This window comes from Streptomyces sp. NPDC007808 (assembly GCF_042868655.1).
Lineage (GTDB): Bacteria > Actinomycetota > Actinomycetes > Streptomycetales > Streptomycetaceae > Streptomyces.
Map to the genome: position 1 here is coordinate 57,672 of NZ_JBIAEQ010000004.1, position 111,944 is coordinate 169,615.

A 111,944-nucleotide genomic window follows, 5' to 3' on the forward strand; every position below is an offset into this window, starting at 1 on the left:
CTGGGGCGCGTCGCGGCACTCGGACGGGCCGAGTTGACGCTGTTCATGCGCAGCAAGGCCATGATCTTCGCGGCGCTGATCGTGCCGCTGGTGCTGCCGTTCAGCACGCGGACGTTCGTCGAGGACATGGACCTGAAGGGGACCGGGCTCAGCATCGGTCTGGTGCTGCTGCCCGGTGCCATCGGGTTCTCGCTGCTCTTCGCGGTGTACTCGGCGCTCCTCAACGTCCTCGTCGGGCGGCGCGAGGAACTCGTCCTGAAGCGGCTGCGCACCGGAGAGGTGCGGGACGTCGAGATCCTCGCCGGGGCGGCGGCCCCGTCCGTCGCCCTCGGCCTCGTCCAGTCCCTGGTCCTGGCGGTCGGCTGCAGCGTGCTGCTCGACGTCCCGGCCCCGAAGGCGCCCCACCTCGCCGTCGTCGGCCTGCTGCTGGGCCTGGTGGTCTCCGCGGCCCTGGCCGCCGTAACCTCGGCCTTCACCCGGACCGTGGAGAGCGCCCAGGTCACCTCGCTGCCCCTGGTGCTGGTCTCGATGATCTGCTCCGGGATGGCCGTCCCGCTGGAGGTGCTGCCCGACCGGGTGGCCTCGGTCTTCGAGCTGTTCCCGCTGTCGCCGGCGATCACGCTGATACGGGCCGGGTGGACCGGGGACCTCTCCCTGTACGAGGCGGTGGGTCCTGTCATGACCGCGCTGGCCTGGACGGCCCTGGGAGTGTTTGCTGTACGGCGGTGGTTCCGCTGGGAACCCAGGCGCTGACGTAGGGGGGAGCCGGGACATGCGCAAGGCGGGGGGCTGGTGGCGGCGCAAGAGCACGCCGGAGAAGTTCGAGGCGTACATCCGGTGGTCGTTCCACTCCCTCGCCGCCGTCGAGATTCTGCTCGTCGGGCCGTCCGCCTTCGCCGGGGTCGGGCCCGAGTTCGGCGGCTGGGTGTTCCTCATGGTGTGCATCCACTCGGCACTGTGCTGCCTGACCGTCTCGCGAGCGATGACCTGGGTGCGCGGCCGGCGTGAACGGCCCACGGGACTGCTGTGGGCGCTCGGCGCGGCCACCGCGGCGGCCGGCACCGCGGCGCTCGCGGTCGCCCGGTACGGCCCCGACGGCAAGGACGTCGACTCCTCGGCGGGCGGTGTCTTCGGCCTCGTGCTGGTCTACGGGGTGGGCGTCCTCGTGATGGGGATGCGCAGCCGGCGCCGCGTCGTCGCCACTGTCGCGGGCTTCGCGGCGGGAGCGGCGCTGGTGGCGCTCGCCCTCGGCGCGCCCGCCGTCGTCGCCCTGGTCGGTGCGGTGGGGGTGCTCGTCGGTGGCGGGTTCGTCGCCGCCAGCGCGGTGTTCTCGCTCTGGCTGGTGACCGCCGTCTACGAACTCGACGAGGCCCGCGAGACCCGCGCCCGGCTCGCCGTCGCCGAGGAGCGGCTGCGGTTCGGGCGGGATCTGCACGACGTGATGGGGCGGAACCTGGCCGTCATCGCGCTGAAGAGCGAACTGGCCGTGCAGTTGGCGCGGCGGGGACGGCCCGAGGCCGTGGAGCAGATGATCGAGGTGCAGCGGATCGCGCAGGAGTCGCAGCGCGAGGTGCGGGACGTCGTCCGTGGGTACCGGGAGGCCGACCTCGGGGTCGAACTCACCGGTGCGCAGGGCGTGCTGACGGCGGCCGGGATCGAGTGCGAGGTGACCGGGGAGGCGACCGGGCTGCCCGCCGAGGTGCAGTCGGCGCTGGCGTGGGTCGTGCGGGAGGCGACCACCAACGTGCTGCGGCACGGAGATGCCGGGCGGTGCACGGTGGGAGTGCGGGTGACGGAGGGGCACGTGAGGTTGACGGTGGAGAACGACGGCGCTGTCGAGTCCGCCGACGGCGCTGGGGGATCCGGGCTGGCCGGGCTGCGGGAGCGGCTGGCGGCGGTGGACGGGACGCTGGAGGCCGGGCCCGCCGGGGAAGGGGCGTTCCGGCTGGTGGCGCAGGTCCCGTTGGCGGCGGGCGTGCGGGAGGTCGCCGTATGACCGCCCCCGTACGGCTGCTGCTCGCCGACGACGAGCATCTGATCCGGGGCGCGCTCGCCACACTGCTCTCCCTGGAGGACGACCTCGTGATCGTCGCCGAGGCGGCCACCGGACCCGAGGCACTGGCGATGGCGCGGGCGCACGAACCCGACGTGGCCGTCCTGGATCTTCAGATGCCCGGGGCGGACGGTGTGAAGGTCGCCACATCCCTGCGTGCCGGGCTTCCCGGCTGCAAGGTGCTGATAGTGACCAGTCACGGGCGGCCCGGACATCTGAAGCGGGCGCTGGAGGCCGGTGTGAGGGGGTTCGTCCCGAAGACGGTCAGCGCTCAGCGGCTCGCGGAGATCATCCGGACCGTGCATGCCGGAAACCGTTACGTCGACCCCGAGTTGGCGGCCGACGCGATCGCCGCCGGGGACTCGCCGCTGACCGCGCGGGAGGCCGAGGTGCTGGAACTCGCCGCAGACGGGGCGCCCGTCGCGGAGATCGCGGAGCGGGCCGCGCTGTCCCAGGGGACCGTACGGAACTACCTGTCGTCCGCCGTCTCCAAGCTCGGGGCGGAGAACCGTCATGCGGCAGTGCGTCTCGCGCGGGAGCGAGGTTGGGTATAGTTGCTCTCGCGCCACGGCGCAGTGCGGACGTAGCTCAGTTGGTAGAGCGCAACCTTGCCAAGGTTGAGGTCGCGAGTTCGAGCCTCGTCGTCCGCTCGGGAAAAAGACCCCGGTCCTGATGGGCCGGGGTCTTTTCGTGGTCTACGGTCTGTCGGATCAGGTGGGCTGAGAGGAACTGCGCCTCTCAGCCGACATGGTCAGAACGACAGGCCCTACGTCCAGCTCGTGCCGGTCAGGCGCTCGTACGCCTCCACGTACTTCGCGCGGGTCGCGTCCACCACGTCCTGCGGCAGCGGCGGCGGGGGCTGCTCGCTCTTCCTGTCCCAGCCGGACGCCGGCGAGGTCAGCCAGTCACGGACGAACTGCTTGTCGTACGACGGCTGCGCGCGGCCCGGCTGCCACTGGTCGGCCGGCCAGAAGCGGGAGGAGTCCGGGGTGAGGATCTCGTCGGCGATGACCAGCGTCTCCCCGTCGAAGCCGAACTCGAACTTGGTGTCGGCGAGGATGATGCCGCGCTCGCGGGCGATGTCCCGGCCGCGGGAGTAGACGGCGAGGGTGGCCTGCCGGAGCCGGGCGGCGGTGTCGGCGCCGACCTGGCGGGCGACCTCCTCGTAGGAGACGTTCTCGTCGTGCTCGCCGACCGCGGCCTTCGTGGCCGGCGTGAAGATCGGGGCGGGCAGTTCGGAGCCGTCCACGAGTCCCTCGGGAAGGGCGAGGCCGCAGACGGTGCGGGACTCGTCGTACTCGACCAGGCCGGAGCCGGTGAGGTAGCCGCGGGCCACCGCCTCCACCGGGACCATCTGGAGCGACTTGCAGACGAGGGTGCGGCCCGCCCAGTCGGCGGGGGCGCCGGCGGGCAGGTCGGCGCTCAGGACGTGGTTGGGGATCAGGTCGGCGATCTGGTCGAACCACCACAGGGAGAGCTGGGTGAGGACGCGGCCCTTCTCGGGGATCTCGGTCGGCAGCACCCAGTCGTACGCGGAGATGCGGTCGCTGGCGACCATCACGAGGTCGCCCGCCTCGTTCTGGTACAGCTCGCGCACCTTGCCGGTGTGCAGGTGCACCAAGCCGGGAACCTGGGTCGGCTCGGGCTTTTCTACGAATCCGGACACGGTTCCTCCCCGTGGTTCTGTCCAAGTGGCTCGATTCTCCCGTATGCCGGAGATCGACCGCGGACGGGGGGTGCTCCAGCTGGAGTCAGTCACGTTTGCAGATGCGGTCGAGGAGGTTGGCGGTGGCGCGCTGGACACGCGCGTCGACGTGGCCCGGGCGGTCCAGTGCGGGGGACCATGCGAACGTCCCGGACGCGAAGACCAGGGCGCCGGAAGGGGCGCGGTACAGGGACGTCTCCTGGTGGCGGACGACGCCCTCCTTGTCGGTGTACGGGGAGTGGGCGAGCAGGACGCGCTCCTCGTGGTCGGGCAGCGGGGTGCGCGGGAAGTAGCGGTCGGCCTCGCCCGCGACCATGCCGGCGAGTTCGTCGCCCTCGTGTGCGCCGGTCGCCTCCCACAGCCAGTGGTCCGCGTTGCGGACGATCAGCGGGTGCGGCTCGGGGACGTGGCCCGCGTACTGGATGCCGATCACCTCCTGCTCGGGGCGGTCGATCTCGCGCCAGAGCACCGGGCGGCCGGGGCCCTTGCGCTTGCGGCAGGTGAGCAGGCGGTCGGGGACGCCGGAGGGCGAGGGTCCCAACTCGACCTGCCAGTACATGGAGTTGGCCGAGAGGAAGACCAGGGACGTGCCGTTCTCGCGGGCGACCTCCACCGTGCGGCGCATGTGCGTCGACCAGTACTCGTCGTGGCCGGGGAAGACCAGGCCGCGGTACCGGGTGGGGTCGACGTGTCCGGCGTGCAGGTCGCGGGCGTCGGCGTAGGCGAGGTCGTAGCCGTAGCGCTCGGCCCAGCGGATGAAGTCGTAGGCGTGGCCGACGTGCAGGGGCAGGCCCGCGCCCGCGTACGGGCGGTCGAAGGAGACGGTCGTGGCGGCGTCGGCCTCGCCGAGCAGCCGGCCGTCCTCGTCCCAGGCGTGGTAGAGGCTGGCTCCGGTGCGGCCGTCCTCGGGGTAGAGGTTGTAGGCCTGCCAGGTGATGTCGGGCAGGAGCAGGAGCAGGTCCGCGGGGTGCTTGTCCCGCACGGTGAAGGGGATGTGGGAGCGGTAGCCGTCGGCGGTGGTCAGGACGGCCACGTACGCGCCGATGCTCCAGTACGACGGGATCTGCAGGCGCCAGGACAGCCACCAGTGGTGGCAGGACACCGTGCGGTCGGCGGTGAGCGGTGGGGGCTGCACGATGCCGGAGAGACGCGGGCTGGTGGTGATCTTGGCGGCGCCGTCCCCGCCGTAGTGGCCGATGCGGTAGACGTCCACGGCGAATTCCTGGGGCGGGTCGACGGTGATGTGGAAGTCGACGGCCTCGCCGGGGCTGACCGCGCCGGTGGATGTGAAGCCCTTGATCTGGCGGTGGATGTCGTCGGCCGAGCGAGGGCCGGCGCTTCGGGGCGCCGGGACCCTGGGTGTGTTCGCCGTCGGCGGGTGGGCCTGACCGTCCACGTACCAGGGGACGACCTGGCCGGTGTCGTCGAAGTACGTCACGTTGCCGCGCAGCCAGGGGACGGGACCCTGCCCGAAGGGGTCCGTCACGGCGTGCGCGAGTGCTCCCGACTCCCAGCGGCGGATCTGCTCCGACCCCATGGCCACTACCCCTCCCTCGTCCCCCGTGGCGGTGCGTCGAGCGTTGTGTGGTGCCAGTTGCCCGTGTGACTTGCGGTTTCTTCTTCTGGCGCGGGCCGCGGTGACAACTGTCGTCTGTCGTAAGCCCTTGCCATATGCGCTATCGGTCCCAGCACATCACATTGCGCACGCATCCTGTCACTATTCGTTGCGAATTGGCCGAAAGTGGAACCAGGGCCTCCGACCGCGAACGCGTCCGGGCCGCTGCGTTCCGGGTGTTCAGACGAGCCGTACCGGCTTCTCCGGGCGTATCCCGGACTCCAGCAACCAGGCGCGCAGAGGTGCCGGATCGCCCTCCTCGATCAGGCTGAGCACCCTGGGGGTCAGATCGGCGGCCCTCTCGCCGTTGATCAGAAGGGTGGGCCCGTCGAGCCAGTCCAGCCCCGGGGCCGCGCCTGCCGTGTCCATCGCGGCGCAGCACACCATGGCCGTCACGTGGTCGGTCAGCAACTCCCGTGACGTGCGCGGCGGTTGGAGCGGGAAGAGTGGGAGCGCGCCGATGTCCAGGAGGGTGCTGTCGGCGGCCGGGGAGGCCGTCCGGTCCGCTGGTGCCGCGGCCTCCTCACGGGCCAGTTCGGCGGTCAGGCCGGCGGCGAGGGTGGAGCTTCGCTCGGTTTCCTCGACGTCCGAGGGGTGGTCTTCGGCCATGGATGCGTAGGGGGCCTTGGGGGGTGTCGGGGGGCTGGGTGGGCTGGGGGTGATGGGGGTGGCTGGGGCGGCGGGGGCGGTGGGGGCGCCCGAGGCATCTGGGGCTGCCGGGGCGTCCGGGGCCGCCGAGGCGTCCGGGGCACCTGGAGGGTGTGGCAGCTCGGGAGCGTCGGTGGGCGTGGGCTCGGAGGCGGGCCCGGCACCGGGTGCGGCCGTGGGGTCGGAAGCGGTCGCCGGGGAGGGCTCGGTCATGGGCCCGGTCGGCGGACCGGTGGTGGTGGAGGTCGGCGGGGTCGACAGGTGGTCCAGGACGCGGGCCAGGGTCGGGCCGTCCGCCTCGGGCGCGGTGCCACCGGAGGTGGGGCGGACGCCGAGGGTGTCGAGGACGCGGTGGAGGCGGGCCGCGTCGGTACGCCACTTACGGTCGACGACCTCCTCCGGATACGCCTGCCAGTCCACCGGGGACCAGTCCGGGCCGGGCTCGGCGGGACCGCCGTGGAAGAGTCGGGCGGCGAGCAGTGAGGCGGCCTCGTCGATCACGCCGGGCTCTTCGAGCAGGTCACAGGCGGGGCGCTCGCCCAGCCGGGAGGCGAAGCCCTCGGCCAGCCGGTCCCGTCTGGACAGTTCGGTGAGCGCGGCCACGACGCCCGCGTCCAGCCGGGACGGCCAGCGGCCCATCCGCCAGGCCGGCAGCGCGACACGGGTGAGCAGCCGGTCCCAGCCGGCGTACGCCAGCCCGACCTGTTCCTGGGCGACGATCCGCAGCCCGTAATCCACAGCCTGTGCACGCTCGGCGGCAGCGGCGGCCACGCCCCGCTCCATCTCGGCGGCGTGATCCCGGCAGCTGCGCAGCAGCAGGCGCGCGACCCAGCCGAGGGCCGCGCACACCGCCCGCGACCCCGGACAGCGGCCGCTCGTCGAGGCGACGGCCACCGCGGCGTCCAAGCCCCGGACGAAGCGCCGGGCCAGGGCTATGTCGGGGTGGGCGGACGGACCCGTACCGGCGACGACCGGGGCGAGGACCGCGCGCAGTTCGCCCACGCGCATCCACCACAGGAACGGGGAGCCGATGACGAGGACGGGGGCGGCGGGCGTACGGCGCTGGGCGCCACGGGCGCTCGGGCCGCGCAGGCCGCCTGGTTCGTCGCCCTCCTCGGCCGGTGGCGGGCCGTGGGAGGGATGGGTGCGGTCCTCCAGCCAGCTGTCGCAGTCCGGGGTGAGCGCTATCGCGGACGGGGCCGGCACGTCCAGGCGGTCGGCGAGGTCGCGCACCATCCGGTACAGGTCCGGTGCCTGCTCCTCGGCTATCGGGACCGTCGGGCTGACGGCGGGGCGGGCGCGGGCCACGACCAGGGCGACACCGGCGGCGGCGAGCAGAACGAGCACGGCGACGGGGGTCACCACCCAGCGGGCGGCATGCCAGAACGGCCCGACGAGGTGACCGGTGGAGACGCCTGCGAGCAGCACCACGGCGACCGCGGCGGGCAGCAGGGCCACGGCGAGCGCCCGGCTGCGAATGCGCAGCACGGCGAGCGCACGGGCGCGCGCAGCCTGCGCACCCATCTCCACACCCATACCGGTCACGCCGGACCTCACCCCCTCCGCGCTGCCCTGGCTGTCCGAACTGTCCTGGCTTTGCTCACTCCCCCACTGTGGCACCCGCCACTGACATCGCAATGCCGGTGGGCCAAGTGCCGGAATGCTTGCGCCGCACCCTAGTTGGGGCCCCGGCTCACGTCAGCCGGATGGGGCATCGGTCACTCGATGGAATGGCTTTGGGGAAAGGTGAACGACGGACAGCAAGGATCAGGCCCCGAATCCTGAGACGGATTCGGGGCCCGCGGGGTTTACCGGAAGCAGGCGTTTCGGGGGTGCCTATGCGCCCTCCGCCACCTTCGCCGCGATGTCCGTACGGTGCTGGGAGCCGTCGAGCCGGATACGGGCGACGGCCCGGTAGGCGCGCTCGCGGGCCTTGGTGAGGTCCTTGCCGGTCGCCGTGACGGACAGGACGCGGCCGCCGGCACTCACGACCGCGTCGCCGTCGCGCCTGGTGCCCGCGTGCAGGACGTAGGCGTGCGGGGCGTCCTCGGCGGCCACCTCGTCGAGGCCGGTGATCGGGTCGCCGGTGCGCGGGGTTCCCGGGTAGTTGTGCGAGGCGACGACGACGGTGACCGCGGCGTCCTCGCTCCAGCGCAGGGGCTCCAGGTGCGCGAGCTCGCCCTTGGCGGCGGCCAGCAGGACGCCGGCCAGCGGGGTCTTGAGGCGGGCCAGGACGACCTGCGTCTCGGGGTCGCCGAAGCGGGCATTGAACTCGATGACCCGTACGCCGCGGGAGGTGATCGCCAGACCGGCGTAGAGCAGGCCGGAGAACGGGGTGCCGCGTCGGCGCATCTCGTCGACGGTCGGCTGCAGGACCGTCTCCAGGACCTCGCCGACCAGCTTCGGGTCCGCCCACGGCAGCGGGGAGTAGGCGCCCATGCCGCCGGTGTTGGGGCCCTCGTCGCCGTCGAGGGCGCGCTTGAAGTCCTGGGCGGGCTGGAGCGGGACGACCGTCTCGCCGTCGGTGATGGCGAAGAGGGAGACCTCGGGGCCGTCGAGGTACTCCTCGATGACGACGCGTTCGCAGGCGTTGGCGTGTGCCCGGGCCGCTTCCAGGTCGGCGGTCACGACGACGCCCTTGCCGGCGGCGAGACCGTCGTCCTTGACGACGTACGGGGCGCCGAAGGCGTCCAGGGCCTCGTCGACCTCGGCGGGCGTGGTGCAGACGTAGGAACGGGCCGTGGGCACGCCGGCCGCGGCCATCACGTCCTTCGCGAACGCCTTGGAGCCCTCGATCTGCGCGGCCTCGCCGGAGGGGCCGAAGACCGGGATGCCCGCCTCGCGCACGGCGTCGGCGACCCCGGCGACGAGCGGCGCCTCCGGCCCGACTACGACGAGGTCGGCACCGAGCTCCGTGGCCAGCGCGGACACGGCCTTGCCGTCCAGGGCGTCGACCTGGTGCAGCTCGGCGACCTCGGCGATGCCGGCGTTGCCGGGTGCGCAGTGCAGCGCGGTGACGTCGGGATCGAGGGACAGGGAGCGGCACAGGGCGTGTTCGCGGGCGCCGCTACCGATGACGAGGACCTTCACGGGGGTCAGCCTAACGGGGTTCTTGTGCGGGATGCCGAGGGGCCGGGGGTTGGGGACCTGTACGTTCCTCCAAGTCCCCGCGTCTGCTCGTTCAAGTCCGTGCGTCTGCCTGGTCCCTGCGTCTACGAAGTCCGCTCGTCTACGAAGTCCGTGCGTCTACTCGTTCATGATCTCTTCCACCACCGTCGCCCCCAGCTCCCGGACGATCAGGTCGTACCCGGACAGGGCCGACTCGTTGAGGTCGGGGTCGTCGTCCTCGGGGATGTCGTCCTCGATGGAGACGGGGGGCGGCGGCTCGGGTGCGGAGCGCTGCGGCGCCGGGGCGGGGGCCGAGGCCGTCGGGGGCGAGGTCGGGGCTGTGGACTGGGCAGGAGCCGGGCGCTGAGGGGACGGCGCACCGCCGCCGAAGCCGCTGTTGCCGCCACCGCCGTAGCCGCCCGTGCCGCCCCCGGTGTGGCTTCCGGCCCCGCCGCCGCCGAAGCCGGGGGAGCCGCCGGTCGGCGGAGGAGCCGAGCCGCCACCGGACGGGTCGACGATCGCCTCGATCTTCCACTGCACGTTGAACTGCTCGGCCAGCGCCTGCCGCAGAACGTCCTCGCTGCCGCTGCTCGCGAAGTTGTCGCGCGCTCCGGCGTTGACGAAGCCGAGTTGCAGGGTGGTGCCGTCGAAGCCGGTCACCTGGGCGTTCTGGCTGAGCAGGATCCAGGTGAAGCGGCGCCGGTTCTTGACGGCCTCCAGGATGTTGGGCCAGAGCATGCGCGGGTCCAGGCCGCCGCTCGGAGGGGCGTAGGCGGGTGCCGTGCCCGGGGTGGGGGCGGGCGGGGGCGCCGAGGGCTGCGGGGCGGGTGTGGGGGCGCCGCTCGGCGCGGCGGGGGGCTGCTGGGCTCCGCCGCCCGCCGAGGCCGCCGTGGGCCAGCCACCGGGGCGGCGGCCGCCGCCTGCGGACGCGGCGGTGGGCCAGGCGCCGGGGGCTGGGGCAGAGGCGGGTTGCGCGGCGGGAGCGGCGGCCGGGGCGGGCGCGGGCATGGACTCCGCGGCGGCTGGGGCCGGAGCCTGAGGTTGCTGAGGTTGCTGGGGCTGTTGGCCGCTCTGCGGGCCGGCAGCGGGAGCCGACGGGGTGGCCGGAGTGGGCGGGGTGGGTGCCGTGGGAGGCGCACCCGGAGCCCGTACGGCGGCCCGGGCCGCGGCGGGCCCGCCACCCGGCGGAACGGGCGCGGCTGCGGCCGCCCCCGCATGGGCGTCGGGCCCCGGCACGTACCCCATGGCGGGCATGCCGGCACCCGCGGAGAAGTTGCCTCCCCGTTCCAGGCGGTCGAGGCGGGCCATCACGGAGCGCTCGTCCCCGTACGCCGCGGGCAGCAGCACCCTGGCGCAGATCAGTTCGAGCTGGAGCCGCGGGGAGGTGGCCCCCCGCATCTCGGTCAGTCCCTCGTTGACGAGGTCGGCGGCCCGGCTCAGCTCTGCGGCGCCGAAGGTGCCGGCCTGGGCCTGCATGCGCTCCAGGACGTCGGCGGGGGCGTCGAGGAGCCCCTTCTCCACGGCATCCGGCACGGCGGCCAGGATCACCAGGTCCCGCAGCCGCTCCAGCAGGTCGGCGACGAAACGACGGGGGTCGTTGCCCCCCTCGATGACGCGGTCCACGACCTCGAAGGCGGCGGCCCCGTCTCCGGTCGCGAAGGCCTCCACCACGGAGTCGAGCAGCGAGCCGTCGGTGTAGCCGAGCAGCGAGGTGGCCATGGCATACGTCACACCCTCCTCCCTCGCGCCGGCGAGCAGCTGGTCCATGACGGACATCGAGTCACGCACGGACCCCTGACCCGCGCGCACGACGAGCGGCAGCACGCCGTCCTCGACGGGGATCTCCTCCCGGCCGCAGACCTCGGCGAGGTAGTCGCGCAGCGTGCCCGGCGGGACGAGCCGGAAGGGATAGTGGTGGGTCCGCGAGCGGATGGTCCCGATGACCTTCTCGGGCTCGGTGGTGGCGAAGATGAACTTCAGGTGCTCGGGGGGCTCCTCGACGACCTTCAGCAGCGCGTTGAAGCCGGCCGACGTGACCATGTGGGCCTCGTCGATGATGTAGATCTTGTAGCGGCTGGAGGCGGGGCCGAAGAACGCCTTCTCGCGCAGTTCACGGGCGTCGTCCACACCACCGTGCGACGCGGCGTCGATCTCGATGACGTCGATCGAGCCGGGTCCGTTGCGGGCCAGGTCCCGGCAGGACTGGCACTCCCCGCACGGGGTCGGCGTGGGCCCCTGCTCGCAGTTCAGGCACCGCGCGAGGATCCGCGCACTGGTCGTCTTGCCGCAGCCGCGCGGTCCGCTGAACAGGTACGCGTGATTGACCCGGTTGTTCCGCAGCGCCTGCTGCAGCGGGTCGGTGACATGCTCCTGCCCGATGACCTCGGCGAAAGACTCCGGGCGATAGCGGCGGTACAGCGCGAGAGACGACACGCCTACGAGGTTATAGGCGCCCACTGACAACGAGCCCCGCCCGCCGGCCCGGCTCCGGACACGCAAGCGCCCCCCACGCACCCGCCAGAGCCAACCTACCCTTGCTGCCTTCCGGCCCTGGGGGAGTTCAGTCAGATAGCGCCGCGTGAGGGGCTCCACAGAGAGTACCCGATGTCAGCAGCGGGGAACGAGTTCGCGAGCACTCCTCTCGGTCATGTAATGTTTCCGGCGGAGGATTCGCCTAGAGGCCTAGGGCGCACGCTTGGAAAGCGTGTTGGGGGCAACCCCTCACGAGTTCGAATCTCGTATCCTCCGCCAGTGCCTCACCGGGCACGATGTCGAAGGGCCCCACCGTTCGCGGTGGGGCCCTTCGACGTGCGTGGTTGCGGTTCTGGTTGCCGTTCATGTGGCGAGCGTTGCCGGAGGACCCGGCAGACGGTCCGCTAGCGGCCCGGCGCCTGGGCGGCCGGCGTAACTTCGGATGGCCGAGATCCCCCCTAGTAGTGTCAGGACGTGGCCACTCCTCTGTTCCCTGACACCGATCTCCACGGCCTTCCTGCCCTTCCCGCGGAAGCCGTGGAGCACGGCGAGGTCTTCACGCGACGCTGGGTGGTCGACCTGATCCTCGACCTCCTCGGCTACACGGCCGACAAGGATCTCTGCGACGTGAAGCTCGTCGAGCCGGCCTGCGGCTCGGGTGCATTCCTGGTGGCTGTGGCATCGCGAATCAGTGCCTCCTGCCGTGCACACAATCGACCGATCACAGACGCGCTCGCGGCGGTTCGTGCTCTGGACCTGCTGGAGCGCAACGTGAAACAAAGCCGTGCGGTCATCGAGAAGCAGCTGGTGGACGAGGGATGGCAGGCCGAGGAAGCCCAGCGGGTGGCAGCAGCATGGGTCGAAGAAGGCGACTACCTACTGCAGTCCGACGCCGATCACCGTGCCGACTACGTGGTGGGCAACCCTCCGTACATTCGCCTTGAAGACGTCCCCGACCATCGGATGGCCGCCTATCGCACCGCCTGTCCCACGATGGGCGGCCGAGCAGACATTTACGTCGGCTTCTACGAGACCGCGCTGCGAAGCCTCAAGCCCGGAGGCCGGCTGGGCTTCATCTGCGCGGACCGCTGGATGCGGAACCAGTACGGCCGTCGGCTCCGGCAGCTGGTGAGGCGTCGTTTCAGCATGGATCTGGCACTCGTCATGCACGACGTGGACGCGTTCGACGATCAAGTTTCGGCCTATCCGGCGATCACGCTCATCTCGAACCGTTCCCAGGGTGAGGCGGTCGCAGCGGATACCACCCGCGCCTTCGGAAGCACCCAGGCCCACGACTTCGCCGACTGGTACGCGAGGGGCACGTCAGAGTCGATCGCCACCCCGGCCTTCCAGGCCGCGCGTATGCCGCACTGGTTCCCGGACGAGGACTCGTGGCCGGCCGCGTCACCAGCCAGGCTGGCAGTCCTGGAGGAGCTGACCGAACGTTTCCGGCTGTTGGAGGACGACAAGACCGGAACACGCGTCGGCATCGGCATCGCTACCGGCGCCGACAAGGTCTTCCTCACAGACGACGACAGCCTCGTCGAACGTGACCGGCTGTTGCCGATGGCCATGGTCCGTGACACCACCAGCGGCACTCTGAACTGGCACGGCACCTACCTGGTCAACCCGTGGACTGCCGAAGGCGACCTCGTAGACCTCACCGCACACCCCCGGCTCCTCAAGTACTTCGAAGAGCACGGTGCCGCCCTGCGTAAGCGCTACATCGCGGTCAAGCAGCCCCAACGCTGGTACAAGACGATCGACAAGGTCGACCACCGCCTGACCGGGCGTCCCAAGCTGCTGTTTCCGGACATGAAGCTGACGATCCATCCGGTCCTCGACGAAGGCGGCCTGTACCCTCACCACAACCTGTACTTCATCGTCTCGGACGTCTGGGACATGCGCGTACTCGGTGGTCTGCTGCTGTCCAAGGTCGCGGAAGCGTTCGTGGAGGCGTACGCGGTCAAGATGCGAGGGGGGACCCTCCGATTTCAGGCGCAGTACCTCCGCAAGATCCGCGTGCCCGACCCCGCGGCGATCAGCGAGAGCGACCGGGTTGCCCTTGCAGAGGCTTTCGACAAGCGCGACGTGAAGGCCGCCACGGAGGCCGCGCTTCGCGTCTACGGGCTCGCCGAGCTGCCTGACTAGGGAGGCACGGATCTTGACGGTCACCCGCCAAGACTTCGAAGACGCCATTGCGGCCTATTGGGGCGCGAAACAGCTCCAGAACGAGCAGTCCGCGATCAAAGCCGCGGTTGGCGCAGGCACAGCCGGATCGGTACGCGGTGGCAAGCACTTCGATGTGATCGCGACCCTCTTGGCGAAGTTCTTCCTGGACGCCGGCTTCCCGCCCGAGAGCATCCGCGTCAACAAGTCCCAGGGCCTGGAGCTGCCCGGCTACTACCGGCCGCAGAAACAATGGGACCTCGTAGTCGTTCACCAAGGAGTACTCGTCGCGGCTTTCGAGATGAAGGCACTCGGAGGGCCGTCGTACGGCAACAACTACAACAACCGGGTGGAGGAAGCACTCGGCAGCGCGGTGGACCTCCGCCGCGCAGCCCTGGCCGAGCTCTACCCGAAGGAGAAGCCCTGGCTCGGCTACTTCTTCATCATGCAGGACGGCGAAGGCTCCCGGAGGCCGGTCAAGACCGCGAAGGGCGCCCTGCCCTCCGACGAGATCTGGCACGGCACCTCATACCAGGATCGGTTCGGGATCTTCTGCGAGCGCCTCGTGGCCGAACAGCTCTACGACGCCGCGTGCTACGTCACGTCCTCGGCCGAGGACCCCAAGCCCGTCGAACTGGTGGAAAGCCTCGACTGGCGGCACTTCTCAGCGGCGATAAACGCCCGTCTCACCTACCTGAAGGACCTTGGCATTCCTGGCTAGGCCAGCCCCTTCCGCAGCGGCGTCCCGCAGGATGGTATCGGGAGCGATAGTATCTCTGCCGATACTATCGCCGTCGGGAGTCTTGCATGCGTCGTTTCATCGGGCGGGACCACGAGCTGAGCGTGCTCGGCAGCGCCTGGCGGGCGGTTCACGGTGCCGTCGGGTCGGCGAAGCCGGGGCAGTGCATCCTCATGCGGGGGAGGCGGCGGGTCGGCAAGTCCAGTCTCGTCGAGGAGTTCCTACGGCGTACCGAGACGCCGAATCTCTTCTTCACCGCGGCGGGCGGCACGGCGGAGGACGAGCTGTCGGAGCTTCTCGACGCCGTCGCCCGATCCAGTCTGCCGGATCGAGGGCTGTTCTCGGAGGAGACCCCGGGGCAGTGGAATGCGGCGTTCAGGCTGCTCGCGGACATCCTTCCCGACGACAGACCGAGCGTGGTCGTCATCGACGAGGTTCCGTATCTCATGGACCGCATCGACGCCTTCGAGGGCATGCTCCAGCGGGCATGGGACCGGCTGCTGAGCCGCAAGCCGGTGCTTCTCCTCCTGGTCGGGTCCGACCTGTCGATGATGGAGGCGCTGAACAGCTACGACCGTCCCTTTCACCAGCGCGGCCGGGAAATGGTCGTGGGGCCCCTGAACCCGGCGGACATCGGCGAGATGCTCGACCTGTCCCCTGCGGCCGCGTTCGACGCCGCTCTGATCACGGGGGGCCTCCCCCTGATCTGCGCCGAGTGGCGGGCCGGAGCCGATGTGTGGGAGTTCCTCCGCGACTCCCTGGACAATCCGATCTCGGCACTGCTGGTCTCCGCCGAGCGTTCACTGGCCGCGGAGTTTCCCCCGCATGCGATGAGCAGGGAAGTCCTGCGGGCCATCGGATCCGGGGAGCGGACCTTCACCAACATCGCGCGGGCCGCGGGCGGCATCGCCCACACGACGCTCACCCGGGCCACGGATGTCCTGACCGAGAAGCGAGTCGTGGCGGCCGAGCTGCCCCTCTCACTGCGGCCGTCGAAAGAACGCCGCTACCGGATCGCCGACCCCTACCTGCGCTTCTGGCTCGCGTTTCTGGATCCGCACATGGCGGAGATCGAGCGGATGCGGGGGGACCTCACGCTGAGCCGGATCAAGGAGCGGTGGACGAGCTGGCGGGGCCGCGCGATCGAGCCCCTGGTCCGGGAATCCCTCGCCCGCCTCCTGCCGGACGGGCTCCTGCCCGCTGCCCCGGCGATCGGCGCGTACTGGACCCGCAGCAACGACATCGAAGTCGACCTGGTCGGCGCCGACCGGCAACCGGTCGCCAAGCAGTTGCTCTTCCTCGGCTCGGTCAAGTGGCTGGAGAACTCCGCGTTCGACAGCCACGACCTGGCCGCACTGCACAAGCACCGGGCGGCGATCACCGACGAGCCGGTACCGCTCGTCGCGGTCTCCCGCAGCGGGGTCGGTTGTTCCGGCCTCCAGGCGGCGTACGGCCCCGAGGAACTGCTCAGCGCCTGGCGCAGGGCGTGAGCGGGAACTGAGCCCCTCACGGGTTCGAATCTCGTATCCTCCGCTGCCGCCCGAACAGGCGAAACGAAGACCCCGAGTGCCGTTGGCAGCCGGGGTCTTCGGCATGCCTCGCGCATCGCATCGACGCCCTCGAAGGTGCGGGGCTGCCACACCGTGACGCCGACGTGTTCCGTGACCACCGGACGGGGTGGTCTTCCGTCTCTGGAATACCCCCCTGGGTATGACTGTTAGGGTGGGTGTCGGATACCCCCCGGGGTACAGCGTCCGGAAGGAGTCAGAGCCGTGTTCTTCGTCGACACCCTGGAGTTCGAGGGCCTGGGCAACCGCAGCTACCTGGTCGGCGGACCCGGTGCCGCGGTGGTCGTGGACCCGCCGCGGGACATCGACCGGGTCATCGCCGTGGCGGCCCGGCGTGGCGTGCGCATCGCTTTCGTGGCCGAGACCCATGTGCACAACGACTACGTCACCGGTGGCCCGGAGCTGGCGCGCGTCACCGGCGCGCAGTACCTGGTGCCGGCCGGGGCGCGCGTGTCGTTCGCCCGCACCCCGGTCGCCGACGGCGACACCGTGGCGATCGACGAGGGGCTGGCGCTGCGCGCGATCGCTACTCCCGGGCACACCCCGCACCACACCTCCTACGTCCTCACCGAGGGCGGGCGCGCCGTGGCGGCCTTCACCGGCGGGTCCCTGCTCATCGGCACCGTCGGACGCCCTGATCTGGTCGAGCCGCGGCTGACCGAGCGGTTGGCCCGCGCCCAGCACGCCTCCGCCCACCGGCTCGCCGACGAGCTGGACGACGAGGTGCCGGTGCTGCCCACCCACGGGTTCGGAAGCTTCTGTTCCTCCTCCCAGGCCGAGGGGGACGCGACCACGATCGGCAAGGAGCGCGCGACCAACGACGCGCTGACCCTGGGCGTGGACGCCTTCGTCGCCCGGATGCTCTCCGGGCTGGACGACGTGCCCGCCTACTACGCGCACATGGGCCCGGCCAACGCCGCGGGTCCCGCGCCGGTCGACCTCACTCCGCCGAGGCGCGCGGACGCCGAGGAGCTCGCCTCCCGGCTGGCCGCCGGCGAGTGGGTGGTGGACCTGCGCAACCGGGTCGCGTTCGCCCAGGGGCACGTGGCCGGGACCTTCAACTTCGAGGGCGAGGGCAAGCTCGCCACCTACCTGGCCTGGCTGATCCCTTGGGGCAGGCCCGTCACTCTGCTCGCCGAGGATCCGGAGCAGGTCGCCGCCGCCCAGCGGGAGCTGGCGCGGGTGGGCATCGACCGCCCGGCCGCCGCCACCACCGGCGACCCGGCCGACTGGATCCGCGAGGGCGAGCGGCTCGCCTCGTTCCCGCGCGCCCGCTTCGCCGACCTCGCCGAGGTCCGTGAACGCGGCGACGAGGTGGTCGTACTGGACGTGCGCCGGGAGTCGGAGCGGGCGAGCGGCACCATCGACGGCTCCGTCCACATCCCGATCCACGAACTGCACGGCCGCATCGGAGAGGTGCCGGACGGGGTGGTGTGGGTGCACTGCGCCGGCGGGATGCGTGCGGCGATCGCCGCGTCCCTGCTCGACGCCGCAGGCCGCGACGTGGTCGCCGTGGACGACAGTTTCGACGCCGCCACGGAGGCGGGACTGGCCCTCACTCACCCCGAGGGCACCGAGCGCGCCCAGGGCACCGAGGGCCCCGAGGACACCGACTGACACGCCCTCGCGCGCCACCTCCACGAAAGGGATCGAACGATGTTCTCGCTTCTCCGCCGCCGCCCCGGCCGCCTCACTCCCCGACTGGCCCGTCTACAGACCGGTGACGGCACCGCCGTCCTGCTGGACGTACGCGAAACACCGGAGTGGGACGCCGGTCACGCGCCCGGTGCGCTGCACCTGCCCCTTTCCCGACTGATGGCCGGGGCGCCGCTCCCGGCGGCCGCGCGGGGCAGGCCGGTGGTCACGATCTGCCGCTCCGGTCACCGCTCACAGCGGGCCGCGAAGCTGCTGGCCGGGCGCGGTGTCCAGGCCACCGACGTCACCGGCGGCATGACCGCCTGGGCGCGTGCGGGCCTGCCGGTCATCGGTCCGGGCGGCAGCGGCGGTGTCATAGCGTGAGTGCTCTGATCCTGGCCCTGATCGCGGGGGCGGTGGTCGGGCTCGCGCTCGGCGCACTCGGCGGGGGCGGCAGCGTCCTGGCCGTCCCGGCGCTGATCTACCTGCTCGGCTTCACGCCGGCCGCCGCGACCACCGCCAGCCTGATCATCGTCACGGTCACCTCGCTCACCGCCCTGTACGCCCACGCCCGTATCCGCAACGTCCGATGGAGAGCCGGCGCCCTGTTCGCCGCGGCCGGACTCCTGCCCGCGGCCGCGGCAGGAGCCGCGGCCTCCCGCCTGCCGCAGCCGGTACTGACCGCCGCGTTCGCTGTCGTCGCCGCGCTCGCCGCCGTCAAGATGCTGCGCCCCAGCGGCACCACCACCGCCACCGGCCCGGTAGCCGGCGAGGCCCGGCCCGCCAAGGCCGCCGGAACCGGCGCGGGGCTGGGCGCGCTGACCGGTCTGCTCGGCGTCGGCGGAGGTTTCCTGGCCGTCCCGGCCCTGGTCACCGTGCTGGCGTTCGACATGCAGGCCGCCGTCGGCACCAGCCTGCTGGTCATCTCGGCGAACTCGCTGGCTTCCCTGGCCACCCGCGGCGCCACCACCGTCGGCGTCGACTGGACGGTGATCGGACCCTTCACCGCGGCGGCGATCCTGGGCGCCTGGGACGGCAGACGCCTGGCCGCCAAGGTCACCGGCAGCCTGCTGCAGCGCACCTTCGCCGTCGGGCTGCTGGCCGTGGCCGCCGTCATGCTCGTCGACGCCCTCAGCTGAGGTGTCGCACGGCGATCGCGACCGGTGCCGCGGCCACGGCTCAGGCCAGGGACAGGAACAGCTTCTCCAGTCGGGCGCGCATCTGCTCCCGGTCGCCGGAGGAGGCCATGTTCACGTCGGTCAGGCAGTGCTGCAGACCGGTGGCGATGATCGCGAAGCCGGCCTTGTCCAGGGCCCGGGAGGCTGCGGCGAGCTGGGTGACGACGTCCTCGCAGTCCCGCCCCTCCTCGATCATCTTGATCACACCGGCGATCTGGCCCTGCGCCCGGCGCAGCCGGTTGACCACCGCCTTCAATTCCTCGGCCGCCATCGCCAGTTCCACGACCCACGCTCCTGCGAGATACCCCCTTGGGTATCCTACCGAAGGGGTAACCCGAACCGAGCAAAGGAAAATCCCCGTGGCACCCTCCCCCGCCCTGACCGCCGATCAGGCCCATGCCCGCCTGCACGAGCTGACCGTCATCGACGTGCGCACCCCGGGCGAATACGCCTCCGGCCACCTGCCCGGCGCCCACAACATCCCGCTCGACCACCTCGATGTCGCCCTGCCCGCGCTGAAGACGGCCGCAGACCGCGGCGACCTCCTCATCGTGTGCGCCTCCGGCGCCCGCTCCGCCCAGGCCTGCCGACGCCTGGCCGAGCAGGGCATCACCGCAGCCACCCTCGACGGCGGCACCTCCGCCTGGACGCAGTTCGGCCATGACACCCACCGCCCGGCCGGCACCCGCACCCCCTGGGCCATGGACCGCCAAGTCCGTCTCGCCGCCGGATCGCTGGTCCTGACCGGACTGGTCGCCGGACAACGATGGAACGCGGCGCGCTGGCTCTCCGCGGGCGTCGCCGGCGGCCTGGTCTTCTCCGCCCTCACCGACACCTGTGGCATGGCCAAGCTCCTGGCCAAGCTCCCCCACAACCAGCCCAGGGCCACCGATCTGGAGGACACCCTCGCGGCCCTGGCCGGTTGACCTCCCGGCCCGGCCGCCGAAGGCAGGCGGGTGCGTTTCTCCCGCGAGAGGGCGGTGGTGGTCACGTCCCGTGGTCGAGGGCCTGCTCCGTCCAGATCGTCTTGCCCTTCGGGGTCTGGCGCGTGCCCCAGCGCCGGGTGAGCTGGGCCACCAGGAGCAGGCCCCGGCCGCCCTCGTCGTAGGTGCGGGCGCGGCGCAGGTGGGGGGAGGTGCTGTCGCCGTCGGTCACCTCGCAGATGAGCGAGCTGTCGTGGGCGAGGTGGATCAGGCGGAGCTGGATGGAGGGCCGGGCGTGGCGGATGGCGTTGGTGACCAGTTCGCTGACGACCAGTTCCGTGACGAAGGCGGCGTCCTCCAGGTCCCAGGCGTCCAGCTGGGCCAGGGCGTCCTTGCGGGCCTGGGCGACGGCGGACGGGTCGGCCGGGACGTCCCAGGTGGCGACCTGGGAGGCGTCCAGCGCGCGCGTGCGGGCCAGGAGGAGGGCGACGTCGTCGGGCGGGCGGGGCGGCAGGAGGTCGGTGAGGATCCGGTCGCACTGGGCGTCCAGGGTCGGCTCCGAACGCGTGAGAAGGCGGCAGAGGCGAAGGACGCCGTCGTCGTCGCCACGGGCGCGGCGGCCCGGTGTGATGAGGCCGTCGGTGTAGAGGGCGAGCAGGCTGCCCTCGGGCAGTTCGATCTCGGCTGCCTCGAAGGGCAGGCCGCCCAGACCCAGCGGCGGGCCGGCCGGCAGGTCGATCAGCTCGGCGGGGCCGCCGGGGCTCACCACGGCCGGCAGCGGATGTCCGGCGCGGGCCAGGGTGCAGCGCCGTGAGATCGGGTCGTACACCGCGTACAGGCAGGTCGCTCCCACCTCGCCGCCGGTGTCCCGCTCGGTGGACAGGCGGGCGACCAGGTCGTCGAGGTGGGTGAGCAGCTCGTCCGGCGCCAGGTCGATGTCGGCGAGGGTGCGTACGGCCGTGCGCAGGCGGCCCATGGTCGCCGAGGCGTGGATGCCGTGGCCGACGATGTCGCCCACGACGAGCGCCACACGCGCCCCGGACAGCGGGATCACGTCGAACCAGTCGCCGCCCACGCCGGCGTGCGCGTCGGCCGGGAGGTAGCGGGAGGCGACCTCGACCGCGGCCTGCCGCGGCAGCCGCTGCGGCAGCAGGCTGCGCTGCAGCATCACCGCGGTGCCGCGTTCGCGGGTGAAGCGGCGGGCGTTGTCGATGCACACGGCCGCCCTGGCCGCCAGTTCCTCGGCGAGCACCAGGTCGTCCTGCCGGAAGACGTCGGGGTTGCGGTGACGTGTGAAGACGGCGACGCCCAGGGTGGTGCCGCGGGCCGTCAGGGGCACCGCCATCACCGAGTGGACCCCGAACTCACGGACCCGGGAGGCACGGGCCGGGTCGCTCGCGACCAGGGCGGTGATCGCGGGGTTCGTCATCTCGTACAGCTTGGCCCGGCCCGAGCGGAGCGTCTCGGCCGGCGCGGAGCCCGCCGGGTACTCGTCGAGGCTGCCGAGGGCGACGACCGCCTCCGGGACGCCCGGGGTCCCGGACTGGTGGGCGGCCCGGCGCAGCACGACGGGGCCGGTCGTGGCCACGGCGTCCGGTGCCGGTTCCTGGAGGTCGTCGAGGGTGGTCAGCAGGTCGACGGTGACGAAGTCGGCGAAGTCGGGGACCGTCACGTCGGCCAACTCCTGGGCCGTACGCATCGCGTCGAGGGTGCTGCCGATGCGCCGGCCGGCGTCGGCCATCAGCTGGAGCCGCTTGCGGGCCCAGTACTGCTCCGTCATGTCGTGCGAGGTGAGGCACACGCCGCGCAGGGTGCCCGCGCCGTCGCGCAGCGGCGACATCAGGACGGACCAGGCGTGCGTGCGGGACGCGCCGGCGGGGCGCAGGAAGTCCTCGTCGTACTGCGGCTCGCCGGTCCGAAGGACCCGCGCCATGCTCTGCTCCGCCCGCTCGCCGGCCGGGTCGTCCACGATCTCGTTGACGCGCAGGCCGAGCATCTCGGCCTCGGTGAGGGCCACGGCCTTCTCCATGGCCCCGTTGGCCCGCCGCAGGCGGAGCCTGGTGTCGTACAGCGCCAGCGCGCAGCACGGGGACTGGGCGAACGTCCAGGACACGAACGGCTCGTCCAGGGGATGGGGCTGCCGGCCGGTCACCGCGGAGACCACGAGCCATTCGCGTCTGCCGGTGGGCGCCGTCCTGTGGTGCGCGAGGACCTTGATCTCCCGCCGTCCGCCGTCGAGGTGCCGCAGGGAGATCTCGCCGTGCCATCTCGACAGCCGCGCGAAGGGCGGCAGCTCCTGGGCCGGGACCGGGTCGGCCAGCAGGTCGGCCGCCGGTCGTCCGACGATCTGTGCGCCCGAGTACCCGAGGAGCCGCTCGGCGCCCGCGTTCCACCCGGTCACCGTGCCGTGTTCGTCGACGGTGACGCGGGCCGTGAGCTCCTCACCGACCACCTCATCGAGCGGACTGGTCGCCCGGCCGATGGCGGGCTCGTCCATGATCGCTCATCTCGCTCTCGCAGAGATCCGTCAGGTCGGCGATCCGCGGCGCGCGGTCCCGACCCGCGCGTCCGGGGACGTCGTTGCCCGGACTCAGAGCCCCGAACAGGAGTGGAGTCCGATCAGCTCGCGGGGTCCGGGTGCATGCGACCGCAAGGCGCCGGAAGCTCCTCGCAGCGGAGCTACCAGGGGCTTTCGGCAAACGCGGCGAGCGTACGTGCCGGGCGTCGCGATCCGGACTCCACCCTTGTTCGGAGCTCTTCAGCCATTATCGCCGTCCGGTGGGGCTCGGCGCGGCCTGGCAGCTCGGGCACCACACCGTGGTCCGGCCGCCCACGCGGGTCCGGCGCAGGGGGGTGTGGCAGCGGGGGCAGCGAGGGTCGGGGGAGTCCCGGTGGCCGGTCAGCCAGGAGTCGCGGGGCGGGACACAGCCGGCGGTGACCGCGGGGCGCAGGGTGCGGCGCATCTCGGTGTACAGGCGGTGGGCCTCCGGCCCGGTCAGGGCGTTGGCCGGGGTGCCGGGGCGCAGCCTCGCGCGCCAAAGGATCTCGTCCGCCAGGAGGTTGCCGAGGCCGGCCACCACCGACTGGTCGATCAGCACCGCCTTGAGGCGACCGCGGTGCGAGGCGAGCGCGCTCTCGAATGCGGCGCGGTCCACCGACAGGGCGTCGGGGCCCTGACGGCCGAGCAGTCCCACGACGTCGCGGTCGTCCTCGGCCAGCCACAGGCCCTGGAGTTTGCGCTGGTCGCGGTAGCGGAGCTGGCGGTCGCGGGCGAGGGTGAACAGGACCCGGTCGTGCGGCTCGGGCTCGTCGTCGGGGTGGGCGCAGAGCAGCCGGCCGGTCATGCCGAAGTGCAGCAGCAGGGTGGGGCCGCCGGTCCGGGCGAGCAGCCACTTGCCGTGCCGTTCCGTCCCGGTGACGCGCCGCCCCTCCAGGGCTTCCCGCAGCCGCCGCGCGTCGATCCCGTGCAGGACGCCCGCGTCGCGCACGTCGACGCGCCGGACGACTCTGCCCTGGGCGCAGGACCGGAGGACCTCCCGGAACCCCTCGACATCTGGCAGCTCGGGCATGGCGGACGGCTTTCGGCACAGGGACGCGGTGCGCCTGCCCGAGTGCCCCGTCAGCGCCTCCTGAACTCCACCGGACCCGCGTTCATCTCGACGGTGCCGTCCGGACGGAGCCCACCACGGTGTTCCCGCCCCTGCTCAGCTCCGGCATGCCGCCCGGCCCCCCGCCCGTCCCGATGACGTCCCGCCACCCTGTCACTCAGCGGGGCTCGCGCACCACCGCCGTCTCCCCCGCCGGGACGCTGACCGCCCCCGGCGCCGGTTTGCCCGTGAGCAGTTCGGTGGCGTCGGAGGCGACCGCGACATGGGCGGGCCGGTCGGTGTGGTTGATCAGGAAGAGGTAGTCGGCGTGCGGACCGCGTCGCAGCACCGCCTCGACGCCCCGCGGGGTGCTGCGCACGGGCTTGACGCCCGCCTCCCCGCGGATGCGGTCCAGGAGCCCGGTGAGGGTCTCGGGGTCCGGCAGGGTGGCCAGGTACCACGCGACGCCCGCACCGTGGGCGTGCCGGGTCACCGCCGGTACGCCGCTGAGGGGCCCGCCGGTGTACGACGCGACCGTCTCGGCGCCGGCCGGGCGGACCCGCTCCGACCACAGGGTCCCGCGGCCGCCCGAGCTCAGGCCCACCGACTCCCCCGGCAGCAACGGGAACAGCTCGTCCGTCCGTACCCCCAGCACCTCCCGGAACGCGCCCGGGTAACCGCCCAGCCGTACATGGCAGTTCTCGTCGACGGCACCGCTGTGGAAGCCGACGGCCAGCGTGCCGCCACGCTCCACGAAGCCGGTGAGGTTCGCCGCGCCCGTGTCGTCCACGAGGTAGAGGCTCGGGGCGAGGACCAGGCGGTAGGCCGACAGGTCGGCGTCCGGGCGTACGAAGTCCACCGCGACGCCCGCCCGCCACAGCGGCTCGTACCAGGTGCGGACCAGGTCGTGGAAGCGCAGTTCGGCGCTCGGCTGGGAGGGGAGCTCCATCGCCCAGCGGGCGTTCCAGTCCCAGACGATCGCCACCTCGGCGGTGCCGACGCTGCCGCGCACCTCGGCCAGCGCCCGCAGGTCGGCGCCGAGCCGGACGACGTCACGCCAGATCCGGCTGTCCGTGCCCGCGTGCGGAAGCATCGCCGAGTGCCACTGCTCGGCGCCCGCCTTCGCCGCGCGCCACTGGAAGTAGGCGATGCCGTCCGCGCCCCGGGCCACGTGGGCCAGCGCGTTCCGCCGGAGCTCCCCGGGGCGCTTGGCCCGGTTCACCGGCTGCCAGTTGACGGCGCCCGTCGAGTGCTCCATCAGCAGCCAGGGCCCGCCCGCGAGGGAGCGGACCAGGTCGCCGCTGAGCGCGACGTCGATCTCGGACTCGGGGTCGGCGGACTGGAGGTAGTGGTCGTTGGAGACGATGTCCAGCTTCGGGGCCCAGCGCCAGTAGTCGAGGGCGTCGAAGTTGTACATCACCATGAAGTTGGTGGTGGCGGGGATCGAGGGGGCCGCGTCCAGCAGCACCCGGCGCTCCGCCTCGTACAGCGACAGCAGTTCGTCGCTGCAGAAGCGGCGCCAGTCCAGCTGGTGGGTGGGGTTCGGGACGGCGCCGGTGGGGCGGGGCGGGAGGATCTCGTCCCAGTCGTAGTACCACTGGCTCCAGAAGCGGGTGCCCCAGGCGTCGTTGAGGGCGGTGAGGTCGTCCGCGTACCGCTCGCGCAGCCAGCGCCGGAAGGCCGCCGCGCTCTCGTCGCAGTAGCACTCGGCGTTGTGGCAGCCGTACTCGTTGTGGACGTGCCACATCACGAGTGCCGGGTGGTCCGCGTACCGTCCGGCCAGCGCCCGCGCCATCCGCAGCGCGGCCTCGCGGTAGGCGGGGCTGGACGGGCAGAACGTCTGGCGGCTGCCGTACGACAGGGTCCTGCCGTCCTTGTCCACGGGCAGCGCCTCGGGGTGGGCGTGGAAGAACCACGCCGGGGGCGCCGCCGTCGGGGTCGCGAGGTCGGCGGCGATGCCGTGGGTGTGCAGCAGGTCCAGGACGCGGTCGAGGAGGGAGAAGTCGTACGCGCCCTCGCTCGGCTCCAGCAGTGCCCAGGAGAAGATGCCGACGCTGACCATGGTCACCCCGGCCTCGCGCATCAGGCGCATGTCCTCGGCCCAGACCTCCTCGGGCCACTGCTCGGGGTTGTAGTCGCCGCCGTAGGCGATGCCGGGGACGGACAGTTCGCGCTTCACCGGGCGGCTCCCGCGAGGAGACGGCGGGTGGTGGTCACGCCCCACTCGTCGAGCGAGAGCAGACGGTCGCTGGACGCCACGAGGCCGCCGGTCGCCTCGACGTGCGCGGCCCACCGCTCCCGGGTCTCGACCGCGGGGCGGGCCATCAGGCAGTCGGGGTCGTTGATCCAGAGCCGGCCGTGCTGCCACTGGCGGCCGGCGCCGGTGAACTCGGCGGGGTCCTGGCCGGGCTGGCTGTAGTCGTCGGCCTCGGGGCGGCGGTGCGGGGCCGTGTCGGGGCTGACCCGCATCGCGTCGAACAGCCCGATGGACGCGAGCAGGGGCGCCCCGCAGCCCAGCAGGTAGGCATCCGCGCCGATCGCCTCGCGGATCAGGGCGACGCCCGCCCGGTAGGCCGTCAGCGCGTCCACGGCCGGGTCGTGCCGTACGCCCTGAAGCGCGCCCGCGTACAGGAAGTCGACCTTGAAGTAGTCGTAGCCCTCGGCGCGCAGGGTGCGGAAGACCTCCGTCAGGTACGCCGCCGCCTCGGGGTGCGTGGTGTCCAGGACGCGCAGGTCGTGGCCCCAGTTGCGGCCGGCGTGCGTGAAGCCGCCGTCCTCGTCGCGGACCAGCCACTCGGGGTGCTCGGCGGCCAGGTCGCTCGCCGGGTCGACGAGGAAGGGGGCCGTCCAGATGCCGGCGCGGCGGCCCCTGGCCCTGATGGTGTCGGCGATGCCCGCACGGGAGCGGAAGCGGCCGGAGAGGGTGAGCCAGTCACCGAGAGCCCGCTGGTATCCGTCGTCGATCTGGACGACGTCGATGGGCAGGTCGAGGGTGTCCATCGCGCGGAGGTTCTCGTGGATGTCGTCCTCGGTGACCTGGGTGAAGTACTCGTACCAGGAGCACCAGACGGTGGGGGCCGGGCGGGGAGCGGGCAGCCCGAGGCTGTCGGCCCACTCGCCCAGCACCGTCTGGACGGTGGACCCCGTCCACTCCTTCACGGGCCCGTCGGAGCTGACCTCCGCCCGCCCGTCCGTGATGACGAGCCGGACGGACGGGACCTCGCGCGTCGGATCGACGGCCGCCCACAGACGGACCGGGGAGCCGTCGCCCGGGTCGAGCGCCAGCAGGCCCTCGCCCTGGAAGGTGTCCTCGGGGACGGTGACGCCGGGCCGGTAACACACCGTCGCCCAGTTGTCGTTGGTCGGGCGGTACGGCTTGTCGCCGAGGGCGTAGGCGCCGCTGGGGCTCCAGGACTGCCAGCCCTCCTCGTGGACGCGGGCCTTGCCGGGGTCCACGGGCACGGAGGCGACCGGGGTGAAGGGGTTGTGCACGGGGGTCTCTTTCAAGCTGCGGGCCGTCAGCCCTTGTTGGCGCCCAGCGTCAGGCCGCTGACGAACTGGCGCTGGAGCACGAAGTAGACGATCAGCGTGGGGATCGCGGTGAGCAGGGCGCCGGCGGCGACCAGGTTGGGGTCGGTGAAGTAGGCGCCGGTGAGGTTGTTCAGCGCCGAGGTGATCGGCATGTTCTCGCCGGTGGAGATCAGCACGAGGGCCCAGAAGAAGTCGTTGTAGATCCAGATGGACAGCAGTGTCGCCAGGGCGGCCATGGCCGGACGGCACAGCGGCAGGGTGATCTGCCAGTACTGCCGCCAGACCGAGGCGCCGTCCACCAGCGCGGCCTCGGTCAGCTCGTGCGGCAGGGTGCGCATGTAGTTGCTGAGCACGAAGGCGCAGAAGCCGGACTGGAACGCGACGTGGATCAGCACGAGCCCGAGGGCGGAGTCGTAGAGCTTGCCGCTCATCGTGACCCCGGGCAGGTCGATCAGCAGGTACAGCCGGTACAGCGGGGTGATGATGACCTGCTGCGGCAGCAGGTTGCCGGCCGTGAAGACCAGCAGGAGCGCGAGGTTGAGCCGGAAGTCGAAGCGGCTGACGTAGAAGGCCACCATCGACGACAGGAACAGCGTCAGCAGCACCGCCGGCACGGCGATGATCATCGTGTTGACGAAGTAGTGGCTCATGTCCGACTGCGTGAACGCGTTCGTGAAGTTGTCGAAGTTCAGCGTGTCCGGCCAGGACACGTATCCCTTCTCGCTCGTCTCCGAGTACGGCCGCAGCGCCGAGTAGACCGCCCACAGCAGCGGCGCGAGCCAGGCCAGAGCTGCGCCGGCGAGGAAGAGGTGCAGCAGGAGCCGGGCGGGGCGCAGGGGGGTGCGCTTCCTCGGCGTCAGGGTGCCGGTGCTCATGCGCGCCGCTCCTTCCGGAAGGTGGCCACCAGGTAGGGGATGATCACGACGAGGGAGATCAGCAGCAGGACGACCGCGATCGCGGAGCCGTATCCGATGCGGCTGGACTCGCCGATGATGTTGTTGGTGACCAGGATCGAGAGCAGTTCGGTGCCCTCGGCGCCCTTGTTGAAGACGAAGACCAGGTCGAAGCAGCGCAGGGCCTCGATGATGGTGACGACCAGGACGACGGTGTTGGTCGGGCGCAGGGTGGGGAAGACGACGTTCTTGAACGTCTGCCATTCGTTGGCGCCGTCGAGCGCGGAGGCTTCCCGCAGCGCGGGGTCGACGCCCTTCAGGCCGGCCAGGTACAGGATCATCATGTAGCCGGTGTGCCGCCAGGACGCGGCGACGAGGATCGCCCACAGGTTGAGGTCCGGGTCGCCGATCCAGTCAATGTACTTGCCGGGCTCGTTGGCCCCGATGATGCTGTTGATCAGTCCGGTGTCCGGGTTGTAGATCAGCTGCCAGACGAACCCGATCACTGCCATCGACAGCACGACGGGCAGGAAGAACGCGGTCTGGTACACCCGGCTGAACCGGATCCTCTTGTCCAGCTGCACGGCCAGGAACAGCCCCAGCGGCGTCGGGATCACGATCAGCACGACGAACCAGACGACGTTGTGCTCGACGGCCGGCCAGAACTGCGGGTTGTTGGTGAACAGCTCCTTGAAGTTCTCCAGTCCGACCCAGGTGATGGAGTCGAAGCCGATGCCGTCCCAGGTGGTGAAGGCCAGCGCGACGGAGGCGAGGGCCGTCACCCACACGAGGGCGATGTGCAGGATCGTCGGCAGGCCCGCCATCAGGCCCAGGGTGAACCGGTCGCGGCGGGTCAGCAGGCGGCGGTGCCCGTGGGGCACGCGCTCGGTGTGCGCGGCGGGGGCAGCGCCCGGAGGCGGCACGGCGGCCGCCTCCGGGTTCTCCTTGGTGGTGTGCGTGGTCATCTGGATCAGCCCGACGCGAAGATCGTCTTCTTCTGGCGCTCGATCGAGGACAGCAGGGCGTCGACGCCCTTGGGGTCGCGGACGAACTTCTGCAGCGCGGGCTGCATCACCGTGGAGGTGAAGTCCGGACGGCTGTCACGGTCCATGAACTGGGTCAGGGACTTGGCGCCGGAGATCATGTCGTACGCCTTCTTCTGCAGCGGCGTGTACGAGGAGGTGTCGGCGTCGTTGGTGGCGTGGACCACGCTCGGGTCGGACTTGAGGTAGATGTCCTCGGCCTCGGACGTGCCCAGGTACTCCAGGAGCTTGACCGCCTGGGCCTTGTTCTTCGGGCTCTTGCTCATCATGAAGCCGTCGGTGGGCGCCTCGACGGTGTCCTGGCCGTGGGCCGGGTCGATCTCCGGGAAGGCGAAGAAGTCGAGGTCCTCCAGGGCCGCCTTGTCGGTGAACTGCTGGGCCACGAAGGTGCCCAGCAGGTACATGCCGGCCTTCTTCGAGGCGAGCGTCTGGGCCGCGTCCTGCCAGGTGCGGCCGACGGCGCCCTCCTGGTGGTAGGGGAGGATCTCGGACCACAGGTCGAAGACCTTGCGGACCTTGGCGTCGGTCCAGGCGGCCTTTCCGGCCATCAGGTCGACGTGGAAGTCGTAGCCGTTCTGGCGGAAGTTGATCTGGTCGAAGGTGCCGAGCGCGGGCCAGGCGTCCTTGTCGCCGAAGGCGATCGGGACGAGTCCGTCCTTCTTCATCTGCTTGCACAGCGCGACGAAGTCGTCCCACTTCGTCGGGACTTCGTAGCCCTTCTCCTTGAAGACGCTCTTGCGGTAGAAGATCGCCCACGGGTACGAGTACAGCGGCACGAAGTAGTACTTACCGTCCTCACCCTTGCTGAGCTTGTGCATCGCCTCGGGGAAGTTGCCCCCGATGGTCTTCCACACGTCGTCTATCGGGGTGGCCAGGCCCTTGGCCGCGAAGAACTGCATCCGGTAGCCGGCGAACCAGGTGAACACGTCGTCGGGCGTGCCCTGGAGGTAGGAGTTGATCTGCTCCTGGAAGGTGTTGGAGTCCTTCGTGTTCACGTCGACCGTGATGCCGGACTTCTTCGTGTAGGCCGCGTAGATGTCCGCGAACGCCTTCTTCGGCACCGGGTCGGACGCCTTCGAACCGAGGGTGACCGTCTTCGGGTCACTCGCCGTGCCCCCGCCCCCGCAGGCGCTGAGCAGCGGGACGCCCGCGCCGAGCAGCGCGGCGCCACCGAGGCCGCGCAGCAGGGTGCGGCGGCCGGGAGAGGGCAGGGAGAGACCGGAGGGGGAGAAGTCGTGCATCTGCGGCTCCTGAGGGCAGGGTTCGATCACGAGGGTGTGACTGTCGAAGTCCGTCGCAACCGATCAGAAATCAACTTGACCGAACACGATGGCGCAATAACAGCCGTTTGTCAGGTCATGCGTCAAGAGATGCCCATCGACGTTTCGGAAACGTGACCGACATCTCGAACCGGCCCTCGCGGAGGGTCGGCCTGCCCGAAGCGGCAGGCCTCAGCGCACCACCACGGTCCTGGTCTCGCTCACCTGGTCGACCTCGGACGTCCGCACCGTCACCTTCATCTCCCAGGTGCCGGCCAGGGGCAGGTTGAGGAAGCTGTTGCCCCAGTAGCCGCCCTTGTCGGTGACTTCGGCGTCGATGGGGCCGATGTCCTTGGCCGGGAGCGTGAAGGAGATCCGCAGCTCGGGGACGATGGCCACCCCGCCGTCGGGCCCGTAGACGAGGGCCTCGATGGAGTTGTCGCCGACCCGGCCCGGATCGAGGGTGATCTGCACCTTGCCCCGACCGCCGGGGGTGCCGACGTCGAAGGGCACGTCGGTCACGGAGGCGCCGACCACCGCCGGTGTCCCGGCCGCCGCCTCGGCCTCCGCGCGGCCGGGCAGGGTGCTGGTCAGGAGCGTGGTGAGCGCCAGGACCGCGGCGCCCACGGCGACCTCGGCGAGGACGGAACGGCGCAGTTGCCGGCGCTCCGGCTCCACGGCCGACGGCCCGTCCGTCCGCGGCGGCTCCGGCAGCGGCGGCCCCCCGACCGGCTCCGGCACCTTCTCCCGTACGACCGTCTCCGCTCCCGCCTTCGCCAGCAGCGCCGTCCAGCGGCGGGACACGGCCGCGGCGCCGAGGAGCAGCCCGACCGCGACGAGCTTGAGGACCAGGAGCCTGCCGTACGTCGTGCCGCTGAGCGCGTCCCACGAGCCGAGACCGCGCCAGGACTGGTAGACGCCGGTGACGACCAGGACGATCACGCAGGTGAAGGCCAGGCGGGAGAAGCGGGTGACCGCGGCCGGCGTCAGATGCGCGCGGTACAGGGTGACGAGCAGGGCCGTGAGGCCGCCCAGCCACACCGCGGTGGCCAGCAGATGCAGCGCCGAGGACGTCATCGCGGCCGGCACCTGGATGCCTGCGGAGGCGTGCTCCCCGGCGGCCCAGGTCGCGGCGAGGCCCACGGCGAGGGCGGCGCCGGACCAGCCGTAGGGCTTGCGGCGCCCGGACAGCCGTACGAGATAGACCCCGGCCGCCAGCAGCAGGGCCAGCCGGGCCAGCAGGACCAGACCCGGCCGGCCGGTCAGCGTCCGCGCCAGGGCGTCGGGGTCCAGTGCCCCCAGCGGCCCCTGTCCCGTCTCGTACGGGGCGCGCAGTGCCAGCAGGGCGAGCGTGGCGGCGAGCAGCGTCCACCAGCCGGTCCGCAGCAGCCTGGCGAGCACCGGGGCGTCCGGTGGCCGGCAGACCGCCATGAACGTCGCCGTGCCGATCAGCAGGGTGGCGGCGAGGTAGGCCAGATAGCGGGCGATGTTGTAGAGACTCTTGGTCGCCGGGTCCTCGGCGGGGCCGGTGTCCACGGCGGCCGTGGTCAGGGAGCGTTCGCCGACGGAGAAGGTGAACGCCCCGGACACCGGGTGACTGTCGGCCGACACCACCCGCCAGGCCACCGTGTACGTGCCCCGGTCCAGTTTCGCCGGCAGCGACACCCGGGCGGTGTCACCGCCGCCCGGACCGTGCTGCGGCTCGCCCGTGCGCAGGCGGCGGCCGTCCGGATCCAGGACGCGGAAGGAGTCCTCCAGCAGGCCGACGGACTCCGTGAAGGTCAGGGTCAGGTGACGGGGGGCGGACTTGAGGACGCTTCCGTCCCCGGGGTCGGTGCCACGCAGCGCCGCGTGGGCCGACGCGGGGCCGGTACCGCCGAGGAGGAGCAGGACCAGCAGGGTGCCCAGCAGCACCAGCCTCTGCAGTGCCCGCCGCCCTCGCCGTCCGCCGTCACACCTCACGCCGCTTCTCCGTACTTTCCGCCGTCGGTCCGCGCCACCTCGTGGTGACGTACGGAAACGAAGCGTTCCATGCTCATCCGCCCACCTCGAACCAGAGCAGCTTCCCGGCACGACGGTCCCGGCCGCCGTCGCAGAGCGACACACCGCCCCAGCAGTCGGCGTACTCCTGCACCAGCCTGAGCCCACGGCTCCCGTCGGCGTGCGTCGGGACGAGCGGTACGTAGTCGAGGGGCGGTCGGCCGAAGGGTGCGGGAATGCGGGGGTGACTGTCCCAGACGCCGACGCGCAGACGTCCGTCGGCGAGCGCGGTGAGGCGCAGCGAGGCGGGGCCGTTGGTGTGCAGGTAGGTGTTCGTCACCAGCTCGGAGGCCAACAGCTCGACAGAATCCAGGACTTCGGGTCTGCCGTGGCTGGCGAGCACCGACCGTACGGTCATACGTGCGACCCGTGCCGCGCGGGGGTCGTGGGGGAGGCGGAGGGCGTACACCCAGGTGTCCGACGGGGATACGGTGCGCATGGAAACCGCCGTAAATCTCACGGAAGGGGGCGTGGGCTCGCTCAACTGCCGCGCCGGGCGGTGGCAGTGCCTGGGGTGGTGCGCTTCCGGCTTATGGGCGGGGGGAGTTGGGCGGTACGTGGTAACCGTAGGGCAGGTAGTTAGATACATCTAACCGAATTCACTGAAAGCATCCATGCTTCACTCGTGTGAGGGAGCGCAGCGCCGCGTCGCGGCCAGGAAGGAGACGCCGTGCCGCCCACCAACAGCCCCACGCTCCGACAGCGAAGGCTGGGTGCAGAGCTGCGCAAACTCCGTGAGCGGGCGGGGCTGACCGCCACCGGCGCCGCCGAACTCCTTGGCGTCAACCAGGCACGCATCAGCATGATCGAGACCGGCCGTACGCCCATCAGCGCTGACCGGCTCCGCGCCATGGCGAGCGTCTACGACTGCAACGACGACAAGCTCGTCGACGCCCTCGCCGCGATGACGGGCCGACGTACTCGTGGCTGGTGGGAGGAGTACCGCGACCATGTACCGGTCGCCCTGGTCGACTTGGCCGAGTTGGAGCATCATGCCGCTGGGATCCGTGTGGCACTGGTCATCCACATCCCGGCGCTGCTGCAGACCACCGATCACGCCCGAGCCCTCTTCCAGTCGGCGGCTCCACCGATGCGTCAGTACGAGATCGAGCACCGCCTCACGCATCGGATGAAGCGGCAAGGCATCCTGCACCGAGAAGATCCGCCTCCGTATGAGGCGATCATCCACGAAGCAGCCCTTCGCATGGGCTTCGGCGGCCCCGTCGTCACCCGCGGTCAGCTCAAGCACTTGATCGACATGAGCGAACTGCCCCACGTCACCGTCCGAGTGATCCCTTTCGGCGCGGACCGCTTCCCGGCCACCGGCCCGACCTTCGACTACGTCGATGGTCCCGTCCCGCAACTCGACACGGTCCAACTGGACTCGCACCATGGCGCCTGTGAATTCCTCGACGCGGAGGCACAGTTGAACAAGTACCGGGCCGCACTTGACCGCATGGAGTCCTGCGCACTCAGCCCCGCTGAGACCCGGGACTTCATCCACCACCGCATCCAGGACCTGTAAAGGAACCCGCCATGCCCACTCTCCGCTGGCAGAAGTCCAGCTACAGCGCCGAGGGCTCGAACTGCGTCGAGATAGCCACCACCCCCACCACCATCCACATACGCGACTCCAAGAACCCCGCCGGCCCCCACCTCACCGTCCGGCCCACCACCTGGACGGGCTTCCTCGCGCACACGGCGACCGCGAGGCATGGAGGCGGACGCCCTCGAACCCGCAGAATCCCGTGACCTGATCCACCGCATCGCCCAGACCATCTGAGGAACCGTGTCCGATCTCCTTTGGAAGAAGTCCAGTTACAGCCCCGACGGCTCGAACTGCGTCGAGATAGCCACCACCCCCACCACCATCCACATACGCGACTCCAAGAACCCCGCCGGCCCCCACCTCACCGTGCAGCCCACCGCCTGGACGGGCTTCCTCGCGCACACGGCGACCGCGAGGCGTTGACGCGAGCCCGCGTCACCACGCAGGCCGCGCCGACACCCCGCCGTCCACCACCAGGTCGTGCCCGGTGACCCACGAGGCCAGCCGCGACGCCAGGAACACGCACGCGTCCGCCACGTCCTCGGGCCGGCCCAGCCGTGCCAGGGGAGCCGCCGCACGCCATCTCCGCACCCCCTCCGGCCACGCCTCCTCCAGCCCTTCCCGGTCGATCAGGCCGGGCGAGACCGTGTTGACGCGGATGCCGAAGCGGCCGTACTCCAGGGCGGCCGAGCGGGCGTGCATCACGACCGCCGCCTTCGAGGCGCAGTAGTGGGCGTGCAGGGGTGCCGGACGGGACGCCTCGATGGAGGCGATGTGCGTCACCGAGCCGCCCCCGTCCTGCCCTCGCATCACCTCGGCCGCCGCCTGCGTGCACGCGAAGACGCTCGACAGGTTGGTGTCCACGACCGCCCGCCACTGCGCCACCGACATCCCCGCCAGCTCCTGCGTCGGTTGCACCCCCGCGTTGTTCACCAGCGCCGTCAGCCGCCCGCCGCCCCACTCGGCGGCTTCGGCGACCACCCGCCGGCACGCGTCCTCGTCGGTGAGGTCGGCCCGTACCACGAGGGCACGGCCGCCCATCCCCCGGACGCGCAGCGCCAGTTCGTGGGCCGTCTCCGCCCCCGTACGGCAGTGCAGGACGACCGCCGCCCCCTCCTGTGCGAACCGCGCCGCGATCCCGCGCCCGATGCCCCCGCCCGCACCCGTGACCAGGGCGACCTGTCCTTCGAGTAGTCCGCTCATGGGCGGCACAGTGCCGCGATCCGGGCGGCTTCGCCGGGATAGCGCGCCGTCAGTTCCGCCAGGTCGCCGTGCTCGTAGCCCTCGTAGGTGAAGCCCGGCGCCATCGTGCAGCCGAAGAAGCTCCAGGAGCCGCCCGCCGGCACCCGCGCCCCCATCCAGGTTCCGGCGGGGACGGTGAGCTGGACGTGCTGGCCGTGCAGTACGTCGGGGCCGAGCACCGCGGTGCGGGACGTCCCGTCGGGGGCGAGGAGCAGCAGCTCCAAGGGGTCACCCAGGTAGAAGTGCCAGACCTCGTCGGACGGCAGGCGGTGCAGGGCGGAGAAGTCGTCCGCGGTCAGCAGCGCGACTATCGCCGAGCCCTCGGGCCTCCCGTCGCTGCGTTCCGGTCCCACCCAGGTACGCCGGAACAGCCCGCCCTCGCGCGGGATCGGCTCCAGTCGGTAGTGCGCGACGAGGTCTTCCGGGGTCACGCCCCACACGCTACCGCCCGGGTGAGGAACGCGAGTTGAGCCTCCTTCGCCGGGAGGTACACGTCCGGCAGGTCGACCTCGGGCAGCACCACCCGCGGACCGGCCGTGAAGCCCTGCTTCAGGAAGCGGGCGACGGCCTTCTCGTTGCGCACGTCGGGGTCGACCACGACCCGCTGCCGGCCCAGCGTGCCGAAGACGTACCCCGCGACGACGGTCAGCAGCGCCGAGGTCCAGCCGGGCCGCGCGCCCTCGGGGCCGGCGGGCGCGAGCAGCAGGTGGACGCCGATGTCGCCGGGGCGCACGTCATAGCACTCGCCGACCCGGTCGGCCTCCGGCTCGTACGTCTGGAGGAGCCCGACGGGTTCGGCGTCCCGTACGAGGAGGAAGGCGTGGTGGGTGTCGAGGGTGTCCATGTGGGTGTAGATCTCGGCGACCTGATCCGTGGTCAGGCCGGTCATGCCCCAGAAGGAGGCCCGTTCCTCGCTGACCCAGCCGTGCACGACCCCGGCGTCGGACCGCGGGTCGAGCGGCAGGACGCGGACGGTGCCGAAGCCTTCGACGGCCTGCTCGTGGAGGGGTGCACGGACGGCGGCGCGGTGGGCCGCGGGCTGCTCAGACATCGGTTTCCTTGGTGAGCCGGGTGAAATCGGTGACGACCGGGACCAGTTCGCCCCGGGTCCACAGGGGGAGCTGGTCACGGTGATGGGGTGAGCCGGGGATGCCGCAGGCGCCGAGCGGGACCACCCAGCGGCTGGCGTCGCGGTCGCTGAGATCCCAGACGTACCGGGCGGCCGGGCCGCGGGCGCTCAGGTCGGTGAGGCCCGGCACGGCGGAGGTGCACAGCACGCAGTCGTGGTCGCCGGACAGGCCGGGTTCGTCGTACGACGTGTCGGGCAGGGCTCGCCAGGGAGCGAGGCGGTGGGTGTCGCCCCAGGTCCGCCGGGTTCCGGTGGGCTGCCCGGCAGCCGCCTCGGCCACCTCCTCGACCGCCGCGCGTACGGTCTCTGCGCGGTCGATGCCGTACAACTCCTCGGCGCGCAGCAGGTGTTCGAGGGCGAACCCGATGCGCGGGAGCAGGGCCAGCCAGGGGAGGAGGACCTCCGGGTAGGCGGGCGGGGAGGACAGCGCGGCGAAGGCGGGGTGGGCGGCGAGCCGGCGTACGACCGCGCTGCGCAGCGTGGCGTAGAGGGCGGCGGCCTCGCTGTCCGCGTCCATGTGGCGGTCCCAGGCCAGCAGTGTCCGCCGCACGCGGTCGGCCTCGGGGGTGAGGGCGTCGAGGGTGCCCAGGATGTCCAGCAGGGGCTTAGCGGAGGCCAGTCGGGTGTCCATGTGGATCGCCGGCATGTCGGCGGCCGACCAGCGGTCCTTCTCGCCCAGCAGGGCCGTGATGCGGTCGGCGCGGTGGGGCGGGGCGAACTCGATGCCGAGCGGGGCGGCGAGGCCGCGCTGGTTGGCCATGGCGGCGACGCCGTCGGTGAGCCCGCCGCGGGGCGTCTCCTGCCAGCCGTGCCAGTCGTGGCCGGACTCCCAGGCGGGGACCAGCCGGGTGCGGTTGGCCTGCGAGCGCACCGGCACCTTCCCGGCGACCCGGTGCAGCAGGCCGCCCTCGGTGTCGGCGGCCTGGACGACGTTGACGGGTTCGGCCCACAGGTCGACGGCACGGTCGACGTCGGCGACCCGGCGGGCGCGCAGCAGCGGAAGGAGGGCGCCGAAGCCGAGGTCGGCGGTGACGCGGGGTGGGTAGCGCAGGGCCAGGGCGAGGGGCGGGGCGTCGTCGTCCGGGGCGTCGGCGAGGTCCCCGTGGAAACCTTCCTGCACATCGGGGAGCCCTTCCGGCCCTCCGATGATCACCGGCCCACGCTCGGTCTCGATCACCTCGACCTCGACCGGCTCCTCCCCCGCCACCTCCACCACCTCGGTGTGCCGGGCGGCCCGCCGCCACACCCCGTCCGGCCCCAGGGCCTCCACTCCCGCCCCGGTGCGCCGCAGCCGTTCCCGGTACAGGTCCTGGTAGTCGGCCATGGCGTTGGTGATGGCCCAGGCGACCGTGCCCGTGTGGCCGAAGTGGGCGATGCCCGGGATGCCCGGGACGGCGAGGCCGACGACGTCGAACTCCGGGCAGGAGAGGTGGATCTGCTGGTAGACGCCGGGGTCCTCGATGAATCGGTGCGGGTCACCGGCGATGAGCGCGTGCCCGGTGACGGTCCGCTCCCCGCTCACCAGCCAGCCGTTGCTGCCGGAGGTGCCCGGCCCGTCCGTGGCGAACAGGCCGACGGCGTCGGCGCCGAGATGCCGTACGACCTGCTCGCGCCAGAGCTTGGCCGGGAAGCCCGCGAAGAGGATGTGGACGCCGAGCCAGACACCGAGCGGGGTCCAGGGCTCCCAACGCCCCGGGGCGAGCGCGGTCCTCGTGAACTCCGGGGTGCGGCGCGCGCCTTCGGCCAGGCCCTCGTTGACCCCGTCGACGTACGCCCGCACCCAGGCCGCCGTCTCGGGGTCCCGTCCGTCCAGTTCGGCGAAGCAGCGTCTCGCGGTGTCGTCGAGGCGGGCCCGTCTGACGAACCGGTCCCAGGGCAGGGCCCCGGCGCCCAGGAAGGACGCGGACGTACCCTGGGCCCGGTGCCGCTCGACCTCTAGCTGCCAGGCCCGGTCGAGGGCGGTGACGCGGCCCTGCACACGGGCGAGTTCTCTCGCCCCGGCGGCGCGGAGATGCGGAATGCCCCAGGCATCACGGAAGATCTCGCCGGTCACCTGTGCCCCTCCCTTGCTTTAGGTTAGCCTTGCCTAACCGATTGGTGCAGGAATCGTACGCGAAGGGTGAGGACGTCATGGGGCAGGGGCACGGCTGGGAGGGCGCGGTCCTGAAGCTGCTGCGCGCCAAGGACTTCGTCCTCACGGTGACGGGCGCCGAGGACGTCACCGAGCACTACCGCCGCGTGCACCTCACGGACGGCGGCATGCTGGCGGCGACCGGCGTCCATCCCACCATGTGGGTCCGCCTGTGGTTCGACAACGCCGGCAAGCCCCATCAGCGCGCCTACACCCTGGTCGACCCGGACCCGGCGGCCGGCACCTTCAGCCTGGAGTTCGCGCTGCACGAGGGCTGCGCCAGCGACTGGGCGCGCACGGCGAAGCCCGGCGACACGATCGAGGCGACCGTCCACGGCACGGGTTTCTCCGACCCCGACCCGGCGCCCTCGCATGTGTTCGCCATCGCCGACACCGCTTCGCTGCCCGCCCTCAACTCCCTGCTCGCCGCGCTCGACGGGGCTCCCGCGACGGTGTGGTTCGAGGGCGAGCGGGACGGCCTGCCCTTCCGCACCGAGAACTCCCGCCACGAGGTGCTGACCCTGCCGCGCCGCGACGCCGGGGCCCACCTGGTCGCCCAGGTGAAGGAGACCCTGCCCGGCCTGCTGGAGGGCACCGCGGACCCGTACGTCTGGATCGCCTGCGACACGGCGACGACCCGGGCCCTCACCTCGTACGTCCGCAAGGACCTGGGCGTGCCGAAGCAGCGGGTGAACGCGCTCGGGTACTGGCGCCCCTGACACGGCGTCGGGGACGGCACGCCTTTCCCGGGCCGTGTCCGCAGGGCCGTACAACCATTCCCGTGACTCGTGCGTCGAGTGGGACGTCCGTCGCACGAGTCGAGGAGTCCCGTTGCGCAGAGCAGTCACGGCGGCAGCCGTGCTCACCGCGTCCGTCGCCGTCACACTCTCCCCCGTGACAGCGTCCGCCGCCGCCCCCTACAAGGGCGCCAACACCGCCGCCGTCCAGGACGACTTCAACGGTGACGGCTACCGCGACCTGGCCGTCGGGGCGCCGGGCGCCGCCAACGGCACGGTGGAGGAAGCCGGTTCCGTCGTCGTGCTCTACGGCTCGGCGTCCTCGGTGAGCACCACCCGCCGCACGGTCATCACCCAGGCGACCACCGGGATCCCCGGCACGGCCGAGGAGTCCGACCGCTTCGGCAGGACGGTGGCCAGCGCCGACCTGGACCGGGACGGCTACGCCGACCTGCTCGTCGCCGCTCCGGGCGAGGACGTCGGCGACGCCGAGTCACGGGGTTCGGTGACCGTGGTGTGGGGCGGGCCCAACGGGCTGGCGGGCGGCGCCACCATCGCCCCTCCGACCGGCTACGGCGAGGGCAGGACCTACTGCCGCTTCGGCATGTCCATCGCCACCGGCGACATGAACGGTGACGGCGCCCCCGAGGTCGGCATCGGCTCCGGCTGCAGCATCGCCTCCTACAGCGGCCCCTTCACCCGCACCGGCCAGGCCGCCTCCCGCTACCGGGAGTGGCGGGAGAACGCCCGAGGCGTGGTGATGGGCGACGTGAACGGCGACGGCTTGGCTGAGCGCTTCTACCTGGCCGGTCCCACCGACGGCGACATCCGCGGGCCGGTGACCCTCGACAAGGGCGCCCCCCACCCCGAGGACCCCTTCATCAACCAAGGCGTGGAACTGCCGTACGCCGACGGCCACGCCGGTCAGATCGGTGACCTCAACGGCGACGGCTACGGCGACCTCGTCACCGGTGTCGCGGGCGACGACTCCCACTTCAACGCGCCCACCCCGTCCGCCCGTCGCGGCGGCGAGATCCAGGTCCTGTACGGCAGCGCCCAGGGCATCACGCCCGAGCAGAAGCCGAAGGTCTTCCACCAGGACACGGCCGGCGTCCCCGGCAGCGCGGAGTGGGGCGACTGGTTCGGTCAGTCCCTGAGCGTCGGCGACGTCGACGCCGACGGGTACGCCGACGTCCTCGTCGGCTCCCCCGAGGAGGCCATCGGGTCGCGCGCCTCGGCGGGCACCGCCGTCCTGCTGCGCGGCTCCGCCACCGGCCTGACCACCGCCGGGGCGGCCGGTTACACCCAGGACACCGCGGGTGTGCCCGGTTCCGCCGAGACCGGCGACCAGTTCGGCGGGGCCGTCCACCTCGCCGACCTGAACAAGGACGGCAGGGCCGAGACGGTCGTCGGCGCGCCCGGTGAGAACAGCGACGGCTGCGTCTGGGTGGCCCGCGGCTCGGCCTCGGGCCCGGTCACCAGCGGCTCGGCCAACCTGTGCGGCACGAGTTCCGGCATCACGGTCCGGGGCATGGACGCCGGCTTCGGCGGCGCCCTCATCAGCCCTCACGTGGAGAACTGACCCGGGCAGGGGCATGATCGGGGTCATGGACGTCGCCCTTCACCTCGCCCAGGACCCCGAGGCCGACGAGCTCCTCGGCCGCAGCCCCCTCGCCGCGCTGGTCGGCATGCTGCTGGACCAGCAGGTGCCGATGGAGTGGGCGTTCAAGGGGCCCCGTACGATCGCCGACCGGCTCGGCGCGGACGACCTGGACGCGCACGACATCGCCGCGCAGGACCCGGACGCCTTCTCCGCCCTGCTCTCCGAGAAGCCGGCCGTGCACCGCTACCCGGGCTCCATGGCCAAGCGGATCCAGCAGCTGTGCCAGTACCTCGTCGAGCACTACGACGGTGACGCCGAGCTCGTCTGGAGAGGCGTCGACGACGGGCGGGAGCTGCTGCGCCGGCTGCAGGAGCTGCCCGGATTCGGCAAGCAGAAGGCGCAGATCTTCCTCGCGCTGCTGGGCAAGCAGCTGGGCGTGCGGCCGGCGGGCTGGCAGGAGGCCGCCGGCGCCTACGGCGAGCCGAAGTCCTTCCGCTCCGTCGCCGACATCACCGGCCCCGAGTCGCTGGCCAAGGTGCGGGCGCACAAGCAGGAGATGAAGGCGGCGGCCAAGGCCGCGAAGGCGGCCGGCCGGTAGCGTCCGGCCAGTAGCGTCCGGCGTCAGCCGAGTGGCCCGTCCCGGATGGCGGGGCGGGCCGCCTCGTTCAGAGCATGGACCATGACCGAGGCACCGACCGGCTCGCCCGGGGGCCGGGACTACGACGACCGCCGGGTCCACGCGGGCCATCGGCACGGGCCCGGGACCTCCCGTGAGCCGCAAACCGCCCACGAACCCGAGCCGCCCCTCGAAGGCCCCCTGCACGCCCTGTCCCGGGCCGCCTGGCAGGTCCTGCTGCTCACCGGCGCCGCCTCCCTGGTCCTCGGCGTCCTGATCCTGGTCTGGCCGGACGCCTCGCTCTTCCTCACCGGCGTCCTGTTCGGCCTGTATCTCCTGATCAGCGGCGTGTTCCAGCTGATCGCGGCCTTCGGCACCCACCGGACGACCTCACTGCGCGTGCTCGCCTTCATCAGCGGCGCCCTGTCGGTCCTCCTCGGCCTGTTCTGCTTCCGCCGCCCCATGCAGTCGATCCTGTTGCTCGCCCTGTGGATCGGTATCGGCTGGCTCGTCCGCGGCATCACCCAGACCCTGGCCGCCGCCTCCGACCCGGCCATGCCGGCCCGCGGCTGGCAGATCCTTCTCGGCGTCGTCACCTCCGTCGGCGGGGTCGTGCTGATCGTCTCCCCGATCGAGTCGCTCACCGTGCTCACGCTGCTCGGCGGGTGGTGGCTGGTGGGCGTCGGCCTCGTGGAGATCCTCACCGGGACATGGCTGCGGAGCCGGGCCCGCCGGGTCCCGCACGAGCTGTGATACCCGCCACGCGCCCGTACGCCGTGCGGGCGGATCTCCCGTCGCGGGCGATGAACGCCGTACGGCCGCCGGGGAGATGACCCTCCGTGAGCAGCATCGCGCGAAGCCTGCCCCGCGGCCGTGCCTGGCTGCGGGTCCTCGTCCTGCTGCTCGCCCTGCTGGTCCCGGGCGCGCACGCCCGGACGCCCGCCGTGCCGGTCGTGGCCGGGGCCCTCGGCGAGGCCGCCGAGCACGACACCCTGGACACGGCTCTGCGGCCACCGGCCCGCGCGGACCGACGGGGCACCGCGGGCCTGAGCCCCACGCCGGCAGCCCGGCCCCCCTGCGTCCCGGCCCGCCGCACACCCGCCGCGCCACCGGATCCGCCGTACGTCCCGCCCCATCTGCGCACCGTGGTCCTGCGCTGCTGACCGACCTCGCGACCAGGTCAGTCAGTACGACGGAAGGAGCACAGCCATGCCCACGGACCCCTACGCGGTCCTGCGCGCCCTGCTGCGTGCGGAGGCCGCACGCAACACCTCGAAGCCGCAGGTCAAGCAGGACAAGCCGCAGCAGCCCCCGAAGGACCGGCAACGCGGCTGATCACCGGCGCGGCGGAGGCGGTGGCCCTCGTGGGTGCCTGCCGCCTCCGCCGCGCGGTGCCGAGCGGGGGGACACCCGGTCACCACCCTCTTTCGGGCGAACCGGGCGCACGGTCCGTACGTCTGCTCCACGCCCGCCCTGACCCGCCCCCCTGGTCGCCGACGCGCCTTGCGCGCGACCACGCGGCCCTGTCGTCGGCTCGGACGCCACACCCCGCACCACTCGCCTCCGACGTGCGTTCGGTTCGGCCGTGGGACGCCACGCCCGGGTTCCGTTCCGGTCCGTTCCGGGTTCCGACCCGGTCGAGCTTTCCCCGACCGATATCGCTTCGTCCCGTTTCGCCCCGGCTTTTCCGGCGTCGTACTCCGTCGCCATGGCTGCGCCCGGAACGTCTTGACCGGTAGGCTTTCCGTGTGATCTTCAAGCGCATCGGAAACGGCCGGCCGTACCCCGACCACGGCCGGGAAAGCACCCGGCAGTGGGCGGACGTCGCGCCGCGCCCGGTCCGCCTCGATCAGCTCGTGACGACCAAGGGGCAGCTCGATCTGGAAACCCTGCTCGCCGAGGACTCGACGTTCTACGGCGACCTCTTCGCGCACGTCGTGAAGTGGCAGGGCGACCTGTATCTGGAGGACGGCCTCCACCGCGCCGTACGCGCGGCCCTGCAGCAGCGCCAGGTGCTGCACGCGAGAGTCCTCGAACTCGACTGACCGGGGCCCGGACCCCCACCCGTCAGGCTGTTGGCCCTTTCGGGTTGGACTGAGCGGTATCGGATGATCATCTGGTAGGCATCACCGCTCGGGCGCACTACGCTGCGCTCATGAGCATGCTGACTCCCCCGGGCATGGGCGGCCAGTACCGGATCAAGGGGGACAAGTACCCGCGGATGCGCCGTCCACGGCGGCGCGGGAGGCTCGTCGTCCTCGCCGTCGCCTCCACCGCCGCGCTGGGCATGGTCGGCTGGGGCACGTTGCAGCTCATCGACGTCTTCACCGGCGGCAGAAAGGCTTCAGCATCCGGTCCGAAGGCCGACTGCGGGACGACGGCGAACCCCTCGGCCTCCCCGACCGCCCCGCTGCCGAAGCCGGGCGGGATCACCGTCAACGTCTTCAACGCCACCACCCGCAGCGGCCTCGCCAAGCAGACGGCGGACGAGCTGAAGAAGCGCGGCTTCAAGATCGGTGACGTGGGCAACGCCACCAAGGAGTTCGACAAGAAGGTCAAGGGCACCGGGCTGCTGCTCGGCCCCGACTCGGCGCTGAACACCTCGCTGCCCGTGCTCGGCACCCAGCTCGCCTCGGCCGAACGCCGCACCGAGCCCACCCGCAAGGGCGCGGCCGTCGACCTGATCATCGGCGACGACTTCAAGGAACTCACGAAGAAGAAGGACGCCGACAAAGCCCTGACCGCACTGGCCGAGCCGGAGCCGACGTCCACCGCTTCGAAGGGCGCCTGCTGAGCGACGCCCCAGGGGTGCCGGGACCGCATCGCCGGGGACGAGGAGGCGGATCCCGTCCCGTGCCCTACTCGGCCGCCCCGTAGAGGCGGTCGCCCGCGTCACCCAGCCCGGGAACGATGTACCCGTGCTCGTTCAGATGGTCGTCCACCGCGGCCGTGACCACGGTCACCGGCGTCCCCGCCAGTTCCCGCTCCATCAGCTCCACGCCCTCGGGCGCGGCGAGCAGCACCACGGCGGTCACGTCGTCGGCGCCCCGCTTGATCAGCTCCCGGATCGCCGCGACGAGCGTGCCGCCCGTGGCGAGCATCGGGTCCAGGACGTACACCTGACGGCCGGAGAGGTCCTCCGGCATGCGTGTGGCGTACGTGGAGGCCGCCAGCGTCTCCTCGTTGCGGATCATGCCCAGGAAACCGACCTCGGCGGTCGGCAGCAGCCGGACCATGCCGTCCAGCATGCCGAGGCCGGCCCGCAGGATCGGCACCACCAGCGGGCGCGGGTGGGAGAGCTTGACGCCGGTGGTGGCGGTGACCGGGGTCGTAATGTCGACCGCTTCGGTGCGCACGTCCCGCGTGGCCTCGTAGGCGAGCAGGGTGACCAGTTCGTCGGCGAGCCGGCGGAAGGTCGCGGAGTCGGTGCGCCGGTCGCGCAGCGTGGTGAGTTTGTGGGCGACCAAGGGGTGGTCGACGACGTGGAGACGCATGTCCACAACAGTAACCGGGCCGGATCCGCCCGGTGTCCCACGCTGAGCGAGCCCAAGGCCATTGGTCGGTCCTCTCGCTGGCATCAAACCGCCCATCGGGGGGAAAGTGGGAGGGACGTACCCGGGGGTGGTTGCCTATGCCGAAACCTCAGTCCGCGACGGATCCCACGCAGGACTCGCCGGAGCAGTCCGACGCGGCGCGTCGCCGCCGCCGCGCCCAGTTCCTGCGCGACCTCGCCGAGGCCCGCGCCCTGCGGGACCGGGTCCAGCCGCGCCGCGCCAAGGTGGCCCGGCTGCGCCACGCGATGCGCATGCGCACGTTCCGCTGGTAGAGCGAGCCGAAGGGAAAGATCCGCGGCTCACCGTGGCGCTGAACCGGTGGGCGTGCGTGGACACCTGCGAAAGCCGCGTACGATCCGCACGTGGCGGCAACGAGTGCGCTGGTGAGTCCTTCGCGGACCTGCTCGTGGGTCCCCTCGGGCCGACGCGATCAAAACTGCCGGACACAGGGAGCCGAAGACGTCCCCTGAACGTCTTGTTTCTGCCACGATTCCGAGTGGGTGGGGCTCGGACCCCGAGCCTTGCCGCCCGCAACCTCCGCCGGGGGGACCCCCAACCGGCACGCCTATGACCAGTGGGAGAGTCACGGTGTACTTCGCCGCACTGCTCGCGCGCACCGAAGACGGGTGGGAAGCGAGCGACACAGAGCTCGACGATGTGGAGACCCTGTCGGATCTTGCCGACCTGGCCCGTGAAGCCTCCCCCGAAGAGGACACGGTGCTCGTGCTGATCGAGCAGGAGGACGCCTGGTTCGGCGTCGTCCGCGTGGACGGCGAGGACGACCCTCGTATCTACATCTCGGACGCCGCCGCAGCCGCTCGCAGCAGCTACGGCGAGATCCTGCTCACCGACGAACTGCTCGGAAGGGAGCCCGGCGACGACGGCCCCGACCTGGACGCCCTCGACCTCGACGGCACGGAGGAGCCCGACGGCGACTCCGACGACGAGGACGGCGGCGGTGCCGAGGCGGTCCCGCACAGCCCCGTCGGTGACAGCGAGATCCTCGACGACCTCGGCGTCAGCGAGAAGGAGCTGAAGGCCCTGGACGCCGACGACGCGCTCAACGCGATCGCCGAGGCCCTCGGTGCCTCGGAGGTGCTGGAGACCGTCCGCTGACCTCGTTCGACCAGGGGTCGGCGCCCGATCCCGTACGCGACCGCTGGCGGGCAGCGATGCGACTCGCCCTGGATCAGGCCGAACTGGCCGTCCGGGGCGGGGACGTCCCCGTCGGCGCCGTCGTGCTGTCCGCGGACGGTACGACCGTGCTCGGCGTCGGCCACAACGAGCGTGAGGCCACGGGCGATCCGACCGCGCACGCCGAGGTGCTGGCGATCCGGCGTGCCGCCGCGGCCTTGCAGGAGGCGGCGCGGTCCGCGCGGGCATCCGGCGCGGGGCAAGCCTCCGGCGAGGGCGGCGGTGAGCGGCGGGCGGGAGAATGGCGGCTGTCCGGCTGCACACTCGTCGTCACGCTGGAGCCCTGCACGATGTGCGCCGGCGCGCTCGTGCAGTCCCGGGTGGACCGGGTCGTCTACGGCGCCCGGGACGACAAGGCCGGCGCCGCGGGCTCCCTCTGGGACGTCGTACGCGACCGTCGGCTCAACCACCGGCCCGAGGTGATCGAGGGCGTGCTCGCCCAGGAGTGCGCGCGCGTTCTCACGGAGTTCTTCCGGGACCGGTGAGACGGATTCGTCCCGGCGTCGGTCGCGGCGGGCTTCGCGCATATCGATTTCAAAGCATGGCCCGGCGTGCTGTAAGGTCTCCCTCGGTAGCGTGTCCGAGCGGCCGAAGGAGCTCGCCTCGAAAGCGAGTGTGGCGCAAGTCACCGAGGGTTCAAATCCCTCCGCTACCGCTTGAGAAGGGCCCCGCCGACAGGCGGGGCCCTTCGTGCTGTTGATCTACCGAGAGGCGCGAAGGTTACACTCACCGCCGGTAACGCAAGGCCCTTTCGGCTCTTTCGACTCATACGGCGCAGCAGGCACAGGGGAGGCCGCGATGGCGGTGAATTCGAAGAAGATCGCCGTCTATCTGCTCGCGGTCTTCGTGCTCTATGTGATCATCACCGACCCCGCCAAGGCCGCGGACTACGTCCAGGTAGGGTTCGAGGGCATTTCGGACGCCGCCCAGGCCATCGGCGACTTCATGACATGGGTCGCCAACGGCGGCGACAGCTAGGGTCTACGCATGATCCGTCACCTGGTCCTGTTCAAGCTCGACGAAGGCGTCCGACGCGACGACCCGCGGGTGGTGGAAGGCGTCGAGGCCTTCCGGTCGCTCCAGGGGCGGATCCCGCAGATCCGGCACTGGGAGCTCGGCTGGAACATCAGCGACCGGCCCATCGCCTACGACTTCGCCATCAACTCCGCCTTCGACGACGTGGCCGCCCTGCGCGCGTACGTGGAGCACCCCGAGCACCAGGCGGGCGTCGCCCTGTGGCGGGAGTTCGCCACCTGGGTGATCGCCGACTACGAATACTGAGCCCCGCCTCGCCGGGTCGGCCACGATCCCTGGAGCCCTCCGCCGTAACGGCGGGGGGCTTTCGCGTGTCCTGCGCAGCGATCCCTCCCCAACACGGGATTATGCGGTACTTGAACACAATGAACTGTCTTGTGATGCTATGACCGCTTTTGACGGATGAGTTGATGGATCACGAGGTGGAGTTGACCGTGCCGGCCAGTACTGCGCCTCAAGCCCCGAGCCCGGGAGCCCCGAGCGAGGAGGAGACCCCGGCGGCCGCGCCGCCCCGCAGTCGCGGAGCCGACACCCGGGCGCTCACCCAGGTCCTGTTCGGGGAGCTCAAGCAGCTCCAACCGGGCACGCCGGAGCACAACCGCGTACGCGGAGCGCTCATCGAGGCGAACCTCCCGCTCGTGCGCTACGCGGCCGCCCGTTTTCGCTCCCGCAACGAGCCGATGGAGGACGTGATCCAGGTCGGCACCATCGGACTCATCAACGCCATCGACCGCTTCGACCCCGACCGGGGCGTGCAGTTCCCGACGTTCGCCATGCCCACCGTCGTCGGCGAGATCAAGCGCTACTTCCGCGACAACGTCCGCACGGTCCACGTACCGCGCCGGCTGCACGAGCTCTGGGTACAGGTCAACAGCGCGACCGAGGACCTCACCACCGCCTTCGGGCGCACCCCGACGACCGCCGAGATCGCCGAGCGGCTGCGCATCACCGAGGACGAGGTGCTCTCCTGCATCGAGGCCGGGCGGTCGTACCACGCCACCTCACTGGAGGCCGCGCAGGAGGGCGACGGGCTGCCCGGACTGCTCGACCGGCTCGGCTACGAGGACCCCGCCCTGGACGGCGTGGAGCACCGGGACCTCGTCCGGCATCTGCTGGTGCAGCTCCCCGAACGCGAGCAGAGGATCCTTCTGCTGCGCTACTACAGCAACCTCACCCAGTCGCAGATCAGTGCGGAACTCGGGGTTTCCCAGATGCACGTTTCGAGGCTACTCGCGCGTAGCTTCCAACGACTGCGGTCGGCCAATCGGATCGACGCGTAACCGCATACAAGATCGAGAGATAACCGTCACGAGCGAATCGCTCACCAGGGCGGATCCCGACAGTTGTATGCCGAAACACCGTCAGACCCCCTTTATCCAGGGCGGATTCGGGTCTCACATGTCGACATGTCACTACAGCGTGTTGCCGACATGTGACATTCTTCGGGAAGCGCGTTTGCCGCGGCTCCGGCTCCGGTATTCAGGTGAAGGCTGACCTTCCTCGACGGGAGCGTCCGCCGCGACCGTCCCGCGACCCAAAGGGGGTGGCATGTCCGTAGAACAGGGCAGCTCGAAGGTGCTCACGCTCACGAAGAGCGAGTCCGCGCCCGACGCCGCGCTCGACGACGTTACGGCCCTCCAGGCCGTAGAGGCCCCGGCCCTCCCGGCCGCCGACGTCCCGGCCCTGCCGGCTTCGGTGAACATCGACACCCGCACCCTCTCCCGCTCCCTGTTCCTGCGGCTCGCCGCGCTGGACGAGAACAGCCCCGAGCGCGCGTACGTCCGGGACACCCTGATCGAGCTCAACCTCCCGCTGGTGCGCTACGCGGCCGCCCGCTTCCGCTCGCGCAACGAGCCGATGGAGGACATCGTCCAGGTCGGCACCATCGGCCTGATCAAGGCGATCGACCGCTTCGACTGCGAACGGGGCGTGGAGTTCCCGACGTTCGCCATGCCGACGGTCGTCGGCGAGATCAAGCGGTTCTTCCGGGACACGTCCTGGTCGGTGCGCGTGCCGCGCCGCCTCCAGGAGCTGCGCCTGGCCCTCACCAAGGCCAGCGACGAGCTCTCCCAGAAGCTGGACCGCTCGCCGACGGTGACCGAACTCGCCACCGTGCTGGGCGTGTCCGAGGAGGACGTCGTCGACGGCCTCGCGGTCGGCAACGCCTACACCGCCTCCTCACTGGACTCCCCGGCCCCGGAGGACGACGGCGGCGAGGGCTCCCTGGCCGACCGGCTCGGCTACGAGGACACCGCGCTGGAGGGCGTCGAGTACCGCGAGTCCCTCAAGCCGCTGCTGGCCAAGCTCCCGCCCCGGGAGCGGCGGATCATCATGCTGCGCTTCTTCGCCAACATGACCCAGTCGCAGATCGGCGAGGAGGTGGGCATCTCGCAGATGCACGTCTCCCGACTGCTGACCCGGACCCTGGCCCAGCTGCGCGAGGGCCTCATCTCCGACTGAGGCTGCATATTTGACGGGGTGCCAGCCACCATGGCCCGACGCCTCGTGCGACATGGACGACCTCGACACATGGCCGTCGGTGCGCCCTGACCGGTGCGTCGGCGGCCGTCGTCTGCCTGGATGGCGTACTGGCCGGGTGCGGGGACGGCGGGGGCGGGGGCGGGGGCGGGGAGAGGGTGCCTCGCGGCGGAGGCCGCGGGCGGCCCACCGAGGGTGTCCGGTACGGCCGCCCTGCCGACGGGGTGAGGTGACGTGGGTACCGCTCGACGGAGCGGACGGGGGCGGCGAGAGGGGCGGCGGTCCGTGCGGCCGCCCGCACCAGCAGGAGAAACTCGCCGTCGGCGCCCCCGCGCGGGAACCCGCCGACCGGTGCCGGCGCGAGACGGTGACCCTCGCCTTTCACAACTCCGGTGGCACGGCGGTGCGTTCGGGGACCGTCACCTTCGGCACCCGCATCATCGGGGCGGGTGCGCGGAAGGTCAGGACCTGGACGGTGTGCGTCGAGGCGTGGCGTGTGCCGCCGGGCATGCACATCGAGACGCGGGACGTCTCCGTCCGGTGGGAGTGAGGGGCCCGCGGCCTACTTGAGCGCCAGCCAGGCCACCGCCGCCACGACCGCCACCGCGACGATCACGCCGACGATCAGGCCGACGCGCGGGCCGGAGGAGGCCTGCTGTCGTCCGCCCTGCGGAGCCTCGTCGACGAACGCGCGGAACATCTGGGTGCTGCCTGCGGGGTCGTGGTTGCCCTGGGGGCCCTGGGTGTTAGCCATGGCCTGAGACCCTAGCGAATCCGCCCGTTCGGCCCAAGTGGGGGCTCCCGCCCTGCACAGGAGACCACAGGACTCCCTCACCTGCACATTTACGATCGCAATACTTGCCTTTGCCAACTTTTTGTGCCCGACCCCGTCCATTTGTTTGCCTGTAGCAACCAAGCGCTTCTATGGTTGCCCTAAGCAACAAATACGGGAGGTGTGATGGCCGAACAGGCGCAGTACGAGGAGCTGGTCCGCCAGTTCAGCGCCTTCGGCGCCGTGAAGCGGGAGATGGGACGGACACTGCCGTCCGACTGCCCCGCCGGATGCGCCGCCGTACTGACGTTGCTGGCACGCCACGGGGACATGCGCATGAGCAAGCTCGCGGACCTGCTCGCCGTGGACATGTCGGTCACCAGCCGTCATGTCTCCCACGTCGCCGAGCGCGGCTGGATCGAGCGCTCCCCCGACCCCTCGGACAAGCGCAGCCGCATTCTGCGGCTCACCCCTGACGGCGAGGAGCGGGTGCGGGAGATGTCCCGGCGGACCACCCACCTGCTCGCCGAGCGGCTGAGCGACTGGACCGACGACGAGGTCGCCCAGCTGACCCGGCTCATGACCCGGCTGCGGGCGAGTTTCGACGACTGCCGGACCACGGCCGCACCGCCGGCGCCGCCCCACCCCCGAGAGTCCCCCCGTACACCCGCGACCACCCCGTAAGAGAAGGAAGCCCATGGCAACGACCACACCAGCCGGTGTGCGGGCCCACGCCAAGCACTCAGGAGGCCCGTCCGCCCACGACGCTCCGATGTCGCACCGGCAGATCATGGAAGCGCTGACCGGGCTGCTGCTCGGCATGTTCGTGGCGATCCTGTCGTCGACGATCGTCTCCAACGCCCTGCCCGACATCATCAAGGACCTCGGTGGCGGCCAGAGCGCCTACACCTGGGTCGTGACCGCGTCGCTGCTGGCGATGACCGCGTCCACCCCGCTGTGGGGCAAGCTCGCCGACCTGTTCTCCAAGAAGCTGCTCATCCAGCTGGCCCTGGTCGTCTTCGTGGCCGGCTCCGCGCTGGCCGGTCTGTCGCAGAACGCCGGAACGCTCATCGCCTTCCGCGCGGTGCAGGGCATCGGCATGGGCGGTCTGTCCGCGCTGGCCCAGATCATCCTGGCCGCGATGATCTCCCCGCGCGAGCGCGGCCGCTACAACGGCTACCTCGGCGCCACCTTCGCCACCGCGATGGTCGGCGGCCCGCTGATCGGCGGTGTCATCACCGACACCGACTGGCTCGGCTGGCGCTGGTGCTTCTACGTCGGTGTGCCCTTCGCCGTGATCGCGCTGATCGTGCTCCAGCGCACCCTGCACCTCCCGGTCGTCAGGCGGAAGGTCAAGGTCGACTGGGCGGGCGCCTTCCTCATCACCGCCGCGGTGTGCCTGCTGCTGGTCTGGGTGACCTTCGCCGGTGACAAGTACGACTGGCTGTCCTGGCAGACGTACGCGATGACGGGCGGCTCGCTCGCGCTGCTGCTGGTCTTCGTGTTCGCCGAGTCCAGGGCGAGCGAGCCGATCATCCCGCTGCGCCTGTTCCGCAACCGCACCATCACCCTCGCCTCGCTGTCGTCCCTGTTCGTCGGCGTCGCGATGTTCGCGGGCACGATCTTCTTCAGCCAGTACTTCCAGTTGGCCCGCGACAAGTCGCCGACGATGTCCGGCGTCCTCACGATCCCGATGATCCTCGGCCTGTTCGTGTCCTCGACCGTCTCCGGCCAGGTCATCACCCGCACCGGTCGCTGGAAGGCATGGCTGGTCTCCGGCGGTGTGCTGGTGACGGCGGGCCTCGGGCTGCTGGGCACGATCCGCCACGACACCGAGTACTGGCACGTCGCCGTCTACATGGCCCTGCTGGGCCTCGGCGTCGGCATGATGATGCAGAACCTCGTGCTGGCCACCCAGAACCAGGTGGACCCCCGCGACCTGGGCGCCGCCAGCTCGGTGGTGACCTTCTTCCGCTCCCTCGGCGGTGCCATCGGTGTCTCGGCACTGGGCGCGGTCCTCAGCCACCGCATCACCCACTACGCCGAGGAGGGCCTGACCGAACTCGGCGTGCGGGGCTCGTCGGGCCACGGCGAGATCCCCGACCTCGACGCGCTGCCCGCCCCGGTACGCACCGTCATCGAGAGCGCGTACGGCCATGGCGTCGCGGACGTCTTCCTGTACGCCGCACCGATCGCCTTCCTCGCCCTCGTGTTCGCCCTGTTCATCAAGGAGGTCCCGTTGCGGACGAAGGGGGCCCTGGCCCAGGTGGCCGAGTCGCAGCCGCCGACGGCCGCGGCGTCCGCGCCGGTCGCCGCACAGGAACGCGTCCCGAGCCGGGCCGACACCTCCTCGCCGACCGAGGCCGCTTTCGAGGACACCCACAAGCCCGCCGGCGTCCCGGTGCGGGGCTTCGTCCGGGGTGCCGAGAGCGCGCCCGTGGCGCGGGCGGCGGTCACGCTGATCTCCCTCGCCGGGCGGCAGCTCGGCCGGTCGGTGGCGCAGTCCGACGGCGCGTACGCCCTCGACGCGCCCGGCGCGGGCTCGTACGTCCTGATCGCCTCCGCCGACGGCTTCCAGCCCCAGGCCTCCACGATCGTCGTCGACGACGAGCCGGTCGCGTACGACGTCCTGCTCAGCGGCACCAGCGGACTGACCGGTGCGGTCCGGGCCGCGGGGAGCGCGCTGCCGGTCAAGGACGCGATGGTGATCGTCACCGATGTCCGGGGGGACCTGCTGGCCACCGCCGCCACCGGTGAGCAGGGCGAGTTCTCCTTCGCCGAGCTGGTGCCGGGCGCCGTGACCGTCGCGGTGAACGCCGCCGGATACCGGCCGCGCGCCCTGCCCGTCGAGATCGGCGGCACCGGCGTCACCCGCGTCGAGGTCGACCTGGAGGCCGGCGCCCAGGTCCAGGGCGTCGTACGGGCACCGCACGGTCCGCTGGCCGACGCCCGGGTCACGCTGGTCGACGCGGCGGGCAACGTCGTCGGGAGCGCCACCACCGGCGCGGACGGGGCGTACGCCTTCACCGACCTGGACGGCGGCGAGTACACGGTCATCGCGACCGGCTACCCGCCGGTGGCGACGGCGCTCACGGTGACCGGCCGCGGGGTCGACGACCACGACATCGAACTCGCCCACCCCGGCGAGTAGCCAGACCCCGGCCCGTGGCGGGCGGCGCGCCTGAGCGGAGGCGCGCCACCGCCGCGGGCCGGTTCCTTGAGCTCGAAGGAGTGACGTGAGATGGGACTGACCGCGAGGATCCGCACCCGCGACGGATGGGCCGTGTCGCACGCGGTCGTCACGGTGACCGACATGACCGGCGCGCAGGTGCTGCGCGCGGAGGCGGACGCCGAGGGGGCCGTACGGGACCCGCAGCCACTGCGGCCGGGGCCGTACACCGTCATCGTCACCGCCGTCGGCTACGCGCCCGCCGCCGCGAGCGCGATCGTCACGGCGAGCGGCCGGGCCGAGGTCGGCACGGTGACCCTGGCCCGGCAGGGCGGCACGGAACTGCCGCCGCCCGGACCGTGGACCGTCGACCCGGCGCACTCCGGCGTGGCCGCCGTCGCCCGGCACCTGGGGATCTCCAGTGTGCGCGGCCGGTTCACCCGGTTCTCCGGTGCCATCGAGGTCGCTCCGGACGACGTCACCAAATCCCGCGTGCAGGCGGTGATCCGGGCCGACTCGATCGACACGGGCAACGGGATGCGGGACCGGCATCTGAAGTCGCCGGACTTCCTGGACGTGGCGAAGTACCCCGAGATCACCTACCGCTCGACGGGCGTCACGGCCGCGGCCGGCTCCGACCGCTGGACGGTGCACGGCGAGTTGGGCCTGCACGGTGTCGTACGGCCGGTCGATCTGGACCTGGCCTACCTGGGGACGGGGGCCGACCCGTGGGGCGGGACGCGGGCGGCGTTCCGGGCGACGACCGAACTGCACCGGGACGACTTCGCCATGAACTACAACCAGGTCGTCGAGGCGGGCATCGCGGCCATCGGTACGACGCTGAAGGTCGAGCTGGACATCCAGGCCGTGCAGGGCGAGTCGCTGCCGCAAGGGTGAGCACGGCAGGGTCACGCTGATCCGGCCGGCCTCACCCTAGGCTGAGGCCATGGCACCGAACATCGCGACGAACACCCGCGTTTCGCTCGAAGAGCTGCTGGACTTCGTACGGCCCCGGCACCGCGCCCTCCTGCTGACCCGGCGGTCCGACGGCGGCCCGCAGGCGTCGCCGCTCACCTGCGGGGTCGACGACTCGGGGCGGATCGTGATGTCCACGTACCCCGAGCGGGCCAAGACGCGCAACGCCAAGCGGGACCAGCGGGTCAGCGTGGTCGTGCTGAGCGACGACTGGAACGGGCCGTGGGTGCAGATCGACGGTTCCGCCGAGGTGATCGACTCGCCGGAGTCCGTGGAGCCGCTGGTCGAGTACTACCGGAACATCGCCGGGGAGCATCCCGACTGGGACGAGTACCGGGAGGCGATGGTCAAGCAGGGCAAGTCGATCATCCGCGTGACGCCGCAGCAGTGGGGGCCGGTGGCGACCGGCGGGTTCCCCGCGCGGCTCGTTCAGGGCGACTGAGGCGACTGGGGCGGCGAGGCGCTGCGCGCCACCATCGCCTCGATACCGGCCACCAGCAGGTCCAGGGCGAAGTCGAAGTCCCGCTCCCACATCTCCTCGACGGTGTCGCCGCCGCGGGCCTCCATGAGTTCCGCGGCGTCCTGGACGATGTCGGCGGCCTCCGGAGACTGGGTCACCGTGCTCATGGAGTGCTGGAAGTAGTCGTCCGGGGTCATCCCGAACGCCGCGCTGCGGGCGATGAAATGGCCCTCGATGGTGCCGAAGCCGTACACGAACTGGAAGACGGCCGAGATGGCGGCCACCAGGCCGTGCGCGGGCAGACCGGTCCTGCGGATGATGTGCTGCACCAGGCGGGAGAAGGCGAGGCTGTTCGGCCCGATGTTGACGTAGGTGCCGATCAGCGGGGACACCCACGGATGGCGGACCAGCAGCGCCCGGTACCCCCGGGCCAGCGCCCGCAGCTGGTCCCGCCAGTCCTCGTCGGCCTCCGGGTCGGGCAGGGTCAGTTCGCCGAAGGCGGCGTCGAGGGCGAGTTCGAGGAGGTCGTCCTTGGTGTCGACGTACCAGTAGACGGACATCGCGGTCACGTTCAGCTCGGCGGCCAGCCGCCGCATCGAGAACTTGGCCAGCCCCTCGGCGTCCAGCAGCCGGACGGTCGCCGCGACGATCCGGTCCCGGTCGAGCCCGGACGGCTGCCCGCCGCCGCGCCCGCCGCGACGCGCCTTGCCCTCCACCCAGACACTGGTCCGCGCCGTCTGCCCGGTCGCCCTCACCATGGCGCACCTTCCTGGAGATCGTTCACTGCCAGAGATGCTAGGCGGCAGCCGGTCGTGCGGCGCGGGAGCGGTCGACGTGCGGCCGCGCCCTGGGGGCGCGGCCGGCCACGACGCGACCGCGGCCGTAGCTGTGGCCGGGGCCGTAGCTGTGGCCGTAGCTGTGGCCGTGGCTGCCGCACAACGAGCCGGACCGCCTGGTTTCTCAGGCGGATTCTGCCCGCTCGGCCCGTCGCAGCAACGCCGCCGCGATCACACCTCCGGCCAGCACGGCCATCGCCCCGACCAGCTGACTGGTCTCCAGGCCGGAGGCGAAGGCGTCGGTGATCCGCGCCCGCTCCGCGTCCGACCCCGCCTCGGCCAGCGCGCTGGGCAGGGACACCGCGGCCACCGGGATCAGCGCGGCGAAGCGGGAGTTGAGCACGGCCCCGAGCACCGCGACGCCGAGTCCTTGTCCGAACTCCGCCACGGTGCCGTTGACACCGGCGCCGACACCGGCCTTCTCCGGCGGGATGGAGCTCATGATGGCGTGCGCCATCGCCGGGCTGGCGACCGCGGCCCCCGCACCGATGAGCACCAGGCCCAGCAGCGTGCCCGGGTACCCGTGGTCGGTGAGCGTCGCGATCGAGACGAGGCCGGCGGCCATCGCCGTCATGCCGAGCCCGATGGAGACCGGGGTGCCGAGCTTGGCCGACCACTTCGCCGCGAGGCCGGTGAAGTTCAGGGCCACGATCATCAACGCCAGGGGCGCCGTGCGCAGCCCCGCCTCCAGGGGGCCGTATCCGAGGACGAACTGCATGTGCTGGGTGAGCAGGAAGAGCGAACCGCCCATCCCGAAGGTGATCAGCACCGCTCCTGCCACGGCTCCGGTGAACCGCCGGTTCCGGAAGAAGTGCATGTCGAGCATGGGATACGGGATCCGGCTCTCCCAGTACGCGAACGCGCCCAGCACCACGACCGCGACGGCGGCCGTCGCCAGCACCCGGCCGGACGTCCAGCCGTGCTCCGGTCCGGAGATGATCGCGAACACCAGGGAGGCCATGCCGATGGTGGACAGCAGGGCACCGAGCAGGTCGGGCCGGTCGCCCTGCGGGTTCTTGGACTCGGGCACCAGCGCCACCACCGCCACCAGTCCGATCGCGGCGACCGGCAGGTTGATCAGGAAGATCGCGCCCCACCAGAAGTGGTCCAGCATGAAGCCGCCGATGAGCGGACCGGCGGCGAAACCGAGGGAGTTCACGGCCGCCCAGATGCCGATCGCCTTCGGCTGCTCCTCGGGCGTGAAGATCTGCATCGCCACGGCGAGCGTGGTCGTCATCAACAGCGCGCCGCCGATGCCCATGCCGGCCCGCGCCGCGATCAACTGACCGGAACTCTGGGCCAGTCCGGCCACCAGGGAGCCGATGCCGAACAGGACGAGGCCCGTGGCCAGCATCTTCTTGCGGCCGTAGCGGTCCGCGGCGCTGCCGGCGGTCAGCAGCAGACCGGACTGCACCAGCGAGTACGCGTTGATCATCCACTGGATGTCGGAGGTGGCGGCGCCCAGTTCGCTGGTGAGCGAGGGGATCGCCACGTTCAGGATCGTGTTGTCGAGCAGCACGGTGAGCTGGGCCAGACAGATGACACCGAGGATCAGCCAGCGCTGCGGATGGCCTTGGGGTCGGGCTTCGGCCGCTTGGGCCTGCTCCTGGGGGGACGTCGTCATGCTGTACACCGTAGAATGACTCCCATACGCTGTACAACGCGATTTACGCCGTACGGTGAAGGCTGAGGGCTGAAAGCTGAAAGCTGAAGGCTGAGGGCTGAGGGCGGTGGCCCGGAGCCGTTGAGCGCCCCGGGCCAACGCCGTGTCCGACCCTGCGGCCGCGTCAGCCGCTGGTCTTCCGCGTCAGGTCGTAGAAGGTCGCCGACCCCACCATGACCTGCGTGAAGTTGGCCTCCACCCACTCCGTGATCTGCCCGGAGGAGCCGTCGCCCCTGGCGCCCATGCCGCCGCCGGTCCCGGAGGCGATGAAGTAGTGGATCTTCCCGTCGGCCACGTACTGCTGGAACTCGGCCAACGTCGGTGACGGGTCGGAGCCGTTGAAGCCGCCGATCGCCATGACCGGTGCACCGGTGGAGAGTTGGTAGCTCGCGGCGTTCTGGGCGCCGATGGCGGCGGCGACCCAGGTGTGGTCACCCGCGTTCTCCTCCAGCAGCTCCTTGGCCTCGTCGCTGACGCCGGCGCCGTTGAGCAGGCCGCCTATGCCGCCGCCGTCCCCGGTCCGGCCGCCGGCGGGCATGCCGCCGCCGGGGAAGCCGTTGCCGTTCGGCTGCCCTTGGCCTTGCTGTCCTTGGCCCTGCTGTCCTTGGCCTTGCTGGTTCTGGCCCTGCTGTCCTTGGCCTTGCTGGTTCTGGCCTTGCTGGTTCTGGCCCGGCATACCGCCCATGCCGCCGGGGCCTCCGCCCATGCCTCCAGGGCCTCCGCCCATACCCCCGGGACCGCCACCCCGACCGCCCGCGACGGCGGGACCGGCCGTGACGATCGAGCCGGTGTGCCCCTCGTTCACCGTGGTGAGGGTGTAGGCGGTCGGGCCGGCCAGTGCCGCCGTCAGACCCAACCCGACGACAGCCAGGGCGAGTCGGCGCCCCAGCCGGGCCGAGAAGATCAGGCCGAGGGCCGCGAGGAGACCGCCGACCAGCACCAGCCACTTCAGCCAGGGCAGGTAGTCGGAGGAGCGGTTGAGCAGGACGTACCCCCAGGCCGCGGTGGCCGTCATCGCGGCCGCCAGGGTCAGCGACGCCCATGCCCGGTCACGCCTCTCCCGGAGCAGCGCCGCGCCCATGCCGACCAGCGGGGCGATGTAGGGAGCGAGGGCCACGGTGTAGTACTCGTGGAAGATGCCCTGCATGTAGCTGAAGACCAGCATGGTCGTGAGCAGCGCGCCGCCCCAGACCAGGAACGAGGCCCGGGTCACGGACGTACGACGGGCCTTGCGGGTGGCCACCAGGCCCGCGGCCAGCAGGATCAGCGCGGCTGGGATCAGCCAGGAGACCTGGCCGCCGATGCCGGAGCCGAACAGGCGGTCCCAGCCGGTCTCGCCCCAGTTGCCGCCGCCACCACGGCCCCCGCCGCCGACGCTGCCGGTCTCCTCGCCGTTGAGCCGGCCGAGTCCGTTGTAGCCGAAGGTCAGCTCCAGGAAGGAGTTGTTCTGCGAACCGCCGACGTACGGGCGGGAGGAGGCCGGCCACAGCTCGACGATCGCGACCCACCAGCCGCCGGAGACGACGATGGCTGCCAGACCCGCGGCGAGCTGACCGATCCGCTTCTTCACCGGCACCGGCGCGCAGACCGCGTGGACGATGGCCAGCGGCGGCAGGATCAGGAAGGCCTGCAGGGTCTTGGCGAGGAACGCGAAGCCGATCGCGACGCCGGCCCACAGCAGCCACTTCGTACGGCCGTCCTCCAGGCCCCGGATCACGAAGTAGCAGGCCACGGCCATCAGCAGGGCCAGCATCGCGTCCGGGTTGTTGAACCGGAACATCAGCGCCGCGACGGGGGTGAGCGCGAGCACCGCACCCGCGATCAGACCGGCTGCGGGGCTGAACCGGCGGCGTACGGCCGCGTACACCACGGCCACCGTGCCGACGCCCATGAGGACCTCGGGGACCAGGATCGCCCACGAGCTGAGGCCGAAGAGCCGGACCGACAGGGCCATCGGCCACAGCGCGGCCGGGGGCTTGTCGACGGTGATGGCGTTCGCCGCGTCCAGCGAGCCGAAGAAGAACGCCTTCCAGGACTGGCTGCCTGCCTGGACGGCCGCCGAGTAGAAGGAGTTGGCGTAACCGGAGGCGCTCAGGTTGCAGAGGTACAGCAGGAACGTGGCGAGGAGCAGGCCGAGGAAGGCCGGGCGTGCCCAGCGGGGATCCTCGGGGCGACCGCGCCACAGCCGCCGTCCCCAGCTGCCGGGACTCCCGCCTCTGCCGAGGGCCTTGTGGGTCTCGTGGGCCTCGCGGGTCTCGTGGGCCTTTTCGGGCTCTTCTGTCCCGAGAGGGGTCTGCTGGTCGTCGTGGACGGTCATCGGGAGTCCCTCGGGTCGGTGTGGTGCCTGTGCGGGGACGAGCGCCGCTGCAACGGGCCGTAGGGCGAAGCCGGTTGCCCGGCGTAGGTGTGGGGCGCGACCTCCGCCGAAGGGGCCTCGCGATGGTCCGGGAACACCCACGCCCTGAGGAGCAGGAAGCGCAGTACGGTCGCCGCGAGGTTGGCGGTGATCAGGACCGCCAGTTCGGTGGAGTGCGCGGGATCGCTGCCGGCCGCGTCGAGGGCGGCGAGCGAGCCGCTGGTCAGGGCGAGGCCGATGCCGAAGACGACCAGGCCCTGCGCCTGGTGCCGTACGGCCCCGCCATGGCCGCGCACCCCGAAGGTGAGGCGCCGGTTGGCCGTCGTGTTGGCGACCGCGGAGACGAGCAGCGCGAGTGCGTTGGCGACCTGGGAGCCGGTGAAGACCCGGAAGCCGCTGTACAGCAGCAGGTAGAACAGGGTGGACAGGGCGCCGACGACGCAGAACCCGAGGAGCTGGCGGGCCAGGCCGCCGGGCACGTCCTTGATCTCGCGGTCGCGCGGGTCGTCGCCGAAGGGGCGGGTGAGCCGGTCGAGCGGCAGCGAGCCACTGGCCAGGGCCTTGCCGACCCGCCACACGCCCTTGAGGTCGTCGGTCGCCGTCCTCACGATGTGCACGGTCGAATGGGGGTCGTCGACCCAGTCGACCGGGACTTCGTGGATACGGAGTCCGGCCCGCTCGGCGAGCACCAGCAGCTCGGTGTCGAAGAACCATCCGGTGTCCTCGACGAGCGGCAGGAGCGCCTGGGCGACGTCTCGCCGTACGGCCTTGAAACCGCACTGCGCGTCGGAGAAGCGGGCCTGGAGCGAGCCGCGCAGGATGAGGTTGTACGCCCGGCTGATGAACTCCCGCTTCGGTCCGCGCACGACACGCGAGGTGCGGGCCAGCCGGGAGCCGATCGCGAGGTCCGAGTGGCCGGAGATCAGCGGCGCCACCAGCGGCAGCAGGGCGTTGAGGTCGGTGGACAGATCCACGTCCATGTAGGCGAGGACCGGGGCGTCCGAGGCGGCCCAGACGGTCCGCAGCGCCCGGCCGCGGCCCTTCTGCTCCAGCCGGAAGGACGTGACCTCCTCGATCTCCGCCTCCAGCCGTGACGCCACCTGGGGGGTGGTGTCCGTCGACGCGTTGTCCGCGATCGTGATGCGGAACGCGTACGGGAAGGTGCGCTTGAGATGGTCACGCAGTCTCAGCACACACCGCTGGAGGTCCTTCTCCTCGTTGTGGACGGGGATCACTACGTCCAGGACAGGCGTACCGGCGTCTGTGGCCGGGAGGTGCTCCCGCGCCGGCAGGGTGCCGGGAGGTGAGTCGGTTCGCATGGGACCGACTTTCGTCAGGCGCCCTGTTCCGCCCGTGTGGTGACGCTGTGCTGTGCCTGTGAGTGCGGCTGCCGGCTCGGTGCGGGATCCGGTGGCGTGGGCAGGGCAGGCAGGTGCACCGTGAACACGGTGCGTCCGGGCACGCTGTCGACGGTCACGGCACCGCCGTGCGCGGCGGCCACGGCCTGCACGATCGCGAGTCCGAGTCCGGTGGAGCCGGTGGCACGGGTGCGCGCGGAGTCGCCGCGCGCGAACCGTTCGAAGACGTGCGGAAGCAGATCGGACGGGATGCCCTGACCGTCGTCCTCGACGTCGACGCACAGCCACGGGCCGCGCCGGTGAACCCGAGCGGTGACCGTCGTGCCGGGTGGGGTGTGATTGCGGGCGTTGCCGAGGAGATTGACGAGCACCTGGTGCAGCCGTGCCGCGTCCGCCGACACGAGTGCCGGTTCGTCGGGCAGGTCGAGGCGCCAGTTGTGGTCCATGCCGGCCGCGCGGGCGTCGCTGACGGTGTCCACGACGAGCGGGACGAGGTCGGTCTGCTCGAACCGGAGCGGCCGTCCGGCGTCGAGCCGCGCCAGCAGGAGGAGATCCTCGACGAGCAGGGTCATACGCCCGGCCTCGGACTCGATACGCCCGAGGGCGTGTCTGGTGTCGGGCCCGACGTCCTCTCTCCCGCGTCTGGTCAACTCGGCGTACCCGCGGATGGAGGCGAGGGGGGTGCGCAGCTCATGGCTGGCGTCGGCGACGAACTGCCGTACCCGCGTCTCGCTCTGCTGGCGGGAGTGCAGGGCCGCGTGGACGTGGTCCAGCATGCGGTTCAGCGCGGCGCCGACCTGCCCGACCTCGGTGTGCGGGTCGGTCTCGGACTCGGGGACGCGTTCGCTGAGGTTGACCTCGCCGGTGTGGAGGGGGAGTTCGGAGACGCGGGTGGCGGTGGCGGCGACTCGGCGGAGCGGGCGGGTGGCGACACCGACGATGACGGTGCCGGCGATGCCTGCGGCGACGACGGCGGCCGCGGTGACGCACAGCTCCACGAGGACGAGGGTGTTGAGGGTGCTGGTGACCGTCTCGGTCGGGAGGGCCACGTAGTAGTCGACCTCGAAGCCGTGGACGTACGTCACGCGATACTCACCGAGGCCGGGCAGCGTCACGGTGTGGGTGCCGCCGCCCGTGGGCACGTCGGACAGCACGTCCTTGACCGTGTCGCCGAGCTCGGCGGCCCGGCCCTCGAAGCCACCACCGGCCTCGTCGGACTGCCGCTCCGCCATGACGGCCCTGGTCACCTCGCCGTCCGCGCCGACCTCGGCGGCGACGGTCTTCTCCTGCACGGGCCCCTTGGTGACGAAGCCCTCGATACGGTCCTCCGTCGCCCGCGGCTCGTCCCCGCCGCCCGGCTTGAAGGGCGCCGACAGACGCTTGCCGGCGTCCTCGACCTGCCCGTTCAACTGGTCGTTCAGGTGCTGACGCAGGGCGAGTGCGGTCACCGTCCCGATCACCGCGCACACCACGGCGATCAGCACCACGGACGCGACGACGAGCCGCGTCCGCAGGGTGCGCGGCTGACCCGCCCGCCACTGTCGCTGTCGGCTGCGCGGTCGCCGCCGCCCCCTCATGACGCGGCGGGCTTGATCAGATAACCGGCGCCGCGCCGGGTGTGGATCATCGGCTCCCGACCGGCGTCGATCTTCCGGCGCAGGTAGGAGATGTACAGCTCGACGACGTTGGCCTGCCCGCCGAAGTCGTACGACCAGACACGGTCGAGTATCTGGGCCTTGCTCAGCACCCGCCGCGGGTTCCGCATGAGGAACCTCAGCAGCTCGAACTCGGTGGCGGTGAGGTGGATGTTCTCCCCGGCCCGCGCCACCTCGTGGCTGTCCTCGTCGAGAGTCAGATCCCCGACCACCAGCACGGAGTCCGACCGCCGGTCGGCGGCACCGGAGCGCCGGATGAGCCCCCGCAGCCTGGCCACGACCTCCTCCAGGCTGAACGGCTTGGTGACGTAGTCGTCCCCACCCGCCGTGAGCCCGGCGATACGGTCCTCGACGGCGTCCTTGGCGGTGAGGAAGAGGACGGGAACGTCCGGCGCCTCACGGCGCAGCCGCCCCAGGACGGCCAGCCCGTCCATGTCCGGCAGCATCATGTCCAGTACGACGGCGTCGGGCCGGAACTCCCGCGCGGTCCGGACGGCTCCCGTGCCGTCCCCGGCACTCCGTATCTGCCATCCCTCGTAGCGCAGGGCCATGGACAGCAGCTCGGTGATCGACTGCTCGTCGTCCACCACAAGCACCCGGACGGGGCTCCCGTCCGGCCTGAGCAGTTCGGTGCGCCCCTGGGGCGAGGTCGTGGTCATGGTCCCCACGCTGTCGGCGCCCTCTGAGAACACGCTTTCTGCAACCTGTGATTTGCCTGAGAAACGGGTGGGGGTTCGCACGGCACGCTATGCATCGAGGCATCGAGCGCCTCACGCGGCTGAGCCTCACGCAACACAACTCGATCAGACTGATCGACGGGATCCTGAAGGAGATGTGAGCGTGCCTGCATACGAGTTCGTCAGGTCCAGCTACAGCGGCGGCAACGCCGGCCAGGAGTGCGTCGAGGTCGCCCGCAACGTCCCGGACACCGTCGCCGTCCGGGACTCCAAGGACGCGGACGGACCGATACTCCGACTCACGCCGGGAGCCTGGACGGCCTTCCTCCGCGTGGTCTCACCTCACCGCTGAACGCCATCCGGCGAGACCACTTCGCAGGGCCCGGAGGTCGGGGTGCTCCCCCGCTCGAACCCATTGCTGTGCTCGACCTTGGCGATGTGCAGCGAGTAGCACTCGTACCAGTGCGCACGCCCCTGCGCCTTGGCTGCCCGATGCTCCGCATGGTCGCGCCACTGCTCGATCCCGGCGAGGTCCCGGAAGTAGGCGACGGTGATCGAGAGGCCGCCCGGGGAGCGGGCCGAGTCCTCGCCGAGGAACCCCGGGATCTCCTTGACCAGTTCGCCCATGCGCTGGGCGGTCGCGCCGTATCCGTCGTCTCCCTCGGTGCGCAGGGAGGTGAACACGACGGCATAGTAGGGCGGTTCGTGGGCGGGGACAGGGACGACAGGTGACATGCGGTGATCGCTCATGTCACCGAGGATCGGCACCCCCGCCCCATAGCGTCCAGGCTCCTTACCGAAAGGGATCCCGCAGGGATCCAATCCTTTACCGTCACCGCCCCCCTCCTCCTGATGCGCAGCCCTACGGGTCCTGGGCTGCGCACGGCAGGGCTTACCGGAAGGGAATGTTGAGCCAAGGGCTGCCGGGATCGGACATCAGGACCCGGTGGTCGGTGACCATGTCCTCGTACCAGCTGCCGAACTGTTCGTCGTCGAACTGCAGACAGCGGCCGAGGATGAAGCCGACGGAGAATCGAACACGCGGTGCGGCTCTGGCACCGGAAGCATGCCCTCGGTGTAGACCGCCCAGACCCTCCCACCGGCCACCCGCGGGTCGAACTCGAACACGGGACAGATGTCACGGCGCCTGGAATCCACCTTGGCCCGGTCTATCTCGAAGTAGATTCGACTCCGCGCGAGCGTGCGGAAGTAGGACGACCAGTCCTGACGGTTTTGCGTCGAGGAACGCCTGCTCGACGCCCGTCGGTGGCGGCCAGGCGGATGGAATGGGGGGGGACCGAGGGCTCCGGGAGGCGGACCGAAAGACATTTTCACCTATTGATTTTTCACGCTCGGAGACTAGATGACGCCAATCCCCTGACGTAATAGCTCAAATACCCTCAGGGAGTGATGTCTTTCACGGGACAGTCACCGTCGCCTCGATCCGGCTCTGGCTGCGAACGTGAGCCTCTCCCCCCTACTCCAGCATGCGTTCCGCGTCATGCGGAACCCAGGGAAAGGGGACGTCGGGCCACCGTGCGGATGCCCACGCGTCGAGATCGGCGGCGAGCACGGCATCGATGAAGACCTGCGGCGGTTGGTAGCCGTGGACGGTGACGTAATGCGTGATCAGGAACGGAGCGGCATAAGCGATGCCAGGCCCACCCGGGATCCGCACCTCCCCGTTCCCTTCCGGAGCCTCACCCTCAGGACACAGGTCGCACTCGTGCACCCCGAGGCAGACGTTCATCCACTGGACCTCCTGCACAGCTTTCAGCTTCTCCACGAACACGGCGGGGACCGCCCCTGTCGAGTACGGCTTGCCGGCTTCTAGCCACCCGATGTTCAGGCGGGTGTACGCCGGGCGGTACCAGAGCGCGTAGAAGCCCGACTCCCTGTCCGTGAACGCATCCTCGTCCTGGTAGTCGTACTCGCTGAGATCTTCGTAGAACACCCGCACATCATCGCCGCACTACTTCTTGAGCCCACGCGATTCCACGACCCATCGGACACGACCTAGGCCGCGACCAGCAGGGCCCGATCCTTCAGCGGAAGGCTCCACGGCCGGCCCTTGTGGACGGCGTTCGCACCCTGGCGCCGCAGAACCGCTACCAGCTTCCCGAAGGCGCGAGGGCTCAGCCCGGAGAACGGGGCTATCCAGGAAGATTCCCACGCCGTGATCACACCAGCCATGCCAAGATCGTTTCATGGCCTGGCTGGCGGCTCGGCCCACTTCTCAGCTGCGGCTCAGCGGAGATGCCCACGTGGGGTCGTGTCGGGATCTCCTCGTGAGGTGGGCCAGGAGGTGGTCCGCCGCCATGGAGGCAGTGTCTTGCGGCGCGCCGACTGCGGTCAGGGCGGCGATAAGCCTTGCTGGTGCTGTTTCCGGCACGTCCGGGTCGGTGAGGAGGGGAAGCAGCAGCAGGAAGCGGGCGGCCGTGTCCTGGACGCCTTCGTCCGCAAGCGACGTGCTGTCAGCGATCCAGATCAGTTCGTGCCATGTCAGCCCAGTGCCCGAGAAATCCCCGTCCCAGCTGGCGATCTGCTCGGCGTAGCTTCTGCCCGGATGGGTGAGGAAGTAGTCGGTGCCGTAATCGCCATCCAGGTTGCGGTAGATCACCACGGCTCCGGGGCCGTCTCCTGCCGGCATCCTGAACGCTGGCCAGCGCTCAGCATCGAAGAGGACCTCGGACAGGGCATCGACATCGGCGCCGTCCTCGCCGAACCACTCTGGAATCGGGCGCTCGGGACACCCCCCGTCGCTGCACATCGCCAGGAGGTAGTTCGACCAGAAGCCCGGGTGGACCAGCAGTGACTCGCCCGGCACCAACGGGCCGACGTCGTATCCCTTGATCAGCACCCCTCGATCCTGTCACTAACCACTGACACGGTCCGATCCGGTATCGGCAAGGGGACGCCGTCCAGTTACGGGACAGCTCTTAGCCAGTACCTGGCATCGTGGCTGGTACGACGGAAAATTGCAGGTTCCATATGCACCACAGCGCACCGGCCCCGATGGGCCCGGGTGAGTCTGTCAGCGGTCCGTTATCGCCCAAGCACGATGCAGAGCTGACTCCGCGCGAACGGCTCGAAGTTTAGAGGAATCAAGAAATGTCATTGATTCCTGGCAGGACATCCATCTTATTCCCATCCAACTCGCTAATAGTGACACCCTTAGCCAGCATAGAAAGTCCCCGCCCTGAAAACTGGACCCTGGCACTATGCGGAGGATCAACGAAGTCCACCCGCCGTCCATAGCATTCAATCCAGTCAAGCGAGACCTGAACCTCCCCGGCAGGGGATCCAGCGATAGGCTCGGTAACCAAATTCTGGCCTGGATAGATCACGCCACCCAAACACCTGACGATGCAGATTGCGCTCACCGCACCAATCTCCTCCACCGCATAGATCTGCAACTGTCCGACGGTATTCTCACCCATGCACATGCACCTTCCTGCCGAACGGCCTAATCTGCTCTGACGACGGTTTAGAGGCGCACCACGCCCAGGCACCAGTAATTTCACCCTACCTATTGACCCCGCTCCCTGCGTCTCGCAAACAGTGAACCCAGACGCGGTAGGGAGACGCCGAGGCGCGCAGGAACGCCTCGCACGGACTGCCCACAAAGAGGGAGGGCTCAGCCCTCCGCGATCGGAAATTCCTGAAGATGTCGGATGATCAACTCAAGGTCCGCTAGCGCCCTGAGGCAGAATTCCCGATCACGCGTATTGATCGAGTGGACGACATTCGAGAATTCGGGATCTTCAAGCCCGTGAGCTTCACGCAGAATCCGGGATGGCAAAAGAACCCAGTTCCTCCTAGTTCTGTCGAGCGTCCAGTCAACTTGGGTATGCACCTCCTTTACAACCTCTTCCATGAGCGACCCAACATTTTCTTGGGGTGACTCGTAACGCCATCCCAAGCGAGGCACCTGCAGGTATCCGTAACAAGGATTGACCTCCACAGCCAAAGAAAACCATGCCAGCTCTCCAAACCTGCTGAGCGCGCGCTTCGCCTGCACGCTTCGAGTAGACATAGCGACGCTCTTCCACATATCACCAGAGAGGGCCCGCGTACCTTCCGTTGAACAACAAGCTTCTTTCCACCCAAAAATCTTGTCATCCATGCACGTACGCCGATTGCCGACGGGACAGTTCACAGCTCAATGGCCCGATAAGCCAGAGACCTGTCCACCACCTCTTCAGCCGTAAGCTTTGGGGTGTTGTAGTAGATCAGATCCGTAAGGCGTGGGTGCAATAGGCTCAGCTTCAGCTCCTCGACAATACGATCTTCCTCATCCGCGGGGAGATCTGCGTCAATTAGCCGTTGAACCATGTGAATCAACTCTTTGCGTGACCTCTTCTTCAGCATTGACCCTTCTACCAGGACGGGCGATCCACCGGAAACATGAACCTCACAGGTCAACCCCAAATATTTCGATCCTCCAGCGAGAGTTCGACGATCGCCTCATCTTGTACCTGCTCAAGGTCGCGAATATAGGGTACGGCGTTCGGATTACTGGTACAGAAAGTGACACTTGCGGTCATCACGTCGTCGCAGATTCCCCCAGTGGCGAGAGAAACATATGCCCTTACCTCCTGGTCTCCGAAAGCCTTGCTTGCCTCGGAGAGAGCGCCGAAGGAATAAGAAAGACACCTTCTCAGGAGAAGCACCGTTCGTTCCGGCTCAGTCGAGGGCAACTCGTAGTCGATCATCCCTCGGCCATTAATTGACGTTTCTTCCTGCAGGACATCGAAGTAAGAAGAGGCGACTTCCGGGATCAATGCTGTGAGCACACGAGCTCCATTTGGTGTGTACGACCATCCCTGACTCACAACTTCCATGAGCATGGACGGAACGTCGTCATCGCTCAGCCCCCAAGGCGGGAACTCTGTGAGCAGTTCGACCATTCCTCGATTGGCTCTCATTTCACCCTTCACCGATTGCTGAGAGCCCCTTTCTGATCATCCAATTAACCCAGGGGTGTCGCCTACGGCCTTTTCGGCACCGGTATGCGACGAGCCCTCCGGCAACCGAACCTACGACTCTACGGAGCGTGCGAGAGGCCTGCCTGAACCAGAGGCACTCCTGAATCAATGTGAATCTCGGGATCCCGGCTGCCCGGGAGGCGGCATACCAGGGTCCAGCCCCAGCCTATCTTTGACAATCGCCCAGTTGATAGCAACAAGACGATCTCCAATATCCTCACGCTGCGCCACAGCGGCAATTTCATGGAGCCTATTTCGAACAAAGGCAACCTCTGATTCGAAAGGCTCTTCCTGTTCAGAAATCGCCGCCGCCAATGGAATATTGTCCATATAGTAGCGCCAAATTCGCGGGGGCAGCTTAGGATCGCCAAGAGGAGGAGTCAGCAAAACACCCCATTTCCCCCTCTCGCGAACCAAGTGCACTTCACATCCGTCACCGAAATAACGGAGAAGGATATTTTCGAATCCACCTTCCTGCCGGTCTTCTGCAACAGAAAACCCACGCTCCATCAACCACGCACCCAGTTCGCTTACCAGATCCTGCTCGTGCATAAATTCACCTTCCAGGGATCAGGGAATCGCCGGCCGCATTGAATGTATACCCGTTCCTCAACAGATGATTAAGCTCATCATGATAAATAGAATCCACCTTGGATTTTTCTATCGGCGTGGCCAACCGGAAGGTGGCGCCCTCCGCTATTCCCCTGTCCAGGAACTTTACATTCTCGGCCCATTGCTGCTCCGGTGTAAGCGTATTCCAGTAGTCTAGAGGAACCTCGAACCACTGCCCCCCTTCGAGCTCGGCCACTCTCTGATAGTCAGGATGGTTTCCAATGACCCTCAGTCGCGGGTAAGGAGAAAGGCCCAGTGGATCGATCAGGGAGAGCGGGTTATCTACGTATGTAGAGGGATTGGGTGCGGGGATGAGGCCAAGGGGATCGAGAGTGAGATAACGGGCCGTCTGAGGGTCGTAGTGACGGAAGTAGTTGTAGTGAAGGCCCGTTTCAGGGTCGTAGTACTGACCGGGGAAGCGTAGAGGCGTGTAGGCCCTGGCGGCGCGGTTCCAGGCTGTGGTGCCCCAGAGGGTGGTGCGGGTGTGCCAGGCGATGTCGCCGTGTTCGTCGACCAGTTCGGTGGGGGTGCCGATCAGGTCGGTGACGATGGCGTAGAAGCGGGAGTCGATCTCCTCCTGTGAGGCGTCGGAGGCGGGGGGCGGCGTCGTCTTGCGTTCGGTCTGGGTCAGGGGGTGTAGGCCGTTGTGGTTCCAGGTGAGGGTGACGGCCGGACCGTTGGTAGCAGGGGTGTCCGTGGTTTGTTCACACAGGGTCGTGCCGTCCCAGGTGAAGTCGATCTGCTCCAGGAGGGTCTCGCCGTCGGTGGCCAGGCGTTGCTTGGCGATGCGGCGGCCCAGGGGGTCGTACCGGTAGCGCCAGGTCGTGCCGTCGGGAGTGACCACGGACGTGAGGCGGTCTTCGGCGTCCCAGGTGTAGCGCCAGGTGTCCGGCTTGCGGGACAGGCGGGTCTTCCGGCGCAGGATGATGCGGCCGGCCTCGTCGTGTTCGTAGCGGACGTGGCCCGCACGGATGATGCGGGTGCCGGTGTAGGTGCGGTCGCCGGTCGCTTCCTGGCCGGGCATGGAGGTCGGCCAGGTGGCGTGGGTCTGGTTGCCCGCGGTGTCGTAGGCGTAGGACTCGGTCCAGTCGGCGGCGTGGACGGCGGTGACGCGACCGGCGGCGTCCAGGTCGAAACGGCGGCTGCCGTTGAGGTGGTCGTCGATGCCGGTCAGGTTGCCGTCAGCGCGGTAGGTGTAAGCGCGGCGCTGGAGACGTTGGTGAGCCGGTCCGGTGAGTTCCTGCTTCGTCAGGCGCCCCATGGGGTCGAAGGCGTTGGTGAGGGTCAGGGTGTCGTCGATGTGGCGGGTCAGTTCGCGGCCCGCCGCGTCGTGGGTGAAGGTGAGGGTGCGGCCGGCCGTGGTCAGTGCGGTGCGGTTGCCCGCCGCGTCGTGGGTCCATGTGCTGGTCGCGCCGGTCGGCGTGGTGCGGCCGGTACGGCGGCCCAGGGCGTCGTAGGTGTAGGTGAGGGTGCGGCCGTTGACCGTCTCGGAGATCAGGCGGCCTGCCTCGTCCCGCTGCAACGTCAGGACGGCGTCCTGGTTGGTTGCCCGGGCCAGGCCGCCCGTCACGTCGTACGTGTAGGTGGTGACGGCTCCGGCGGCGTCCTTGCGCACCACACGGCCCAGCACGTCCCGCTCGAAGTGGATCGCCTGGCCAAGGGGTGTGGTGGTGGCGGTCAGCTGGCCGGCTGCGTCGTGGTCGTACGTCACCGTGCGGCTGTCGAAGTCCGTCTCCGCGACGAGGCGGCCCGCCGCGTCGTATGCGTAACTCCAGGTCAGGCCCTGGGGGTTCGTGACCTGGGTGAGGCGCAGTTCGGTGTCGTGGTCGAACGTGTAGCGCACACCGTCCGGGCCCGTGCGGGCCGCCAGCAGGTCGAAGTGCGTGTACTCGTAGCGGGAGACCGCGCCCATGGCGTCGGTGTGGCTGGTGCAGTTGCCTTCGCCGTCGTACGTCCAGGACTCCGTGCTGCCGTCCGGGGCGGTGCGGCGGGCCGGCTTGCCCTCGACCGTCCACTCCAGGCGGGTGACCGCGCCGAGCGGATCCGTGATCGTCGTCGGGCGGCCGAATGCGTCGCGTTCGTAGCGGGTCACGGCGCCCAGAGGGTCCGTGATCTCCAGCGGGAGGCCCGCGGGGTTGCAGCGGACCGTCGTGGTCGCGCCCGTCGCGTCCGTGATCGATGCCAGGTGGCCGAGCTCGTCGTACGTGAAGCGCGTCGTGGTTCCGGAGGAGTCGGTCACCGCCGTGCGGTTGCCGAACTCGTCGAACTGCTGGCTGATGTGCGTGCCGTCGGCACCGGATATGGAGGCGGGGAGGCCCTGGTCGTCGTAGCCGATGCTGGTGTAGCGGCCGTCGGGGCGGACGACCATGATCGGGCGGCCCGCCTTGTCGTAGGCGTAGCTCGTGGTGCGGCCGAGCGGGTCGGTGATCGTCAGCGGGCGGTCGTAGCGGTCGTACGTCCTGCGGGTCGTCGCCCCGTCCGGGCCGGTCTCGGCGACCACGTGGAGGTCGCCGTCGACCTGGTAGCGCGTGCTGTGGCCCAGGGAGTTGGTCGCGGTGATGGTCCGGTGGCCGGTGTCGGGATCGATGTCGCCGTAGACGAACGTGTTGCGCAGGTGGCCCGCTTCGCCCGACTGGGAGGTGCAGCGGCCCTGGTCGTCGTAGACGTAGCTGTACGACGAGTTGTTGGTGTCGGTCCACGCGGTGATGAGGCCCAGCTCGTCGTTGGTGAACCGGGTCGGTGTGCCGGAGGAGTTCGTCACCGCCGACAGGTGGCCGTGGTCGTCGTAACCGAAGCGGACCAGTTCCTGGTCGCCGCCGCCCGGGGCGGCGTCGGTCAGGTGCAGGGCGGTGATCCGGTTCCCGGCCGTCTCGATCTTGAGGTGGTAGCCGGCCGAGTGCACGATCGCTGCGGGGGTGCCCTCGTGGTCGTACTGGAAGGTGAGCCACTGCCCCGAGCGGTCGGTGATCTGCTCCAGCAGGGCGATGCCGTCGCCGTCGCCGCCCGGCGCCGCGAAGTACCAGGCGCGGCCGGTTTCGGGGTCGGTGACGGCGTAGTCACCATGGGCGTCGATGGTGAGCGGATGGCGGTCACCGTCCAGGGGCAGCACCGGGGCCCCGGGCGCGGGGTGCGGGTAGGCCAGCAGGGAACCGTCTTCGCGGAGGAAGATCACGCCCTCGGCGTCGATCTCCAGGCGCTGGTCCGCCGTGGACGTCCACTTCGGGCCGAACCAGCGGCCGGCTTCGTACGACGACTCGAACTGCCGCGAGAAGACCAGCGGCAGCTTGGCGGGCAGGGACACGTCGGTCTGCGGCAGCGACATCCGGCCGGTGGCCAGGTCGATCGGGTCGCCGCCGAACAGCCTGCACCACAGCTTGCGGGCGAAGTTCCGCATCCCGCCGTTCACGGCTGTGCGCGCGGCGTTGGTCGCCGCGCCCTTGGCAGCCCCGCGCGCCGCCCCCCGAGCCGCGCCCCCCGCCCCCTTGCCGCCGATCAGATTCGAGGCCAGGTACCCCGCGGCGTCCCCCGGGTCGCTGCTCCAGCCGCTGCCGATGATGGCCTTCGGCAGGCGCTCGGGGTGGGCGGCCGTGCCCACCAGGCCGGCCAGCAGCATGTTGGAGTTCTTCCACCAGTCGCCGGGGTGGGTGATGTTGTACGGATCCATCGGGTTGACGGTGCGGACCAGCTTCACCATGTCCGCGGCGCCCTTGAGGAGCCCGCCCACCACGTGGGCCTGGTTCAGCTGCGCGCCCACGACGGCGTCCACGGCGTCGGCCTTCAACCGGTCGGTGAACTCCGGTTTCGGCGGGGCTTTTTCCAGAGCGGCGGCAACCCTGCGTTGTGCGTCCCGGGCGGCGTCCGTGCGCTGGCGGCGCGCCTCGGCCAGGATTTCCTCGGCCTCCCGTCGGCCGGCCGCCCCCGGGTCGGTGAAGGTGCCCGGTTCGGTCGGTTTGCGGCCCGGGTTCTGCCCCGCGGCCAGGGCCGCGTTGTACTGGTCGGCGGCCTGGTTGTACGCCTTCACCTGCGCGTTGTGCGCGTCCACCGCCTGCCGGGTGATCTGCTGCGCGCTGCGGTGGGCGTCGATCGCCAGCTGCGCCTGTTTCTGCGCCCAGCGCACCGTGTCTGCGTACGCCTCCAGCGCCCCGGCCGCGGCCTCGCATGCGTCGGCGGCCGTCAGCCACTGCTTGGGGTGCATGTCGAACTTCTCGCGGAAGGCGTCCGCGGCCTGGCCCTGCCAGCCCTCGCCGTCCAGCGAGCGCATCCCCTGGCCGACGTTCTCGAAGGCACGGCTGAAGTCGCGCAGATGCCGGGCCCGGGTCTCCAGGGCCTGCGGGCTGCCGTGGACCAGTTCCTTGGGGTCCTCGCTCTCCCCCAGCGCACGCTCGGCGACATCGCCGCCCAGCCGGTTGCTCACCCCCTCCCCGAAGTCCCGCACACCCTCGGCCGCCCGGTCCGCGCCGACCGCCGACAGGCCGTCCGCGGCCTTGTCCGTGCCCCAGTTGACGGCCTCGCCGACGCCCTCCGTCACGCCGTCCACGGCACTGTCCAGGCCGTCACCGACGTCGTTGAACAAGTCCCCCAGGCCCATCAGCGCTCGGCCTCCTCGGACTCCGTGGTCTGCGGTGGGCCGCCCCACTGCCAGTCCGTCCTGGGATCGAAGGGCGCGTCCGGGGTCACCGTCGAGGTCTCCACGTCCTGCGCGGCCTGGTCCCACGCTTCGCGAGCCGCCGCGTCACCCTCCCGGACCGACTCCGCGCTCCAGTCGGGGTTCATGACATGGGAGACGGGGTTGTCCTTCAGCGTGTCCGACCAGGAACGCCCCTCGACCTCCTCCTGGGACAGATAGGGGTTGCCCGCCGCCGCGGTCCACACCGTCTTCAAGGTGTCGGAGACGTACTGCTCCTGGTCGTGGTACAGCCCCGCGGAAAGGTTCAGTCGGCCCGCGAACTCGTTGGCGTCCTGCATCAACGAACGGACCCCCCAGCCCCACCGCTCGCAGAAGTCCGCGAAGACCTGGCGCAGGCTCCCGTCCCCCACCTCCAGGCCGGCCAGCTCCAGTTCGTCGAAGCCCCGCCCCAGGTTCGCCTCGATGTCGAAGCCCAGCTCCTTCAGCTCGTCCATCGCCTGGTTGATGCCCCTGGTGATCCGGGCCAGCGCCTCGGGATCGACCTGGTAGCCACCGCCGCTCACGCGTCCGCCCCCTGTCCGCCCGTGCCCTGCGCGTCTGCGGGCACCGCCACCGCGTCCGGCACGATCCCCGCCGCGGGCGGCAGCACCATCCCCACGGCACTGCCGGCATCGACGGCGATCCCGACCGGCCCGTCCACTCGGGGGATCACGCGGTCCAGCAGCCATGCGCCGTGCACCGGGACACGCTCGTCGATCGGCTCGCCCCGCGCCTCGGCGAAGCGCGACAGCGCCGTGTCGTCCGTGAACGCGAACAGCCAACGGACACCGCCCGACTCGACCGACAGCAGCGAGTCGTCCACTACCGGTACCAGGACCTCGCTGCGTCTGAACTCCCCGACGATCTCGGGCAGACGGCCCTGTCCGGTCGCCGCCAAATCGGTCAGTCGCGTCCGCAGCCGCGAGGCATCGGTGCTCACGTCATCCCCCGTCGCACAGCTCACCGTTGATCGCACAAGCGAACGATGACGTTACTCGGGTGAGTACGAGGGGTGCCAGTTATCGCGTTTCGGCCAGTGTTGGCCGAGTTGGGCGGGTGATCGGTGGTTGCTGGACCGTCGAGGTGGCGGATGGCGGCCCGGCACGGGTCGGGTGCTCCTGGAAACCGTCCCTGTGCTGATGGCCGGTTGCCGGTCCGGGCGGGCACGCACAACCCGCCGTATGGAGCGGCGCCCTGGGTCCGGCCGCGGGCCGCGGGCCGCGTCCACGACGATCAAGACCGCAGCCGCAGCCGAGGTGTCGACGGACCCGCGTCAGAACAACCCGTCCTGCACCCCTACGTCCGCCTGCCTGTACTCCCGTACGGGGACCGTCAGTTCGTCTCCCGCACCCGGCGGCACCAGCTCCCACCCCGTCATCAACCGCGTGTCGACCACGACCACCCCGCCGCCGGTCTCCACATGCAGGTCCGGACCGGCGGCCGCCGCCAACCGTCCGCTCACCACGCCGCCCGCGACCAGTTCGGTGACCTCCCCCAAGGCGGTCGGCAGGTCCGCGAGGCCGAACGCCTCGCTGTGGTCGACCGGTCGGCAGGGCTCGGGCGTGAGGGAGTCCGGCCAGCCGGGCAGGGCCACCGCCCGGCCGTGCAGTTCCTCGATCTCCGCCGCCCGCTCGGCCGCCGAGCGCGGCAGCGCCGCCCGCACCGCGCGCTTGTCGGCGTACGGAATCCGGTCCGGCACGCGCAGGGCCGCCCGCAGCAGTTCCTCCGTGCGCCGCGCGGCCATCAGCGGGCCGGCGCCCAGCCAGGTGAAGCAGACCGCCCCCTGCTCCAGCAGCCGGGCCGAGCCACGCTCAAGGGCGGTGATGCCGACCTTGGTCATGCCGGGGCCGAACCACGCCAGATACACGTGGTACGGGCGCGGGTCGTCGGCGATCGTGTCCGCGGCCACCGAGTGGGCCCGGTCCAGCCGCGCGCACTCCTCGCACCGCGCGCCCGTGCTGCGCCCCGGCACGACCGCTCGTACCGGACACGCATGCCCCCGCGCTCCCACACATGTCCGCACGCCCCCATCCGCGACCCCGAAGGCCACCCGCTTACCCCAGGTCAGCGCCGAGCTCCGGCCCCCCGCCCAGGCCAGCACGGGGCCGGCCGCCGACCATCGCAGTCCCGAGCATCTCCACACCTGTGCCATCGCTCTTCGACCCTAGAGGCAGGCACTGACACCGCGGCTTCCGCGAGCGTCGGCACCCTCAGCGACGGGCCTCGGCAGTAACACGCTCCGGCTGGCCGTGCCCGGCCGACGGGGCCGCCCCGGCGACCACCTCGGCCGGCACCGTCGCGGGGCCACGCCGCCCCCGCCCCGCGAGCCGGCACCCCCAGCAGTCCGGATGTCCGGCCCCTGCGGTCAGGTCGCGCGTGCCCATCCCCCACTCACCGCGCGGCCGCACACCCGGAGGCTTGCCCCATCCGGACAGGTGCAGGGCCCAGGTGACGAGCACGCTCACCGCGACAATCCCGAGCCCGCCCCATATGAGGCCGGCCGAGACCAGGCAGACCCCCGCCCCCAGCACGCTCGCTCCGATCGTCGCGATCGCGGTTCCGGTCCACCCCGCGACCGTGTGCCCCTCGTCATACTGGCTCACGATGCTCCCCTCCCGAGAATCCCTCACTTCGTAAGAAGTTTAGGCGCTAAATCTCTCACAAGCTAAGGTAATAAGGAAGATGCAAGCCAAGCCGCGCCCCACCGCCACCCCGGCCCAGGCGCTGGAGGCGATGGACTCCCTCATCGCGGCCCACCTGCTCGGCCAGCAGGAGATGGCCCAGCGGCTGGGCCTGAACATCACCGACCTGCTCTGTTTCGCCTGCGTCCTGAAAGCCGGCGAGAACCTGCTGACGGCGGGCGAGCTCGCCGAGCACGCGCACGTCACGACCGGTGCCATGACCGGCATCCTCAACCGCCTGGAACGCGCCGGCTTCATCACCCGCCGCCCGGACCCGGCCGACCGCCGCCGTGTCCGCGTGGCCGCCGTCCCGGCCGCGATCGCCCGCGCCGAGGAGCTGTACGGCCCGTACTACGCCCGCCTGAACGAGGTGTTCGCCTCGTACTCCGCCGACGAGATCGCCGTACTCACGGACTGGTTCACCCGCACGACCGGTCTCGCCCAGGGCTACATCGACGAACTCCGCGAACAGGACAGGACGACCTGACCCCGCCGAGCCCCCCTGCCCCGGCCCCGGCCCCCGCCCCTGCCCGGCCGCCCGTCAACGGCCCCGGCCGCGCCCGCCCTCCCGGGCGTCGTAGGCCATCCGTGCCGCGTCCACCCGGTCCAGGTTCACCGACCACTCGGAGAGCGCCGCGAACAGCGGCGCGAGACTGCGGCCCAGTTCGCTGATCTCGTACTCCACCCGCGGCGGGACCTCGGCGTGGTACGTGCGCACCACCAGCCCGTCCCGCTCCAACTGCCGCAGCCGCTGCGTCAGCACCTTCGGTGTGATCGTGGCGATACGGCGTTCCAGCTCGACGAAGCGCTGCCTGCCGTGCTCGTGCAGCGACCACAGGATCGGGGTGGTCCAGCGGCTGAAGACGATGTCGACGACGGGGGCGATCGGGCAGGCGGTCTCCGGGTCACCACCGCGCGGACCCCGCTCCACTGTGTCCTCCGTCACTTCTGACCCCCTCCGCCAATACTTTCCTCTAGGTACCTACTACCCCCGCAACAGTAGCGTCGCCGAACGAGAGCCGAACTCGGAACGGAGACCGATGATGATCGTGGTGACCGGAGCAACGGGCAACGTGGGAAGGCCACTTGTGCGCGCACTCGTCGAAGCGGGGGAGCAGGTGACGGCCGTGTCCCGCCGCATCTCCGCACAGCGGGTGCCCGCAGGAGTCCGCCACCACCAGGGCGACCTCGGCGAGCCCGCACACCTCAAGCCCGCGTTCGACGGAGCCGAGGCGCTGTTCCTGCTGACCTCCGGCGACTTCATGGCGGCGGGCGGCGACCTCCGCGCCACCCTGGACGTAGCGCGGGGCGCGGGCGTCCGGCGTGTGGTGCTGCTGTCGTCCCAAGGGGTCGGCACCGGTGACCTCCCTCCCGTCCTGGAGGACGCCGTACGGGCGTCGGGGCTGGACTGGACGATCCTGCGCTCGGGCGGCTTCCACTCCAACGCCCTCCAGTGGGCCGACATGATCCGCGCGCGCGGGGAAGTGGCCGCGCCCTTCGGCGACGTGGCCCTGCCCACCGTCGATCCGGCCGACATCGCGCAGGTCGCGGCCGTCGCCCTGCGCGAGCCCGGTCACGACGGCCGGATCCACGAACTGACCGGCCCCGCGCCCGTCTCACCCCGGCAGCAGACGGCCGCGATCGAGGCGGTGCTCGGTACGGCGGTGCGGTTCGTGGAACTGAGTCGCGCGCAGGCCCGGGAGCGGATGCTGGGCGTCATGCCCGAGCCCGTCGTCGAGAGCACGCTCGACATGCTGGGTGCGCCGGCGGCCGCGTTGCGGCGGGTCGGTCCTGACCTGGAGCGCCTCCTCGGGCGGCCGGGACGTACCTTCGCGCAGTGGGCGGCACGCCATGCCGGCGCCTTCGAGCGGCAGAGCGTGGAGCCTGCCCCACGTTCGTCACGGTAGACCGCCCGGGCACCCTGCGCGGCGCCGGGCCGGCTCCGGCTCCGCACGGCCGTCCCAGGCGGCAACTCCGGCTCGGCATCGCACCGTTGCCTTCGAGGTCAACGGCCTGACGGAGGGAGGTGAGGATCTTGCGAACCGCCGATCAGGTGCCGACCGTGACGGTAAAGTCCACGACATGAACGCTCGGCTGACGCTGCTCGGCGCGGTGGCCCCCGGTGTCGCGGAGAGCGAGGTCTTCCGGCTGGCCCTGCAGCACGCGGTGGGCGAACTGGGCGCTCTCGGCGGCATGATCCACCTTCGTGGACCGCTGTCCGCGCTGCGACTGGTCTCGTCGACCGGGCTGCCGTCCGCCCTCACCCGCCCCTGGGAGATCATCGAGCAGGAGGTCCCGCTCGCCCCGGCCCGCGCGCTGCACGAGGGCAACGGACTCTGGGTGCCGCTGACTTCCGCGCGGCCCGACTGCCCCGCCGCCGGACTGCCCGGAACCGGCCTCGCGGTGCTGCCGATGTACAGCGGGGCCCGCAGCACCGGGGCCCTGACCATCCTGATGGGCGACGGGGGCGAACCGCCGCGCGCGCACTGGGAGTTCCTGCGTGCCGTCGTCGCCTGGACCGAGGAACGCATGGCCCAGGCGCCGCCACCGGCCCGCCCCGCGCGTCCGGGCCCGCCCGAGCAGCACGGCGAGCGCCTGCGCCGGGCACTGCGGGAGGTACGCGTCGGCTCCTGGGACTGGGACATCCGCACCGGCGACCTGATCTGGGACGAGCCGGCCCTGGAGCTCTACGGCACCCGGCCGCAGGACCACACCGGCAAGATCGGCGACTGGATGCGGTGCGTCCACCCCGACGACCTCGCGCCGACGCTCGCGGCGGTCGACCGGGCGATCCGCGGCGGCGGCGTCTTCGAGGCCGAGTACCGGGTGCGCAAGCTGGACGGCACCTGGGGCTGGACCCAGGCCCGCGGCAGAGCGACGTACGACGACAGCGGCGAGCCCAGACGGATGATCGGCGTGGGCTGGGACAGCAACGAGCCGCGGTCCGCCCGTGACGCGCTCAGCCGGGCCCTGCGCCATATGAGCGACGGCTTCCTCGCGATGGACGACGACTGGCGGATCACCTTCGCCAACCTGGAGGCCGAACGCACCCTGGGCTACTCCGAGAAGGAGCTGATCGGCCGCCTGCTGTGGGACCTGCCCGCCGCCGAGCAGGTGCCCGGTCTGGAGATCCGGTGCCGGCAGGCCGCCGCCGCGGAGAAGTCGGTCAGCTTCGACGTACGGCTGCCCAACGGCCGCCTGTGCCACCTGCGGCTCGTCCCCGGCCCCGACGGCCGCACCATCTACTTCACGGACGTCACCGAGAAGCGGCGCCTGGAGGAGGACCGCCGCTCCGCCGAACGCGCCGCGTCCGAACGGGCCACCCGGATAGCGGAGTTGACGACCGCCCTGGCCAAGGCGACGACCTCGAAGGACGTGGTGGACGCGGTGGCCCGCCGGGTGCTGCCGCCGTTCGAGGCGACCGGCCTGGTGGTGCAGGCCCTGGAGGGCGACCGCCTCCACACCGTCGGATCCGTCGGCCACTCGGACGACGTCCTGGCCCTGATCGACGGCCGCGAACAGACGGCGTACAACCCCATGTGGGACGCGATCCTGATCGGCGAGCCGCTGTTCCTGTCCTCCCGCGAGGAGTTCGCCGCACGCAGCCCCGCGGTGGCCGACCTGCCCGCCTACGACGGACAGCACGCCTGGGCGTTCCTCCCGCTGACCGCCTCGGGGCACACCTTCGGCGTCTGCGCGGTCACCTTCGACCACCCCCGCCGCCTCACCGGCGAGGAGCGCACCCTGCTGACCGCGACCAGCGCCCTGGTCGCGCAGGCCCTGGAACGCGCCCGCCTGTTCGACGCCGAACACACCCGCTCCCGCGAGCTCCAGCGCAGCCTGCTCCCGCGGGACCTGCCCGACCTCCCCGCCTGCACCACCGCCGCCCGCTATCTGCCGGCCGGGCAGGGCATGGACGTGGGCGGTGACTGGTACGACATCATCCCGCTCTCGGGCGGTCAGGTGGCCCTGGTCGTCGGCGACGTCATGGGCCACGGTCTGCCGGAGGCCGCGACGATGGGCCGGCTGCGCACGGCGGTCCACACCCTGGCCGACCTCGAACTCCCGCCCGACGAGATCATGAGCCGTCTCAACGACATCGTCGGCGCCATGGGCGAGGAGTCGTACGTGACGTGCCTGTACGCGCTGTACGACTCCACGACCCGCGTCTGCTCCATGGCGCGCGCGGGCCACCCGCCCCCCGCCCTGCTCCACCCCGACGGCACCGTGGTCTTCCCGCCCCTGTCGGCCGACCCGCCCCTGGGCGCGGCGGAGCCCCCCTTCGAGACCACGGAGGTCCCGGTCCCCGAAGGCAGTGTGCTGGTGCTGTACACCGACGGCCTCGTGGAGTCGTCGAAGCGCGAGATGGACGAGGGCATGGCACAGCTCGCCGACGTCCTGCGCACCTCCCACAAGGACGGCACGGCGAAGGACCTGGAGCGGCTGTGCGAGCGGGTCACCTCCGCGCTCCTGCCCGCCGACCACCAGGCGGCCGACGACGCGGCCTTCCTGCTGGCCCGCCTGCACGCGCTGCCCACCGCCCGTATGGCGTCCTGGTCCCTGCCCGAGGACCCCAGGGCGGCGGGCCGGGCGCGCGAACTGATCCGTGAGCAGCTCGCGGCCTGGGGCCTGCAGGCCCTGACCCCCACGACCGAGCTGCTGGCGAGCGAGCTCATCGGCAACGTCGTCCGCCACGCCAGGGGCCCGCTTCGGCTACGGCTGCTGCACGGCGCCGAGCTGATCTGCGAGGTGTTCGACGGCAGCCTGACGATGCCGCGCATCCGCCGGGCGACGGAGACGGACGAGGGCGGCCGGGGGCTTCAGCTGGTGTCCGCGCTGTCGCAGCGATGGGGGACGCGGTACACGCCGACCGGTAAGTGCATCTGGACCGAACAGGCCCTGCAGCCGTCGGAGACGGTACGGGCGGACCGGACGGCTTCGGCCGACCTGCTGGAGCTGATGTTCCTGGACCAGGGGTTGTAGGTACGGCGGCGCGGAGGCCCTGGGCGGCTCGCGCACTCGCTCCAGGGCCTCGGCGCGAGGGTCAGGAACCGTCGGCGCGGACGGCGTAGACGTACCGCCTGCCGGTGTACTCACTGACGTTCCAGATGACGGACTCGGCGAAGGCCCATCCGGAGGCACCGCTGCTGTGGTAGCTGAGGTCCTCACAGCCCACGGCCAGGTCGCACACGACGCTCGCGGTCGAGCCGCCGGTGGTGAAGGTGCGCAGGGTGCCCTTGGCGTCCGGCCCGTCGCTGACCGCGAGGTAGTGCTTGTCCTTGCGGGAGACGACACCCTGGATCTTCTGCTGGGCGACGGTCATGGCCTGCTTGGCGGTGAGTGAGGCCAGCTGCCGGTCGGTGTAGTCGAGTTCCCAGCGGACCACCTTGGGCGTGGTGGTGGGCTGACCGGTGCCGTTGAAGGTCCCGTCCGTGTAGTCGACGGTGCCCGACTTCGAGTACTCGCTGATCACCAGGCTGTCCGGGGTGCTGGCGCGGTCGAGCCCGATGGTCGTGTAGCGCAGGTACTTCCCGGCGTTGTCGTAGGCGTGGCTCTGCGGCAGGACGTACTGGTAGCCGTAGCCCTGGTAGGACCCGTCGGTGTGCAGACCGCACACGTCCTTCTCCGCGGTGGCGACCTTGAAGAGGGTGTTCAGGTCGAACACCCGCAGCCCCTTGAACGTGTCGACGACGTACAGCAGGTTGCCGTACCACATGATGCCGCCGGCGTGCTTGCGGATGGGGTTGAAGGAGTACGCGCCGGTGCTGGTCCGGACGGGCTCTACGAGCAGGACGTGCCGATAGGTGGGCGCACTGGGGTTGTTGTAGTCGACGAAGGTGATCCGCTGGCCCTTGTCGAGGGCGTACTCGTCCTCGCCCACACCGTCGGTATTGGTCTCGAAGTACCAGGAGACGAGGATGACCTTGTTGCTGCCGCCCTCCGGGTAGAGCCCGTTGCCGTAGGCGTCGGCGCTGGTGGTGACGCCCTGCGGGATCCAGTAGTCGACGGCCTGGTCGTCGGCATCGAAGGCGAACCCGGCCTGGAACGCCTCGACCGTGCTGGGGGCGCTGGTGAGCCGGGGAGCGTTGCGGTTGGTGTCGGCGACGACGGCGGTCGCGTCCACCTTGGGGAGCCGGGCCGCCAAGGCGGCGTTGAGAGCGGCGAATTCACCGTGGCTGTTGGAGGAGCGGCTGGTGAGGGAGAACTGGCCCGGATCGATCGTCGCCGCGTGGGCGGGAGTTGCGGCGAGCAGACCGCCCGCGGCTGCGGCGAAGGGGGCGGTGGCTATGCCCTTGATGATGGTTCTTCGTGACATGGTCATGCGCGAAAGCTAGAGCCATTCGAACACTAGCCACAAATACGTTTGTTCGCATGCACATGGGGGGCGGCCGGTCCGACGTCCGGTCGCCCCACTCACGGAAGGTGGCCCGAGCGGGCCCCGCGCACGATTCGGACGGGCCTATGCGCCCGAACGCCTGCGAGCGATGTCCCTGATCTCCTCCGGGAGCGCCTCAGCGGCCAACAGCCCGGCAAGCAGCTCCGGTTCGAGGGTCATGGCGCGGAAGGTGAGCGCGACGGTCACGTCGTGATCGGGCCGATGCACGATCCGGACGGGGTCGGCGGCACGGATGTCACCGGGTTCGATCACCCGCAGATACGCGCCCGGCAGGGCGGCCCGGGTGAACCGCTTGATCCACCCGTCCTGCTCCAGCCACCCCTGGAACGTGCCGCACGGGATCCGCGGGCACGACACCTCCAGCACCACGTCGTCCCCGATGCGCCAACGCTCCCCGATCAGCGCGGCGTTGACGTCGAGGCCCAGGGTCGTGAGGTTCTCACCGAAGACGCCGTCGGCGAGCGGCCGGCCCAGTTCGGCCTGCCAGCCGTCGAGGTCCTCACGGGCGTACGCGTACACGGCCTGATCGGTGCCGCCATGGTTCCGCACGTCGTACACCCGGTCCCCCGCGAGCCCCACCGCACCGGTCCCCTTGGGCCCGGGAGCACTGACGGCGACCGGCCCGTCCACGGGCCGCTTGTCGATGCCGGTGGCGCCGAGCCCCTTCCACGGGTTGGGACGAGCCTTGCCCACGTTGACGGAGAGCAGCTTCATCCGGACGACCGTACGGTTCACCGCCGAACGGTGGCGACACGTTTTTTCACGCCACCCCGGTACCGCGGAGGCCGAGAACGACAAGCCCTGTGGATCACCTCCACAGGGCTTGCGGCGCCGGTGCGTCGGCCATGGAACGCGGGGGGCCTCCTGTCCCGCTCCTGCCGGTGCCCGGCTCAGTCGAGCATCGACTCCCCGAACCGCGATCCGTTCGCGAGGCCGTAGTCGCCGGAGGTGAAGACCTTGGAACCGGAGCCGGTGAGGCCCGAGGAGGTGCCCGGCAGGGACCACAGGGCTCCGCTGCGGGTGTTCTCGAAGGACGCGGTGACGGCGAGGTCCGCCTTGCCGTTGCGGTTGTAGTCGACGAGCCGGACCCTGGCGCCGAAGAGGTCGTCGGTCTCGGGGCCGCCCGGCACCGCGGTGGTGTCCTGGGAGACGCGCACGACCCCGGACATCGACACTCCGGACGCGGAGCCGCGGAACACCGTCACGTCGCCGGCGTTCTTGACGCTGCCGAGGTCCTCGCCGTTGGCGCCGACCACCAGCTCGTCCCGCCCGTCACCGGTGATGTCGCCGAACGCCAGTGAGCAGCCGAAGCCGTCGGAGTCCTCGTTGGCGCCGGGCACGCCCGTGCTGTTCTGGTGGATGACCACCGGACCGCCCACACCCGACTCGCTGCCGTACCGCACGGTGACGAATCCGGCACCGCCGCTCGGGTCGGCGGCCGAGTACAGCTCCGGCCAGGTGAGGGAAGCCGCCATGTCGTCGTAGCCGTCCCCGTTGACGTCGCCGAGGGCGACGTCCGTGCCGCCGCCGGTCACCCGCGCTCCCGGCTGCGGCCTGCCCGTCCGGCCGTAGAAGACGTCGACGGCCGGCCGGTCGTTGCCGTCGTCCCTTCCGGTGACGGCCAGGTCGTCCTTGCCGTCACCGTCGATGTCACCCACGGCCGCCTCGCTGTTGCCGAGCTGTCCGCCGGGCCCGGTCAGACCGGTGTACGTCGGTACAGGTTGGCTCCCGCGGGCGAGACCCCCGGCGTACACGGCGACGGAATCCGAGTCGATCACGGCGAGGTCCGCGCCGCTGTCCCCGGTGAAGTCCCCCACGGCGACGTCCCAGCCGTGGCCCTGCCACTGGTGCGGGTCGGCCACCACGGTCGTGGTGCTGCTGGTGAACGGCCGGGTGCCGCCCCAGAGGATGGTCACGCTGCCCTGGCCCTCGTTGCTGCCCACGTCCTCGCCGTCGGCGCCCACGACGAGGTCCGCGTATCCGTCCGCGTCCAGGTCCCCGCTGGCGATCGACATCCCGAAGTGGTCGCCTTCCTCAGGCGTCCCCGGCACCCCGGACGAACTCTGGGTCAGCCCGACCTTCTTGGTGGTCAGACCGGTGGAGGAGCCGAAAGCCACGACCACTCCGCCCGCGGCCGAGGCTCCGTCGATGGTCTTGTACGGCGCGCCGATCGCCAGGTCGCGGTGGCCGTCACCGTTGAAGTCGTCGGCGTACTTGGCGGCGGCGGCGACTGCCGGTGCCGCGGTGACAGCCGTGAGCAGGCCACCGGCCAGCGCGACGGCGGTCGCGGTGGCGATGGCGGTGCGGAGCTGCAAAGACATGGCGGTGTTTCTCCCCCGGAACGCGTTTCGGACGGTTCGTAGACAACGCGAGTGACCGAAGGGTTGTACGAGACAGGCGTGACACCTCCCTCGATTCCCTCGACGTCCGCTGCACGTCCCGGAAACGCAAGAGGCCCCGGATCTCTCCGGGGCCTCTCACCTGTGTGCACTCGGCAGGATTCGAACCTGCAACCTTCTGATCCGTAGGCGGGTGCGCCCCGGGGACGCGTGAGGCAATCACCAGTCATTCGGCACCGGCTATCCACTGTGCGGACTGCTCTCCGTCCACAATTGTGCCCCCGTGTACACGGTTGTTGATGTCAGGCGTTGATGTCAGGGCGCAGGCCATTGCCGCTGGTCAAGCGTCTGTACTGACAGCCCCTAGCTAGGGCGTCAGTACACACCACATGAGTGCATTTCATCTCGCCTCCGCGCTGACCCCTCGTCGGTGGGGAAGCTCTGACATATGGCCGAAGATCAAGAGAGCGACAACGACAACAGAGGGCGGATCAGTAAGCATGTTGGCTGGTGGATTGGGGTAATCGCGGGCCTGGCTGGCATCGCAGGGCTGATTTTCACGATCTCCACCAGAGAACAGTTCACTGTGAAGGAGTGGAGGCAGCAGGCCAATGCAGCATGCAACAACGTGAACACTGACCTCCTCGACAAGTGGGCCAGGGCCACAACCGCTGTCTACACTCTGGAGGAAGGTGGTTACCAATCAGCGGACTATCAGACAGCGGCGTTTGCCTGGCAGGCGGTGGGCAAGACCGAGGAGAAGCTCACCAGCGAGATCGGAAAGATCGAGATGCCCAACTCGCACGAGGAAGACATCTCCCGCCTACTTGAAGACCTGAACGCCGCCAGCTATGCGGATGCCATGCTAGCCGTGGATCTTGGGAAAGAGGTCTTCACAGGAGATAGCAAGGACGCCAAGGACCGGCACAATGGGCCAGCAGTCAAAGTACAGCAAGGCTTTCGCAAACTCGACGTATCGCACTGCTCCGGATTGCCACCCTCGGGCTGATTCCGCGTTACACACGAAATCCTTCCCCGGCGACCCGCCGCCTGGATGGCGGCGGACACCAGTCGGTGCGACGCTGTACGTCAGTGTGCGTGGCTGTTGATGTCAGTTATTGATGGCACGCGTGCAGCGTGGGCTCGCCTGGACCTGGCTTACCCACGCTGCCGTCCGGCCAGTTAGTAAGACTGGCGAACGATGCGGCCTGATGCGGCCTGACCGAATGGGCCACTTCTGCGCCCCGGTGCCGTGCAGCCACGAAGGATGCTGTACGACAGGGAGTAGGCCACTTCGCCGGCCATCCCAGACCTGAATGACGATCAGAGCGATCAGCGCTACCACCAGCCACGTCGCCTGTCGCAATATCGCGGACACGGTGTCGCCGTTGATCACGCAGCTCAGAGTAACTCCGAGCAAGATCAAATCACGGTTGCGGCTGCCACTGCCGTGTGCGACAGTACGAGGCAGCATGCCTCCGCTTAGGTGGGGCGCATTCCGAGCCTCGGCTTCGTTCATCGATCTCCTTGGTTCATCGGTGAGGTGCCCCAACTTCTTGGCGGGAGGACGGGCACCTCAGTCGTTTTCTGATGGCTGCACCCTAACGCCCCGCACTGACTCGCCAGCGCTGAGCGGGAGTTGCCTCTGCAGCATGACAGACCGTCACCGTCGCCGCCCCACCCCAATGCCAATCTTCCAAGCAATCTGCCGGGGTAAATGAACGCCTCAGCGCCCAAACTGACCATTCAGTAATGCGTTGACCTGCGCTTTCATCTTTTCGATCTGGTGACTCAAATCACACACGCACACCGGTTTCACCTAGGGTTTGATGAACACCTGGCCCTGTCAGTGCCGCCCCTTATACTGAAGGTTTTTCGCGCGATCTCAAGAATCGAAATTCTCGATCACCTGGCGTTGTCAGTGCCGCCCCTTATACTGAGGGGTTTTCCTCAAGGCAGGCGGGGACGATCGTCAGACTTCTGGCTTCGGGCTCCTGGTAGCCGCCCCTGTCGGGCGCGGGGCAACATCCGCCGGCATGAGTCGACTAGTGAAGCCTTCGACACACAGCCGCTCAAAGGCGGCTACGACGGCGTCCGGAACATCCTGCTCGATGGCCAGACCCAACCTTGGGAAAACGAGCACTCGTTGCAGGGTGCCCACGATCATGTCGATCACCATGCGAGCGTCCCCGATGGAGTCGGCGTACTCCTCCAGGCCCATCGATGTGGACGCACACACCACTTCGACCTCGGGCCACTTCTTCCGCATCATGGCGTACGAGCGCCGCTCTTCGTACGGTTTGCACACGAGCAGGACGGACGAGACCTTGACGTCGGCCTCCGCCAACACCGCTTTCGTGAACTCGATGTTCTCGCCCGTATTCGTGGCACGCGGTTCCAGGAGTACTGCGGAATCGGGCACCCCTAGCTGCAACGCCCGCTCTCGGTAGTGGACAGCCTCACCACGCGGCATGCGCGCCCGGGTCGTGGGGCTGGTGGCTCCCGTGAAGACGATGACCGGCGCCATGCCCTGGTGGTACAGCTCCGCTGTCACGTCAGCCACGCCAAGGTCGTGACTGCCCAGCCCCACGGCCACCGAACATGGCCGTGGGGCATGGTGCATGAAGTGGTAGCCCCACAGGAGTCGGGCATCCGCCCATGTCTGTGCCGAGATCATTCCTGCCCCTTCCTGTCCTGTGCCGAGTCGGGAACCTTGAAGTCGTACTCCCACGCGAAGCGAGAAGCCGAGTGAATGCCCACCGCGAACTCAACCACCGTGCCATCTGCGGTGTACGTGGTCCGGTGCAGCTCGACTACGGGCTCGCCGGCGGGGAGCTGTAGGAGCTGCACTTCGTCCGCCGTCGGGATGCGGGCGAACAGGGCCTCTCGCATGTGGTCGATCTCGTATCCGGCGTCGTAGAGGACCCGGTACCCGCCGCCACGGCCGGCAGGGCCCGGGGTGGGGTCGACGATGCGTGTCCCCTCGACGTGCTCCGGCCTGTAGTAGCTGGTCAGGGTGTGAGTCGGCTGGGCACCTTCCTTCACTAGCCGGGCGCGTGCGTACACCTCGGAGCCGACTGGGACACCCAGCCCCTCTGCTACGAGGCTGTCCGCCTGAACACGGCTCACGGTCTGCGTCTGCTCGTTGCGCTTGTACGCGCGTCCCGATGCGACGCGGTCAGCGATGAACGCGACCTCGTCACCATCGCGCCACTTCGCCTTGTCGTACCGAGCGATGCCCAGCCGCTTGAGCGGAGCACGCGGACGCACCACGGTGCCGTGACCGCGCGTCGACGTCACGAGGCCTTCAGCCTCCAGGGCCTTGTAGGCCTTGTGGACGGTTTCCTTCGAACCTTCTCCGTCCTCGACAAGCTTTCTGATCTGGGGCAACTGGGCGCCCGGCGGATACTTACCGCTCTTGATCTGCTCCGCGAACCGGTCCGCCAGTTCGCGCCACTTCGGTGCCACGCAGAACTCCTCTCGACGCGAACCAGTGAACCACAGTCCTAGGACTGTTGACAGTCCTAGGACTGCGTGTCATCGTCTTCTCGTGCCGCTCGCAGTCCTAGGACAGCGAGTCGAGAGGGCCTTCTTTGGGCTGCCTTCTGGCGTACCGGTTCGGGATAGCTCGCCTCCAGGGGTGGGCCCCTTGCTGGCAGTTCCTTGACAACTCAACAGCGTGCTGAGGGAACCGCCCCACCTCTGCAAGCAAGAGGGCGGCGCGCGTGGGTTCTGTCCCCACGTGCGAGTACAGCGCAATTCGACCTTCCCGCAGCTCAAGAACTGCGGGCCGGTTGCCTCCCCTGCTCGTCTCGTACGAGCAGGGCTGAGGGGAGCCGGATCTACCGACTTCAACGGCAGGCGCCCCCGGTGCTGGAACACCGGGGGCGCGGTTCGGGCCGTTCACCTGTGAGAGGACCACGACCCTATGAGCCCCATCGTCACTGTTCAGGACGCTGTTACCGCGTTCGCCGACTTCATCGAGCCGACGGATGCGGAGCTGGACGCGATCGAGCAGGAGTTGCCCGTCATCCTGGCGGAGGTCGACCTGTTGGACGCGCGGATCATCACCCTCGACCGCACGCCGACCGAGCTGGACGCCCGCCGCATCCGCCGCGCCCGCCACCGTGTGCTCACCGCCCGGCGCGACGTGGCCAACCGCACTGCCGGCGTGATCCTGCCGGGGGGTGCCGCATGAGCGCCGCCACCCGGAGCCTGACGGCCGCGCACGCTGAGGTGAAGGCGGAGATCGCGCGGACGGACACCAAGACGGGCCTGTTGCTGGCTTTCGTCGGCGCAGTCCTCGCCGGTACCTGGACGGTCGCCCGTGACCTGCCCCTGACCGTTCCCGCCGCCGTGGTGGGCGGGGTCGGTGTGGCGCTGCTGGTCGGCGCGGCCGGTCTGCTGCTGCGCTCAACGCGGCCGAACCTGCGCGGCCGGCACGGCTTCCCGCTGTGGGCCACGCTCACGACCGAGGAGATCACGGCCGCCGTCGCCACCGACCTTGCTGCCGATATCGCCGGGCTGTCCCGGCTGGCGGTCGCCAAGTTCACCTGTCTGCGCCGCGCGGTCGACCTCACTCTGACCGGCGGCGCCCTGCTGGTCCTCGCCGCCCTGCTCACCCTCGGGGGTGCCCGATGACCACCACCAAGCTGACGCGCGTTCAGGCCGGTGTGCTGGCGGCCGCGTTCGTGCCGATGCTGGCCACGGGCGTGTTCGGCGGGATCGGCACCTACAGCAACATCGGCCACGCCTACGGCAAGGGAACCGCGCTCGGTGCGCTCGCCGCCGGTGAGGGCGCCACCGCCGTGCTCGCCCTGGTCCAGCTCGGCCTGACCCTGCTGGGACAGTCCTCCCCGCGCATCGTCCGCGCCGGGTTGTGGGCGCTGCCCGCTGCCGCCGCTGTCATGGGCGCGATGGCCGCCCCCGACCTGGGCCGCACCGTCATCTACGCCCTGACTCCGATGGGCATGTCCGTCTCGGCGGAGGGCATGGCGTTCCTCGCCCGGCGGATCGTCGTCCACACCGACGGCCGCGACGCGGAGCATGAGCGGCGTACCGCCGACCTGGTACAGGCCCTCGCCTACCACCGTGCCCGCGCCACCCAGCATCCGACGGGCTGGGTCAGGAAGTGGTCGGAACTCAAGTCGTGGCGGTTGGCCCGCAAGGTCGGTGTCGGGGATGCGGCGCTCGGATCGAGGCTGCTGGACGTGCAGCGCGATCGGGTCACGGCCGGTGCGGATGCCGCTCTCGCGTCGATGTTCGGCGGCACGACACCCGCCCCCGCCCTCGATCCCGCACTGCCCGCGAATGCGGAGGAATCTACCGAGACCGCAATGAAACGGTCTATGGCTGAGCTGCGGGAATCGACCCCCGCCCCGGTCGTGACACTGACCCGACTTCCGGTGCCGGATCCGGTCGCGGTCGACCTGGGCAAGTCGATTCCCCCGCTCAAGCCCCTGCCCGCCATCGCCGCCCCGATCGAGCCTGCCGTCGTGGCGCCCGTGCACAAGACGGTGGCGGCGGAGTCGACCCCGTCGCGACGGGCGACCGGTCGACTCCCCGAGGCGGCCCGATCGCCCCGACCCAAGCGCACCCCCGAGCAGTTGCTCGACGAGGCGCGCACGGCGACGGCCGAATGGCCGGATGCGAAGGTGACCGCTGAGGGTATCCGCCGCGAGATCCGCACTTCGCCCGCGAACGCGCGCAAGCTGCGTGATGCCCTGCTCGCTGAGCGGGCCACCGCTCCGACCGGCTGATGGCCGCGCTGCCGGTGTACCGGTGGCGCCTCGCCCCGGACGGATACGCCACCCGCCGCCAGCTCCGCGCACAGGGTCTGCGCCCCGGTGGTCAGGGTGTGGCGGCTCAGTTGGAACGGCCGCGCCGACGGCGTGGGCCTCTGGTCGCCTACCTGTACCGCGTGGACTGCGCGAAGCCGGTTCGGCCGATGACCCCGGCGAAGTGGGCGGCTCTGGCCAAGGCCAACGCCGCCCGCCGCCGCTGCCCGGCCTGCCGGCGTGACGCCGGATACGTCATCCCCACCTCGCTCGGCACCTGCGTGCCGTGCGCCTACCCCGGCCCGTACGGGCCCGAAGGGAGTACCTGACCGTGGGCAACTCCGAGATCCGCCGCCTGGACAAGAAGATCCGGCGCACCACGAACAAGCTCAATGCCGTCAAGCGGGGCGAATGGTGGCCGCTGACCAGCCGTGAACGGCTCGACATGACCCGCGCGATGGCCGGCGGCGCCCGCAGCATCCACCGGGGACACAGCACGACCGGCGCGGAGAACCGGATGGACTCCATCGGCTCCGCCGTCGAAACCCGGCTGAACGCCGAGCTGACCGCCCTGATCGGCGAGCGTCAGCGCCTGATCACCGAGGCCGCCCGCGCCAAGGCCGCCAAGAAGTCCTCCGGCTGGTTCTGACCAGCCACAACACCCGGGGTGGCCGCCTCTTTCCACGGACACGGCCACCCCGGCTCTCCCTCACTCCCGCCCTGTTGGGGCAGTCAGGAGAACTCCCAGCATGTCTGAGAACGTCGTCCACCTCCACAAGCCCACCGACACCCCTGCCGACGACACCGCCCCCACCGTGCTGACCGTCGTCCCGGACGCCCCGCCCGAGCGGCCGGTGCCGCTGTGGGTGCGCTCCGGCCGCGCCATCAAGACCGCCGCCACCCACGAGACCACCAAGACGGTCGTCCGCGCGGCCGCCCGCCATGGGCTCTACACGTTCAACGGGGGCCGGATCGTGGCCCGCCGCGCCTGGGACGGCCGCACGGGCGCCCGCTACGAGCGGATGATCCGCGCGGCGGAAGCCGCGGGGAACAACGAGCTAGCCGAGGAGTGGGAGGAGCGTCTGCAGCGCTTCCGCGACGCTCGCCACCGCCGCCGCATGGACCTGCTGCACTCCCCGGTCGAGGTCGCCAAGGGCGCCGCCGTCGGTGCCGGGATGAGCATCGGCACACTGGTCGCGCTCGGGGTCGTGATGGCCATCAACAACGGCGACGTCAAGGACGTCATCACCCCGCTCGCGGCCACCATCGACTTCATCGCCCTGCTGATCCGGATCGTGCAGGTCGTGTGGGGCCCGGCGCTCACGATCGGCCCGTTCCTCGCCCTGCTCGCCCTGTGGGCCGTCGGCAGCAAGCAGCAAGCCGCACCCCAGTGGGCCCTGCCCGCCAACGCCCGCAGCACCGAGGGCGAGCCCATCACCCCGTCGATCGTCGTCAAGGCCCTGCGCGACCTCGGCATCCCCGCGATGCGCAACGCCATCAAGGAAATGGGCGACGCCGGCGCCTCCATGCTCGGCCCGATCACGATCGCCGGATGCGGCGTCGAGGTCGACGTCACGCTCCCGTCCGGGGTGTCGACCAACGAGGTACAGCAGCGGCGCCGCAAGCTCGCGGAGAACCTCACCCGGCACGAGCACGAGGTGTTCATCACCATCCCCACCGCCGCCCGCACCGTCAGGCTGTGGGTCGCCGACTCCGGCGCGCTCGACGAGCCGATCGGCCCGTCCCCGCTGGTCACCGACGAGACGATGACCGCCGACTACCCCAAGGGCAAGGCCCCGTGGGGCCAGGACCTGCGCGGCGACGCCGCCGCCCTGAGCCTGTATCAGCGCCACCTGCTCATCACCGGCCTGTCCAACCAGGGCAAGACCGTGGCCCTGCGCTCGCTCGCGCTGTGGCTGTCGCTGGACCGGTCCGTTGAGTTCCTGATGGGTGACCTCAAGGGCGTGGGTGACTGGGCCATGTTCGACGGGCTCGCCACCACCCTGATCCAGGGCCCGACGGATGAGCACGTGATCCAGGTGACCGAGATGGTCGAAGGCGCCGTCGACGAGATGAACCGCCGGATCCAGGCACCGCCCGGCACCGTGTTCCCGCCGCTGATCGTGCTGGTCGACGAGGCACAGGTGGCGTTCATGTGCCCGGCCAAGGACGAGGACAAGCGCCCCTACGGCGGCTCGAAGGCCAACTCCCGGTACTTCATGGCCGTCCGCAAGATCCACAACCAGGGGCGTGCGGTCAACGTCCTGATGTGGCAGGGCACCCAGGACCCCACCAACGAGAACCTCCCCAAGCTGGTTCGCGAAGGCGCACACACGCGTGCCTCGCTCGCGCTGGGCACGGAGTCTCAGGCCCGGATGGCGCTCGGGGACAAGGCCGTCGACGGCGGCGCCGCCCCGAACCTGCTGCGCCCGGGCCTGGACCGGGGAACCCTGGTCGTTGCCTCCGACGGCATCACCATCCCGGCCGGACAGTCGTCCATCACGGTGCGCACGCACTACATCGACGACGAGGCCGCCGTGGCCATCACCGACCGCGCCAAGGCGATGCGCGACGGCGTCACCACCCTGCACGCCATCGAACGCGGCGAGGACCGTGACCCGCTTGCCGACATCGCGGCCGTGGTCGGCGACGCGCCCCGCGTGCGCACCAAGGACGTGCTCGCTCGGCTCGCCACGCTGAACACGGACGCCTACGGCGGCTGGTCGTTCATCGACCTCAAGCGCGTCCTGGACGACGCCGGCGCCGAGCCGTACAAGTCCGACGGCGTCATGGTCGTCGCCCGCGACCGCGTCCTGCGCGCCCTCGCCAACCGCGACGCGGACGGTTCCGCTTCCGACGCCGGATGACAGGGAGACGACCCCGCCCGGGGCAGGGAGGCAGGGAGAACTCCCTGAACCCCTCCCTGCCCCGCCTCCCTGCCCCTGACCTGCACGAATGATCACTCAGGGAGGCAGGGAGGCGCCCCAGGTCAGCCCCCTGAAACCCCCTCCACAACGCCCCGGACAGGGGGTGTCTCTGCCTCCCTGACCCGTCTTCGGAAGGGATTCCGCATGTACCCCGAGCACACCCGCCACGCCCCCGCCCACGGGGCCGTGGAAGTCCACCAGCCCACCCCCATCACCCCCGCCGCCGTCCACGCGACGCCGCTCGTTCCCGTCCAGCCGGGCACCGTCCCGGCGATCGCCAGCATCGTCCTGCCGGACGGCCGCGTCGTCACCGGCTACCCCATCGAGCCCGCCAAGCCCGAGCCCATCGCGGCCAAGCCGCCCGTCTCCCGCGCGGCCGTGAACGTCGCCCTTGGAGGCGTCGGATTCCTCGCCGTGAGCGGCGGACTGCTCCTGCTCACCACGTTCATCACCGCTCTGACCGCGCTGATCACCCAGCTCATCACCCTCGCCGCCGTGATCTTCGGCGGATGGATCGCCGTGCAGGTGTTCAGCACGAGCGGCCACCAGGGCGGGACCACGGTCAACATCCGCAAAGCCGTCATCAAGCGCAACAAGTTCTACGGCTGACAAGGAGATCAACACCCGTGATCCGGCTGCGCATTCAGGTCACCCACTGGCCCCGCCGGGCCTTGGTCCTGACCGACACGCCCCGCCCTGACTGCCCCGACTGCGAGGGCGTAGGCGGCATCCCGCACGACTACGGCGACCACAACGGCGAGTACGCCGGCACCGACATCGAGTTCTGCCCCTGCTGGACCGAGTGGCGCAGGGCCCTGCTGCCGCTGCCGCGCCGTCCCCGGTGGCTGCGCCGCCGCGACAGCGGCCGTGACCCGTGGGGGCCCAGCGGCTACAGCAACGAACCGCCCTTCTAACCGGAACGGAGTGCCATGCAGACCCCGCGTGACAACGCCCCCATCCCCAGCGGACCGGTCGAGACGATGCCGCACGGCTGCCTCGGCACCGCAGAACAGCGCGCCGCCCTGCTCGCCGAACTCGAACGCGCCGGCGTCGAACTCGGCACCTACGACCGGGGCATCGTCGACTGGCTCGCCACCTTCGACTACTCGGTCGTGGCCACGCTCGCGAGCCTCATCCGCCGCGCCGCCCACCACCCCCACTAGCTACGCCAAGGGCGGCCCCCCATTCCGCCAAGAACCGGGGCCGCCCTTGCCCGCCAGCATCCATCGAGGGAACTGGAGACATCCAGCATGACCCATGACCCCCGCCCCGCGCTGCTGCGCGCGGCGCTGGACGCCGCCGAACACGGCTGGCACGTCTTCCCGCTGCGCCCCGGCACCAAGCGCCCCGCCCTGCACGGCGAGGCAGCGTGCCCCCGCACCGGCCCCTGCACGGCCGGTCACCTGAAGTGGGAGCAGCGCGCCACCACCGACCCCGGCCGCATTCGAGCCGCATGGACGCGGGAACCGTTCAACGTCGGCATCGCCACCGGCCCCTCGGGGCTGGTCGTCGTCGACCTGGACATACCCAAGGACAAGGGCAGTTCGGACGCGCCTAGCGGCGCGACAACCTTCGCAGCGCTCTGCGAGCGCGCCGGACACGCCGTCCCCGACACCTACCGCACCCGGACCGCGAGCGGCGGTGAGCACCTGTACTTCACCGCCCCCAGCGGTCTCCGGCTGACCAACACGGCAGGAACCATCGGCCAGTTGGTCGACACCCGGGCATGGGGCGGCCACGTCGTCGCGGCGGGCAGCATCACCCCCGCCGGAAACTACGAAGCGCTGTGCGGCCCTGAGGCGGCCGTACTGCCCCCGTGGCTGCAAACCATCCTGCAACCCTCCCCCAAGCCCTCCCAGACCCCTTCAGTGGCCGTATCGACGCAATCACGGCGATATGCGGATGTAGCGCTCGGCAAGGAGACAGCGATTGTGGCGGCGGCCCAAGTCGGCGAGCGCGAAGGGAAGTTGTTCCGGGCGGCGCGCGCCCTGGGACGGTTCGTCGCGTGGGGCGACCTCCCCCGGCACGTGGTTGAGCAGGCTCTTCAGGGGGCGGGCGAGGCGGCCGGACTGTCCGCGTCCGAGTGCCGCTCCACTCTCGGCAGCGCCCTCAACTGGTCCATCGCCCACAACCAGACCAGCAGGCGGGATGCGGCATGAACGCCCCCTCCCGCCCCCGCCTGAAGAGCATCACCGCCGCCCCGACCGGCCTGTCCGCCGCTCAACAGGCTGTGGACACGACGGCCGTGGGCGTGCCGGAAGGCGCCGCCCGTAAGGGCGTCCGAACTGCACTTCGCTCAGACCCCCAGGGCCGCGACGGCCGGTACGTCATCGCGGCCCTGCACATCACGGCACCGCGCGGCGCCACCCCCACAGCCACCTCAAAGTGCCTGTGCGGCTGGGACCGCAGCGCCGTCGGCCACAAGCGAGTGCTCGCCCTCATCGCCGACCACACCACCCACCGCGACACCTGCCCGCTCCGCAACCCCCAGGAACGGAGGACCGCAGCATGACCGACACCATCGACGGCGCGGCCCTGCTCGACGAGGTCGAAGCCTTCCACCGCCGCTTCAACGTCTTCCCCCACGAAGCCGCCTACGTCGCCGTCGCCCTGTGGGACGCACACGCCCACCTGCTCGACTGCTTCGACTCCACCCCGCGTCTGGCGTTCCTGTCCCCGGAGCCGGGCTCCGGGAAGTCCCGGGCGCTGGAGATCGTGGAAACCCTCGTCCCCCAGCCCATGACGGCCGTCAACGCCTCCGCCGCCGCTCTGTTCCGGTCGGTGTCCAACCCGAACGGGCGGCCCACGATCCTGTTCGACGAGATCGATACGGTCTTCGGTCCCAAGGCAGGCGAGAACGAGGAACTGCGCGGGTTCCTCAACGCCGGGCACCGCAGGACCGGGGTCACCTACCGGTGCATCGGCGACGGCGGCAACCAGACCGTGCAGGCCTTCCCGTCGTACGCCGGGGTCGCGGTCGCCGGACTCGGCAACCTCCCCGACACGATCATGACCCGCTCCGTTGTGATCCGGATGCGCCGGCGGGCCCGCAACGAACGCATCGAACCCTTCCGCGCCCGCGTCCACGAGGCAGAAGGGCACAAGCTGCGCGACCGGCTCGCCCAATGGGCCGAACACGCACGAGGGTTCGTCATGGGCGCCTGGCCCGAGATGCCCGACGGGGTCACCGACCGCCCGGCCGACGTCTGGGAACCCCTGCTCGCCATCGCCGACGCGGCCGGGGGCGACTGGCCCGAACGGGCGCGGGCGGCATGCGTGACGCTGGTGACCGCGTCCAAGGCCAACGACAAGGGCAGCCTCGGCATCCGGCTGCTGACCGACCTGCGCGACCACGTCATGGTCGGTATCGACCGCCTGCCCACCGTCGCCATCCTCGACCGGCTCAACGCCCTGGACGACGCCCCATGGGCCGACCTGCACGGCAAGCCGCTCGACAACCGGCGCCTGTCGAGGATGCTCGCGGAGTACATGACGGCCGACAACGAGCCCATCGCCTCCCGCAACATCAAGACTGCCGGGAGCGTCCTCAAGGGCTACTACGCCGCCGATCTCCGGGACGCATGGGCCCGCTACTGCCCCCCACCCCCGGAAAGTCCGCTACCTCCGCTACCCGGCACCCAAAACGGGGGCTGACCAGCAACAACGCGGTAGCGGCAACCCGCCTCGGTTGCCGCTACCCCGCCGCTACCCATCCGCTACCGCTACCCCTTCCCGCTACCTCGAACAGGCCCCTGACCTGCGAGGTAGCGGAGGTAGCGGAAGTAGCGCCCCTCAGAAGGGGGCCTAGGAAGGCCCTTCCGTCTCCCCGGAGGTTCCCCGTGCTTACCGCCGTCCCGAGCGAGCCCCAAGCACTCACCGTTCCGGAGGTCATGACCGCGCTGAGGTTGAGCCGCAGCGCGGTCTACGACCTGATCCGCTCCAGGCAGCTCCGGAGCTACACGTCCGGCCGCGCCCGCCGCATCCCGGTCGATGCCGTCCGCCAGTACATGCAAGTCCGACTTGAGGAGAACGCAGCCTGATGGCCAAGCGACGCGCCAACGGCGAAGGAACGATCACCAAGCGCGCAGACGGCCGCTACCAGGCCGCCGCGTACGTCTACCGTCCCGACGGGACCCGCACCCGGAGGTTCGTCTACGGCAAGACCCGCGACGAAGTCGCCGACAAGCTCACGGAGATGCAGGAGAAGACCCGACAGGGCATCCCTGCCGCTTCGTCCACGATGGCGTTCGGGGACTACCTCACGTACTGGCTCGCGGCCATCGCTTCGGAGCGACTCAAGCCGTCCACGCTCAACAGCTACGAGGGACTCACCCGCCTCTACATCCGCCCCGCGCTCGGCAAGAAGAAGCTGAACCGGCTGACGCCGGCGGATGTACGCCGCTTCCTCACCGAGTACAAGACCGCCTGTCTGTGCTGCCTCCGAGGCGCGGACAAGGAGCGTCCGGAGGACAAGCGTTCCTGCTGCGCCGTCGGACGGTGCTGCAAGCGCCGCCCGTCGGCCCGCACGGTCCAGTACATCCACGCCGTGCTTCGGTCCGCCCTACAGCAGGCGATGCGGGAGGAACTGATCGCTCGGAACGTCGCGCGGATCGTCGAAACGCCCACCGTCACACCCAAGGAGGTGCGTCCACTGAACGCCGCTGAAGCCCGCCTACTCCTCAAGACCGCCCGGTCCCACCGCCTCTACGCCCTGTGGCTCCTGCTCGTGTCGACCGGCTTGCGCCGGGGTGAGGCTCTCGCGCTCACGTGGTCTGACGTCGACCTCACGAACGGTCAGCTCCGCGTCCGGCGGAACGTGCAACGCATCCGGCGGGAGCTGATCTTCGGCACACCCAAGACCGCACGGTCGATCCGCACGGTTCCCCTGCCGAAGCACTGCGTGCGAGCACTCACGCAGCACCGTGACCAGCAGGAACGGGAACGCAAGGTCGCGGGCAAGAAATGGCAGCCCACACCAGGCCAGCCGGACGGGCTGGTCTTCACCACGGTGACCGGTCGCGTCACAGACCCCCGGAGCCTGAACCGCATGCTGACCATCCTGTGCAGGGACGCCCACGTGCACCGCGTGCGGGTGCACGACCTCCGGCACACATGCGCATCGCTCCTGCTCGCCCAGGGTGTCGACGCCCGCACGATCATGGAGACGCTGGGGCACAGCACGATCACCATGACGCTGGACACCTACGCGCACGTGATGGACACGACGCTGAGGGCCGCCGCCGAGCAGATGGACGACGCCCTCAACCTCGACGAGCCTGACGGGAAATCGGAGGGCGAGACGGAGCCGGACTCCGAGGACTGAGCGCCGTTTCCGACCGCGTTGATGTCAACCGCTGATGTCAAAGGCCCCTTGGGATGATCCCAAGGGGCCTTTGACCTGTGTGCACTCGGCAGGATTCGAACCTGCAACCTTCTGATCCGTAGTCAGATGCTCTATCCGTTAAGCTACGAGTGCTTGTTCTGTTTTTTCGCCGCTCCCGGCCCTTTCGGCCCGCTCGCGGCGACAGGAAGAACATTACATGACCGGCGCCGCCATGTGAAATCCGTTTGGCGCACCCCTTGTGACCTGCGGAAATGCCTCTGAAGGGCTGGATGCGGCGGGAGCGGCGTGAGGGGGCGGCGGGGAACGACGAAGCCCCGGTCCAGGGGACCGGGGCTTCGTGACTCGGCGCGGAGGCGGAGGGATTTGAACCCTCGATGGGCTTTAAGGCCCAAACCGCATTAGCAGTGCGGCGCCATAGACCGGACTAGGCGACGCCTCCAGCACAGCCGCTCGCGCGAGCGCGATCGGTGCGTGCAGATGATGACACAGTCGAGCGGGGTGTCACCAATCGACGTCCACGGTACTAGGCAGGCGGGCCGCAGGGCAAAGCCCTTCCCGGCGTGCTGCGAGGTCTTCGGGACGCAAGGAGCGGGTTCGAGGCGGGGCCGCGGGCCGCAACGTCCGCGGGTGTGCGGCGTTGGTCAGGTCATGTTGCAGGTCAGTCGTTCCACCAGGGACGGGCGTCTTCGGCGGGTGCTCCTCGTCGCCGCCTCCCTCGTCGTCGCCGCCTCCGCCTCCGCCACGCCCGCCTCGGCGTACGCCCCGGCCGCGCCGCTGCCTCTCACGCCCCCGTCCCTCCCCGACCCCCACCGCTCCGGCGACCACCTCACCATCACCGTCCGCGACGCGGGTGACGGCGCCGACGGGACCTACGAGCTGTACTGCCACCCCGAAGGCGGCACCCACCCGGACCCCGCCGGCGCCTGTGCCGCGCTCGACCGCGGCACCCGGTGGGGCAAGGACGCCTTCGCCCCCGTACCGGAGGACAGCCTGTGCACCATGCAGTACGGGGGGCCGGCCACCGCCCATGTCACCGGGACCTGGGCGGGGCGTCCGGTGGACGCCCGGTACGACCGCGGTGACGGGTGCCGGATCGGCCGGTGGGACCGGCTCGTGCCGGTCCTGCCCGATCTGGGGCAGGAGGGGCGGCCGTAGCCCCGGCGCGGGAAGCAGGGGCTCCGGTACGCCCTCGTACAGGTTTCCAAAGGGGAAGCACCGGCTCCGTAAATGTCCCGCGAAGGTCTCGCGAAAGCGGAAGGCAGCTGGCGGGACGCCGGAGGCACGTCTGTACAGGCGGTCATACGTTCTGGGTCACTTCGTCGTGCGACCTCCCTCTCATCCGGCGTCGCGAGCGCAATCCCAGCCCTTAGACTCCCTCGCGTGACACGCTGCGGGCCGGTTGGCAAGATGGCCCGAGCGGTCGGCAAGGTGCGGTAACAGGGAGGAAGCGTCTCGTGAGCAGCAGGCCATCCCGAGGCGCTGCTCGCCTCGCAGCCATACTCGACGCGCTGCCTGACGCGTTGGTGCTGGTCAACGCCAATGGGACCGTCGTCAACGCCAACACCATCGCCCTGGAGACCTTCGAGGCGCCCGGGACCGCTCTGGTCGGGCGCGGGCTGCTCGATCTGCTGCCGCACTTCGACTCCAAGCTCATCCCGGGGTCCATGCGCCGCCCCGACCACATGGACCCGCAGGGACGGACCAAGCCGACCCGGATGATGGCCCGGCGCACGGACGGCGGCGAGTTCCCGGTCGAGGTCACGTCCGCGAATCTGGAGAACGGCCAGCAGGCCTACGACGGTTACGGCTACACGGGTGACGAGCTGCTCATGCTCGTCGTACGGGACCTCTCCGGGACCGTCGACACCGAGGCCGAGCTGGCCCGTTCGCAGCGGCAGACCGAGATGATCCTGCGGGCGGCCTCCGAAGGCGTCGTGGGCACCGACACCGACGGGCGGATCGTCCTGGTCAATCCGGCCGCCGCTCAGATACTGGGTTATCGGGCCAGTGACCTGGGCGGACGCGAGCTGCACACGCTCGTCCTCCACTCGCGGGCCGACGGCTCGCCCTTCCCCTACGAGGAGTCCGCGCTCGCCGACACCCTGCGCTCCGGGCGCAAGCACCGGGTCCGCGGGCAGGTGCTGTGGTCCAAGGGCGGCGACAAGGTGTCCGTCGACCTGACGACCGCGCCCGTGCGCGACGGCGACCAGCTCGTCGGCGCCGTCATGACCTTCGCCGACCGGCGGCCCTACGACGCCCTGGCCCAGGAGAAGGACGCCGCGCAGAAGCGTCACGAGGAGGAGCTGGAGCGCCTCACCGAGGAGCACGCCTCCGAGCTGACCGCCCTGCGGCAGAAGCACGTGACCGAGATCGAGGAGCTCCAGGAGCGGCACCAGGAGGAGCTCGCCGCCGGTGAGGAGCGGTACGCCGCGCTCGGGGAGCGGGAGAAGGACCGGTACGAGGCGCTGGCGGGGCGGCACGAGCAGCTGCTGACCCTGCTCGGGAGCTCGCTGCGCGGGCCGCTCGACGAACTGCGCCGGGAGCTGGCCGCGCTCGCCGCGGACGACGCCGGGCAGTTGTGGCCCGAGGCCAACCAGGTGCTGCACCACCTGTCGGCCGGCTACTCGCGGATCACGACGCTGATCGACAACGTCCTGCAGTACCAGCTGCTCGACTCCGGTGGCGAGGGGGTCTCCCGTACGAAGGTGATGCTCGACGCCGTCGTCGCCGCGGGCGTCGAGGGGGCCGTCGAGCTGATCGGGCCGGGGCGGGTGCAGTTCGCCGTGCACGCGCCGCCCATCGAGGCCGAGGTCGACCCGCAGCGCCTCGCGACCGCGCTCGCGCATCTGGTCGCGGATGTCGCCGGTGTCGACGCGACCGGCAACTCGCCCGTGTCGGCGGGCGGTTACCTGGACAACACCGTCGTCGTCGCGGCGGCGCAGCGCGGCGAGGTCGTACGTATCGAGGTGCGCGGGCCGTACGCCGGCGGAGACCCGGTGCACGAGCCGATCGTGCGCGGGATCGTGCGGGCCCACGGCGGGGTGCTCCAGACGCACGAGGTGCCCGGGATGAGCGGCAGCGCGTACGTCCTGGAGGTGCCGATCGGCGGTGGGGCCGGGTCCGTTGCCGCCGTCCCCGACGAGGCCGCTGCGGCTGTGACCGGTGACCCCGCCGATGACGGAGCCGGGAGCGCCGTGGCCGTCGTGGCTGCCGAGCAGGGTGCCGGGGGCGGGCGGCGACGCGCCCGGCGGTCCTCCGTCGACGCGTTCCTCGACAGCGACACGCCCGGCGCCGACGGCGAGGAGGGCGGCTCGGTGGCCGCCGACGCCGAGGGCACCACGCCCACCGGCCGGCGGCGCAGGCGCGCGGCCGTGTCGGAGCTCCCGCAGGGTGCGGGTGACGGCGGGGAGGCCTCCGGCGGGACCGGAAGGCGACGCGGACGACCGGCCGAGGACGCGGCGGACGGTGTCGCCGAGGGCGCCGTCGTCACCGCCGCCGAGCATGCCGCGGGAGCCGCGGCCGTCGGCAACGGGCTGGGCGGGACCGTACCGCCGCAGGGAGTGCCCACGCCCACCGGGCGACGCGCCCGGCGGGACGGCGGGGAGCAGCACGCGTTGCCGCCCGCACTTCCCGCGGCCGGTGACGGCGTCCAGTCGGCCCCCGGGGCCGGTACGGCCGAGGGTGCTCAGCAGAGCGGCGGTGCGCAGCCGACCGGGCGGCGCCGGCGTGCCCTGGCCGCGGCGTCCGAGCGTGCTGCCGCGCAGGCCCAGGACGCGGGAGCCCGCAAGGTCTTCGCGCTGCCGCCCGCCGAGGCGGACCGTGCCGCCGCGGGTGGAGCGGAGGGACCGGGCAGCGCCGGGGCGGCTGCGGCCGCCGCGCCGGGCTCGGTGACGCCTCCGGCGGTGCCTGTCGATCCGGCTGCCGCGGTCGCGGCCGTACCGATCGTTCCGGGGCAGGCTCCGGGACCGGTTCCCGGGCAGAATCCGGTTCCTGTTCCTGTGCCCGTTCCGGTTCCGGTCGGTGTTCCGGTCGCGGGGCAGGAGCCGGCTGCTGTGCCGCCTCAGGCGGAGGTTCCGGGGCAAGTCGCGGTTGCGGGACAGGCTCAGGTTGCGGGGCAGGCTCAGGTTCCGGGGCAAGTCGAGATGCCGGGGCAGGCTCAGGTTCCAGGGCAGGCCCAGATTCCGGGGCAGGCCCAGGTTCCGGGGCACGGTGTGCCCGGGGACGTGGTCGTCGACGAGGGGCGGCACGATGCCGTGCCGCACGACCAGGCCGAGGACCACACCCCGCCGCAGCCGCATCCGACGAGTGCGCCGACCGGACGTAGGCGGCGCGCCGTGGCCCAGCCGCCGGAAGCCGCCGGGACGGCCGCGCAAGGAGTGCAGGGAGTACAGGGAGTAGAGGGCCAGGTGGCTCCCGAGCAGCCGGTGCCGGTGCCTCAGCCGGTCCCCGGTCAGCCCGCCTCGGTGCAGCCGGTTCCCGACGCGCCCCTTCCCGCCGGGGCGACCCCCGGGCAGGGCACCCCACCGCAGGGTGTCCCGGCACAGGGCACCCCGGCCCAGGGCGTCCCCGCGCCGCAGCCGTGGCCCGCCGCCGACGACTCCTCCGGAGCCGGGGCTGCCGTGCCGGTGAACGGCGCCGCCGCCCCCGTACCGCCGCAGCCGAACGCCCCGCAGCAGGCCACGCCTCCGCCCGCGGCGCAGCCCGCATCCGGCACGCCTGCTCCGGGCACCCCGCTGCCCCCCGAGATGCCGGCGCAGGCGCCCGCCGCCCAGCAGCGCGCGGCTCAGCCCCTTCCCGCCGAGGCCGCGGCTCCCGCCGCGCCGGCCGCGCCGGCCGCCGCTGTCGACCCGAACTCGACGCAGGGTCGGGCGATCAGTGTGCGGACGTTGGGGCAGGGGGTGCCGTTCACGCGGCAGGCGGCTCAGGTGCAGCAGGCCGCCCAGCCGTCGGCCACGCCGCCCCCGCACCAGACGAGCGGCGGTGGCCGACGCCGCAAGCTGGGTACGCCGCCCGACCCCGCCGCGCGGGCGGGTGCCTCGACGGAGCAGGCGGCGCGGCCGCATCCGCCGGCCGAGCAGCCGGTGCCGGCACAGCCCGTTCCGGCGCCGCCGCAGCCGTCGCTCGGCGGACAGCCCCAGGCCTCGTCGGCCGGTCAGTCGCGGCTGTCACCGATGACCGAGGGCGCCGGACGGTCGTACGCCATAGGCGCCCCCGACGAGAACGCCGCCGAGGGCCCCGAGCCGCTGGACGGTCCGGGCGGGGCCGTCGAGGTCGCCGACACCCCGCGTCCGCAGCCGATGGACGACGAACTGCCGCCGGAGCCGCTGGACAACCCGCGGCGGCTGCTGGTGTGGCCGGCGCCGGACGTGACGACCCAGCAGGCGCTCAGCGACCGCGGCTACCGGCCGGTCATCGTGCACTCGCGGGAGGAGGTCGACGCGCAGATCGCGGCGTTCCCGGCCGCGCTGTTCGTGGACCCGTTGACGGGGCCGATCACACGGACCGCGTTGCAGTCGCTGCGGCAGGCGGCCGTCGCGGCCGAGGTGCCGGTGATGGTGACGGCCGGGCTCGGACAGGCGTCGCGGGAGGCGGCGTACGGCGCCGACCCCGCCGTACTGCTGAAGGCGCTCGCGCCCCGGGACAGCGAGCAGCACCCGCCGCGCGTGCTGCTCATCGAGGAGCACGCGGAGATCGCGTTGGCGCTGACCGCGACGCTGGAGCGGCGCGGGATGCAGGTGGCGCGGGCCGCGAGCGACGCCGACGCGGTGGTGCTGGCGGGTGACTTCCGGCCGAACCTGGTCGTGATGGACCTGATGCAGGTACACCGGCGCCGGGCCGGCATCGTGGACTGGCTGCGCGCGAACGGGCAGCTCAACCGCACCCCGCTCGTCGTCTACACGGCCGCCGTCGACCAGGCCGACCTGCCGCGGCTGGCCTCCGGCGAGACGGTGCTGTTCCTGGCGGAGCGGTCCACCAGCGGCGAGGTGCAGTCGAGGATCGTCGACCTGCTGTCGCGGATCGGGACCAACTGACGCAGGCGGGTGCGGAGGCGGGCGCGCGGTCGGCCCGCCTCGCCGCGCTCGACCCGTCTCAACGTGCGACGAGCCTGCGCGCCGCCTCCTTGACGGAGGCGCGCAGGCGTTCGCGGTCGTCGTCCTCGCCGCCCACCAGGATGCGGCTCATCTGCGGTACGACGGTGGCCCAGTTGGCCATCGCGACCAGCAGGAACAGCAGGTCCTGGGCCGGGATCGCGTCGGTGACCACGCCACGGTCCTGGCCGTCCCGGACGGCGGCGACCTTGTGGGCGTAGTGGGCCTGCCGCTCGGTCTCGTCGGGGAGTTCGGCGGTGCCGTACTGGATGCCCTCCCAGTAGAGGAGGCGCAGCAGTTCGGGGTGGGCGGCGTGGTAGTCCATCAACCGGTCGAGCCAGCCCTCGATGTCGTCCGTGTCGACGGGGACGGCCGCCGCGAGGTCGACCATGCACCGGCCGAGGACCTTGGAGAACAGCTCCGCCTTGTTGCCGTAGTAGGCGTAGATCAGCTGCTTGTTGGCCTTCGCCTCGGCCGCGATGCGGTCGACGCGGGCACCCGCGATGCCGTACCGGGCGAACTCGGCCACGGCCGCGTCGAAGATCCGGGCCTTGGTGGCCTCGGGGTCCCTTACTCCCATGGGGTTCAGGGTAGCGGGGCAGGTAACCAACTGTTTGGTTGACGGGAAGGAGTGAAGGACGCACACTGGTCGGACGTTATCCAACCAACTAGTTAGTTGCTAGAGCGGACTCAAAGGGGTCACTCCTCTCATGTCGTCGTCGATACCGTCAGCGATGCCGTCAGCACACACCAACCCGCAGGTCGGGCCGGCACGTCGGCCCACGGACCCGTCCGCCGGCGTGTCCCGCCTCTTCCTCCCCCTCATCGCGCTGTGCTCCGCGGTCACGGCCGCCAACATCTACCTCGCGGCCCCCCTGCTCGCCGACATCGCCGCGGACTTCGGCACCGAACCCTCGGCCGTCGCCTGGATCGCCTCCGTCGCGCAGTTCGGTTACGCCGCCGGCCTGCTCTTCTTCGCCCCGCTCGGCGACCGGGTGAGCCGACGCCCGCTGGTCGCCGGCCTGTCGCTGGCCACGACGGCGGCCCTGGCCGTGGCTGCCGCGGCGTCCGGTACCACCGCGCTCGCCGCCGCGGTCCTCGTCGCCTCCGCCGCCACCGTCGTCCCGCAGCTCCTCGTCCCGCTGGTCGCCGAACGCGCCCCCGCCGACCGCCGAGCCCGCCATGTCGCGGCCGTCATCGCCGGGCTCTTCACCGGCATCGTGGCGGCCCGTGTCCTCGGCGGTCTGGCCGGGCAGGCCTTCGGCTGGCGGTGGGTGTTCGCCGGGGCGGCGGCCCTCACCGCCGTGCTCGGTCTGCTGACCGCGACGGTCCTGCCGGCCGAACGCCCTCGCCGCACCGGCGGCCTCTTCTCGGGCCTCACCTCGATGCCGGGCCTGGTGCGCCGCTCACCCGACCTGTGGCGCGCCTGCGTACGACAGGCCGGCATGTACGGCGCCTGGAGCGCCCTGTGGACGACCCTGACCCTGCTGCTGACGGGTGAGCCGTACGGCCTGTCGACCGCCACCGCCGGTCTCTTCGGCCTGTTCGGACTGGCGGCGAGCGTCGTGGCCCCGCTCGCGGGCGGCCTGGTCGACCGGTTCGGCGCCGCACGTGTCGTACGGTCCGCGTATCTGCTCGCCGCCGTCTCCGTACCGCTGTTCTGGCTGGGCGGGCAGGTGATGGGCGCCCTGTTCGTGGCCGCCGTCGCCGTCCACGCCGCGCTCGTCGCCTCGCACGTCGCCAACCAGACCCTCGCCCTGACGACCACGACCTCCCCCGCGACCGCCAACAGCGCGTACGTCGTCGCCGGTTTCGCGGGCGGCGCCACCGCCTCGGCCCTGGCGGGGGTGGCTTTCAGCCACTGGGCGTGGGGTGGTGTGTGCGCGGTGGCGGGCGTCTGGCTGGTCCTCGGCTGGGTGACCACGGCCGTGCGGCGGTAAGCGGGCGGGCGCGGTGGTGGTGCCGAACGGACGCGGCGGTGATGCGGGCGGGTACGGCGGTGATGCCGGGAGGCGCGGCAGGGGTGCGGGCGTGTACGGCGGTGATGCCCAGAGGCGCGGCAGAGGTGCGGGCGGGCACGGCGGTGATGCCCGGAGGCGCGGCAGAGGTGCGGGCGGGCACGGCGGTGATGCCGGGAGGCGCGGCAGAGGTGCGGGCGGGCACGGCGGTGATGCCCGGTAGTGCGGGCGGACGGGCCGGCAGGCGGGCAGGCAGGCAGGCAGGCAGAGGTGCCGGTGCCCGTGGAAAATCCCGTCACCCGTACAACCGTCGCCCCCTGCCGCAGGTCTCTTTCAAGCCACACCGCCCCACCCACGCCCTCACGGGCCAAGCGCAGGGAACGCCGTATGTCCCGTATGCACAGACGCATCCGACTCGCCCTCGCCACCACCGTCGGCCTCGCGCTGACCGGTGGCCTGATCGCCGCCACCACCGGACCGGCCGGTGCCGCCACGGCCTCCGCGGCCTCGGCCGGCACTGCCGGCAGCGGACCGGGCGGCGACTTCAACGGGGACGGTTACCGTGACATCGCCGTCGGCGTCCCCGACGGGACCGACGGTTACACGAACGCCGGCTGGGTCGCCGTCGTCTACGGCACGTCCGCCGGGATCGACCCCGCCAAGCGCAAGATCCTCACGCAGTCCGGGAGCGTCAACCCGGGCGCGCCCGAGGGCGGCGACCAGTTCGGGGCCGCGTTCTCCGTGGCCGACTTCGACGGCGACGGCTACAGCGACCTCGCGGTCGGCGCCCCCGGTGAGACGTACAGCCCGAACGCGAACCAGGGCTCGGTCACCCTGTACTGGGGCGGTCCGGGCGGGCTCGGCTCCTCCGCGGCGATGGTCAAGGACCCGGTGGCCCACGACGGCAACAGGTTCGGCGGCGCCCTGACCACGGGTGACTTCGACGGCGACGGGCACACCGACCTGGCCGCCTACAACGCCCTGCTGTCCACGGTCTCGGTGCTGAAGGGCCCCTTCACCCGCTCGGGCGCCTGGACCTCCTCCGCCACCGTGACGCTGCCGACGTCCTCGGCGTACGCCACCGGCTTCCTGTCCGCCGGAAACGTCTCCGGCGACGCCGCGGACGACCTCGTCGTGCAGTACCGGGCGATACGCGGCGGCACCCAGAGCGCCTGGTACTTCGAAGGGTCGGCATCGGGAACGGGGCTGGTGCGCAAGGCGATGCTGCCGCACACGCACACGTCCGCGATCGGGGACATCGACGGCGACGGCTACGACGACATCGTGGTGGCCGACGCCTACGAGTCGCTCGCGCTCGGAGGGGCCCTCTGCGTCCTCTACGGCGGCACGGACGGACCCGCCGCACCCGTCCCGCTCAACCAGAACTCGCCCGGCGTGCCGGGCGCTTCGGAGAGCGGGGACCGGTTCGGGGCCTCCCTGTCCGTCGCCGACGTGACCGGCGACGGCTATGCGGACGTCGCCGTCGGCGTCCCCGCCGAAAACCTCGGCAGCCTCACCGACGCGGGGTCGATCGTCCTGCTGCGCGGCTCGGCCACCGGCGTCGCCGGCAGCGGCCACCAGACCGTCAGCCAGAACACCTCCGGCATCCCCGGCACCGCCGAGAGCAAGGACCGCTTCGGCTCCTACGTCCTGCTCTCGGACATCGACGGCAACGGCAGGGCCGACCTCACCGCGGCCGCGATCGGCGAGGTGCCCCCGAGTTCGAGCACGGCTGCCGGCGCGGTGTGGCGGCTGCGCGGCACGTCGGCCGGTTTCGGCAGCACCGGGGCGCTGAGCTTCGGAAGCTCGGCGGTCGGACGGGCGGCATCCGACGCGCCCTTCGCACAGGCGCTGGGCGGCTGAGAGCTGAGGGCTGAGGGCGACGCTGGGCGCGTGAGGCAGAAGAACGCCGGGCCAGGGTGGCTTCCCTGGCCCGGCGTACGACGTTCTCGTGACCGCACCGGCGTCAGTACCGCGCCTCGCGCCTCACAGCCGCACGGGCGCTTCAGAGCCGGGTGACGTCCAGGTCGCCCTCCGCGTACTGTCTGCGCAGCACCTTCTTGTCGAACTTGCCGACGCTCGTCTTCGGGACCGCCTCGATGACCGTCCAGCGCTCCGGCAGCTGCCACTTGGCGATCTTGCCCTCGTCGGCGAGGAAGGCGCGCAGGGTCTCGAAGTCGGCGGAGGCGCCCTCCTTGAGGACGACCGTGGCCAGCGGGCGCTCGCCCCACTTGTCGTCGGGGACGGCGACCACGGCGGCCTCGGCGACGGCCGGGTGGGACATCAGGGCGTTCTCCAGCTCGACCGAGGAGATCCACTCGCCGCCGGACTTGATGACGTCCTTGGCACGGTCGGTGAGGGTGAGGAAGCCGTCGGCGGAGATGATGCCGACGTCACCGGTCTTCAGCCAGCCGTCCTCGCTGAACTTGTCGGCGGGACGCAGCGGTTCGGCATCGGGCCCGTTGTAATAGGCGCCCGCGATCCAGGGGCCGCGCACCTCCAGCTCGCCGGCCGATTCGCCGTCCCACGGGAGGCGCTCACCGCCGGGGCCGGTGAGACGGGCCTCGACGCCCGCCGGGAAACGGCCCTGCGTGAGCCGGTACGCGAACTCCTCCTCCGTACCGACCACATGGGCCGGTGGACGGGCGATCGTGCCGAGCGGGGAGGTCTCCGTCATGCCCCAGGCGTGGCAGACCCGCATGCCGAGCTTGTCGAACGCCGCCATGAGCGCGGGCGGACAGGCCGAGCCGCCGATCGTGACCTGGCCGAGGGTGGAGACGTCCCGGGGCCTGGCGGTGAGCTCGGCGAGCAGACCCTGCCAGATGGTGGGCACGGCGGCCGCGTGGGTCGGCTTCTCGCCCTCGATCATCTCGGCGAGGGGCGCGGGCTGCAGGAAGCGGTCCGGCATCAGCATGTTGACGCCGGTCATGAAGGTGGCGTGCGGCAGGCCCCAGGCGTTCACATGGAACTGGGGGACCACGATCAGCGAGGTGTCCTGGTCGGTCAGACCCATCGACTGGGCCATGTTCACCTGCATGGAGTGCAGGTAGACCGAACGGTGGGAGTAGACGACGCCCTTGGGGTCGCCGGTGGTGCCGGAGGTGTAGCACATGGCGGCGGCCTGGCGCTCGTCCAGCTCCGGCCAGTCGTACGTCGTCGGCTTGCCGGCGATCAGCTCCTCGTACTCGTGCACCTGCGCGGTGGCACCCGCGAGCAGCGAACGATCACCGGGCCCCGACACCACCACGTGCTCGACCGTCTTGAGATGCGGGAGCAGCGGGGCGAGCAGGGGCAGGAGCGAACCGTTGGCGATGACGACCCGGTCCGCCGCGTGGTTGACGATCCAGGCGAGCTGCTCGGCGGGGAGGCGGAGGTTGAGGGTGTGCAGGACCGCGCCCATGGAGGGGATCGCGAAGTAGGCCTCGACGTGCTCGGCGTTGTTCCACATCAAGGTCGCGACCCGCGCGTCGCCGGACACGCCCAGGTCCTCACGAAGAGCGTGCGCCAGCTGCGCCGCCCGGGCACCGACCTCGGCGAAGGAACGACGATGCGGCTCCGCCTCGCCCGTCCAGGTGGTGACCTGCGATGTTCCGTGGATCGTCGACCCATGGGTCAGGATCCTGGAGATCAACAGCGGTACGTCCTGCATGGTGCTCAGCACGGCGTCCTCCCGGGGCGACATTGCCAACGCGGTGGTAAAGGTTGCGCAGATTCTGCGCGCATACCGCGCGGTATGTCACTAGGCACGGGCGATCGATCATGTCACGTTGCGTTCAAGCGGCCGTGCCGGTAACGGGCCGTACCTCCTCCGCTAGCGGACCAGCCCCAGCTCAGGGTCCTCGCGCAGCTTCCCGAGCGCTCGTGAGACGGCCGACTTCACCGTGCCGACGGACACCCCGAGCACCTCGGCCGTCTGGACCTCGCTGAGGTCCTCGTAGTACCGCAGCACCACCATCGCCCGCTGCCGCGCCGGCAACCGCATGATCGCGCGCCACATGGCGTCGTGCAGCGCCTGCTGCTCCGCCGGGTCGTCGTCGCGGCCGGGCAGGGGCTCCGGCTCGGGCAGCTCGTCGCAGGCGAATTCGTCGACCCTGCGCTTACGCCACTGGGAGGTCCGCGTGTTCAGCAGCGCCCTGCGCACATAGCCGTCGAGCGCACGGTGGTCCTGGATGCGCTCCCAGGCGACGTATGTCTTGGTCAGCGCGGTCTGCAGCAGGTCCTCCGCGTCACTGGGGTTCGCGGTCAGCGACCGTGCGGTACGCAGCAGCACTGGCTGGCGAGCCCGCACGTACGACGTGAAGGAGGGGTACGTCGCGTTCGGAAGGGACCGCGTCGCGGCGTCGGAGGCGCTGGTGCAGACGGGTGTGGTCATGGCTCCACGCTATGAGCGGCCCCTGCTTCGGCGGATCGGCCGCAAGTGCCGAAGCGACGTCCGCCTCAGGTTGTAGGGGTGGGCCTCACTCCACCTCCTGAAGGTGGACGAGGGGGTGACATCTCCTGCGGGATCACCCCTGGGGGTCGGCCTCCCGCGGCCGACTCACCTCAGCCTCCCGCGGCCGACTCACCTCAGCCCCCCGCGGCCGGCCCCCGCCGACCCCCGCAGCCGACCCGGGCCGGTCGCCTGCGGCCAAGCCGGGCCAGTCGCCTGCGGCCAAGCCGGGCCAGTCGCCCGCAGCAACCCGTGTCGGCCCACCCCTGGTCTGCCCGCGCACCTCGCCAGCCCCGTGCCCACCTGGCCAGCCCGCGCACCTCGCCAGCCCCATGCCCACCTGGCCAGCCCGCGCACCCCTGGTCCAGCCAGCGTCAGCCGC

The 111,944-nt window shown here is 70.8% G+C and carries 106 protein-coding genes, 5 tRNA genes, 1 other RNA gene and 2 pseudogenes (2 of these 114 cut by a window edge); 59 read left to right on the forward strand and 55 right to left on the reverse strand.

The window, feature by feature from the left end:
* From ACFYNL_RS16010 to ACFYNL_RS16025, 4 genes are all read left to right on the forward strand, one after another.
* Positions 1–753: the 3' portion of an ABC transporter permease gene (locus tag ACFYNL_RS16010; RefSeq protein WP_388802883.1), read on the forward strand. 24 nt of this gene lie to the left of the window's left edge; 753 of the gene's 777 nt are visible here — the last part of the coding sequence; the start codon falls outside the window, past its left edge; the stop codon is at positions 751–753.
* A 19-nt stretch (positions 754–772) separates the two neighbouring features.
* Positions 773–1,996 carry a sensor histidine kinase gene (locus tag ACFYNL_RS16015; RefSeq protein WP_388802886.1) on the forward strand — a complete coding sequence of 408 codons (1,224 nt, stop codon included), beginning with the start codon at positions 773–775 and terminating at the stop codon, positions 1,994–1,996.
* Positions 1,993–2,607 (forward strand): response regulator, encoded by a 615-nt coding sequence (locus ACFYNL_RS16020; RefSeq protein WP_019757310.1) that lies wholly within the window; start codon positions 1,993–1,995, stop codon positions 2,605–2,607. The genes ACFYNL_RS16015 and ACFYNL_RS16020 overlap by 4 nt, the downstream gene beginning before the upstream one ends.
* Before the next feature lie 23 nt (positions 2,608–2,630).
* Positions 2,631–2,703, forward strand: a tRNA-Gly gene (locus ACFYNL_RS16025).
* Positions 2,704–2,819: 116 nt separating this feature from the next.
* On the opposite strand, the gene ACFYNL_RS16030 is transcribed toward ACFYNL_RS16025, so the two are convergent.
* From ACFYNL_RS16030 to ffs, 6 genes are all read right to left on the reverse strand, one after another.
* Positions 2,820–3,719 (reverse strand): phosphoribosylaminoimidazolesuccinocarboxamide synthase, encoded by a 900-nt coding sequence (locus ACFYNL_RS16030; protein ID WP_388802890.1) that lies wholly within the window; start codon positions 3,717–3,719, stop codon positions 2,820–2,822.
* 85 nt (positions 3,720–3,804) lie between these two features.
* Positions 3,805–5,295: a N,N-dimethylformamidase beta subunit family domain-containing protein gene (locus tag ACFYNL_RS16035; protein ID WP_388802893.1), complete on the reverse strand. Its 1,491-nt coding sequence runs from the start codon at positions 5,293–5,295 to the stop codon at positions 3,805–3,807.
* A 258-nt stretch (positions 5,296–5,553) separates the two neighbouring features.
* Complete coding sequence (locus tag ACFYNL_RS16040) at positions 5,554–7,557, reverse strand: hypothetical protein (protein WP_388804542.1); 2,004 nt, start codon at positions 7,555–7,557, stop codon at positions 5,554–5,556.
* A gap of 300 nt (positions 7,558–7,857) precedes the next feature.
* Positions 7,858–9,111 carry a phosphoribosylamine--glycine ligase gene (gene purD / locus ACFYNL_RS16045; RefSeq protein WP_388802896.1) on the reverse strand — a complete coding sequence of 418 codons (1,254 nt, stop codon included), beginning with the start codon at positions 9,109–9,111 and terminating at the stop codon, positions 7,858–7,860.
* Between the two features lie 156 nt (positions 9,112–9,267).
* Entirely contained in the window at positions 9,268–11,562 is a 2,295-nt protein-coding gene (locus tag ACFYNL_RS16050) for a DNA polymerase III subunit gamma and tau (RefSeq protein WP_388802898.1), read from the reverse strand.
* A 59-nt stretch (positions 11,563–11,621) separates the two neighbouring features.
* Positions 11,622–11,720, reverse strand: an RNA gene (ffs, locus tag ACFYNL_RS16055) — signal recognition particle sRNA small type.
* 72 nt (positions 11,721–11,792) lie between these two features.
* On the opposite strand from ffs, the gene ACFYNL_RS16060 reads away from it, so the two are divergent.
* From ACFYNL_RS16060 to ACFYNL_RS16090, 7 genes are all read left to right on the forward strand, one after another.
* Positions 11,793–11,880: transfer RNA gene (locus tag ACFYNL_RS16060), tRNA-Ser, on the forward strand.
* A gap of 195 nt (positions 11,881–12,075) precedes the next feature.
* On the forward strand, positions 12,076–13,752 hold the full coding sequence (locus ACFYNL_RS16065; protein ID WP_388802900.1) for an Eco57I restriction-modification methylase domain-containing protein: 1,677 nt from the start codon (positions 12,076–12,078) through the stop codon (positions 13,750–13,752).
* A gap of 13 nt (positions 13,753–13,765) precedes the next feature.
* The gene (locus ACFYNL_RS16070; protein WP_388802903.1) at positions 13,766–14,491 is read left to right on the forward strand and encodes a PaeR7I family type II restriction endonuclease; all 726 of its coding nucleotides are present in this window, start codon (positions 13,766–13,768) and stop codon (positions 14,489–14,491) included.
* Positions 14,492–14,577: 86 nt separating this feature from the next.
* Positions 14,578–15,999 (forward strand): ATP-binding protein, encoded by a 1,422-nt coding sequence (locus tag ACFYNL_RS16075; RefSeq protein ID WP_388802906.1) that lies wholly within the window; start codon positions 14,578–14,580, stop codon positions 15,997–15,999.
* Between the two features lie 282 nt (positions 16,000–16,281).
* Positions 16,282–17,694: a rhodanese-like domain-containing protein gene (locus ACFYNL_RS16080; protein ID WP_388802909.1), complete on the forward strand. Its 1,413-nt coding sequence runs from the start codon at positions 16,282–16,284 to the stop codon at positions 17,692–17,694.
* Positions 17,695–17,733: 39 nt separating this feature from the next.
* Positions 17,734–18,096 carry a rhodanese-like domain-containing protein gene (locus ACFYNL_RS16085; RefSeq protein ID WP_388802912.1) on the forward strand — a complete coding sequence of 121 codons (363 nt, stop codon included), beginning with the start codon at positions 17,734–17,736 and terminating at the stop codon, positions 18,094–18,096.
* Complete coding sequence (locus ACFYNL_RS16090) at positions 18,093–18,851, forward strand: sulfite exporter TauE/SafE family protein (protein ID WP_388802915.1); 759 nt, start codon at positions 18,093–18,095, stop codon at positions 18,849–18,851. The genes ACFYNL_RS16085 and ACFYNL_RS16090 overlap by 4 nt, the downstream gene beginning before the upstream one ends.
* 40 nt (positions 18,852–18,891) lie before the next feature.
* On the opposite strand, the gene ACFYNL_RS16095 is transcribed toward ACFYNL_RS16090, so the two are convergent.
* Positions 18,892–19,173, reverse strand: coding sequence for a metal-sensitive transcriptional regulator (locus tag ACFYNL_RS16095; protein WP_388802918.1), 282 nt, complete (start codon positions 19,171–19,173; stop codon positions 18,892–18,894).
* 76 nt (positions 19,174–19,249) lie between these two features.
* Between ACFYNL_RS16095 and ACFYNL_RS16100 the strand changes: the two genes are divergently transcribed.
* Positions 19,250–19,816 (forward strand): rhodanese-like domain-containing protein, encoded by a 567-nt coding sequence (locus ACFYNL_RS16100; protein WP_388802921.1) that lies wholly within the window; start codon positions 19,250–19,252, stop codon positions 19,814–19,816.
* 61 nt (positions 19,817–19,877) lie between these two features.
* On the opposite strand, the gene ACFYNL_RS16105 is transcribed toward ACFYNL_RS16100, so the two are convergent.
* From ACFYNL_RS16105 to ACFYNL_RS16145, 9 genes are all read right to left on the reverse strand, one after another.
* Complete coding sequence (locus ACFYNL_RS16105) at positions 19,878–22,310, reverse strand: SpoIIE family protein phosphatase (protein WP_388802924.1); 2,433 nt, start codon at positions 22,308–22,310, stop codon at positions 19,878–19,880.
* Positions 22,311–22,578: 268 nt separating this feature from the next.
* A complete protein-coding gene (locus ACFYNL_RS16110; protein WP_388802927.1) occupies positions 22,579–23,382 on the reverse strand; it encodes an Fpg/Nei family DNA glycosylase in 804 nt (267 codons plus the stop codon).
* Positions 23,383–23,578: 196 nt separating this feature from the next.
* Complete coding sequence (locus ACFYNL_RS16115; RefSeq protein WP_388802930.1) at positions 23,579–25,579, reverse strand: beta-galactosidase; 2,001 nt, start codon at positions 25,577–25,579, stop codon at positions 23,579–23,581.
* Positions 25,576–26,892: a glycoside hydrolase family 36 protein gene (locus ACFYNL_RS16120; protein WP_388802932.1), complete on the reverse strand. Its 1,317-nt coding sequence runs from the start codon at positions 26,890–26,892 to the stop codon at positions 25,576–25,578. Before ACFYNL_RS16120 ends, ACFYNL_RS16115 begins: the two co-directional genes overlap by 4 nt.
* A 26-nt stretch (positions 26,893–26,918) precedes the next feature.
* Complete coding sequence (locus tag ACFYNL_RS16125; protein WP_388802935.1) at positions 26,919–27,806, reverse strand: carbohydrate ABC transporter permease; 888 nt, start codon at positions 27,804–27,806, stop codon at positions 26,919–26,921.
* Positions 27,803–28,789, reverse strand: a complete 987-nt coding sequence (locus ACFYNL_RS16130) for a carbohydrate ABC transporter permease (RefSeq protein ID WP_388802938.1) — start codon at positions 28,787–28,789, stop codon at positions 27,803–27,805. The genes ACFYNL_RS16125 and ACFYNL_RS16130 overlap by 4 nt, the downstream gene beginning before the upstream one ends.
* Before the next feature lie 5 nt (positions 28,790–28,794).
* Positions 28,795–30,108, reverse strand: coding sequence for an ABC transporter substrate-binding protein (locus ACFYNL_RS16135; RefSeq protein ID WP_388802941.1), 1,314 nt, complete (start codon positions 30,106–30,108; stop codon positions 28,795–28,797).
* A 210-nt stretch (positions 30,109–30,318) separates the two neighbouring features.
* The gene (locus tag ACFYNL_RS16140; protein ID WP_388804545.1) at positions 30,319–32,040 is read right to left on the reverse strand and encodes a copper resistance CopC/CopD family protein; all 1,722 of its coding nucleotides are present in this window, start codon (positions 32,038–32,040) and stop codon (positions 30,319–30,321) included.
* Between the two features lie 121 nt (positions 32,041–32,161).
* Positions 32,162–32,605 (reverse strand): ATP-binding protein, encoded by a 444-nt coding sequence (locus ACFYNL_RS16145; RefSeq protein WP_388802944.1) that lies wholly within the window; start codon positions 32,603–32,605, stop codon positions 32,162–32,164.
* A 231-nt stretch (positions 32,606–32,836) separates the two neighbouring features.
* On the opposite strand from ACFYNL_RS16145, the gene ACFYNL_RS16150 reads away from it, so the two are divergent.
* The 3 genes from ACFYNL_RS16150 to ACFYNL_RS16160 are packed head-to-tail and all read left to right on the forward strand — an operon-like array spanning position 32,837 to position 34,138.
* Positions 32,837–33,691 (forward strand): helix-turn-helix domain-containing protein, encoded by an 855-nt coding sequence (locus tag ACFYNL_RS16150; protein ID WP_388802947.1) that lies wholly within the window; start codon positions 32,837–32,839, stop codon positions 33,689–33,691.
* An 11-nt stretch (positions 33,692–33,702) separates the two neighbouring features.
* On the forward strand, positions 33,703–33,918 hold the full coding sequence (locus tag ACFYNL_RS16155; protein WP_388802950.1) for a DUF397 domain-containing protein: 216 nt from the start codon (positions 33,703–33,705) through the stop codon (positions 33,916–33,918).
* A gap of 37 nt (positions 33,919–33,955) precedes the next feature.
* Complete coding sequence (locus tag ACFYNL_RS16160) at positions 33,956–34,138, forward strand: DUF397 domain-containing protein (protein ID WP_388802953.1); 183 nt, start codon at positions 33,956–33,958, stop codon at positions 34,136–34,138.
* A 12-nt stretch (positions 34,139–34,150) separates the two neighbouring features.
* Here ACFYNL_RS16160 and ACFYNL_RS16165 read toward each other — a convergent pair whose 3' ends face one another.
* From ACFYNL_RS16165 to ACFYNL_RS16180, 4 genes are read right to left on the reverse strand one after another with little or no spacing between them, the layout of a single operon-like run.
* A complete protein-coding gene (locus tag ACFYNL_RS16165; RefSeq protein WP_388802956.1) occupies positions 34,151–34,918 on the reverse strand; it encodes an SDR family NAD(P)-dependent oxidoreductase in 768 nt (255 codons plus the stop codon).
* The gene (locus ACFYNL_RS16170) at positions 34,915–35,388 is read right to left on the reverse strand and encodes a cupin domain-containing protein (protein WP_388802959.1); all 474 of its coding nucleotides are present in this window, start codon (positions 35,386–35,388) and stop codon (positions 34,915–34,917) included. Before ACFYNL_RS16170 ends, ACFYNL_RS16165 begins: the two co-directional genes overlap by 4 nt.
* The gene (locus ACFYNL_RS16175; RefSeq protein ID WP_388802962.1) at positions 35,385–36,008 is read right to left on the reverse strand and encodes a GNAT family N-acetyltransferase; all 624 of its coding nucleotides are present in this window, start codon (positions 36,006–36,008) and stop codon (positions 35,385–35,387) included. The genes ACFYNL_RS16170 and ACFYNL_RS16175 overlap by 4 nt, the downstream gene beginning before the upstream one ends.
* The gene (locus tag ACFYNL_RS16180; RefSeq protein WP_388802965.1) at positions 36,001–38,139 is read right to left on the reverse strand and encodes a penicillin acylase family protein; all 2,139 of its coding nucleotides are present in this window, start codon (positions 38,137–38,139) and stop codon (positions 36,001–36,003) included. Before ACFYNL_RS16180 ends, ACFYNL_RS16175 begins: the two co-directional genes overlap by 8 nt.
* 77 nt (positions 38,140–38,216) lie before the next feature.
* Here ACFYNL_RS16180 and ACFYNL_RS16185 point away from each other — a divergent pair, with 77 nt between their 5' ends.
* The 8 genes from ACFYNL_RS16185 (at position 38,217) to ACFYNL_RS16220 (ending at position 43,967) form a co-directional block, all read left to right on the forward strand.
* A complete protein-coding gene (locus tag ACFYNL_RS16185; RefSeq protein WP_388804548.1) occupies positions 38,217–38,936 on the forward strand; it encodes a siderophore-interacting protein in 720 nt (239 codons plus the stop codon).
* Between the two features lie 112 nt (positions 38,937–39,048).
* Positions 39,049–40,536, forward strand: coding sequence for an FG-GAP-like repeat-containing protein (locus tag ACFYNL_RS16190; protein ID WP_388802968.1), 1,488 nt, complete (start codon positions 39,049–39,051; stop codon positions 40,534–40,536).
* A 25-nt stretch (positions 40,537–40,561) separates the two neighbouring features.
* On the forward strand, positions 40,562–41,155 hold the full coding sequence (locus tag ACFYNL_RS16195) for an HhH-GPD-type base excision DNA repair protein (protein ID WP_388802971.1): 594 nt from the start codon (positions 40,562–40,564) through the stop codon (positions 41,153–41,155).
* 81 nt (positions 41,156–41,236) lie between these two features.
* Positions 41,237–41,926: an HdeD family acid-resistance protein gene (locus ACFYNL_RS16200; RefSeq protein WP_388802974.1), complete on the forward strand. Its 690-nt coding sequence runs from the start codon at positions 41,237–41,239 to the stop codon at positions 41,924–41,926.
* Positions 41,927–42,012: 86 nt separating this feature from the next.
* Positions 42,013–42,336: a hypothetical protein gene (locus tag ACFYNL_RS16205; protein ID WP_388802977.1), complete on the forward strand. Its 324-nt coding sequence runs from the start codon at positions 42,013–42,015 to the stop codon at positions 42,334–42,336.
* 46 nt (positions 42,337–42,382) lie between these two features.
* Positions 42,383–42,508: a hypothetical protein gene (locus ACFYNL_RS16210; RefSeq protein WP_388802980.1), complete on the forward strand. Its 126-nt coding sequence runs from the start codon at positions 42,383–42,385 to the stop codon at positions 42,506–42,508.
* A 413-nt stretch (positions 42,509–42,921) separates the two neighbouring features.
* Positions 42,922–43,218, forward strand: a complete 297-nt coding sequence (locus ACFYNL_RS16215) for a type II toxin-antitoxin system VapB family antitoxin (protein ID WP_003999914.1) — start codon at positions 42,922–42,924, stop codon at positions 43,216–43,218.
* A gap of 110 nt (positions 43,219–43,328) precedes the next feature.
* Complete coding sequence (locus ACFYNL_RS16220; protein ID WP_388802983.1) at positions 43,329–43,967, forward strand: LytR C-terminal domain-containing protein; 639 nt, start codon at positions 43,329–43,331, stop codon at positions 43,965–43,967.
* A 64-nt stretch (positions 43,968–44,031) separates the two neighbouring features.
* Here the strand turns inward: ACFYNL_RS16220 and upp are convergent, their stop codons facing one another.
* Positions 44,032–44,667 (reverse strand): uracil phosphoribosyltransferase, encoded by a 636-nt coding sequence (upp, locus tag ACFYNL_RS16225; protein WP_388802986.1) that lies wholly within the window; start codon positions 44,665–44,667, stop codon positions 44,032–44,034.
* Positions 44,668–44,804: 137 nt separating this feature from the next.
* Between upp and ACFYNL_RS16230 the strand changes: the two genes are divergently transcribed.
* From ACFYNL_RS16230 to ACFYNL_RS16270, 9 genes are all read left to right on the forward strand, one after another.
* A complete protein-coding gene (locus ACFYNL_RS16230) occupies positions 44,805–44,999 on the forward strand; it encodes a hypothetical protein (RefSeq protein WP_388802989.1) in 195 nt (64 codons plus the stop codon).
* A 316-nt stretch (positions 45,000–45,315) separates the two neighbouring features.
* Complete coding sequence (locus tag ACFYNL_RS16235; protein ID WP_388804551.1) at positions 45,316–45,843, forward strand: hypothetical protein; 528 nt, start codon at positions 45,316–45,318, stop codon at positions 45,841–45,843.
* Positions 45,844–45,899: 56 nt separating this feature from the next.
* Positions 45,900–46,406, forward strand: a complete 507-nt coding sequence (locus tag ACFYNL_RS16240) for a nucleoside deaminase (protein WP_388802992.1) — start codon at positions 45,900–45,902, stop codon at positions 46,404–46,406.
* A gap of 85 nt (positions 46,407–46,491) precedes the next feature.
* Positions 46,492–46,576 (forward strand) — tRNA-Ser (locus ACFYNL_RS16245).
* Positions 46,577–46,719: 143 nt separating this feature from the next.
* Positions 46,720–46,899 (forward strand): hypothetical protein, encoded by a 180-nt coding sequence (locus ACFYNL_RS16250; RefSeq protein ID WP_388802995.1) that lies wholly within the window; start codon positions 46,720–46,722, stop codon positions 46,897–46,899.
* A gap of 9 nt (positions 46,900–46,908) precedes the next feature.
* Positions 46,909–47,202 (forward strand): Dabb family protein, encoded by a 294-nt coding sequence (locus ACFYNL_RS16255; RefSeq protein ID WP_388802998.1) that lies wholly within the window; start codon positions 46,909–46,911, stop codon positions 47,200–47,202.
* 164 nt (positions 47,203–47,366) lie between these two features.
* Positions 47,367–48,236, forward strand: coding sequence for an RNA polymerase sigma factor SigF (locus tag ACFYNL_RS16260; protein WP_388803001.1), 870 nt, complete (start codon positions 47,367–47,369; stop codon positions 48,234–48,236).
* 268 nt (positions 48,237–48,504) lie between these two features.
* Positions 48,505–49,416 carry an RNA polymerase sigma factor SigF gene (locus tag ACFYNL_RS16265; RefSeq protein ID WP_388803004.1) on the forward strand — a complete coding sequence of 304 codons (912 nt, stop codon included), beginning with the start codon at positions 48,505–48,507 and terminating at the stop codon, positions 49,414–49,416.
* 247 nt (positions 49,417–49,663) lie between these two features.
* On the forward strand, positions 49,664–49,984 hold the full coding sequence (locus ACFYNL_RS16270; protein ID WP_388803007.1) for a hypothetical protein: 321 nt from the start codon (positions 49,664–49,666) through the stop codon (positions 49,982–49,984).
* Between the two features lie 12 nt (positions 49,985–49,996).
* Here ACFYNL_RS16270 and ACFYNL_RS16275 read toward each other — a convergent pair whose 3' ends face one another.
* Positions 49,997–50,188 carry a hypothetical protein gene (locus ACFYNL_RS16275; protein ID WP_388803010.1) on the reverse strand — a complete coding sequence of 64 codons (192 nt, stop codon included), beginning with the start codon at positions 50,186–50,188 and terminating at the stop codon, positions 49,997–49,999.
* Between the two features lie 204 nt (positions 50,189–50,392).
* Here ACFYNL_RS16275 and ACFYNL_RS16280 point away from each other — a divergent pair, with 204 nt between their 5' ends.
* The 4 genes from ACFYNL_RS16280 to ACFYNL_RS16295 all read left to right on the forward strand — a co-directional run bounded on the left by ACFYNL_RS16280 (position 50,393) and on the right by ACFYNL_RS16295 (position 54,792).
* The gene (locus ACFYNL_RS16280; RefSeq protein WP_388803013.1) at positions 50,393–50,890 is read left to right on the forward strand and encodes a MarR family winged helix-turn-helix transcriptional regulator; all 498 of its coding nucleotides are present in this window, start codon (positions 50,393–50,395) and stop codon (positions 50,888–50,890) included.
* Between the two features lie 13 nt (positions 50,891–50,903).
* Entirely contained in the window at positions 50,904–53,357 is a 2,454-nt protein-coding gene (locus ACFYNL_RS16285) for an MFS transporter (protein ID WP_388803016.1), read from the forward strand.
* Positions 53,358–53,447: 90 nt separating this feature from the next.
* Positions 53,448–54,272, forward strand: a complete 825-nt coding sequence (locus tag ACFYNL_RS16290; RefSeq protein WP_388803019.1) for a YceI family protein — start codon at positions 53,448–53,450, stop codon at positions 54,270–54,272.
* A gap of 49 nt (positions 54,273–54,321) precedes the next feature.
* Entirely contained in the window at positions 54,322–54,792 is a 471-nt protein-coding gene (locus tag ACFYNL_RS16295; RefSeq protein WP_388803022.1) for a PPOX class F420-dependent oxidoreductase, read from the forward strand.
* Here the strand turns inward: ACFYNL_RS16295 and ACFYNL_RS16300 are convergent.
* The 6 genes from ACFYNL_RS16300 to ACFYNL_RS16325 all read right to left on the reverse strand — a co-directional run bounded on the left by ACFYNL_RS16300 (position 54,780) and on the right by ACFYNL_RS16325 (position 63,337).
* Entirely contained in the window at positions 54,780–55,568 is a 789-nt protein-coding gene (locus ACFYNL_RS16300) for a TetR/AcrR family transcriptional regulator (protein ID WP_388803025.1), read from the reverse strand. The two genes, ACFYNL_RS16295 and ACFYNL_RS16300, sit on opposite strands and share 13 nt — an antisense overlap.
* A gap of 202 nt (positions 55,569–55,770) precedes the next feature.
* Positions 55,771–57,270 (reverse strand): MFS transporter, encoded by a 1,500-nt coding sequence (locus ACFYNL_RS16305; protein WP_388803028.1) that lies wholly within the window; start codon positions 57,268–57,270, stop codon positions 55,771–55,773.
* A gap of 163 nt (positions 57,271–57,433) precedes the next feature.
* Positions 57,434–59,626 carry an ArnT family glycosyltransferase gene (locus ACFYNL_RS16310; protein ID WP_388803031.1) on the reverse strand — a complete coding sequence of 731 codons (2,193 nt, stop codon included), beginning with the start codon at positions 59,624–59,626 and terminating at the stop codon, positions 57,434–57,436.
* Positions 59,623–60,984 carry a glycosyltransferase gene (locus ACFYNL_RS16315; protein WP_388803034.1) on the reverse strand — a complete coding sequence of 454 codons (1,362 nt, stop codon included), beginning with the start codon at positions 60,982–60,984 and terminating at the stop codon, positions 59,623–59,625. The genes ACFYNL_RS16310 and ACFYNL_RS16315 overlap by 4 nt, the downstream gene beginning before the upstream one ends.
* Positions 60,985–60,998: 14 nt before the next feature.
* Positions 60,999–62,600: an ATP-binding protein gene (locus ACFYNL_RS16320; RefSeq protein WP_388803037.1), complete on the reverse strand. Its 1,602-nt coding sequence runs from the start codon at positions 62,598–62,600 to the stop codon at positions 60,999–61,001.
* Positions 62,597–63,337, reverse strand: coding sequence for a response regulator transcription factor (locus tag ACFYNL_RS16325; RefSeq protein ID WP_388803040.1), 741 nt, complete (start codon positions 63,335–63,337; stop codon positions 62,597–62,599). Before ACFYNL_RS16325 ends, ACFYNL_RS16320 begins: the two co-directional genes overlap by 4 nt.
* A 181-nt stretch (positions 63,338–63,518) precedes the next feature.
* Here ACFYNL_RS16325 and ACFYNL_RS16330 point away from each other — a divergent pair, with 181 nt between their 5' ends.
* The gene (locus ACFYNL_RS16330) at positions 63,519–63,707 is read left to right on the forward strand and encodes a DUF397 domain-containing protein (RefSeq protein ID WP_388803043.1); all 189 of its coding nucleotides are present in this window, start codon (positions 63,519–63,521) and stop codon (positions 63,705–63,707) included.
* Here the strand turns inward: ACFYNL_RS16330 and ACFYNL_RS16335 are convergent.
* From ACFYNL_RS16335 to ACFYNL_RS16405, 15 genes and pseudogenes are all read right to left on the reverse strand, one after another.
* On the reverse strand, positions 63,698–64,105 hold the full coding sequence (locus ACFYNL_RS16335) for an antibiotic biosynthesis monooxygenase family protein (protein ID WP_388803046.1): 408 nt from the start codon (positions 64,103–64,105) through the stop codon (positions 63,698–63,700). The two genes, ACFYNL_RS16330 and ACFYNL_RS16335, sit on opposite strands and share 10 nt — an antisense overlap.
* 142 nt (positions 64,106–64,247) lie before the next feature.
* Positions 64,248–64,388: pseudogene (locus ACFYNL_RS16340) on the reverse strand (DUF1266 domain-containing protein); the annotation flags it as partial.
* Positions 64,389–64,832: 444 nt separating this feature from the next.
* On the reverse strand, positions 64,833–65,309 hold the full coding sequence (locus ACFYNL_RS16345) for a hypothetical protein (protein ID WP_388803049.1): 477 nt from the start codon (positions 65,307–65,309) through the stop codon (positions 64,833–64,835).
* A 65-nt stretch (positions 65,310–65,374) separates the two neighbouring features.
* Positions 65,375–65,548 (reverse strand): annotated as a pseudogene (locus tag ACFYNL_RS16350) (IS5/IS1182 family transposase); the annotation flags it as partial.
* Between the two features lie 43 nt (positions 65,549–65,591).
* Positions 65,592–66,215, reverse strand: a complete 624-nt coding sequence (locus ACFYNL_RS16355) for a hypothetical protein (protein ID WP_388803051.1) — start codon at positions 66,213–66,215, stop codon at positions 65,592–65,594.
* Between the two features lie 244 nt (positions 66,216–66,459).
* Positions 66,460–66,795 (reverse strand): hypothetical protein, encoded by a 336-nt coding sequence (locus ACFYNL_RS16360; protein ID WP_388803054.1) that lies wholly within the window; start codon positions 66,793–66,795, stop codon positions 66,460–66,462.
* Between the two features lie 197 nt (positions 66,796–66,992).
* Positions 66,993–67,481, reverse strand: coding sequence for a hypothetical protein (locus ACFYNL_RS16365; protein WP_388803057.1), 489 nt, complete (start codon positions 67,479–67,481; stop codon positions 66,993–66,995).
* 29 nt (positions 67,482–67,510) lie between these two features.
* A complete protein-coding gene (locus ACFYNL_RS16370; RefSeq protein WP_388803059.1) occupies positions 67,511–67,726 on the reverse strand; it encodes a hypothetical protein in 216 nt (71 codons plus the stop codon).
* Between the two features lie 50 nt (positions 67,727–67,776).
* Positions 67,777–68,265: a hypothetical protein gene (locus tag ACFYNL_RS16375; protein ID WP_388803062.1), complete on the reverse strand. Its 489-nt coding sequence runs from the start codon at positions 68,263–68,265 to the stop codon at positions 67,777–67,779.
* A 183-nt stretch (positions 68,266–68,448) separates the two neighbouring features.
* Positions 68,449–68,895 (reverse strand): hypothetical protein, encoded by a 447-nt coding sequence (locus ACFYNL_RS16380; protein ID WP_388803065.1) that lies wholly within the window; start codon positions 68,893–68,895, stop codon positions 68,449–68,451.
* 4 nt (positions 68,896–68,899) lie between these two features.
* Positions 68,900–73,543, reverse strand: a complete 4,644-nt coding sequence (locus ACFYNL_RS16385; protein WP_388803068.1) for a putative T7SS-secreted protein — start codon at positions 73,541–73,543, stop codon at positions 68,900–68,902.
* A complete protein-coding gene (locus ACFYNL_RS16390) occupies positions 73,543–74,145 on the reverse strand; it encodes a hypothetical protein (RefSeq protein WP_388803070.1) in 603 nt (200 codons plus the stop codon). The genes ACFYNL_RS16385 and ACFYNL_RS16390 overlap by 1 nt, the downstream gene beginning before the upstream one ends.
* Entirely contained in the window at positions 74,142–74,561 is a 420-nt protein-coding gene (locus tag ACFYNL_RS16395; protein ID WP_388803073.1) for an SseB family protein, read from the reverse strand. Before ACFYNL_RS16395 ends, ACFYNL_RS16390 begins: the two co-directional genes overlap by 4 nt.
* 333 nt (positions 74,562–74,894) lie before the next feature.
* Positions 74,895–75,773 carry a DUF2797 domain-containing protein gene (locus ACFYNL_RS16400; RefSeq protein ID WP_388803076.1) on the reverse strand — a complete coding sequence of 293 codons (879 nt, stop codon included), beginning with the start codon at positions 75,771–75,773 and terminating at the stop codon, positions 74,895–74,897.
* Positions 75,774–75,831: 58 nt separating this feature from the next.
* On the reverse strand, positions 75,832–76,224 hold the full coding sequence (locus tag ACFYNL_RS16405; protein WP_388803078.1) for an HGxxPAAW family protein: 393 nt from the start codon (positions 76,222–76,224) through the stop codon (positions 75,832–75,834).
* Between the two features lie 79 nt (positions 76,225–76,303).
* Here ACFYNL_RS16405 and ACFYNL_RS16410 point away from each other — a divergent pair, with 79 nt between their 5' ends.
* Positions 76,304–76,789, forward strand: coding sequence for a MarR family transcriptional regulator (locus ACFYNL_RS16410; protein ID WP_388803081.1), 486 nt, complete (start codon positions 76,304–76,306; stop codon positions 76,787–76,789).
* A gap of 54 nt (positions 76,790–76,843) precedes the next feature.
* On the opposite strand, the gene ACFYNL_RS16415 is transcribed toward ACFYNL_RS16410, so the two are convergent.
* Positions 76,844–77,248 (reverse strand): winged helix-turn-helix transcriptional regulator, encoded by a 405-nt coding sequence (locus ACFYNL_RS16415; RefSeq protein ID WP_388803084.1) that lies wholly within the window; start codon positions 77,246–77,248, stop codon positions 76,844–76,846.
* A 97-nt stretch (positions 77,249–77,345) separates the two neighbouring features.
* On the opposite strand from ACFYNL_RS16415, the gene ACFYNL_RS16420 reads away from it, so the two are divergent.
* Complete coding sequence (locus ACFYNL_RS16420) at positions 77,346–78,209, forward strand: NAD(P)H-binding protein (RefSeq protein ID WP_388804554.1); 864 nt, start codon at positions 77,346–77,348, stop codon at positions 78,207–78,209.
* A gap of 175 nt (positions 78,210–78,384) precedes the next feature.
* Positions 78,385–81,285 carry a SpoIIE family protein phosphatase gene (locus tag ACFYNL_RS16425; protein ID WP_388803087.1) on the forward strand — a complete coding sequence of 967 codons (2,901 nt, stop codon included), beginning with the start codon at positions 78,385–78,387 and terminating at the stop codon, positions 81,283–81,285.
* A 61-nt stretch (positions 81,286–81,346) separates the two neighbouring features.
* On the opposite strand, the gene ACFYNL_RS16430 is transcribed toward ACFYNL_RS16425, so the two are convergent.
* The 3 genes from ACFYNL_RS16430 to ACFYNL_RS16440 form a co-directional block, all read right to left on the reverse strand.
* Entirely contained in the window at positions 81,347–82,624 is a 1,278-nt protein-coding gene (locus ACFYNL_RS16430) for a hypothetical protein (protein ID WP_388803089.1), read from the reverse strand.
* A 138-nt stretch (positions 82,625–82,762) separates the two neighbouring features.
* Positions 82,763–83,413: an MOSC domain-containing protein gene (locus tag ACFYNL_RS16435; protein ID WP_388803092.1), complete on the reverse strand. Its 651-nt coding sequence runs from the start codon at positions 83,411–83,413 to the stop codon at positions 82,763–82,765.
* A 176-nt stretch (positions 83,414–83,589) separates the two neighbouring features.
* Positions 83,590–85,020 (reverse strand): integrin-like protein, encoded by a 1,431-nt coding sequence (locus ACFYNL_RS16440; protein ID WP_388803095.1) that lies wholly within the window; start codon positions 85,018–85,020, stop codon positions 83,590–83,592.
* A gap of 466 nt (positions 85,021–85,486) precedes the next feature.
* Here ACFYNL_RS16440 and ACFYNL_RS16445 point away from each other — a divergent pair, with 466 nt between their 5' ends.
* Complete coding sequence (locus ACFYNL_RS16445; protein WP_388803097.1) at positions 85,487–86,047, forward strand: hypothetical protein; 561 nt, start codon at positions 85,487–85,489, stop codon at positions 86,045–86,047.
* A 963-nt stretch (positions 86,048–87,010) separates the two neighbouring features.
* On the opposite strand, the gene ACFYNL_RS16450 is transcribed toward ACFYNL_RS16445, so the two are convergent.
* Complete coding sequence (locus ACFYNL_RS16450) at positions 87,011–87,715, reverse strand: YdcF family protein (protein WP_388803100.1); 705 nt, start codon at positions 87,713–87,715, stop codon at positions 87,011–87,013.
* Positions 87,712–88,506, reverse strand: a complete 795-nt coding sequence (locus tag ACFYNL_RS16455) for a GntR family transcriptional regulator (protein ID WP_388803103.1) — start codon at positions 88,504–88,506, stop codon at positions 87,712–87,714. The genes ACFYNL_RS16450 and ACFYNL_RS16455 overlap by 4 nt, the downstream gene beginning before the upstream one ends.
* Before the next feature lie 460 nt (positions 88,507–88,966).
* Between ACFYNL_RS16455 and ACFYNL_RS16460 the strand changes: the two genes are divergently transcribed.
* From ACFYNL_RS16460 to ACFYNL_RS16525, 14 genes are all read left to right on the forward strand, one after another.
* Complete coding sequence (locus ACFYNL_RS16460) at positions 88,967–89,236, forward strand: DUF6284 family protein (protein WP_388803107.1); 270 nt, start codon at positions 88,967–88,969, stop codon at positions 89,234–89,236.
* Positions 89,233–89,679 (forward strand): Pycsar system effector family protein, encoded by a 447-nt coding sequence (locus ACFYNL_RS16465; protein ID WP_388803110.1) that lies wholly within the window; start codon positions 89,233–89,235, stop codon positions 89,677–89,679. The genes ACFYNL_RS16460 and ACFYNL_RS16465 overlap by 4 nt, the downstream gene beginning before the upstream one ends.
* On the forward strand, positions 89,676–90,797 hold the full coding sequence (locus ACFYNL_RS16470) for a conjugal transfer protein (protein WP_388803113.1): 1,122 nt from the start codon (positions 89,676–89,678) through the stop codon (positions 90,795–90,797). The genes ACFYNL_RS16465 and ACFYNL_RS16470 overlap by 4 nt, the downstream gene beginning before the upstream one ends.
* Positions 90,797–91,144 (forward strand): RRQRL motif-containing zinc-binding protein, encoded by a 348-nt coding sequence (locus tag ACFYNL_RS16475; protein WP_388803116.1) that lies wholly within the window; start codon positions 90,797–90,799, stop codon positions 91,142–91,144. The genes ACFYNL_RS16470 and ACFYNL_RS16475 overlap by 1 nt, the downstream gene beginning before the upstream one ends.
* Before the next feature lie 2 nt (positions 91,145–91,146).
* Entirely contained in the window at positions 91,147–91,464 is a 318-nt protein-coding gene (locus ACFYNL_RS16480; protein ID WP_388803119.1) for a hypothetical protein, read from the forward strand.
* Positions 91,465–91,564: 100 nt separating this feature from the next.
* Entirely contained in the window at positions 91,565–93,682 is a 2,118-nt protein-coding gene (locus ACFYNL_RS16485) for an FtsK/SpoIIIE domain-containing protein (protein ID WP_388803122.1), read from the forward strand.
* Between the two features lie 204 nt (positions 93,683–93,886).
* Positions 93,887–94,351 (forward strand): hypothetical protein, encoded by a 465-nt coding sequence (locus tag ACFYNL_RS16490; protein ID WP_388803125.1) that lies wholly within the window; start codon positions 93,887–93,889, stop codon positions 94,349–94,351.
* A 17-nt stretch (positions 94,352–94,368) separates the two neighbouring features.
* Positions 94,369–94,656 carry a hypothetical protein gene (locus ACFYNL_RS16495; RefSeq protein WP_388803128.1) on the forward strand — a complete coding sequence of 96 codons (288 nt, stop codon included), beginning with the start codon at positions 94,369–94,371 and terminating at the stop codon, positions 94,654–94,656.
* Between the two features lie 15 nt (positions 94,657–94,671).
* Positions 94,672–94,905: a hypothetical protein gene (locus ACFYNL_RS16500; RefSeq protein ID WP_388803131.1), complete on the forward strand. Its 234-nt coding sequence runs from the start codon at positions 94,672–94,674 to the stop codon at positions 94,903–94,905.
* A gap of 87 nt (positions 94,906–94,992) precedes the next feature.
* Positions 94,993–95,901 (forward strand): bifunctional DNA primase/polymerase, encoded by a 909-nt coding sequence (locus ACFYNL_RS16505; protein WP_388803134.1) that lies wholly within the window; start codon positions 94,993–94,995, stop codon positions 95,899–95,901.
* Positions 95,898–96,254 carry a hypothetical protein gene (locus tag ACFYNL_RS16510; RefSeq protein ID WP_388803137.1) on the forward strand — a complete coding sequence of 119 codons (357 nt, stop codon included), beginning with the start codon at positions 95,898–95,900 and terminating at the stop codon, positions 96,252–96,254. The genes ACFYNL_RS16505 and ACFYNL_RS16510 overlap by 4 nt, the downstream gene beginning before the upstream one ends.
* Positions 96,251–97,396: a DUF3631 domain-containing protein gene (locus tag ACFYNL_RS16515; protein WP_388803140.1), complete on the forward strand. Its 1,146-nt coding sequence runs from the start codon at positions 96,251–96,253 to the stop codon at positions 97,394–97,396. The genes ACFYNL_RS16510 and ACFYNL_RS16515 overlap by 4 nt, the downstream gene beginning before the upstream one ends.
* A 185-nt stretch (positions 97,397–97,581) precedes the next feature.
* Positions 97,582–97,782 carry a helix-turn-helix domain-containing protein gene (locus tag ACFYNL_RS16520; protein WP_388803143.1) on the forward strand — a complete coding sequence of 67 codons (201 nt, stop codon included), beginning with the start codon at positions 97,582–97,584 and terminating at the stop codon, positions 97,780–97,782.
* A complete protein-coding gene (locus ACFYNL_RS16525) occupies positions 97,782–99,065 on the forward strand; it encodes a tyrosine-type recombinase/integrase (protein WP_388803146.1) in 1,284 nt (427 codons plus the stop codon). The genes ACFYNL_RS16520 and ACFYNL_RS16525 overlap by 1 nt, the downstream gene beginning before the upstream one ends.
* A gap of 80 nt (positions 99,066–99,145) precedes the next feature.
* On the opposite strand, the gene ACFYNL_RS16530 is transcribed toward ACFYNL_RS16525, so the two are convergent.
* A tRNA-Arg gene (locus ACFYNL_RS16530) sits at positions 99,146–99,218 on the reverse strand.
* 216 nt (positions 99,219–99,434) lie between these two features.
* Positions 99,435–99,525, reverse strand: a tRNA-Ser gene (locus tag ACFYNL_RS16535).
* A gap of 209 nt (positions 99,526–99,734) precedes the next feature.
* On the opposite strand from ACFYNL_RS16535, the gene ACFYNL_RS16540 reads away from it, so the two are divergent.
* Positions 99,735–100,241, forward strand: a complete 507-nt coding sequence (locus ACFYNL_RS16540; protein ID WP_388803149.1) for an SSI family serine proteinase inhibitor — start codon at positions 99,735–99,737, stop codon at positions 100,239–100,241.
* A 299-nt stretch (positions 100,242–100,540) separates the two neighbouring features.
* Positions 100,541–105,118, forward strand: coding sequence for a PAS domain-containing protein (locus tag ACFYNL_RS16545; protein ID WP_388803152.1), 4,578 nt, complete (start codon positions 100,541–100,543; stop codon positions 105,116–105,118).
* Positions 105,119–105,176: 58 nt separating this feature from the next.
* Here ACFYNL_RS16545 and ACFYNL_RS16550 read toward each other — a convergent pair whose 3' ends face one another.
* Positions 105,177–105,755 (reverse strand): TetR family transcriptional regulator, encoded by a 579-nt coding sequence (locus ACFYNL_RS16550; RefSeq protein WP_388803155.1) that lies wholly within the window; start codon positions 105,753–105,755, stop codon positions 105,177–105,179.
* Between the two features lie 154 nt (positions 105,756–105,909).
* On the opposite strand from ACFYNL_RS16550, the gene ACFYNL_RS16555 reads away from it, so the two are divergent.
* Positions 105,910–107,115, forward strand: a complete 1,206-nt coding sequence (locus ACFYNL_RS16555) for an MFS transporter (RefSeq protein ID WP_388803158.1) — start codon at positions 105,910–105,912, stop codon at positions 107,113–107,115.
* A 405-nt stretch (positions 107,116–107,520) separates the two neighbouring features.
* A complete protein-coding gene (locus tag ACFYNL_RS16560; protein ID WP_388803161.1) occupies positions 107,521–108,996 on the forward strand; it encodes an FG-GAP and VCBS repeat-containing protein in 1,476 nt (491 codons plus the stop codon).
* Between the two features lie 142 nt (positions 108,997–109,138).
* On the opposite strand, the gene ACFYNL_RS16565 is transcribed toward ACFYNL_RS16560, so the two are convergent.
* The 3 genes from ACFYNL_RS16565 to ACFYNL_RS16575 all read right to left on the reverse strand — a co-directional run.
* Positions 109,139–110,815, reverse strand: a complete 1,677-nt coding sequence (locus tag ACFYNL_RS16565) for a long-chain fatty acid--CoA ligase (protein WP_388803164.1) — start codon at positions 110,813–110,815, stop codon at positions 109,139–109,141.
* 129 nt (positions 110,816–110,944) lie between these two features.
* Entirely contained in the window at positions 110,945–111,505 is a 561-nt protein-coding gene (locus ACFYNL_RS16570; RefSeq protein ID WP_019754065.1) for a SigE family RNA polymerase sigma factor, read from the reverse strand.
* Positions 111,506–111,936: 431 nt separating this feature from the next.
* Positions 111,937–111,944, reverse strand: partial view of a lipid-transfer protein gene (locus ACFYNL_RS16575; RefSeq protein ID WP_388803167.1) — the 3' portion only. The gene runs 1,159 nt beyond the window's last position; the window shows 8 of its 1,167 coding nt (coding positions 1,160–1,167); its start codon lies off the right edge, out of view; its stop codon occupies positions 111,937–111,939.

Excerpts from the sequence above, each read along its gene's own strand:
- ACFYNL_RS16335 (WP_388803046.1), bottom strand. The coding sequence starts at position 64,105 with ATGAGCGATCACCGCATGTCACCTGTCGTCCCTGTCCCCGCCCACGAA.
- ACFYNL_RS16155 (WP_388802950.1), top strand. The coding sequence starts at position 33,703 with ATGCCCACTCTCCGCTGGCAGAAGTCCAGCTACAGCGCCGAGGGCTCG.
- ACFYNL_RS16380 (WP_388803065.1), bottom strand. The coding sequence starts at position 68,895 with ATGCACGAGCAGGATCTGGTAAGCGAACTGGGTGCGTGGTTGATGGAG.
- ACFYNL_RS16310 (WP_388803031.1), bottom strand. The coding sequence starts at position 59,626 with ATGACCGTCCACGACGACCAGCAGACCCCTCTCGGGACAGAAGAGCCC.
- ACFYNL_RS16425 (WP_388803087.1), top strand. The coding sequence starts at position 78,385 with ATGAACGCTCGGCTGACGCTGCTCGGCGCGGTGGCCCCCGGTGTCGCG.
- ACFYNL_RS16240 (WP_388802992.1), top strand. The coding sequence starts at position 45,900 with ATGCGACTCGCCCTGGATCAGGCCGAACTGGCCGTCCGGGGCGGGGAC.
- ACFYNL_RS16570 (WP_019754065.1), bottom strand. The coding sequence starts at position 111,505 with ATGACCACACCCGTCTGCACCAGCGCCTCCGACGCCGCGACGCGGTCC.
- ACFYNL_RS16440 (WP_388803095.1), bottom strand. The coding sequence starts at position 85,020 with ATGTCTTTGCAGCTCCGCACCGCCATCGCCACCGCGACCGCCGTCGCG.
- ACFYNL_RS16220 (WP_388802983.1), top strand. The coding sequence starts at position 43,329 with ATGAGCATGCTGACTCCCCCGGGCATGGGCGGCCAGTACCGGATCAAG.
- ACFYNL_RS16255 (WP_388802998.1), top strand. The coding sequence starts at position 46,909 with ATGATCCGTCACCTGGTCCTGTTCAAGCTCGACGAAGGCGTCCGACGC.
- ACFYNL_RS16420 (WP_388804554.1), top strand. The coding sequence starts at position 77,346 with ATGATCGTGGTGACCGGAGCAACGGGCAACGTGGGAAGGCCACTTGTG.
- ACFYNL_RS16105 (WP_388802924.1), bottom strand. The coding sequence starts at position 22,310 with ATGGACGAGCCCGCCATCGGCCGGGCGACCAGTCCGCTCGATGAGGTG.
- ACFYNL_RS16230 (WP_388802989.1), top strand. The coding sequence starts at position 44,805 with ATGCCGAAACCTCAGTCCGCGACGGATCCCACGCAGGACTCGCCGGAG.
- ACFYNL_RS16305 (WP_388803028.1), bottom strand. The coding sequence starts at position 57,270 with ATGACGACGTCCCCCCAGGAGCAGGCCCAAGCGGCCGAAGCCCGACCC.
- ACFYNL_RS16400 (WP_388803076.1), bottom strand. The coding sequence starts at position 75,773 with ATGGCACAGGTGTGGAGATGCTCGGGACTGCGATGGTCGGCGGCCGGC.
- ACFYNL_RS16085 (WP_388802912.1), top strand. The coding sequence starts at position 17,734 with ATGTTCTCGCTTCTCCGCCGCCGCCCCGGCCGCCTCACTCCCCGACTG.
- ACFYNL_RS16465 (WP_388803110.1), top strand. The coding sequence starts at position 89,233 with ATGAGCGCCGCCACCCGGAGCCTGACGGCCGCGCACGCTGAGGTGAAG.
- ACFYNL_RS16540 (WP_388803149.1), top strand. The coding sequence starts at position 99,735 with ATGTTGCAGGTCAGTCGTTCCACCAGGGACGGGCGTCTTCGGCGGGTG.
- upp (WP_388802986.1), bottom strand. The coding sequence starts at position 44,667 with ATGCGTCTCCACGTCGTCGACCACCCCTTGGTCGCCCACAAACTCACC.
- ACFYNL_RS16370 (WP_388803059.1), bottom strand. The coding sequence starts at position 67,726 with ATGCTGAAGAAGAGGTCACGCAAAGAGTTGATTCACATGGTTCAACGG.
- ACFYNL_RS16290 (WP_388803019.1), top strand. The coding sequence starts at position 53,448 with ATGGGACTGACCGCGAGGATCCGCACCCGCGACGGATGGGCCGTGTCG.
- ACFYNL_RS16295 (WP_388803022.1), top strand. The coding sequence starts at position 54,322 with ATGGCACCGAACATCGCGACGAACACCCGCGTTTCGCTCGAAGAGCTG.
- ACFYNL_RS16260 (WP_388803001.1), top strand. The coding sequence starts at position 47,367 with ATGGATCACGAGGTGGAGTTGACCGTGCCGGCCAGTACTGCGCCTCAA.
- ACFYNL_RS16515 (WP_388803140.1), top strand. The coding sequence starts at position 96,251 with ATGACCGACACCATCGACGGCGCGGCCCTGCTCGACGAGGTCGAAGCC.
- ACFYNL_RS16135 (WP_388802941.1), bottom strand. The coding sequence starts at position 30,108 with ATGCACGACTTCTCCCCCTCCGGTCTCTCCCTGCCCTCTCCCGGCCGC.
- ACFYNL_RS16385 (WP_388803068.1), bottom strand. The coding sequence starts at position 73,543 with ATGGGCCTGGGGGACTTGTTCAACGACGTCGGTGACGGCCTGGACAGT.
- ACFYNL_RS16285 (WP_388803016.1), top strand. The coding sequence starts at position 50,904 with ATGGCAACGACCACACCAGCCGGTGTGCGGGCCCACGCCAAGCACTCA.
- ACFYNL_RS16485 (WP_388803122.1), top strand. The coding sequence starts at position 91,565 with ATGTCTGAGAACGTCGTCCACCTCCACAAGCCCACCGACACCCCTGCC.
- ACFYNL_RS16110 (WP_388802927.1), bottom strand. The coding sequence starts at position 23,382 with ATGCCCGAGCTGCCAGATGTCGAGGGGTTCCGGGAGGTCCTCCGGTCC.
- ACFYNL_RS16435 (WP_388803092.1), bottom strand. The coding sequence starts at position 83,413 with ATGAAGCTGCTCTCCGTCAACGTGGGCAAGGCTCGTCCCAACCCGTGG.
- ACFYNL_RS16410 (WP_388803081.1), top strand. The coding sequence starts at position 76,304 with ATGCAAGCCAAGCCGCGCCCCACCGCCACCCCGGCCCAGGCGCTGGAG.
- ACFYNL_RS16315 (WP_388803034.1), bottom strand. The coding sequence starts at position 60,984 with ATGCGAACCGACTCACCTCCCGGCACCCTGCCGGCGCGGGAGCACCTC.
- ACFYNL_RS16020 (WP_019757310.1), top strand. The coding sequence starts at position 1,993 with ATGACCGCCCCCGTACGGCTGCTGCTCGCCGACGACGAGCATCTGATC.
- ACFYNL_RS16040 (WP_388804542.1), bottom strand. The coding sequence starts at position 7,557 with ATGGGTGTGGAGATGGGTGCGCAGGCTGCGCGCGCCCGTGCGCTCGCC.
- ACFYNL_RS16450 (WP_388803100.1), bottom strand. The coding sequence starts at position 87,715 with ATGATCTCGGCACAGACATGGGCGGATGCCCGACTCCTGTGGGGCTAC.
- ACFYNL_RS16550 (WP_388803155.1), bottom strand. The coding sequence starts at position 105,755 with ATGGGAGTAAGGGACCCCGAGGCCACCAAGGCCCGGATCTTCGACGCG.
- ACFYNL_RS16500 (WP_388803131.1), top strand. The coding sequence starts at position 94,672 with ATGCAGACCCCGCGTGACAACGCCCCCATCCCCAGCGGACCGGTCGAG.
- ACFYNL_RS16130 (WP_388802938.1), bottom strand. The coding sequence starts at position 28,789 with ATGACCACGCACACCACCAAGGAGAACCCGGAGGCGGCCGCCGTGCCG.
- ACFYNL_RS16565 (WP_388803164.1), bottom strand. The coding sequence starts at position 110,815 with ATGTCGCCCCGGGAGGACGCCGTGCTGAGCACCATGCAGGACGTACCG.
- ACFYNL_RS16505 (WP_388803134.1), top strand. The coding sequence starts at position 94,993 with ATGACCCATGACCCCCGCCCCGCGCTGCTGCGCGCGGCGCTGGACGCC.
- ACFYNL_RS16470 (WP_388803113.1), top strand. The coding sequence starts at position 89,676 with ATGACCACCACCAAGCTGACGCGCGTTCAGGCCGGTGTGCTGGCGGCC.
- ACFYNL_RS16275 (WP_388803010.1), bottom strand. The coding sequence starts at position 50,188 with ATGGCTAACACCCAGGGCCCCCAGGGCAACCACGACCCCGCAGGCAGC.
- ACFYNL_RS16210 (WP_388802980.1), top strand. The coding sequence starts at position 42,383 with ATGCCCACGGACCCCTACGCGGTCCTGCGCGCCCTGCTGCGTGCGGAG.
- ACFYNL_RS16555 (WP_388803158.1), top strand. The coding sequence starts at position 105,910 with ATGCCGTCAGCACACACCAACCCGCAGGTCGGGCCGGCACGTCGGCCC.
- ACFYNL_RS16510 (WP_388803137.1), top strand. The coding sequence starts at position 95,898 with ATGAACGCCCCCTCCCGCCCCCGCCTGAAGAGCATCACCGCCGCCCCG.
- ACFYNL_RS16200 (WP_388802974.1), top strand. The coding sequence starts at position 41,237 with ATGACCGAGGCACCGACCGGCTCGCCCGGGGGCCGGGACTACGACGAC.
- ACFYNL_RS16320 (WP_388803037.1), bottom strand. The coding sequence starts at position 62,600 with ATGAGGGGGCGGCGGCGACCGCGCAGCCGACAGCGACAGTGGCGGGCG.
- ACFYNL_RS16125 (WP_388802935.1), bottom strand. The coding sequence starts at position 27,806 with ATGAGCACCGGCACCCTGACGCCGAGGAAGCGCACCCCCCTGCGCCCC.
- ACFYNL_RS16490 (WP_388803125.1), top strand. The coding sequence starts at position 93,887 with ATGTACCCCGAGCACACCCGCCACGCCCCCGCCCACGGGGCCGTGGAA.
- ACFYNL_RS16300 (WP_388803025.1), bottom strand. The coding sequence starts at position 55,568 with ATGGTGAGGGCGACCGGGCAGACGGCGCGGACCAGTGTCTGGGTGGAG.
- ACFYNL_RS16525 (WP_388803146.1), top strand. The coding sequence starts at position 97,782 with ATGGCCAAGCGACGCGCCAACGGCGAAGGAACGATCACCAAGCGCGCA.
- ACFYNL_RS16265 (WP_388803004.1), top strand. The coding sequence starts at position 48,505 with ATGTCCGTAGAACAGGGCAGCTCGAAGGTGCTCACGCTCACGAAGAGC.
- ACFYNL_RS16015 (WP_388802886.1), top strand. The coding sequence starts at position 773 with ATGCGCAAGGCGGGGGGCTGGTGGCGGCGCAAGAGCACGCCGGAGAAG.
- ACFYNL_RS16165 (WP_388802956.1), bottom strand. The coding sequence starts at position 34,918 with ATGAGCGGACTACTCGAAGGACAGGTCGCCCTGGTCACGGGTGCGGGC.
- ACFYNL_RS16035 (WP_388802893.1), bottom strand. The coding sequence starts at position 5,295 with ATGGGGTCGGAGCAGATCCGCCGCTGGGAGTCGGGAGCACTCGCGCAC.
- ACFYNL_RS16375 (WP_388803062.1), bottom strand. The coding sequence starts at position 68,265 with ATGGTCGAACTGCTCACAGAGTTCCCGCCTTGGGGGCTGAGCGATGAC.
- ACFYNL_RS16325 (WP_388803040.1), bottom strand. The coding sequence starts at position 63,337 with ATGACCACGACCTCGCCCCAGGGGCGCACCGAACTGCTCAGGCCGGAC.
- ACFYNL_RS16360 (WP_388803054.1), bottom strand. The coding sequence starts at position 66,795 with ATGGGTGAGAATACCGTCGGACAGTTGCAGATCTATGCGGTGGAGGAG.
- ACFYNL_RS16145 (WP_388802944.1), bottom strand. The coding sequence starts at position 32,605 with ATGCGCACCGTATCCCCGTCGGACACCTGGGTGTACGCCCTCCGCCTC.
- ACFYNL_RS16280 (WP_388803013.1), top strand. The coding sequence starts at position 50,393 with ATGGCCGAACAGGCGCAGTACGAGGAGCTGGTCCGCCAGTTCAGCGCC.
- ACFYNL_RS16175 (WP_388802962.1), bottom strand. The coding sequence starts at position 36,008 with ATGTCTGAGCAGCCCGCGGCCCACCGCGCCGCCGTCCGTGCACCCCTC.
- ACFYNL_RS16365 (WP_388803057.1), bottom strand. The coding sequence starts at position 67,481 with ATGGATGACAAGATTTTTGGGTGGAAAGAAGCTTGTTGTTCAACGGAA.
- ACFYNL_RS16185 (WP_388804548.1), top strand. The coding sequence starts at position 38,217 with ATGGGGCAGGGGCACGGCTGGGAGGGCGCGGTCCTGAAGCTGCTGCGC.
- ACFYNL_RS16560 (WP_388803161.1), top strand. The coding sequence starts at position 107,521 with ATGTCCCGTATGCACAGACGCATCCGACTCGCCCTCGCCACCACCGTC.
- ACFYNL_RS16075 (WP_388802906.1), top strand. The coding sequence starts at position 14,578 with ATGCGTCGTTTCATCGGGCGGGACCACGAGCTGAGCGTGCTCGGCAGC.
- ACFYNL_RS16430 (WP_388803089.1), bottom strand. The coding sequence starts at position 82,624 with ATGACCATGTCACGAAGAACCATCATCAAGGGCATAGCCACCGCCCCC.
- ACFYNL_RS16195 (WP_388802971.1), top strand. The coding sequence starts at position 40,562 with ATGGACGTCGCCCTTCACCTCGCCCAGGACCCCGAGGCCGACGAGCTC.
- ACFYNL_RS16445 (WP_388803097.1), top strand. The coding sequence starts at position 85,487 with ATGGCCGAAGATCAAGAGAGCGACAACGACAACAGAGGGCGGATCAGT.
- ACFYNL_RS16250 (WP_388802995.1), top strand. The coding sequence starts at position 46,720 with ATGGCGGTGAATTCGAAGAAGATCGCCGTCTATCTGCTCGCGGTCTTC.
- ACFYNL_RS16460 (WP_388803107.1), top strand. The coding sequence starts at position 88,967 with ATGAGCCCCATCGTCACTGTTCAGGACGCTGTTACCGCGTTCGCCGAC.
- ACFYNL_RS16475 (WP_388803116.1), top strand. The coding sequence starts at position 90,797 with ATGGCCGCGCTGCCGGTGTACCGGTGGCGCCTCGCCCCGGACGGATAC.